Origin of the sequence: Methylobacterium sp. Leaf118 (assembly GCF_920984675.1) — a bacterium.
GTDB lineage: Bacteria > Pseudomonadota > Alphaproteobacteria > Rhizobiales > Beijerinckiaceae > Methylobacterium.
Window position 1 is genome coordinate 1 of the sequence record NZ_CAKLBV010000010.1, and the last position, 104,112, is coordinate 104,112.

Sequence of the window (104,112 nt, forward strand, 5' to 3'; positions counted from 1 at the left end):
TCGGCGGCATCGTCGCCGCGGTCTCGACCGCGGCCGAGCAGCTGGAGGCCGCGGCCCGGACCCTGAGCGCCACCGCCGCCGAGACCTCCGCCCTGAGCGGGGCGGCGGCCCAGGCCTCGTCCCGGACCGCCCTGTCCGCCGACGGCATCGCCGCCGCCACCGAGGAGCTCTCCGCCTCGATCCGCGAGATCGGCACCCAGGTCACCGCCGCGGCGGGGGGCGCCAGCCTCGCCGAGCAGGACGCCGCCCGCACCGCCGCCGAGGTGGAACGGCTCGCCCAGGCGGCCGGCGGCATCGGCCGGATCGTCGGGCTGATCTCGCAGATCGCCGGCCAGACCAACCTGCTCGCGCTCAACGCCACGATCGAGGCCGCCCGGGCCGGCGAGGCGGGGCGCGGCTTCGCCGTGGTCGCGGCGGAGGTGAAGGACCTCGCCGGCCAGACCGCGCGGGCGACCGAGGAGATCGCCGGCCGCGTGGCCGAGATTACCGCCTCGGGCGAGGCCTCGGTCTCCGGCATCACCGGCATCACCCGCACGATCCGGGATCTGTCGCGCATCTCCGGCGACATCGCCGCGGCGGTCGAGGAGCAGGGCGCGGCCACCGCCGAGATCGCCCGCACCACCGTCGAGACGTCGCACGGCACCCGCACGGTCTCGGACACGGTCGCCGGGGTGGCGAGCGCCGCCATCGGCGCCAGCGCCGGCTCGGCCCAGGTGCTCGGCGCGGCGAGCGACCTCGCCCGTCAGGCCGCCGCCCTGCGCCACGAGGTCGGCGGCTTCCTGGCCCAGGTGCGGGCGGCGTGAGGGCCGTCCCGTCGGATCCCGGGCCGGGCGGGGCTCACAGCACCGCGTAGCCCGCGAAGCCGACGAACAGCCCCGCATGCGCCTCGTCGAGCGCGGCGGCGATCATCAGGAGCACGACGAGGACCAGGGCGGTCCCGGTGAGGAGGCGGGCGAGGGCCGCCGCATGGCCGCGGGCGGCGTGGATCGCCAGACAGCCCAGCGCGAACAGGAGCAACTGCACCGCGGGCGTGGAGAGAAGCGTCATCCTGAACCTCTCGGGATGGGGGCCGCCCGCCTCGGACGGCCGCGGACGCGGGGTCCGAATCGCTCCGAGGGGGTCGGTCCGTTGCCCATTGGATAGACGAGCACGAAAGTCCAAAAAATCCTCACTGCCGCGCCGCGCCCTCGGGGGTCGCGTTCTGCGCGGCGGTGACCTCGCCCCCGGAGCGCGGCGTGACCGTGAGGTTCTGGCGCATGCTCTGGAGATGGTCGACCACCACCCTCGTGTCGGGCTTGAGGCCCTTCACCACCTCGGTGGTCTCGCCGTAGGCGTCGCCCGTCTCGATCGGGGTCATGTGCACCTTGTTCGTGTCGTCCACGGTCCAGACGACCTGCTGGTCGAGTTGGGCCGAGAGAGCGATCGTTGGCACGAGCAGGCGCTCCTGGCGGCCGACCTCGATGCGGGCGCGCACGAAGCGCCCCGGCAGGTAGCGCTCGTCCCCGTTCTCGAGATGGGCCTGGATCAGGCGCCGCCCGGTGCGGGGATCGAAGCGGTTGTCGAGCCGGTAGATCGTGGCCTCCCGGACGGGCTCGCGCCGCACGTCGAGGAGCTGGACCTTGGTGCGCTTCTCGGCGAGGGCGACCCGCACGGCCTCGGCATCCTCGGAGGAGAGCGCCATCTGCACGTCGATCGGGTTCACCTGGACCACGGAGACGAGCTTGGTCTGGTTCTCGATCACCATGTCGCCGACATTGGCGAGCGACAGGGAGGAGCGCCCGTCGAAGGGCGCGCGGATCACCGCGTAGTCGAGGTTCAACTTCTCGCGGGCGATGGCGGCCTCGGCCTCGTTGAGCTTGGCGTTGGCGGTGGCGAGGTTCGACTGGTTCTGCTGGGCGCGCTGCTCGGTGGCGAAGCCCTTGTCGGCGAGCTGCTCGGTGCGGTTCACCTCGGCCTGGGCGAAGTCGAGGGTGGCCTTGGCCTGGTCGCGGAGCGCGGTGGCCGATTGCAGCGCCACCTCGAAGGGGCGCGGATCGATGCGGAACAGCACCTGTCCCTTCTTGACGGGGCCGCCGGGCTCGAAGGCGCGCTCCACCACGATGCCGGTGACCCGGGCCTGGAGCTCCGCGTCGCGGGGCGAGATGATCGTGCCGGTGTATTCGAAGGCCACCGGAACGTCCCCCCGGGTCGCCCGCACGGTCTTCACCGCCAGCGGCGGGTCCTCCTTCGCCTTGGGCCCGGCCCGCTGGGAGACCTTGAGGTGGTGGGCGAGGAAGCCCGGGATCGGATGGCCCATCCCCCACCACGCCCCGCCGGCGATCCCCATCGTCCCGATGACGAGGCCGGTGATGACGAAGCCGACGCCTGACCGCACGAACACCGCTCCCGAAACCGCCGCCCGGTCCCGGCCCGGCCGGGCGTGACCGTGACGCACGGGAGGGAACACGCTTCCCGACAAGACGTTGCACGCGGGCCCTTCACGGCCTCGTAGATTTACCGGAGACGGCCCGGCCCATGTTCGCCACGTTCGTCGACCGGCCGATCCTCGCCGGGGTGATCTCGGTCATCATCACGACGATCGGCATCGTGGCGGGGCTGACGCTGCCGGTGGCGCAATATCCGGAGATAGCCCCCCCGGTCATCAACGTCCAGGCGACCTATCCGGGCGCGTCGGCCCAGCAGGCCTACGAGTCGATCGCGATTCCCCTGGAGCAGGAGATCAACGGGGCGCCCGCGCTCATCTACATCCAGTCGACCTCGTCGGGCGACGGCAGCGTCTCGATCGACGCCACCTTCGAGGTCGGCTCGAACCTCGACGCGGCCGCCGCCGAAGTGCTGACCCGGGCGAGCCGGGCCGAGGCCAAGCTGCCGGAGGCGGTGCGCGACCAGGGCCTGGAGATCCAGAAATCCTCGCGCCAGCGCCTCGGCAACGTCGTGCTCTACGCCGACGAGGGCACCGGCTTCGACGAGCTGTTCCTCGCGAACTACGCCGAGACGCAGGTCATCAAGCCCCTGCGCCGGGTCACCGGCATGGGCCGCATCCTGAACTTCTCGAACATGCGCTACGCCATGCGGATCTGGCTCGATCCGGCCAAGATGGAGGCGCTCGGCATGGCGACCGAGACCGTCCTCAAGGCGATCGAGGCGCAGAACGCGCAGGTGACCACGGGCTCCCTCGGCAAGCTGCCGATGGGCCGGGCCACGCCCTTCGAGGTGCAGCTCGTCACCAAGGGCCGCCTCGTCAAGCCGGAGGAGTTCGGCAACATCGTCCTGCGGGCCAATGCCGACGGCTCGGTGGTGAGGGTCTCCGATGTCGGCTCGGTCGAGCTCGGCTCCGAGCAATACGGCGTCACCTCGAACTTCGACGGCAAGCAGGCAGCGACGCTCGGCATCTTCCAGAACCCCGACGCCAACGCCGTCGAGGTGATGAACGGGACGCGCGAGACCATGGCGGACCTCGCCAAGCGCTTCCCCCCGGGACTGCACTACGCGATCGCCCTCGACTCCACCGAGTTCGTCAAGGAGGCGATCTACGAGGTGGTGCGCACGCTGGTCGAGGCGATCCTGATCGTCACGGTCGTCACCTACCTCTTCCTCCAGAACTGGCGCGCGACCCTCATCCCGACCATCGCGGTGCCGGTGGCGCTGATCGGCACCTTCGGGCCGATGGCCCTGCTCGGCTTCTCCTTCAACACCCTGAGCCTGCTCGGCCTCGTCCTGGCGGTGGGACTCGTGGTGGACGACGCCATCATCGTGGTCGAGAACACCGAGCGGCTCATGGCCGAGGGCATGGAGCCCAAGCCTGCCGCCCGGGCGGCGGTCGACGAGGTCGGCGGGCCGGTCATCGCCACGACCCTGGTGCTCGCCGCGCTGTTCGTGCCGGTGGCCTTCATCCCGGGGCTGACCGGCCAGCTCTACAACCAGTTCGCGCTGACCATCGCGATCTCGGTGATGATCTCGGCGGTGGTCTCGCTGACCCTGACGCCGGCGCTCTGCGGGATGCTGCTGCGCCCGCACGATGCGGATGCGCGCCGCCCCTGGTGGCAGCGCCCGCTCGACTGGTTCAACACGGCGCTGGACCGCGCCGCCGGCTTCGTCGTCGCCACGATCGGCTGGCTCGCCCGCCACGTGGCGCTGACGCTCGCCGTGTTCGCGCTGTTGGCTGGCGCCACCGTCGTGCTCGTGATGCAGCGCCCGACCGGCTTCGTGCCGGACGAGGACCAGGGCTACCTCTATGCCGAGGTCGCGATGCCCCTCGGGGCCTCGGTGCAGCGGACCGAGGCGATGAATGCCCGCTTCGGCGCGGCGTTGCGCGCCCGCGACGACGTCGACCACACGATCGGGGTGTCCGGGCGCTCCTTCCTCGCCGACACGGTGGCCCCGTTCTACGGCTTCAACATCCCGGTCATGAAGCCCTGGGACGCCCGCACGACCACGGTCGACGACCTGATCCGCGACATGGAGGAGCGCTTCAAGCACGATCCCGACGGGCAGGTGCGCATCGCCAACCCCTCGCCGCTCCCGGGCCTCGGCACCCGCGGCGGCCTGACCCTGGAGATCCAGGACCGCTCGGGCAATGGCGGCCTCGGGCTCGCGAAGACCTCGGCGGAGTTCATCGAGCGGATCAAGGCGCTGCCCGGCGTCAGCGGCGCGACGCCGACCACCGAATGGGGCGTGCCGCAGCTGCGCCTCGACATCGACCGGGCCAAGGCCGAGCAGCTCGGCGTGCCGGTGGCACGATTGTTCGAGGCGCTCGGCACCTATGTGGGATCGAGCTTCGTCAACCTCTTCAACCGCTTCGGCTTCGTCTACCAGGTCTATGTCCAGAGCGAGGCCTCGGGCCGGCGCCTCTACCAGGACCTCGAGGCGCTCACCGTGCTGAACGGGGAGGGGCAGCCGGTGCGGCTCGGCTCGCTGGTCCAGGCCAAGTTCACCACGGGGCCGACGGCGGTCCTGTCCTACAACACCTATCCGGCGATCGAGGTGGCGATCACCATCGACCCGTCCTCCTCCTCCGGCACGATCATCGAGGCGGTCGAGGGCCTCTCCGCCGAATTGCCGCGCAACTTCTCGATCGAGTGGACCGAGATCGCCTACCAGGAGAAGATCGCCGGCGGCTACGCGCCGATCATCTTCGGGCTCGGCGTGTTCATGATCTTCTGCTTCCTGGCCGGGCAGTACGAGAGCGTGCGCCTGCCGCTCGTCATCCTGCTCGCGACCCCGCTCGCCATCTTCGGCGCGGTCGGCGCCCTGGCCTTGCGGGACATGCCGCTCGACGTGTTCGGGCAGATCGGCCTGCTGCTGCTGGTCGGCCTGGCGGCCAAGAACTCGATCCTGCTCGTCTCCTTCGCGGAGGAGCTGCGCGCGAAGGGCGAGGACGCCCTCGCCGCCGCCCAGCACGCCACCCGCCTGCGGATGCGCCCGATCCTGATGACCTCCTTCGCCTTCATCCTCGGCTCGGTCCCGCTCGCCATCGCCAGCGGCGCCGGGGCCAATGCCCGGCTCTCCATGGGCACGGTGGTGATCGGCGGCCTCCTGGTGGCCACCATCCTGACCCTGTTCGTGACGCCGGTCTTCTACGTCGCCGCCGAGCGGCTGCGGGGGGAGGCGCCCGAGGGGGGCAAGGCGCCGTCCACGAAGCCGTCCGAGACGGCGCCCAATTTACCGAAGGGCGAGGCCGGGGAGGGGCGGGGGGCACCGGCGGCCTGAGGCGGCGGGCGCCAGCGGCCCGGCGCGGGACGCGATCCCCGCGCCCGCCGGCCCTCCGCGCCTCCGCCCTTAACCCCGCAGGCGGGGCGAGGGCGATCCCGGGCGTCGGGTCTCTCCCACGAACGCCCGCGGCTCCGCCGGGCCTGCCGGGGAAACCGGCGCCGAACGGGCGTTCGTGGGAGGCACTCCTACGCCGGGTCCGCCTCCTCGCGCACCCGATCCCGCTCCTCCCGGGCCAGCGCCGCCGTGAGCGGCTTCGGTCGGAAGCGAACGCCCGCGGGCAGGACGCCCGGCTCCGGCTCCGGCTGGGCCGAGACGGCGACGAGGCCGGGGTGAGGGGCGTGGGTTTCGGCAACGGTTTGGGCGAGAGTTTCGGCAAGCGTGCGCACGAGGCCGAAGCGTCCGTCCGGATCCGGCAGGTCGGCGGCGATCACGAGGCGGATGCCCGGGTGGCGCTCGATCTGGAGCAGGGCGGTCGGCCCGCTCCAGGCCTCCAGCACCTCGAACCCGGCCTCCGTCAGCCGGTCCGCCGTCACGATGCGCAGGTCCGTCTCCGCCTCGACGACCAGGGCGAGCGGCCGGGTGCCGTCGCGCGGGGCAGGGGGCGCGGTCTGATCCATCGGGGTTCCTGGGCCGGGTTCCTGGGCCAATTTCTCCGACAAGCGGCGAAGCGCCGGATCGTTGCCCTCCCCTCCCGGGAAATCCGGTCGCACCCCGCCGCTTTCGCCCCGCGCGGCGAAAGCGGCGGGGTGCGCTCGGCGGCGCGTCACCCGCGGCGGGCCGCCTCGATGGCCGCGACATCGATCTTGCTCATGGTCATCATGGCCGTGAAGGCGCGCTGCGCTTCCGCGCCGCCGGCCGAGAGCGCAGCGGTGAGCGCCCGCGGGATGATCTGCCAGGAGATGCCCCAGCGGTCCTTGCACCAGCCGCAGGCGCTCGCCTGCCCGCCATGGCCGACGACGGCGTTCCAGAGGCGGTCGGTCTCCGCCTGATCGTCCGTGGCGATCTGGAACGAGAAGGCCTCGCTGTGCCGGAAGGCGGGTCCGCCGTTCAGGCCGATGCAGGGGATGCCGGCCACGGTGAACGCCACCGTCAGCACGTCGCCCGCCTTCCCCGACGGGTAATCGGCCGCCGCCCGGTGGACGGTCCCCATCGCGCTGTCGGGAAAGGTCTCGGCATAGAACCGGGCGGCGGCCTCGGCGTCCCGCTCGTACCAGAGGCAGATCGTGTTCTTGGGCACGCGTTTCTCGGCGACCATGGCGGCTCCTCCTTCGCGGCGACCTTCGACCGGGCCGCGCCCTCGCGGGGCGGCCGCGGCCCGCGGGTCATCCCGAGGCTCATCCAAGCATCCGGCGGGTGGCCTGGAAAGGGCAGGGGCGGGCATCCGCCGGTCGCCGCGGCCATGGCGGCGTCGCGATCCGCGCGGCCGGCCGGCGGGTTGGTCCGCTCGTTCGACCGTGACGGTTCGGATGCTCGGCGACGGTCGGCGGGGGAGGGTCGTGCCGCCTCCCACGTCCCGAAACATCAGTCCTTCTCCAGCAGGCCCGACAGCGGCGCGGTGATGCGGCAGACCACGCCGTCCGGGGCATAGACGGTCCGGGTCTCGCCGCCGACCGCCCCCGACAGCCCGCGCTCGATCAGGCGGGAGCCGAAGCCCTTTCGCGTGGGTTCAGAGACCGGGGGGCCGCCGCGCTCGGTCCAGGTCAGGCGCACCCGCCGCTCGGAGCCGGGGGCGTCCTCGATCGTCCAGTCCACGCCGACGCGCCCGCCGGGCACGGAGAAGGCGCCGTACTTGGCGGCGTTGGTGGCGAGTTCGTGGATCATCAGCGAGAGCGACAGCGCGGCCTTCGGGCCGAGTTCGATCACCGGACCCGACAGGCGGATGCGGTCCGGCTCGCCGTCGTCGTGGATGGCGAGCGCCCCGGCCAGCACCGCCTCGAGCTCCGCCCCCTCGCCCTCCCCCGAGAGCAGGATGTCGTGCGCCTTGCCGAGGGCGACGAGGCGGGCCACCAGCGCGTCCTTGACCGAGCCGACATCGGACACGTTGCGCAGGGTCTGCGAGGCGATGGCCTGGGCCATGGTCAGGGTGTTCTTGAGGCGGTGGCTCAGCTCGCGGTTGAGGACGCGCTGCTGCTCCTCCGCCTGCAGGCGGCCGAGCGCCGCCCAGACCCGGTCGGCCACGTCGCGCACGAAGGCGACCTCGCCGGGCTCCCACAGGCGGGGCTCGGCCGCGTGGACGAACAGGAGGCCGACCAGCGCGCCCCGGCGCAGCGTCGGCACCTTGATCTGGGCGCGGACCCCGATGCCGGCATAGAGGGCCATGTCGGGCGCGAAGCCGGGATCGGCCATCACATCCGGCGCGACCAGGACCTCGCCGCGCCGCAGCCGGTCGAGCGTGGCGGGGAACAGCGCGAGGGGGGCGATGGAGGCGAGGCTCGCGACGGTCCCGTCGGTCCAGTCGCGCTCGATCCGGAAGCGGCCCCCACCGCCCTCGGCCGTGGCGTAGCCCGCCCGCGACACGCCCAGGGTGCGCCCCAGGATCTCGGCGGCGATGCCGGAGAGTTCGGCGGTGTCGGTCGCGTCCCGCAGCCGGTCGCCGAGGGCGATCAGGGCCCGCTGACGCGCCTCGACCCGCTTCTCCCCCGTGATGTCCTCGATCATCGCCGTGATCTGGATCGCGTCGCCGCTCACCTGGGAGACGAGGTTGACCCGGCCCCAGATCAGGCGCCCGTCCTTGCGGCGGTAGCGCTTCTCCAGGGTCTCGCGCATGATCTCGCCCGCGGCGAGGCGCCGGTGCAGCCGGTCGCGCTCCTCGGCATCCTCCTCCGGCGTCCATTTGGCGACCGATTGGCCGACGACGTCGGATTCCTCGGCACCCCAGATCGCGCAGAGCTTGGCGTTGACCTGCAGGGCGATCAGGCTGCGCGGGTCGATCTGGACGATGCCGACATTGGCCCCCTCGAACACCGCCCGGAGCTGGGCGGCGACCCGGTTGCGCTCGGTCAAATCGAGCATGGCGCCGATCATGCGCAGGGGCTCGCCACCGGGCCCGCGCACCATCGAGCCCCGGTCGAACACCTCGGCATAGGTGCCGTCGGCGCGGCGGAAGCGGTATTCGTGGCGCCAGTCGCGGCCCGTGCCGCCGATGACGGCGTGGATGTCGGCCTCGACCCGGGCCCGGTCGTCGGGATGGACCTGGGCGAGCCACCAGCCACCGGTCGGCTCGACCTCGGCCGGCGCCCAGCCATAGGCGTCCGCCAGCGCCTCGTTCCACAGGACGTGGTCGGTGACGAGGTCCCAGTCCCAGATCGCGTCGTTGGTGGCCCGGGTGGCGAGCCGCAGCCGCTCCTCGGTGGCGCGGAGCGCGTCCTGCGCCGTGCGCTCGGCCGTCACGTCGCGCACCGCGCCGACGAAGCGGATCGCTTCGCCGCCCTCGACCACGAGGGCGCCCCGGGCGGCGACGCGATGGAGGAGGCGGCCGTCGCGGGCGACCGTGCGGTACTCGCAGTCGAGCCGGCCAGGCCCGGCGGGATCGAGGGCGGCCTGCACCGCGGCCTCGATCCGCCCCCGGTCCTCCGGGTGGAGGCCGGGCAGGAAGGTGTCGGCGTAGCTCACGGGCTGGTCCGGCCCGATCCCGAACAGGGCGCGGGTGCGCCCGTCCCAGCTCAGCACCCCGGTCACGAGGTCGTAGTCGAAGATGCCGATGCCGGTCGCCTCCACGGCGAGCCGCAGGCGCAGCGCGCTCTGGGCGAGCGCCGCGGCCTCCCCCCGGCGCTCCGCCACCGCCCGCCGCAACTCGAGCTGCGCCATCACCGTGCGGGCGAGCGCCGTCAGCCCTGACCGCTGCGCCGGGCTCAGCCCCTCGGGCCGGACCTTGGTGTCGAGCACGCACAGGGCCCCGATCGCCGTACCCTCGGGCGTCACCAGCGGCGCGCCCGCGTAGAAGCGCAGCGCGGGCGGACCGGTGACGAGGGGGTTGGCGCGGGTGCGCGGGTCGGCGGTCAGGTCGGGGACGACGAGGAGGTCGCGCAGGCCCAGCGTGTGCCGGCAGATCGAGCGGTCGAGCCCGGTCTCGGTGGGGGTGAAGCCGAGCCGCGCCTTGAACCATTGCCGGTCGTCGGTGACGAGGCTGACCAGGGCGGTGGGCGCCGCGCAGAGCCCGGTGGCGAGGGCGACCACGTCGTCGAAATCCGGCTCGGGCGCCGTGTCGAGGATGCCGTAGCGCGCGAGCGCGGCGAGCCTTGCCTCGGTCGCGTCGGGGTCAGTCGGTCGGCGCATCGACGCAAGCGGTCTCGTGGGCGGTCATGACCGTTCTCGTGTCGGACCGCGCCCGGGCACCGTTGTGCCGGACACTGCGCCTCGCTTGGGCCCGCCCAGATGGGGGTTCATCGGGGCGTTCACGGTTCGAGCCTCTGCTCTAAGCGGGCGGCTCGATCGCGACAAGCCGCCCGGTCGGGCTGTAGACCGCACCCAGCACCGTCTGGAAATGGCGCCGGACGCAGGCGTGGCACTCGCAGGCCACCGCCTCCGCGTCCCCGCGGTTCAGGATGGTGATGCGCCCGCGCCCGACCTCGATCAGGCCCTGCTGCTGCAGCATCCGCAGGATCCGGGTCAGATAGGTGCGCTGCACGCCGAGCATCGCCGCGAGCGTCTCCTGGGTGATCGGCAGGACGGGGCTCTCCAGCCGGTCCTGCAGGGTCAGGAGCCAGCGCAGGCAGCGCTCCTCGATCGGGTGCAGGGCGTTGCAGGCGACCGATTGCAGCACCTGGGCGAGCAGGCAGTCGGAGTAGCGGGTGAACAGGTCGCGCAAGGATTCCGAGCGGCGCTTGGCCTCCTGGAGGCGGGCCGAATCCATCCGCAGGACCGGGCCGGGGAGCTGGACCAGGGCATGGGTCGAGGCCGGGAGGCCGCCGTTGCTGACGACGCCGCCCACCGCGCCCTCGCGGCCGATCGTGGCGGTCTCGGCGCTGCGCCCGTCGATCATCGAGATCACGAGGGTCACGACCGTCTGCTCGAGGGGGAAGCTGATGAAGTCCACCTCGCGGCCCGCGGCGAACAGGGTCGCCCCGCGCCCGTAATCGATCCGCTCCGTATGGGGCAGCAGCAGGGCCCGGTCCTCGGGACGCAGGGATCGCAAGAGCAGATTGCCTTCGAAGCAGCGCTCTGAGGCCGAAGGCATATCGTGGCTCGGATTCGTCGGGTCGATCGTGGGGCTCGTAGCCCAGGCATTCACGCAGCGTCTGTCTACAAGTAGACAGAACCCGTGCCGGCCCCGAAATAATTCGGGCGAGGCGTGCCACGACCCAGGCTTGGCAGATGCCAGGCCCGCCTGACGACAACCTATGTTCTGGACAAGCCTTGGCGCCCGCGCCCGGGTCGGGGCGCGACGCCGGCGCTTACTTCGCGCTGCAGAGGCCCCGCGTCGCAAGATCGCGATGATCGCGCGGGTCGCAATCGGTGGCGAGGAAGGAGGCCCATTCCTTCGGGCTGCCGTAGAAGGCGTTCCGGTCCACGTCGCCGCGCACGCCGGGCACGCGTCCCGTCGAGGTGAACTGCCAGAGCATCCACTTGCGGTTGGCGTAGCGCTGCTCCGGCTCGGCCGCGGTGGAGCGGACCCAGTGGGGATAATCGGGCAGCTCGTCCTCGAGCACGTCCTTGTGGAAGGTGATGTCGGTGTAGATGATCGGCCGCTTGCCGGTGTAGCGCTCCATCTCCTCCAGCATGTAGCGCGTCATGGCGAGCGCCTGGGCCTTGGGCAGCTTCTTCGGGCACTTGGCCGAGTGGCCGTTCCATTCGACGTCGAGCACCGGGGGCAGGGCGGTCGGGTCGTTGGGCACGTTCTGCTTGAACCACGCCATCTGGTCCTCGGCCGAACGGCACCAGAACACGAAATGGTAGGCGCCCCGCGGCACGCCCGCGCGCCCGGCCCCCTCCCAGTTCTCGCGGAAGCGCTCGTCGACGTGGTCGCCGCCCTCGGTCGCCTTGATGAAGGCGAACTGCGTCCCCGCTCCCTTGACCGAGGCCCAGTCGATCGGGCCCTGCCACTTCGAGATGTCGATGCCCTGGATCGGATGGTGCTTGGCCTTCGCCACGCCGGGATGGGGCTTCACGTCGCCCTTGGTGGGGTAGAAGTCGCTCTGCGAGGCGCAGGCGGCGAGCCCCGAGAGCAGGGCGGCGGCGAGCCCCCGCTTCAGCCAGGCGCCCGACGACGACCTCGGCGCGCGCCGTGAAAGATACCCGGTGTCCTGCGACATCGACGGCCCGCCACTTCCCGCGTGCAAATTCATTGGGTATTCGATGCCCTCCGGGCGGTTAACAGAGCTTTGCCACCTTTGCGGCGGATTTCCGGAAGGCGTGACCGCGCCGACACATAGCGCCCGGCGACCGCCGACGGAGGCGCCTGCTAATTCCCTCCGATTCTTCAACTTTCGGCGGCGTGTCCCATGGGTAACACTCTGTTCACCATCGGCTACGAAGGCCTCGCCCCGGAGCGCTTGCACGCCGCCCTGCGGGAGGCCGGCGTGGCCGTCCTCGCCGACGTGCGGGCGGTGGCCAATTCGCGCAAGCGCGGCTTCTCGAAGACCGCGCTCAAGGCCGGGCTGGCCGAGGCGGACCTCGGCTACGAGCACTTTCGCAGCCTCGGCACCCCGAAATCCGGCCGCAAGGCGGCCCGCGCCCACGATGCCGGGCTGATGCGCAGGATCTATTGCGAGGAGGTGCTCGACACCGCCGACGGGGGGCTCGCCCTCGACGGCCTCGCGGCGCTCGCCGCCCGCGCGCCGACCTGCCTGCTCTGCTTCGAGCGCGACCCCGCCCGCTGCCACCGCCGGGTGCTGGCCGAGCGCTTGGCGGACCGTGGCTTCGCGACGGTCGATCTCTACGGTGATTTCCTATGATGCCACGGATCGCCGGCTCATGTGAAAGTGACCCTGACCGCGCCCGAACTTGATTGCACGGGAATAAAACCGAATAGAGCCCGTCCGGTCTCCGCACGATGGCAAGCCTTCTTCGAACAGAAGGCTCGTCTCAGGCATGTTCGTCCCCGATGCGCATTGCCTCCAAGGTCTCTACGAGGGGCATGGAGGTCGGCCGGTCCATGCACAGGCCGGGCCCCGACCACCGCCGATGGCCTTGAGACAGGCCGCCTCGCATCCTCGCGCCCCCCCGCGGATCGCGGTCTCGATCACGCGAAAAACGTCACCGCATCAATCGCGGCGCCCCGAGCCGCGGCTGCACGCCCTCGCGCATGACGAGGCGGCGCAGCGGGGCGATCGAGGAGAGGACGACGAGGCCCAGGCCCCGGAGCGCGTCGACCGGGACGAGGTCGGTGAGCAGCGAGCGGTTGAGCATGTCGACCGCGGCGCCGCGCAGGCGGGCGTCGAGGCTGCGGCCCCGGCCGAAACCCGCCAGCGCGGCGGCGGCGCCCGGATCGCGCCCGGCCTCGCGGGCGGCGAGGACCGCGTCGCGTAAGGAGGCGGCGTCGCGCAGGCCCAGATTCAGCCCCTGCGCTCCGATCGGCGGGAAGACGTGGGCGGCCTCGCCGATCAGCGCGAGCCGCTCGCCCACCGGGCTCGCCACCGAGAGCCCGCGCATCGGCACGAGGCCGCGGGGGCCGTCGATCCGCATGGCGCCGAGCATCGAGCGGGCCTGATGCTCGACCGCGGCGGCCAGGGCGGCATCGTCGAGGCCGGACAGACGCTTGGCCGCCCGCTCGCCCGTCACCCAGACGAGGCTGGAGCGCTGCCCGCCCGGCAGCGGCACCAGGGTGAACGGACCGTTGCGGGTGTGGAACTCGGTGGAGACGTCGCGGTGGGGCCGCTCGTGGGCGAGCAGCGTCGTCAGCGCCGCCTGCGGGTAGGACCATTCCCGGGTGCGCAGGCCGGCGGCCTTCCGCAGGGGCGAGCGCCCCCCATCGGCGCCGACGACGAGGCCGGCTTCGAGGGAACGCCCGTCCTGCAAGGTGAGGACGGCGTGTCCGTCCCCCACGCGCATCCCGGTCGAATCCGCCTCGAACAGGGTCAGGCCCGGCGTCGTGCGGGCCTGCCCGCGCAGGGTTTCGACGAGGCGGGCGCTCTCGACGTTCCAGCCGAAGGCCTCAAGGCCGATCTCGGCGGCCGAGAACCGGGCCGGGGGCGGACGGAACAGGCTGCCGGTGTCGTCGACGAGGTGGAGTTCGGCGAGCGGCGCCGCGTGCGGGGCGATCTCGGGCCAGGTGCCGAGGGCCGCGAGCAGCCGCACCGAGCCGTCGAGCAGCGCCACGGTGCGCCCGTCGGCGACGGGGGCGTGACGCCCGACCAGGGCGGTCGCCACGCCGTCGCGGGCGAGGGCGATGGCCGCCGCGAGGCCCGCGGCTCCGGCGCCGACCACCGCGACCTCGAAGCGGGGCAGGGCGGCGGGGGAGGGCGTCTGGATCGGAACCGTCACGACGGAAGGGGCTCCTCGGGGGCGAAGGTTCTCCGGAGCCGAACCCGCCCTGACGGCATCAGGCCGGCGGCTCCCGATGATGGCGTGGGCGCGTCGTCCCTCGACGAACCGGCGGACGGCCCTCGAGACGGCGCGCGGCGGCCCGAACGCGCGGGGCCCGCTGGTCTCCTACAGAGGTTCCGGCCGGGCCGGGTCAAGGGCCGCAGGACAGGGCAGACGATCGATCGCAGGTCCGATGAAACCAAACGCGCCGTGGGGCATTGCCAACCTATGTTTCAAGGCCTGCGCGCTCGCGTCGCAGTCCGGCGAGGCCGACACCCGAGAACACGCGTCAAAGGGGGCGTCCTGTGAAGAAGTTCATCTCTGCCCGTCCCGAGGCCGGTGCCTCGGGCTTCGGCTCCCAGTACGATCCCGTGCTCGCAGGGGTCGCCCAGGGCCTCGCCCGCCTGTTCCCGCCCCTCGACGGCACGCGTCCGGCCTCGCCCGGTCGCCCGGCCGAGGCCGATGACGGGTCCGCGGCCACCGCCCAGGCGGGCGGGGCCACGGAGGCCGGGGCGCGGGGATGAACAGAGAACCGATGCGGGCGGATCTGATCGACCAGCACATCGCCGCGATGACGACGGCGAGCGACAACCTTCTGCGGCAGATGCGGGACGAGGGGCTGACTTACCGGGTGAGCGTGCATCCCGAGGACACCGGGACGATGCATGTCCGCGTCCGCGCGCTGACGCCGGAGATCGCCGAGCGCATTCGCCGCTGCCTGTCCGGCACCGGCATGCGGGTCGCCGTCGCGGCCGAATAAAAGGCCTTTCTCCGACACCGGGCGGGGTGCCGCGGCGCAGGAAATCACGGCGCCGCGCGGCGACACCGCTTGCCGAGCGCGCCGCGCCGGATATGTCCCGCTGCCGGACGGCCCCGCGCCCGGCGCCCACTTCCACGAGGACGGCGCCCCGCGCGGACCGATGCGGCGGGCGTTGCGCGGGGGGCCCCGCGGGACAGGCGGCGAGGACGGAGAAGCACGATGCCGAAGGCGATCCGGGTGCACGAGTACGGCGGCCCCGAGGCGATGGTCTACGAGGATATCCCGACGCCAGAGCCCGGACCCGGCCAGATCCGCGTCCGCCAGACCGCCATCGGCGTCAACTTCATCGACATCTACTTCCGCTCCGGCCAGTACAAGGCGCCCTCCCTCCCGTTCACCCTCGGCAAGGAGGGGACGGGCGAGGTCGACGCGGTGGGCGAGGGCGTGACCGGTTTCCGGGTCGGCGAGCGCGTCGCCTATGCGGGCGCCGTCGGCACCTATGCCGAGGAGGTCGTGGTGGCGGCCCAGGGCGTCGTCCACCTGCCCGACGCCATCGCCGACGAGACCGCCGCCGCGATGATGCTCAAGGGCCTCACCGCCCAGTACCTGCTGCGCCTGACCTACCGGGTGCAGCCCGGCGACACGATCCTGTTCCACGCCGCGGCCGGCGGCGTCGGCCTCATCGCCACGCAATGGGCCAAGCATCTCGGCGCCACCGTGATCGGCACCGTCGGCACGCCGGAGAAGGCGGAGCTCGCGAAGGCGCATGGCTGCGACCACGTGATCCTCTACCGTGACGAGGACTTCGCCGCCCGTGTGAAGGAGATCACGGGGGGCAAGGGCGTGCCGGTCGTCTATGACGGCGTCGGCAAGGCGACCTTCCCGGCCTCCCTCGACTGTCTCGCCCCCCGCGGGGTCTTCGCGAGCTTCGGCTCGGCCTCCGGCCCGATCGAGGCCTTCGACATCGGCATCCTGGCCGCCAAGGGCTCGCTCTACGCCACCCGCCCCACCCTCTTCACCCACATCGCGACCCGCGAGAGCCTCGACGCCAACGCCGCCGAGCTGTTCGAGGTGGTGGCGAGCGGCGCGGTGCGGATTCCGATCCATACCCGGGCGCGGCTCGCCGACGTGGCCCAGGTGCACCGGGATCTCGCTGCGCGGCAGACGACCGGATCGACGGTGATGACCCCGTGATCCGCCGATCACCGGATCACGGGATGCCGGGCTCTGCCCGGGCCCGCCGCGGGACAGGTCCCTCGGAACCCGGGATTCCGGCGTGAGGCGCGACGCCACCGACGTTCTGCTCGTCGTCGACGTGCAGAACGATTTCCTGCCCGGAGGGGCGCTCGCGGTGCCCGAGGGCGACGCCGTGATCGGGCCGATCAACCGGCTGGCCGCCGCCCTCCCGCAGGTGGTGCTGACCCAGGACTGGCACCCGCCCGGCCACGCCTCCTTCGCCTCGCGCCATCCGGGCCGGCGGCCGTTCGAGACCGTGGCGATGCCCTACGGCGCGCAGGTGCTATGGCCGGACCATTGCGTGCAGGGCACGCCCGGCGCCGCGTTCGCCCCCGGCCTCCGGGCGGACGGGGCCGGCCTCGTGATCCGCAAGGGGATCCACCCGGGGGTCGACAGCTACTCCGCCTTCCTCGAGGCCGACCGGCTCACCCGCACCGGACTTGCCGGCGCCCTCGCCGAGCGGGGCCTGACCCGCCTGTTCGTGACCGGCCTCGCCACCGATTACTGCGTTCTCTGGACCGCCCTCGACGCCCGCGCCGCCGGGTTCGACGTCGTCGTGGTGGAGGACGCCGTGCGCGGCATCGACCGCGACGGCACGGCCCGCGCCTGGGACGCGATGGAGCGGGCCGGTGTCCGGCGGGTCATGAGCGCCGATCTCGGCTGACCCGGGATGCCGGGATCAGGGCGTCCCCGGATCGCGGCGTCCCAGGATCAGGGCGTCCCAGGATCAGGGATCGAGCGCCCCGGGCTCGACCCCGCAATCCGCCGCGACCGCCTCGCGCAAGGCGGCATGGAGCCGCCGCACGGTCGCGTGGCCGGCACTGTCGTAAGCGGTGGCGCCGAGCGCCGCGACGGGGGCGATCAGGCGCAGGGAATTGGTGACGAACATTGCCTCGGCCCAGCCGAGTTCGGAGGGCAGGAGAGGGCGCTCCTCGACGGTCACACCGAGCGCGGGCGCGATCGTCGAAACGATCGCACCGCGGATGATGCCGGGCAGCACGCCCTCCCCGGGGGGCGGCGTCACGATCACCGCCCCGAACACCGCGAACAGATTGCCGGTGCCGGCGCAGGCCACCCGCCCCTTCGTGTTGAGGAACAGGGCCTCGTCGAAGCCGGCCGCCCGCGCCGCGCGGGCGGCGAGCACCGCGTCGAGATAACCCAGCGTCTTGAGGCGGGCGGCGGGGGAGGTCTCGTTGCGGGCGATCTCCGTCGGCAGGAGCCGCAAGGGAGCGCCGAACAGGCCGGCCTTGGCCGGGGCGGCGCTCGCGAACAGGAACGGCGCGGGCTCCGCGGGCGGAGCGAGGCCGCGGGGACCGGCGCCCCGGGTCAGCGTGGTGCGGATCGCCGCCAGCGGCAGGGCGCCGGCCAAGGCCCCCATCGCCGCGCGGATGCGCTCCGGCTCGGCGGGAATGCCGAGGCTGGCGGCGGCGGCGGCGAGGCGCGCGACATGAGCCGCCTCGAAGGCGACGCGGCCGCCCACGGCGAGCGCCGTGTCGAACAACCCGTCGCCCAGGAGCAGCCCGCGGTCGCCCATGTCGAAGGGGAGCGTGCCGCCCTCGACGAGGCGCCCGTCAGACCACAGCATCGGCCACCTGCGTCCGCGCGGTGGCCCGCCACGCGCGGGCGCCCTTCAGGAAATTCGCGAACAGGGCGTGGCCGTTCTCGGTCAGCACCGATTCCGGGTGGAACTGGATGCCCCAGGTCGGGTGCGTCCGGTGCGAGAGGGCCATCACCTCGCCTTCGGACGAGACGGCATCGACCGTCAGCTGGCGCTCCATTTCCGGGGTCGGCGCCACGATCAGCGAGTGGTAGCGCCCGACCTGCATCGGCTGCGGCAGGCCGGAGAACAGCCCCGTGCCGCCGTGCTGGATCGGCGTGGCGTGGCCGTGCAGCGGGCGCCCCGCCCGCTCGACCCGGCCGCCGAAGGCCGCGCCGATCGCCTGATGGCCGAGGCAGACGCCGAGGATCGGCACCGCGCCGGACAGCTCGCGGATCGCCGGCAGGCTGACGCCGGCCTCCGCCGGGGTGCAGGGCCCGGGCGAGATCACCACGGCCTCCGGGTTCAGGGCGCGGATGCCGGCGACGTCCAGCGCATCGTTGCGGACGACCTCGACGGTCTCGCCGAGCTCCTCGAAATAGCGCACGACGTTGAAGACGAAGGAATCGTAATTGTCGACGACGAGGATCACGGGGCCTCCTCGAACGCGGCGAAGACCCGGGCGGCCTTGGTCAGCGTCTCCTCGTATTCGGCGGCCGGATCGGACAGGAGCGTCACGCCCCCGCCCGCCTGGAGCACCGCCTGCCGGCCGTCCATGACCACGGTGCGGATCGCGATCGAGGTGTCGAGGGAGCCGTCGAAGCCGATCGCCCCGATCGCCCCGCAATAGAGCTCGCGCGCGTCGCCCTCGATCTCGGTGATGATGTCCATGGCCCTGAGCTTCGGCGCCCCGGTGATCGAGCCGCCCGGGAAGGTCTTCTCGATGAGGTCGAGGGCGTCCATGCCCTCGCGGAGCGTGCCCGTCACCACCGAGACGAGATGGTGGATGCCGGCATAGGATTCCAGCCCGCACAGGACCGGCACCCGGACGCTGCCCGGGGCGCAGACCCGCGACAGGTCGTTGCGCAGGAGGTCCACGATCATGATGTTCTCGGCCCGCTCCTTGGGGTTGCGGGCGAGCGCGGCGGCGATCTCGGCGTCGCGGGCGGGGTCGGCGTCGCGGCGCACCGTGCCCTTGATCGGCCGGGTCTCGACCTCGCGGCCCTGCACCCGCAGGAAGCGCTCCGGCGAGGAGGAGGCGACCGTCACGCCGTTGAGGTCGAGATAGGCCCCGAAGGTCGCCGGATTGGTCGCGCGCAGCCGCCGGTAGAACGCGAACGGATCGAAGCCCGGCGGCAGATCGGCGGCGAAGCGCTGGGCGATGTTGGCCTGATAGATGTCGCCCGCGCGGATGTAGCTCCGGACCTTTTCGACAGCGATCTCATAGGCGTCCCGGGAGAAGTTCGAGCGCCATGCGAGCGTGACCGGCGCCTGCTCCGGCAGCGGCTCGGCCGGGGCGGCGAGCAGGGCCGCGAAGGCGTCGAGCCGTTCCTCCGCCCGGGCCCGCCGGGCCTGCGGGTCGGTCTCCGGGAAGCCCGTGGCGATCAGCCGGCCGGTGCCGCGGCCGTGATCCACGGCGAGCAGCGTGTCGTAGAGGTTGAAGGCGATGTCGTCGGTCATCCCGGCCCGGCGCGCCGGCGGATCGACCCGCTCCAGGCTCGCCCCGAGATCGTAGGCGAAATAGCCGATCGCCGCCCCGGGAAAGGCGGGCAGCCCGGGCGCGGGGGCGAGGCGGTAGGGCGCGAGGCAGGCCCGCAGGGCGGCGAGCGGCGGGCCAGGCACCGTCCGCCCGTCCAGGCTGGCGCGGCCGTCGCGATAGCGAAACCGCCCGAACGGGTCGGCGGCGAGCACCGAGACCCGCCCCAGCGTGTCGTGGAGCATGGCGCTGTCGAGGAAGGCGAGTCCGGGCAGCCGGGCGAGGCGGGCGGCCGCCGCGACCGGATCGAGGAAGGGAATCTCGCGGGTCCAGACCATGCTTTTTCGACGTGTTGCGCCTCGGCGCCCGTCGCGGCACCGCCTCGCCCTACCCAAGGGCGTCCGGTGGCGCGCCGTCAATCGCCTCGCCCGTTCCCGGCCTGCGGGAGAGGTATGCGCGCTCTCCCGAGGCGGGGCTCATCCCGTCTCTCAACGGAAATGTGCAAGTGCCTCTTGAATCACCCGAATGAATGAGACGCCGCAGGGTTGGGGACCGGCCGCGCGTGTCGTCGCGGCCCTTGTGGGCGAGGGAGGGGCGGCCCCTGCATGCGGCCCGCCATGTGCGCCATACGGTCGCCGGCCTGCCCGTCCCCCGAGCCGGCCCATGAGACAGGCGCCGCGGCCGCGCCACCGCCGGGTCTCGGAGCGGGTCCGGCCCCCTTCCGGGCGTCCGCCTCCGGCTCCGCTCGCAACCGCGCCTCAATGCGGCTATATCGGCCGCTTCACTGCCATTTCCGTGAAGTGCCCGCGGCCTTTCCCTGCGAAGGTGCCGCCCACGACGAGCCGTCATGACCGCCACCGCCTCTCCCTCGGACACCAAGAGCGCCGCCGCGCCGCGGATCTCCTTCGTGTCGCTGGGCTGCCCCAAGGCGCTCGTCGATTCCGAGCGCATCCTCACCCATCTGCGGGCCGAGGGCTACGAACTGAGCCGCCGCCACGACGGGGCGGACGTCGTCATCGTCAACACCTGCGGCTTCCTCGATTCCGCCAAGGCGGAGTCGCTCCAGGCGATCGGCGAGGCCATGGCCGAGAACGGCCGGGTGATCGTGACGGGCTGCATGGGCGCGCAACCGGACGAGATTCGCGAGAAATACCCGAACCTTCTGGCCGTCACCGGCCCCCAGGCCTACGAATCGGTGGTGGCCGCCGTCCACGAGGCGGTGCCGCCGGCCCACGATCCGTTCCTCGACCTGATCCCGCCGCAGGGGGTCAAGCTCACCCCGCGCCACTACGCGTATCTGAAGATCTCGGAGGGCTGCAACAACCGCTGCAGCTTCTGCATCATCCCCTCCTTGCGCGGCGACCTCGTCAGCCGCCCGGCGGCGGACGTGCTGCGCGAGGCCGAGAAGCTGGTCAAAGCCGGCGTGAAGGAACTCCTGGTCGTCTCGCAGGACACCTCCGCCTACGGGCTCGACATCCGCTACGCCCCGAGCCGCTGGCAGGACCGCGAGGTGCGCGCCCGCTTCTACGATCTCGCGAAGGAACTCGGCACGCTCGGAGCCTGGGTGCGGCTGCACTACGTCTACCCCTACCCGCACGTGGACGAGGTCATCCCGCTGATGGCCGAGGGCCTCGTTCTGCCCTACCTCGACATGCCGCTCCAGCATGCGAGCCCGTCGGTGCTCAAGCGGATGCGCCGCCCGGGCAACCAGGAGCGCCAGCTGGAGCGCATCCGGCGCTGGCGCGAGATCTGCCCCGACCTCGCGATCCGCTCGACCTTCATCGTCGGCTTCCCCGGCGAAACGGATGCGGAGTTCGAGGAACTGCTGGAGTGGATCAAGGAGGCCCGGCTCGAGCGGGTCGGCTGCTTCACCTACGAGCCGGTGAAGGGCGCCGCCGCCAACGCGCTCGGCGCCGCCGTGCCGCCCGAGGTGATGGCCGAGCGCAAGCGCCGCTTCATGGCGGCGCAGGAGACGGTCTCGCTCCGGCTGCAGCGGGCGAAGGTCGGCAAGCGCCTCCCGGTCATCATCGACGAGGCGGGGCCCGGCACCGCGCGCGGGCGCTCGAAATCCGACGCGCCGGAGATCGACGGCACCGTCCACGTCGCCGCCCGCCGCCCGGTCCGGCCGGGCGACATCGTCACCGTGAAGATCGAGCGGGCCGAGGCCCACGATCTGCACGGCATCGTGGTCTAGACCATCGGCCCGAGTTCCGGAGGCCGGCGCTCGCGAAGACCCAGGGGGGAGGGCGCAGCGAACCGCCGCGCGCGCCGGCGCGTTGCCCCGCCGAGACCAACCGGAGGGCCTGAGCATGGCGGACGAGCAGCGCGACCGGACCGACGCGGCGGCGGTCTCACCCCGGGATCCGGTGACGGGCCAGGTGAAAGCGCAGCCCGGGCCGATGGAGCGCGCCGGCACCGAGGCCGAGGAGGCCGCCCGCGGCAAGGCGCCTGCGGGGGAGGAGCGCGGGCGCCCGAAGGACGACCGGCCTGCCTGACCTGTGCCCCCGTCCTTGTTCCCCGACCCGCGTCCCCCGAGTCCCGTCCCGCGATGACGGGAGCGGATGACCGCCATTGGCTGCGGCTCGGCCTGATCGGCCTCTACGGCGTCATCGGCGCGATCCACCTCGCCGCCCCCGACCGCTTCCTGCCGATCATGCCGGACTGGGTGCCGGCGCCGCGGGGCGTCGTGATCGGCACCGGCCTGTGCGAGATCGCGGCGGCCATCGCCCTGATGACGCGGCGGCTGCGCCGGGCGGCAGGGATCGGGCTCGCACTCTACGCGGTCTGCGTCTTTCCGGCGAATGTGAAGCACGCGCTGGAGGGCATTCACCTGCCGCCGCTTCCCGACACGTGGTGGTACCACGGCCCGCGACTGGCGCTGCAGCCGGTCCTGGTGTGGTGGGCGCTCTACGCCACCGGCGTGATCGACTGGCCGTTCGGCGGCGGGCACAGGACGCCAGGATCGGAGGATGCCGGGACCGGACGATCCAGGGATTGAGGGATCCGGGGATCTCAGGATCCGATCGCATCATGAATTCAGAGGATGCACGGGGTCTACCATGGTCTCAGGCGCTCTAGGCGAGGGTTGCCGCCGTTCCGGGATCACCGAGCCAAGACGTCGTCGCGACGTCGTCTTCACGCTTCGTCAGGGATATTTCCAAAATCGGCACGGTCTTTTCTTGAGGAAAACCCGGCCTGCGGTCGCTGAAGGCCGGATGCACGGTGGCCGTGCGGGCGCGGGGGCGTCTAGCCTCCCCCCATGCCAAAGCGCCGCACCCCCAGCCGCCCGAAGCCGCCGCGCGGCGGCACCGACGATCTGCCCCGACCGGAGCAGTCGGCCGTCGAGCGCGCCCTGGAGCGGATCGTGGAATTGCTGAAGCCGAAGGCGCCGTCCCGGCCGCCGCGCCGGGACGGCGAGTGAGGGGCCGGCCCCCGTCGAGCCTTCCAGCGACGCGCCGCGCGGCCGCCGCTCAGTTGGTGTGGCTCATCCGCATCCGGTAGGCGCCGTCGGCGTCGCGCTCGAACACCTCCGAGATGCCCGCATGGCGCAGGGCTTCGCCGGAGGTGTCGGGCACGAGGTTCTGCTCCGAGACGTAGGCGACGTACTCGCTGTCCGCGTTCTCGGCGAGCAGGTGGTAGAAGGGCTGGTCCTTGCGCGGCCGGACCTCCTCGGGAATGGCGAGCCACCATTCCTCGGTATTGGAAAATTCCGGGTCCACGTCGAACACCACGCCCCGGAACGGGTAGATCCGGTGACGGACCACCGCGCCGAGGCCGAACTTGGCGTTTCTCACGCTGATCTGGGTCATGACCGTCAGATAGGCCTCGCGCCCGCTCCCTGCCACCGCGACGCTCGATCCTGTCAAATGATCAGGGCAGATTGTAGACCTTGGCGAGGTCCGGGTCCTTGTCGGCGACGAGCCGGGCCAGATCGACGATGACCTTGGCCTGCTTCCAGGTGGCGTCGTCCTGCATCTTGCCGTCGATCATCACGGCGCCGGTTCCGTCGGGCATGGCCTCGACGATGCGGGCGGCGAAGTTCACCTCGGCCGGATCGGGGGCGAACACGGTCTTGGCCAAGGCCACCTGGCTCGGATGGAGCGTCCAGGCGCCCGCGCAGCCCATCAGGAAGGCATTGCGGAACTGCACCTCGCAGGCGGCCGAATCCGAGAAGTCGCCGAAGGGGCCGTAGAAGGCCTTGATGCCGTTGGCCATGCAGGCATCGACCATCTTGGCGATGGTGTAGTGCCAGAGATCCTGTTGGGCGGAGGCCCGCTCGGCCTCGCCCTTCGGATCGGACAGGACGCGGTAATCCGGGTGGCCGCCGCCGACGCGGGTGGTCTTCATGCCGCGGGAGGCCGCGAGATCGGCGGGCCCGAGGCTCATGCCGTGCATGCGGGGCGAGGCGGAGGCGATGGCATCGACATTGGCCACGCCCTCGGCCGTCTCCAGGATGGCGTGGACCAGGATCGGCTTCGTCACGCCGTGGCGGGCTTCGAGCTGGGCGAGCAGCTGGTCGATGTAGTGGATGTCCCAGGGCCCCTCGACCTTGGGCACCATCACCACGTCGAGCTTGCTCCCGACCTCCGCCACGAGGGTGAACAGATCGTCGAGAATCCAGGGGGAGTTGAGCGCGTTGATGCGCGTCCACAGGCCGGTGCCGGAGGCGGCGAAGTCGGTGGCCTTGGCCATCGCGACGAACCCGTTGCGCGCCGCCTCCTTCTGGTCGGCGGGGACCGCGTCCTCCAGGTTGCCGAGCACCACGTCGACGGTCTTGGCGAGCTCCGGCACCCGGGCCCGGACCTTCTCGTTGTGGGGCGGCACGAAATGGATCATCCGCTCGAGCTTGATCGGCAGTTCGCGGTAGGGCTCGGGCGCGCCGGCGGCGAGCGGCTGGAAGAAGCGGCGGGGCAGTTTCATCGGATGTCTCGGCTCCGGGGTCGGCGTCTGCCCTCCGCGTTAGAGCACGCCGCCCCCCGCCGTAAAGCCGGGCTCCGGCGCCGCGCCCGGCCCCGCCCCTGCCGAATACCCGCCGCCCGCCCGGCGCAGGCCGGCGCTGCCGCAAGGAGAGAGCGGAGGGGATCTCGGAGGGGATCTGGGCAGGGTGTCGCGCCAGAATTCGCGTGGCGAGAACGGTCCGCGCCGGCCCCAAACCGGTTTCCAGCCGGCTCAGGAAAGAACAGACGGAAAAAATCCCCGCGGAGGGCGGACCCTCGCCAGTGTTCGATATTGCGAAGGAACCCGGGGAGGAAGATGATGCGGGTCCGATCCCAGTGTCCGGCAAGGATTCGGGTGTGCCGCCGCACCGCGCCGGGGGTTCGGTTCGCGCAAGGTCACCGGACGAAGCTTGCCCGGCGAAGCACGATCCGAGCGGAACGGGCCGCCGCACGCCGTGTTTTCCGGCCGAGGCGGGCGATCGAACACCGTCGGGGACGTGCGTCGATGCCGAAACTGTTCCACATGCCAACCGGTCCCGACCGGCGGCTCCCCCGGACCCTGCTGGGGGCGCTGCTGGCCCTGAGCCTGTCGCAGGGAGCGATGGCCGGCGAGAAGCCGGGCCGGAAGGCGCCCGACACGCGGCCGGACTACACCGCCGCCCAGGCCGCCACCGCCCGGCCCGAGGGCCTGCCGGCCTCCGTGCGCATCGCGGGCGACGACGTCGCCGCCTTTCGCGCGCTGATCGAGAGCGCGGGCCGGGCCACCGACCCCTGGCTCGTCCTGTCCGGGGGCGGGGAGAACGGCGCCTTCGCGGCCGGGCTGCTCGCGGGCTGGAGCGAGCGGGGCGACCGCCCCGCCTTCGGCGTCATCACCGGCGTCTCGACGGGGGCGCTGATCGCGCCCTTCGCCTTCGTCGGCCCGCAGGCGGACGCGGCGCTGCGGACGAACTACACCGAGATCTCGGCGGCCGACGTGTTCGAGTTCGGGGCGACCCGGGATTCGCTCACCGACACTTGGCCGCTCAAGGAGCGGATCGAGCGCGGGGTCACCCCCGCGCTCCTCAAGGCGGTGGCGGCGGAGCACGCCAAGGGCCGGCGCCTCCTCATCGCCACGACGCAGGTCGACAGCGAGCGGCCGGTGCTGTGGGACATGGGCGCCATCGCGACGCGCAGCGCCGCATCCGGCGATCCCCGCGCCCTGAAGCTGTTCCGGGAGATCGTGCTGGCCTCCACCGCCGTGCCCGGCGTGTTTCCCCCCGTGCTGATCCCGGCCACCTCCGGGGACAAGACCTTCGAGGAGATGCACGACGACGGCGGCGCGATGAGCCCCTACTTCCTGGCCCCGGCCGCGGCGGTGAGCGGGGAGGCCGGCCTGCGCCTGCCGGCCCGGAAGGTCTATCTCGTGATCAACAACCGGCTCGATCCGGAATTCCAGATGGCCGGCCGCTCCACGCTCTCGGTGCTCGGCCGCACCATGTCGGCGGCGATCAAGGCGCAGACCCGGGCGGCGCTGGCGCTCACCCGCGCCTATGCCCAGCGCACCGATCTCGACCTGCGGATCGCCCAGATCGACGGGCGCTTCGGCAAGACTTCGGAGAAGCCGTTCGACCAGCCCTACATGCAGGCCCTCTTCGCCCATGGCCAGTCGCTCGGCCGCGACGGCACTGCCTTCGCGGACGCGCCCGCCCCGCGCCGGGAGGCGGACCGCACCGCCGAGACCGGATCGGTCGGCGCCCTCGCCACCTCGGCCGCACGCTAACGGGTTTCGTTCGGTCGGGCGGCCGGGCCCGCCCTCCCCGGATCGGGCAGGGGCCTCACGGGCCGGGCCGCGCGACGGGCGTGACGCGCGGCGGCGAGAATCGATCCTCCTCAAGCCGTCGCGGCGGCCCCCTTCAGGCGGGGGGAGGGGCGGGAGACCCGGGTGATGGATCCGACGGGTCGGGGCGGTCCGCCGCGCAACCCGGGATTCCGCTCTGCCCCATCGCGATCCGGGCCACGGCTTCCAGTTCGGCGCGGCTCGCCCCGTCGCGGGCCAGGATCGACATGCCGCTCTGGACGGCCTGCAGGAAGCGGGCGAGGCCGCCGATCTCGGTCCCGGCCGGCAATTCGCCCTCCGCGAGCGCCCGGCCCAGCCGCGCCTCCAGGCGCTCCAGCGTGACCGCCCGCGCGGCGCGCAGGCGCGCGCCGAGATCGGAACGGCCGCCGCCGACCGAGGCGAGGGTCACCATACAGCCGAGGGGATGGTCGCTGAGCGATCCGGTCAGGACCGCGGCCGAATCCATCAGGTAGCACCGGACCGCCTCGCCGACCGTCGCGGCCCCCCGGAACCGGCCCCAGACCGACGCCTCGTAGGCGTCGTGGTAGTGGCCCAGGGCCTCCGTATAGAGCGCCTCCTTCGAGCCGAAGGCGGCGTAGAGGCTCGGCGCGCCGATCCCCATCGCCTCCGTCAGATCGGCGATGGAGGTCGCCTCGTAGCCCCGCTCCCAGAACAGGTGGGTCGCCCGGGCGAGGGCCGCCGCGCGATCGAACGCACGGGGCCGCCCGCGGCCGCGGACCGGCTCTCCCGCGGCGGCCCCCTGTCCGGATCTCGGTTCCGATTTCTGCATCGCTCGATACATAAACCGCTTGACCGGTCCCGCCAACACGCCTAGCCATTTCTATATCGATCGATACAGAAAGACAGACGATGAGTGATCTGGTCGGGAAACGCGCCCTCGTGACGGGCGCCTCGCGGGGGATCGGCGCCGCCATCGCGGCGGCGCTCGCGGCGAGGGGGGCGGATGTGGCGATCACCTACGAACGGTCGGCCGACCGCGCCGCCGAGGTGGTCCGGAGGATCGAGGGGACGGGCCGGCGGGGCCATGCGATCCAGGCCGACAGCGCCGATGCCGACGCCGTGACGCGCTCGGTCGCCCAGGCCGTCGAGGCGCTGGGCGGCCTCGACATCCTGGTCAACAATGCCGGGATCAGTCGCAGCGGCTCCCTGGCCGAAATGAGCCGTGCCGACATCGACGCGCTCCTTCACGTCAATGTCCGGTCCGTCGTGCTGGCCTCCCAGGCCGCCCTGCCGCATCTCGGGCCGGGGGGCCGCATCGTCTCGATCGGCTCGTGCCTCGCCGAGCGCGTCCCCTTCCCCGGGGCGACGGTGTATTCGATGACGAAATCGGCGCTGCTCGCCTTCACCCGGGGCCTGGCCCGCGAGCTCGGCCCCCGCGCCGTCACCGTGAACCTCGTCCAGCCCGGCGGAACCGACACCGACATGAACCCGGCCGAGGGCGCCCAGGCCGACGCGATCCGGGCCCTGACGCCGCTCGGCCGCTACGGCACGCCGGAGGACGTGGCGGCGGCGGTGGCCTTCCTCGCCGGCCCGGCCGCGCGGCAGATCACCGGCACCACCCTCACGGTGGATGGCGGGCTGAACGCCTGACGCCTCCGCGCCCGGGCGGCCTACCCCTCCTCCGCCTCGGCCGGCGCGTAGACCGCCTCGCCGAGGCGCCGGAGCGGGCCGCCGGGGCCCGAGCGCTTCCACAGGCGCGTGTTGAGCGCCGCGACCGGGTCCTGGCCCGGCAGGGCGAAGCCGCGCGCGGACAGGTGCCCCCAGATCTCACTGGCATGGAGCGGCCGGCCCGCCTCCTCGAGGACGGCGAGCGCCGCCTCGACCAGGGCCCGGCCGTAGCGGCGGGCCAGCACCGTCTCGGACAGGCCGGAGGCCGGTTCCTCCGGCTCGGGCGAAGACAGGGGCGGGGAGGCCGGGACCGGCCGAGCCGCGGCCGCCCCGACGGGCGGAGCCGGGGCAAAGGGCGCGGCAAAGGGCGCGGCAGGGGCAGGGGCAGGGGCAGGGGGCGCGGCGCGGACCGTCTCCCGGACCGGAGACGAGGCCGGCGCGGGCATCAGCCCCCGGCTCGCCTCCGACGCTGCCCCTGCCCCGGCCGCACCGCCCAGGCGCCGCCCGAGATCGAGATAGAGGACGAGGTCGGCCATCTCCCGCTCGATCGCGTCGCGCTGCCGGCGCAGCTCCGCCAGCCGCGCCTCGGCCTGGGCTTCCGACAGGGCCATGCGGGAATCTCCGGTCCGCCTTCCGGAACGGAACGCGTTTCTGAGAAAGGAATATCACGGAAACCGCGGAAGAGGAACGGCTCTCCGGAATATTCCAATCTGTTTGTCGCTGTTGGGAATGGTCCTCATGCGGTCGGAATGTGATGCGGAGTGTATCGGGAATTAATAAGCTTTCGGAGCATGATGGACACGATCGGCCAAGGACCGCAACACGGAATATGAAGGCTCTGGAATAGGAAGGTGGCCGTTGGAGAAAAAGAATATCCCAAAAATATCGGAATAGGGCCGACGCCTCGGCAGCGGCCCACGCGAGGGCGAGCCCTTGGCCCAACGCCCCCGCGGGAGCGAAGGCGGCCCGAGGATCGTGGATCGGGGCGTCTGCCGATAAGCGCGCGGTGGCCCGTCAGCCCCGGCCGGAGGCGGCCCGGGCCGGCCGGGTGGCCTTGGGCGGCACCAGGAGGCTGCCGGGCTCGGCGGGGTGGAGCAGCATGCCGCCCTCGTCGAGGTCGATGCGCAGCCGCGGAAACACGTCCAGCAGGCCGGCGAGATCCGCCTTGAAGGCCTGGCGGAAGCTGCGCAGGCTGGCATTCTCGGCACCGAACTGGCGGTGCAGGTTCGCCCAGGTGAGCCGCAGGGGGCGCTGGAGGGCGCGCAGCCGGTAGCCGGTCCAGAACAGCAGGTCGAGCTTGCGCGCCGAGCCGGAGAAGGCCCGGGCCGCGCGGATATCGACCGGCAGGGCGTGCCGGATCAGGCTGTCGTAGAAATCCTGGTGGAACGAGACGGTCCGTTGCCAGACGAGGCCGTCCTCGCCGCGGCGCCACAATTCGAGCGCGCGGAACGGGGGCACGTTGAGGGTCGAGGCCTGGCCCTCGCCGTCCCACAGGCCGATCTGCATCGAGCAGGCGGCGAGCCGGTTGAGCTGTTCCTTGAAGGCGCCGATCGTGCCGCGCTCGCCGCCGGTGACGGAGAACCCCATCGCCCGCATGAAGCCCGAGAGGCTGTCGGCGACCTCGATCGTCGGGCTCCTCTGGCGCACCGCCTCGGTGCACAGATGCAGGAGCACCAGCCGGGCCTTGGGGCCGTAGGGAAGCCCCTGCGGCTCCATCTCGCCGGTCACCGGGTTCTTGAGGCGCCCCGCCATCAGGCTGAGGGAATTGCGCCCGTATTCCCGCACGAATTCCCGGGTCGGGCCGGGATCGCGATAGGGCAGGCCGCAGAGCGCCAGGACCGAGTGCAGGTGCTGGAGGTTCTCCGGGGCGGTCGGCTCGTTCTCGATCACCTCGCGCACGGCCTCGCGGCGGCGGCGGTCGCGGCCGAGGCTCTCGCGGCGCCGGGCCTCGGCGCCGGCCTGGGCCTGCTCCGCGTCGCGCTGGCGCTGCCGGTAGAGGAGATGCTCGACGATCGGCGCGAACAGGAATCCGCCGCGGGCCGCCTCCAGCTCAGCGCGGAGATCCGCGTCGCGAATCTCGGCGATCTTGGCCTCGAGCCCGGACATGGCCGGTTCCTAGCGCCCGGCTGCCGGGCGGGGGATGGGGGAGGGATGCGCGCTCACGGGTCCTCAGGGTCCTCGATGGAAATCCGCCACGGCCGAGCCTCGTCTGGCGTCAGGCCGGCAACCGATCTGTCGCGATTCGGCTCCGCGGAGTCTCAGGCCGCCCGCGAGTTTTCCCGGCAATTCACGCTTCCAGACCCCGGTCTGCACAGGCCCGGCAGGCAAGGGGCCAGAGAAGGGGCCCGAGTAGGGGCCGGCGGCGGCGCGCAGAGTTCGATACGGGGGCCATCCGCCCGCGCAGAGTTCGATACGCCCCGCGCCGGCCCCTTCTCCCCACGATCCACCGGCGGGGGCCGCGATCCACGCTGAATCGCCTGCGGCCCCACGCAGACTCCGATGCAGAACCGCCCCGGCGCCGCGCAGACTCCCATGCGCGCCCGCGCAGAGTTCGATGCGTCCCCGCGCAGAGTCGGATGCGCGAATGCCCCTTAAACCACCGCAGGAACAGGGGTTTTTCCGTCCCCCTATAACCTGCTGAACTGACTCCCTGAGAATCCTTAACAGATAGCTTTCCTAAGGGGGTTGGCGCTTCGTTCGTCAAAAAGAACGGCCGGGATCCCCTCTTCATCAAAAGGAATACAAGGAATTTCCCACAGGGGGAGGGCAGATTCGCCCCGACCTTTCCCCTGCACAGCCTCGCGTGGAAGCGGGTATGACCGGACGCACCGGACAGGGGCGGGAAGACGCGGGATGGACGAGGGCGCGACGATCGACAGGCTGCTGGCGCTGATGGCCGCCTTGCGCGATCCCGAGCGGGGCTGTGCCTGGGACGTCCGGCAGACCCATACCAGCATCGTCCCCTTCACGATCGAGGAGGCCTACGAGGTCGCCGACGCGGTCGAGCGGGGCGATGCGGACGACCTGCGCGACGAGCTCGGCGACCTGCTGCTCCAGGTCGTGTTCCAGGCCCGGATCGCCGAGGAGGCGGGCCGCTTCGGCTTCGGCGACGTGGTGGGGGCGATCTGCGCCAAGCTGATCCGCCGCCATCCGCACGTGTTCGACGCGCGCGGCCGCCTCCTGCCGCCGGAGCGGCGGCCGACCGACCCGGAGGCCGTGGCGGCGAGCTGGGAGCGGATCAAGGCGGAGGAACGGGCCGCGAAGGTGGCGTCGGGCCGAGGGGGCGGACAAGAGACCGGACAGGGCGCCGAACCGGCGGCCGGCCCCTTCGACGGCATCCCCCGGGCGCTGCCGGCGCTCACCCGGGCCGACCGGGTCTCGACGCGGGCGGCGGCGACGGGCTTCGACTGGCCGGACGCGGCCCAGGTGCTCGCCAAGGTCCGCGAGGAGGCGGACGAGGTCGAGGAGAGCCTCGTCGCCGGCGATGCCGGGGCGGTAGCCGAGGAGATCGGCGATCTCCTGTTCTCGGTGGCCAACCTCGCCCGGCATGCGGGCGTCGATCCCGAGGAGGCCCTGCGCCGGGGGACGCACAAGTTCGAGCGCCGCTTCGCCGCGATGGCGGCCCGCCTCGCCACGGAGGGACGCGGCCTGGACGAGAGCGACCTGGCCGCGATGGAGGCGGCGTGGCAGGCGGTGAAGCGGGACGAACCATAGGAAGAGCCCGCCGGCGCGCGCGCGCTCCGACGGGCCTGCACGAAGGTCATGGTTTCGAGAAGGACATGGTTTCGAAAGGACGCGTCCTTTCGCGGGTGCAGGGTGGAGCCCTGCGACGGTCGGGCCCTTGCCCCGACGCCCCACCCAGGGTCCGAGACCCTGGGAATTCCCGCCTTAGGAGATGAGGTCGAGCTTGGCCGCCTCGAACCCGGCCTGGCGCAGGCCGTCGGGGAGCGCGGCGTAGTCGGCATAGCCCGCCTCGCGGGCCATGGCGTCGAGGGCGGTGGCCTCGTCGTCGGCGCTGCCGGTCCGGAGGACGGCAGCGCTGGTCCTCTGGCGAATCTGGAAGATGCTCATGACGATGCTCATGCCGGGCCTCCGGGGTTCCTGCGCCATCGGGCGCGGGAACAACCCGCAGGGTCGCACCGGGTTGCGGGGGGGGGGCGGCCCGTGTGTTGCACCGGGGCCATGGCTCGGGCAGGGTTGGCGGCGGAAGGGGTGCGACCGTGAACCGCGCCATGAAATCGCCGGCCGTCGTGGACAAGGGGAGGGCGGCCCTTGCCCGCTCTCCATTGAAACGAAACCCGATGCCCGCCCGCTCACCTCTCCTGCCGGCCGCGGCGCTCGTCTGCCTCGGCCTGACCGTCGGAGCCGCCCGGGCCGCCGAGTCGGCGCCCGGCGCGGCCGTGCCCGATCCGGCCGCGCTCCTGCCCGCGGTGAGCGTGGTGCCGGCCGAGCGGCGCGAGATCGTCGAGCGCGCCGTCGTCACCGGCACCCTGGTGCCCCGCGATGAGATCCTGGTCGCGCCCGAGGTCGAGGGCCTGCGCATCGTCGCGCTCCTCGTCGAGGAGGGCGACCGTGTGGAGAAGGGCGCGGTGCTGGCCCGCCTCTCGCTGGAGATGATCGAGACGCAAGAGGCCGCCAACGCCGCCGCGACCGCGCGCGCCGAGGCCGCGATCCTCCAGGCGAAGAGCCAGATCGTCCAGGCCGAGGCGGCCCAGGTCGAGGCGCGCCAGGCGCTGGAGCGGGCGCAGGCGCTGGTCAGGACCGGCAACGCCACCGCGGTCACGCTGGAGCAGCGCGTCTCGGCGGCGCAGGGCGCCGAGGGGCGGCTCGACGCGGCGAAGGCCGGGCTGGCGCTCGCCCAGGCCGATCTCGCCACGGCGCGGGCGCAGGGCCGGGAGATCGCCCTCCGGCGCGCCCGCACCGAGATCCGCGCCCCGGAGGCCGGCCTCGTCAGCCGCCGCACGGCGCGGGTCGGCGCCACCGCGAGCGCCGTCGGCGAGCCCCTGTTCCGCCTGATCGCCCGGGGCGAGATCGAGCTCGAGGGGGAGGTGCCCGAGACGGCCCTGCCCCGTCTCAATCCCGGCGACCCGGCCCGCCTCGAGCTGGAGGACGGGCGCGTCGTTCCCGGCGCCGTGCGCCGGGTCTATCCCGAAGTCGACCGCGCCACCCGGCTCGGGAAGGTGCGCATCCGGCTGGAGCCGCATCCCGCGCTGCATATCGGCGCCTTCGCCCGCGGCCGGGTCGAGGTGGCGCGGCGCTCCGGCGTCGCAGTGCCGCTCACCGCGGTGCTCTACGCCGCCGACGGCACGGCCACGGTGCTCGCCGTGGTCGAGGGCCGGGTCGCCGCCCGTCCGGTCGAGACCGGCCTGTCGGCGGAGGGCTTCACGGAACTCCGCTCCGGCGTGCGCGCCGACGAAAACGTCGTGGCCCGGGCCGGCTCGTTCCTGCGTGACGGCGACCGGGTCCGCCCGGTCCTGCCGGCGGCCCGCACCGCCGGATCCGCCGCCGCCGAGCCCCGCTGAGGATCCCGCCATGCGCCTGAACGTCTCGGCCTGGGCGATCCGCAAGCCCATTCCCTCGCTCGTCCTGTTCCTCGTGCTGATGGTGCTCGGCCTCGTCAGCTTCCGGAGCCTGCCGATCACGCGGTTTCCCAACATCGACATCCCGATCGTCTCGGTGGCGATCACCCAATCCGGTGCGGCGCCCTCGGAACTCCAGACCCAGGTCACGAAATGGGTCGAGGATTCGGTGGCGGGCGTGAAGGGCGTCAAGCACATCCTCTCGACGATCTCGGAGGGCTCCTCGATCACGACGATCGAGTTCCGCCTGGAGACGAACCAGGACCGCGCCGTCAACGACGTGAAGGACGCGATCTCGAAGATCCGCATCAACCTGCCCCGCACCATCGACGAGCCGATCATCAGCCGCGTCGAGATCGCCGGCCTGCCGATCATGATCTACGGCGCCTCGGCGCCGGCCATGACGCCGGAGGACCTGTCGTGGTTCGTCGACGACGTGGTGGCCCGCCAGATCCAGGGCGTGAAGGGGGTCGGCGGCGTCGAGCGGCTGGGCGGCGTCGCCCGCGAGATCCGGGTGACGCTCAAGCCCGACCGGCTGCTCGCCCTCGGCATCACCGCGGCCGACGTGAACCGGCAGCTGCGCCTCACCTCCGCCGACATGGCGGGCGGGCGCGGGGAGCTCGCCGGCTCGGAGCAGTCGATCCGCACGCTCGGCGGCTCGGCGAGCCTGGAGACGCTGGGGGCCACCTCCATCGTCGTGCCGGGCGGGCGCAAGGTGCGCCTCGACGAACTGGCCACCCTGATGGATTCGGCGGAGGAGCCGCGCACCTTCGCCCGGTTCAACGGCGAGCCGGTGGTCGGCTTCGCGATCTCCCGGGCCATGGGGGCGAGCGACGCCGAGGTCGCCACCGCCGTGGCCAAGCGGATCGCGGAGCTGCACGCGGCCAATCCCGACGTGCGCTTCGACCTGATCGACACCAGCGTGATCAACACCGTCGGCAACTATCACTCGGCGATGCTCGGCCTGCTCGAAGGCGCGGCCCTCGCGGTGATCGTGGTGTTCCTGTTCCTGCGCGACTGGCGCGCGACGCTCATCGCCGCCGTGGCCCTGCCGCTCTCGGTGCTGCCGACCTTCTGGGTCATGAGCGCCCTGGGCTTCTCGCTCAACGCGGTGAGCCTGCTCGCCATCACGCTGGTGACCGGCATCCTGGTCGACGACGCCATCGTCGAGATCGAGAACATCGTCCGCCACATGCGGATGGGCAAATCGCCCTACCGCGCCGCCCTGGAGGCCGCCGACGAGATCGGGCTCGCGGTCATCGCGATCACCGCGACCATCATCGCGATCTTCGCGCCGGTCTCGTTCATGCCGGGCATCGCCGGCCAGTACTTCAAGCAGTTCGGGCTGACCATCGCGGCGGCGGTGTTCATGTCGCTGCTGGTGGCGCGCCTCATCACGCCGCTCCTGGCCGCCTATTTCCTGCGCGATCACGGCCCCGAGGACGAGCGCGAGGGCGCGGTGATGCGGCTCTACGGCCGGATCGTGGCGTGGTCGGTGCGCCACAAATACCTCACCCTGGTGCTCGGGCTCGCCTGCTTTGCCGGCTCGATCGCGTCCACGAAGCTCCTGCCCGCGGGCTTCCTGCCGGCGGAGGACGCGGCGCGCACGATGTTCGTGGTGGAACTGCCCCCCGGCGCCCGGCTGGACGACACCCGGCGGGTCGCCGACGCGATCGTCGCGACGATCCGGGCGATGCCCGAGGTCCGCTCGGTCTTCGTCGATGGCGGGCGCCAGCTGCCGGGCAAGAAGGAGGTCCGGCTCGCGAGCCTCACGGTGAATCTCACCCCGAAGAACACCCGCCACCTCACCCAGAAGCAGATCGACCTCAAGATCTCGGACATCCTGCGGCAGGTGCCCGACATCCGCTTCTGGTCGCTTCAGGAGGGCGGCCAGCGCGAATTCGCCCTGATCGTCTCCGGCCCCGACAAGGACGTGGTGGCCGAGGTCGCGAGCCGGCTCCAGCGCGAGGCCATGGGCGTGCCCCACCTCGTCAACGTCATGTCGACGGCCCCCCTCGACCGCACCGAGATCCGAATCGTGCCGAAGCCCGGGGTCGCGGCCGATCTCGGCGTCTCGACCGACCTCATCGCCGAGACGGTCCGGGTCGGCACCATCGGCGACATCGCGGCCAACCTCGCCAAGTTCAACGCCAAGGATCGCCAAGTGCCGATCCGGGTGATGCTGCCCGAGACCGTGCGCGGCCAGCTGCCCGAGATCGAGACCCTCAAGGTGCCGGTGAAGGCCGGCGCCGCGGTGCCGCTCTCCACGGTGGCCGATCTGCGGCTCGGGCGCGGCCCCACCGCCATCGACCGCTACGACCGCACGATCCGCGTCGCCATCGAGGGCGATCTCCAGGGCTCGGACGCGCTGGGCACCATCATCGAGCAGGTGCTGGCCCTGCCGGCCGCCACCACCCTGCCCGACGGCGTCACCATCAAGCAGACCGGCGACGCCGAGGTGATGGGCGAGGTGTTCGAGGGCTTCGCGCTCGCCATGGGCGCCGGGCTGATGATGGTGTTCGGCGTCCTCGTGCTGCTGTTCGGCAACTTCCTGCAGCCGCTGACGATCCTGTTCTCGCTCCCGCTCTCGATCGGCGGCGCCATCCTCGGTCTGTTGCTCTTCCACATGCCGATCTCGATGCCGGTCGTGATCGGCATCCTGATGCTGATGGGCGTGGTGACCAAGAACGCGATCATGCTGGTCGATTTCGCCGTGGAGGAGATGGCCCGCGGGGTCGACCGGGTCACCGCCATCGTCGAGGCCGGCCGCAAGCGGGCGCGGCCGATCGTGATGACCACCATCGCCATGGCGGCCGGCATGGTGCCCTCGGCCATGGCGCTCGGCATCGGCGGCGAGTTCCGGGCTCCGATGGCGGTGGCGGTGATCGGCGGGTTGATCGTCTCGACGGTGCTCTCGCTCGTGTTCGTGCCGGCGATCTTCCTGCTCGTCGACGACCTGTCGGGAGTGTTCGTGCGGCTGTTTTCGCGGTTCATCGGCGCCGTGGACGAGCCGCAGCCGGAGGCGACCTATCGTCCCGACACGCCGCCGGCGAACCTGCTGGGCGCCCCCGTGTCGCGGGTCGCCGCCGAATAGGAGACCGGGCGCCCCGCCGCGACGGGCGGAGCGACGCGCGGCGCGGGCTGACGTGAAGCGAGCCGTGCCCGGACCAGATCCGGACAATCCAATTCGAACGCGGGAGCGATCGCGTCGGCCCGAGAGGTGGAGACCGGCGCTCGGGCCGATGCGGAACAAGAACCGAGAAACGCGTCCTCGATCTCGGATTCGGGAGGATTCTCTACCGGCGCGGCGGTTGCTGCGGCGATGCCGCCGGCGAATACGGCGCGCTGCCCGTAGGAGACGAACGCAAAGCTTTTCGCAACGTTTTCGTTATATCATTGGCCTCGCTGCTTCGGGTCCGAAGGCTCGCGGCTGACGGATGTCCTCATGCCGGAACGCCTCGTCTGCCTCGTGTCAGACCGCCGCGCGCGGGCGGAGCGGCTGGCGCGCGGCATCGCTCTCGTCCTGCCCTGCCGCGTGATCGAGCCGGGCGGAGCCCTTCCCCCGGGGCGCGTCTCCGCCTTCGTCCTCGATCTCGATGCGGAACGCGCCGAGGGCAGCGCCTGGATGGCGCGCCTCGCCGACCGGATCCGCGCCGACGTCGAACCCTGCCTCTGCCTCGCCCGGGGCAACGGGGCCCAGGACGCGGCGGCCCGGCGGCTGTTCGGCGCGACGGCCGTGATCGATCCGCGCGGCTCCGTCGGCATCGTCCCGACGCTGCTGCGACTCATCGAGGAGGCGCAGGCCCGGGAGCGCCCAGCCGGGGCGGGGCAAGGGGGCGGGCAAGGGGCTGGGCCGAGCTCTGTGCAAAGCCCGGCGCCCGGACACGACACCGAGAGGCGGGCGGCGGCGGAGGCCCGGACCGGCAGCCCCGAGGCACGGGCCGCCGCCGCGACGACACTCGTCACCGGCCTGTTCGCCGAAGCCGCCGCCGGCCGGGCGCCCGACCCGGTGGAGGCGGAGGCGGGCACGCAGATCGTGCTCGACACTGTCTCGGAGATCGGCATCCGCGCCTGGCTCGACCTCGTCTGGCGCCACGACATCCAAGTCTACCAGCACTCCCTCAGCGTGGCGGGCTTCGCCGCCGCCTTCGCGGCCGAACTCGGCTTCCCCCGAGCCGACCGGGAGCGGCTCGCCCGGGCCGCCCTGCTCCACGATGTCGGCAAGGCCCTGATCCCGCTCGCCATCCTTCAGAAGCCGGGGGTTCTGACCCCGGACGAGATGGCGGTGATGCAGACCCACGCCGCCCTCGGGGCCGACCTGCTGGCGCAGGAGGGCGCCTACGGCGCCGACATCCTCGACGCGGTGCGCCACCATCACGAGCGCCTGGACGGCTCGGGCTATCCGGAGGGCCTGATGGCCGGGCGGATCGGCGACCTGACCCGGATCGTGGCGATCTGCGACGTCCATTCCGCGCTCACCGAGCGCCGGGTCTACCGGCCCCCGCTGCCCGTCGCGGAAGCCTGGGCGATCATGCATGCCCAGGCCGGGCAGCTCGATCCGGACCTGCTGCGGGCCTACCGCCCGATCGTGGCCCGCGCCGGCTCCGGGGCGGGCGGACCGATTCCGCCCGGCTGATCGGATCAGGGGCCCCCGTCCGTCCCGCGCCGCGCCGCGACGCGCTCCGCCAGGAGGCACAGGATCTCGAAGGCGAGGCCCGCCCCGGCGAGCGCCGTGACGCCCGCCGGATCGAGCGGGGGGGCGACCTCCACCACGTCCGCACCGACGAGGTCGAGCCCGCGCAGGGCCCGCAGCAGATGCAGCGCCTCCCGCGTCGTGAAGCCGCCGATCTCCGGCGTGCCGGTGCCGGGGGCGAAGGCGGGATCGAGGGCGTCGATGTCGAAGCTCAGATAGGCGGGCGCCTCGCCGATCACGGCCCGGGCCTCCGCCGCTACCTCGGGCAGGCCGCGGGCGCAGACCTCCTCCATCTCGATGATCCGGATGCCCTGCCCCCGCGCCCAGTCGCGCTCGTCGGCGGCGTCCAGGCTGCCGCGGAGGCCGATCTGCACGCAGCGCCGCGGATCGAGCGCGCCCACCTCCACCGCCCGCCGGAACGGGGTGCCGTGGGTGAGGCGCGATCCGCCGTACTGGCTGTCGTCGGTGTCGCTGTGGGCGTCGATATGGATCAGGCCGAGCGGCCGGGCGGCCCCCAGCGCCCGCAGGACCGGATAGCTCACGAAATGATCGCCGCCGACCGAGAGCGGCACGATCCCGGCCTCGGCCAGCGGCCGGTAGAAGGCCTCGATGCGCCGGTCCGTGTCGGCGGCGTCGACGGGGTTGACCGGCACGTCGCCGAGATCGGCGCAGGCGGCGAGCGCGTAGGGGGCGATGCCGGTGGCGTGGTTGATCGCCCGCGTCCCGGTCGAGGCCTCGCGCACCGCCCGCGGGCCCAGCCGGGCACCGGGCCGGTTCGTGGTGGTGCCGTCGAAGGGGATGCCGATGAGCCCGATCTCGACGGCGCCCGGCGCGTCCTCCGGGGCGAGCACCGGCAGCCGCATGAAGCTCGCGATCCCCGAGAAGCGCGGCGTCTCCATCCCCGAGGCCGGCCGGAACCGTGCGCGCCGCTCCGCCCCGTCCGCGTCCCGCGCCATGGCGCTCCCTCCCTGAATCGGGCTCCGCCCCGCCCGATGCGGGCGCTCAATCCCGCCCCGTGTCGCTTGAGGCCGATTACTCGCTTGCCGCCGACTCCCGTGCCATCTTGGCCGCTCTCGCCGCCTTGGCGGCCTTCAGCGTCTCGCGCAGCGCCCGCGCGGCGCCCGCCCGGGTGACCTGGCGCCCGCGGGCCAGCGCCAGCGCGTCGCCGGGCACGTCCTGGGTGATGACCGAGCCTGCCCCGACGAGCGCCCCGTCGCCGATGCGGACGGGGGCCACCAGGGCCGCGTTCGAGCCGATGAAGGCGCCCGCGCCGATCACGGTGCGGTGCTTCGAGACGCCGTCGTAGTTGCAGGTGATGGTGCCCGCGCCGATATTGGCGCCCGCGCCGACCTCGGCGTCGCCGAGATAGGTGAGGTGCGAGGCCTTGGCACCCGCATGCAGGGTCGCGTTCTTGATCTCGACGAAGTTGCCGAGATGGACCCCCGCCTCCAGCACCGCGCCGCCGCGCAGGCGCACATGCGGGCCGATATCGACGCCGTCCATCAGCCGGGCGTCGTGCAGGTGCGAGAAGGCGCGGATCGTGCAGCCGTCCCCGATCACCACGCCGGGGCCGAACACGCAGTGGGGCTCGATCGTCACGTCGCGGCCGAGCACCGTGTCGGCGCCGAGGAACACCGTCTCGGGGGCGACGAGCGTCGCGCCGCCGAGCTGAGCGGCGCGACGCAGCCGCGCCTGGATCGTGGCCTCGGCGACGCCGAGCTGCACCCGGTCGTTGACGCCGAGCGCCTCGCTCTCCGCCACCGGCACCACGGCGACGGCGAGCCCCTCGGCGACGGCGAGCGCCACCGCGTCGGTGAGGTAGTATTCGCGATTGGCGTTGTCGTTGCCGATCCGCGCGAGCAGGGATAGCGCGTGCGGGCCCGCGAGCGCCATCAGCCCGGCATTGGAAAGGCGCACCTGCCGCTCGGCCTCGCTCGCATCCTTCTCCTCGCGGATCGCCCGGACCCGGCCGTCCTCGGTCAGGACCCGGCCGTAGCCTGCGGGATTCTCCGCCTCGAAGGCCAGCACCGCGACCGCCGCGCCCGCGCGCAAGGGGGCGCGCAGCCGGGCATAGGTCTCGGCGGTGATGAGCGGCGTGTCGCCGAAGGCCACGAGGAGGTCCGCCTCCGAGCCGTCCAGCGCCGCGCGGGCGGCGAGCACCGCGTGGGCGGTGCCGAGCCGCTCGGCCTGGGGATGCACGCTGGCTCCGGGGGCGAGCCGGGCGATCTCCTCGGCCACGTCGGCGCGGCCGGGCTCGACCACCACCGCGAGCCGGGCGGCGCCGGCCTCCTGCACGGCGACGAGCACGTGGCCGAGCATCGAGCGGCCCGCCAGCGCGTGCAGCACCTTGGGCCGGTCGGAGCGCATCCGCGTGCCCTTGCCCGCGGCGAGCACCACCGCGGTGAAGCCGCTCCCGTCCGGGCCGTGGCCCGCGCCCTCGATCGCCATGCCGATCCGGTCTCCCGCACCCTGTGCCCCGCGGCGGGGGTCGCCGGAGACGCTTAGCCGATCCCCGCGCGGGCGCGAAGGCCGCATCCGTGGCGCGCGGCCAGGAGGGGCATGGCCAGGACGGGCATGGCCAGGACGGGCATGGCCAGGACGGGCATGGCCAGGACGGGCATGGCGGCGCCGACGCGTCGCCCGCGACCGGGACACCCACAGGAGGCTGCGCCGATCGTCCCCATTCGCCATGAAGGTTCGGGAGAAGGCCTCCCCGAGGTCGGATGCGTGAGAGTGCGAAGCAACGTGACCTTGGAAAAAATTGATTTGTCCTGCGTCTGAAGACGCTTGGCCGATCTGCGATGTCAGGGGCATTGACGTCGATGACAACGAATCGGTCCGTGATCGCGCCGGACGCCAGAAAATGAAAGAGATCAAGGCCCATCGGTCCGTCTCGCGGTCGCCAAGCATCGCCGGTCGGTGAATTCCACCTAAAGCTTTGCAAATGAGGAGATACAACCGATTTGGTTGCGGGTGCCGCGATCCGCGCGCGCCCGGCCTGACCGGGTGCGGTCGATTTTATCGCGAAAAACCTTCCGGTGGGGGAAGGTTGCGCTACCTCCCCCGGATGCCCCGTCTCGTGACATACGCGATCGGCGATCGGGAGGACGGTCTGTTCGACGTGACCGCGACGATCGCGCCCGACAAGGTCTTCCGGCGCCAAGGCCTCGCCACCCGGGCGGAGGCCGAGGAATGGGTGGAGGGCCTGCGCGTCCTCATGGCCGCGCTCGGCGCCCCCGTCGCCCGGGCCGAGCCGGAGGCGGAGCTCCCGGTGCGGGACCCGGCCTGGGCCCGGCGCGGCGCGGGGTGAGACGCCTGCGCGACGATCGCAAAAGGGCGCCGCGCCGTCAGACAGGCGCGGGCGCCCGCGGCGTTCAGGTCCGCCAGGGGTGATCCGGCAGTTCGGTGTCGCCGACGACCTTGGCGCCGGCCAGGGCCACCGCCTCGTCGTTCTCCACCGAGGAGCCGCTGACTCCGATGGCGCCGGACATCTCGCCGTCGGAATCCACGATCGGGATGCCGCCGGGGAAGGTGATGAGGCCGTCGTTCGAGTGCTCGATCCCGTAGAGCGAGCCGCCGGGCTGCGAGAGGCTGCCGATGGCGCCGGTCTTCATGCCGAAGAACACGGCGGTCTTGGCCTTCTTCTGGGCGATGTCGATGGAGCCGACCCAGGCGCCGTCCATCCGGTCGAACGCCTTGAGGTTGCCGCCGGAATCGACCACCGCGATGCACATCTGCGTGCCGAGTTCGACCGCCTTGGCGCGGGCGGCGGCGATCGCCTTCTCCGCCTGTTCGAGGGTGACGTGCATGCGCGTGTCCTCCGTTCCTGAGTGGGCTCGTGCCCGCGTTTGTTCTTGAGAGCCTGCACGGGCTCCCGGCCGAGGTATGCCCCGGCTCCGTCCGTTCAAGTCGCCTCGCGCGCCATCGTTTTTGCGTCGGCCTGTCGGGGCCGGCTACCCTGGCCCGTCCTCGCGCATCGTTTCCGTCCGAACGCCGGACGCCCCCTGTCGGGACGCGGGCGCGAGGAGCGGGAAAGGAACAGCCATGCTCTATGCCATCCTCTGCTACCACGACGAAGCCGCGGTCTGCGCCTGGAGCCGGGAGCAGGACGAGGCCGTGATGGCGCGGCTCGGCGCCGTGCAGGAGCGGCTCGCGGCGGACGGAACGCTCGGCCCCGTGGTGCGGCTGATGCCGACCACCGCCGCCACCACCCTGCGCAAGGACGTCGAGCCGCCCCTCGTCATCGACGGCCCCTTCGCCGAGACCAAGGAGCAGCTCCTCGGCTTCTACCTCGTCGAGGTGGCGGGGCTGGAGGCGGCCCTGGCGATCGCCCGCGCGCTGGGGGCGGCCAATCCCGGCGGCGCCTACGAGCTGCGCCCGGTCGGCCATTTCCATCCCGGCGCCCTTCCGGAGAGGCGGCCCGCGAGCGAGGCGTCATGAGTGGGATCGAGTGGATCGCGCCGGCGCTCAAGGCGGCCCGGCCCAAGGCGATGGCGGCGCTGCTGCGCTACTTCCGCGACCTCGACACCGCGGAGGAGGCCTTCCAGGAGGCCTGCCTGCGGGCGCTCGCGCACTGGCCGCGCCAGGGCCCGCCCCGCGACACCGCCGCGTGGCTGATCCTGGTCGGGCGCAATGCCGGGGTCGACGCCCTGCGCCGGCGTCGCCGCGACGCGCCGCTGCCGGACGAGGCGGCCCTGTCCGAAGTCGGGGCCGATCGCGACGACGCGGAGGCCGACCTCGCCGAGCGGCTCGACGCCTCCCATTACCGCGACGACATCCTGCGGCTCCTGTTCGTCTGCTGCCATCCGGACCTGCCGCGCACGGGGCAGATCGCCCTGGCGCTGCGGGTCGTCTCCGGGGTGCCGACGGCGCGCATCGCCCGGGCCTTCCTCGTGAGCGAGGCCGCGATGGAGCAGCGCCTCACCCGCGCCAAGGCCCGGGTGGCCCGGGCCGCGGTGCCGTTCGAGGCGCCGGGCGGCCCGGAGCGGGAGGCCCGCCTCGCGGCGGTCGCCGCCATGCTCTACCTCGTCTTCAACGAGGGCTACTCCGCCGCCTTCGACGCCGCGGGCGACCGCTCGCCGCTCTGCGACGAGGCGATCCGCCTCGCCCGCCTGCTGCTGCGGCTGTTTCCCGCCGAGCCCGAGATCCTGGGGCTCACGGCCCTGATGCTCCTGCAGCATGCCCGCGCCGCCGCCCGCTTCGATCCGCACGGCGCGGCGATCCTCCTGGAGGCGCAGGACCGGACCCGGTGGGACCGGGCGCTGATCGGGGAGGGGCTGGCGCTCCTCGACAAGGCGATGCGCCACAACCGGGCCGGGCCCTACCAGATCCAGGCGGCGGTCGCCGCGCTTCACGCCCGCGCGGCCCGGGCGGACGCGACCGACTGGGCGCAGATCGACCACCTCTACGCCACCCTGGAGCGGATGCAGCCCTCGCCGGTGGTGACGCTGAACCGCGCCGTGGCGGTCTCCAAGGCGAGGGGGCCGATCGAGGGGCCGGCCGAGGCGCTCGCCCTGATCGCGCCCCTGGAGGCGGCGCTGTCCGCCTATTTCTACTTTCACGGGGCGCGGGGGGCCTTCCTGAAGGCGCTCGGGCGCCGGGCCGAGGCACGGGTCGCCTTCGACCGGGCGATCGCCCTGGCGGGAAGCGCGGCGGAGGCCGCCTTCATCCGCGCGCAGCTCGACGCCCTGGCGGAGGGGGAGGCCGGCGCAGACAGGGCGAACGCCTGACGCGAGGCCCCGGAGGTCTTGATGTCTCCATCCTCGGAAACGCCCGCGGCGCGCGATGCGCCGATGGCGCGGCGAAGCCGCCAACACGGCGTCGTGCGATCCCCCGGCCGGCGCGCAGCCGCGCACTTGAGCCGCCCGGTTCCAGCGGCTACGTCTTTCGCCCGAAGGGCCGGACGGCGAGGGCGGGCCCTGGGAACCTCGGGTGGGACACCGTGTCCCGCGCGCGGCGCCCGGGTCTTGCTTCCGCAAGGTCCCTTTCCGAAGGCCGGACCACCACCTTTCGGGACGACGCTCTCACGTCCCGCTTCCCGTCGCCCGAGGTGCATGCGTGGCGCCCACCCTCTCGCCGATCCCCGAGGCCCCCGAACCCGCCGCGTCCCGCAAGCGCGTCAGCGCGAGGGGGCGCCTGCGCACCTACTTCCTCACCGGCATCATCGTCGCCGGGCCGCTGGCGATCACGATCTACATCACGTGGTGGTTCATCGCCCTCATCGACGGCTGGGTGAAGCCGCTGGTGCCGGCGCATTACCTGCCGGACCACTACCTGCCCTTCTCGATTCCCGGCTTCGGCCTCGTCATCGCCTTCGTCGCCCTGACGATGCTGGGCTTCCTCACCGCCAATCTCGTCGGGCGCTCGGTGGTGGAGTTCGGCGAGGTGCTGCTCGCCCGCACGCCGGTGATCTCCGGGCTCTACCGGGGCCTGCGCCAGATCTTCGAGACCCTGTTCTCGGCCAACGGCACCTCGTTCCGCACCGTCGGCCTCGTCGAGTTCCCGGTGAAGGGCACGTGGTCGGTGGTGTTCCTCTCCGCCCCGGCGGCGAACGAGGTGCGAGACGCGCTCCAGGCGAAGGAGGGCGGCGCGCAGGATTACGTCGGCGTGTTCCTGCCCTGCGCCCCGAACCCGACCACGGGGTTCTTCTTCTACCTGCCGCGCTCCGAGATCGTGGAGGTCGGCATCAGCGTGGACGACGCGGCCAAGCTCGTGATGTCGGCGGGCGTGATCCAGCCCGAGGATCCGCAAGCCCGCCTCAACGCCATGGCGGCGTCCCTGCGCACCGCGCAGTCGGCGCCGGACATGGAAAAGGCGCGCCGGGAGCCGGCGCGCCAGGACGGATGATCCGACGATCGCGTGCGATCAGTGCTGGAACGAGGCCCGCTCGACCGCCAGGGTCGGCGGGGTCGCATCGGCGACCTGACCAGTCGCCGGGCGGGCGACGGGGCTGTTCCAGTCGGACGCCACCTGGGCGGCCAGCAACAGGGCAAGGCCCGCGCACAGGGCGTTCGCCGCGATCCAGAGGCGCCGGGAGGAGGCGCGCACCGCGCTCATCAGCGCGTCGCTCGTGGCTTCCTCGCGGGTCTCGCGATCGGAGATGGGCATGAGCCAAGGCTCGACGGAGAGGGCGTCGGCTCCCCAATTCTCGGAGGAACCCGGCAGGCGTTGGAACGGTGCGATCGACATCGCGATCCTCCTTCTTTCCAGTGGCACCCCGGTCTACGAGGCCGTTTGTTCATCTTCAGTTAAGGGGCAATTGGGGCAGATACAAGGTAATTCCGTATTTTGCACCCGTCCGCCCGCTCCCCCAGGGCGTGAAGGGATCCGCCCAAGTCACTGATTGCAAACGAGAAAGACGATTTGCCGGAGCGGCGATGCCGCAGCCGGGTTTTTCGGTTGCGTGCCCATCCGTGACATGAACGGACCCCGCCGTTTCGTCGCTTCCTGAACGGATTTCTGAACGAAGCGGCCGATCTCCGGCCCGTTCCGCGACCCGAGGACCGGATCAGCCGGCCCCGATCAGCCGGATCGCCGCCTCGCGCTCGAACAGGTAGAGCAGCACCCTGAGGGCCTGTCCGCGCACGCTCGAGAGGCGCGGGTCGCGCTCGACGATCAGCCGCGCGTCGTCGCGGGCGGCCTCCAGCAAGTCGCCGTCGGTCTCGAGCCGGGCGAGGCGGAAGGCGGCGGCGCCGGATTGGCGGGTGCCGAGCACCTCGCCCTCGCCGCGCAGGCGCAGGTCCTCCTCGGCGATCCGGAAGCCGTCCTCGCTCGCGCGCATCATCTCCAGCCGCGCCTTGGCCACCTGCCCGAGGGGGCCGCGATAGAGCAGCAGGCAGGAGGAGGCCTTGTGCCCGCGCCCGACCCGGCCGCGGAGCTGGTGGAGCTGGGCCAGCCCGAAGCGCTCGGCATGCTCGATCACCATGATGGTGGCCTCGGGCACGTCGACGCCGACCTCCACCACCGTGGTCGAGACGAGCACGCGGGTGCGGCCGGCGGCGAAGGCCTCCATCGCGGCATCCTTCTCCGGCCCCGGCATCTTGCCGTGGATCAGGCCGACCGCGTCGCCGAAATGCTTCTTCAGGTCCTCGAAGCGCTCGCCCGCCGCGGCGAGATCGACATATTCGGATTCCGCCACGAGCGGGCAGATCCAGTAGATCCGGTCGCCTCCGTGAAGCGCCCGGTGCAGGCCGCCCACCACCTCGTCGATGCGCTCCACCGGCACCGTGATGGTCTTGATCGGCTGGCGCCCGGCCGGCTTCTCGTCGAGCACCGACACGTCCATGTCGCCGAAGAAGGTCAGCGCGAGCGTCCGCGGGATCGGGGTCGCGGTCATCACGAGGATGTCCACCGCCTCGCCCTTGGCGCCGAGCGCGAGGCGCTGGTGCACGCCGAACCGGTGCTGCTCGTCCACCACCGCGAGGCCGAGGTCGCGGAACGCCACCGCCTCCTGGAACAGGGCATGGGTGCCGACCACGATGTCGATCGCGCCGGATGCCAGATCCGCCAGCGTCGCCCGCCGCTCGGCGGCGCGGTCGCGGCCGGTCAGCAGCCGCAGGCGCAGGGCGCCGGCCAGCGGCACCAGCCGCTCGTAGTGCTGGCGCGCGAGAATCTCCGTCGGCGCCATCAGGGCGGCCTGCCGCCCGGCCTCCACCGCCGAGACCATGGCGAGCAGCGCCACGGCGGTCTTGCCCGAGCCGACATCGCCCTGGAGCAGGCGCAGCATCCGCCGCTCCGAGGCGAGGTCGGCGCGGATCTCCGCCACCGCCCGCGCCTGGGCGCCCGTGAGCGCGAAGGGCAGGGCGGCCTCGACGCGCTCCGCCAGATGCCCGTCGCCGGCATTGACCCGGCCGGGCTTCCGCCGCTGCCGGGCGCGCACCAGGGCCAGCGCGAGCTGCGAGGCGAGCAATTCGTCGTAGGCGAGGCGCTTGCGCGCGGCGCTCGCGGGCGGGGCCTGCCCCTCGACCGGGGGAGGGGGCGCCTCCTCCGGGCGATGCTCGAGGCGCAGGGCCTCGGCGAAGGGCGGGAAGCGGTTGCGGGCGAGATAGGACGGGTCCTGCCACTCGGGCAGAACGGGAAGCCGGTCCAGGGCGCCATGGACGATCCGGCTGATGACCCGCGAGGTCAGACCCTCGGTCACGCCGTAGATCGGCTCGACCGCGGGCAGGCTCGCCAGCCCCTCCTGGTCGAGGATGCGCGAGGGATGCACCATCTGCCGGGTGCCGTCCCACAGGTCGATCCGGCCGGAGACGTAGCGGTGGCTGCCGAGCGGCAGCATCTTCTCGATGCGGCCCTTGGGCATGCCGAAGAAGACGAGGCTGATGTCGCCGGTCCCGTCCTCGACCAGCACCCGGAACGCGCGTTTTCCGAGGCCCGGCGGGCGATGGGCCACGACCGTGACTCCGAGCGTCACCGGCTCACCGGTCGGCGCGTCGCGGATCGAACCGCAGAGCGGCCGGGCGACGCCGCTCTGGGGCAGGTGGAACAGCAGATCGGCGACGCGGGCCGGGCGCTCCTCGGTGCCGAGCAGCTTCTCGATGAGCGGCGCGATCTTGGGGCCCACGCCCGGCAGGCCGCGGGCGGGGGCGAAGAGTTGATCGAGGAGGCTGGGGCGCAGGCCGGGGGCGTCGTCCCGCCCCGGACGGGAAGGGGCGGTGTCGGCCTCGGCGGCGAGGGGCTGGCTCGGGTCGGGGATCATGGGTCTCGCGGTGCGGGAGGCAGCGCTCCGGCGATCTTACCCTGCTTCACGCCGCCGCGGCATCTGCGCATATGGCATCATGCGCGGGCTTCTCACGGGATCGTTTCACGGGATCCTCGGGCTGGCGCGGTCGCTTTCTCACCCCACCCGCGTCGGGCCCGACTGGGCGACGGGCCCGACTTGGCGACGGGCCCGACTTGGCGGCGGGCGCGGAAACGCGGGCGAACGGCTCGGTGGCCGACACGACCATTCCTCCGGCCGACCCGGACCACGGGGCGACGACGGAGCGCGTCGCCCCGTGGCGGGCGCGGCACCATGGATCGCATCCGCCGAGCGACGACGGCGAGCGTGCCGTTGTACGCGGGTGGCGGGGTCGAGCGGCGCGCCTCGCCGCCCTGCCCTCCCGCAGGGGGATTCTGGGGATCGCCAAATCACGACAAGCGGACGCAATCTGCGGGGCGGCGTTCCGCTCGCGATCACTGGCAACGCTATTCCTTGGGACGAAAAACATGGATGTCGCGCAGAACGTATTTCATACAGGATTTATGAGAATCAATAATTTGATTCGGGTGTGTGCCCAACGACTTCGCGAGTCAAGATCCGAAGGAAATATAAAAATACTATCATTTGGATGCTCGGTTGGCGACGAGGTGGGAACCTTGTTATGCTATTTTCCTAAATCTGAGATTTATGCTTGCGATATCGACAAAAGATTGGTCGCAATATGCAGAAGATCTTTCATAAGCGGCGGGCCGGCTGAAGTATTTTTCTCGAATGAGAAAAACATTGCCGCTCATGGGCCCTACGATCTCATCGTCGCGAGCGCCGTCCTCTGCCGAAATCCTGCCCCGAAAAATTATGCGGAAGAGTTTCCCTTCTCAAGATTTGACACCATACTGAGCTTCTTCGACGCTCATCTCCGGGGAGGCGGCATCATTGCCATCCCAAATACCGGCTACCTTTTTTCGGAAAGTTCCATATGCAAAGACTATAGGGCGATTCGATCCGATGTCGGTGTTGGAGCATCGTTTGTCAATGTATATCGTAAGGACGGATCGATATTCTTGAGGCAAGAGCCGTCATATGGCTCCCATATCCTTAGCAGGCACGGGTCTTGGAGCTTCGATGACGATGAGAGCGTGTTTGATTTCATGTTTGAAAAAACACCCGGCGCGAAACAGCCGATTTTCCTTCAGCTCAGCCCGGTCCCAGCGGATCTAAAAATAGAATCGACCTATATCCGCCGTAACATCGATTATTCCCCGAAAACAATTCATGAAAACTCTGTGATCATGGAGCAAAAAATCGATATTCTGTCAGATCCATCGGGAAAAATATGTGGTTATGCGACGTCGATCGGATGGAGTTCCTTCGTTCGCGAAGGAATGTACCACCGGAGCACCCCACCCTGGTTCGTGCCCGTACACGTCCGTTGACGCGGCCAACGATCCCCCTGGCGCGGCAGGGAGTCGTCGGCCCGCATCGGTCGGGTCTCCGACCCCGCACGATCGGTCGTACGGTTTGCCGCAGGGATGGACCGACGCCGTTTGCCCGTGGCGGCCCGCCTCTCTACATGCCTGAGGCAGACTTTCCCGAGGGGATCGCCCATGTCCGGCACCACCCGCTCCAGCGCCGACCTCGACCCGCGCCGCCGCCGTACCCTGTTCCGGGCCTGGCACCGCGGCATCCGTGAGATGGACCTGATCATGGGCCGCTTCGCGGATGCCGAGATCGGCGCCCTCTCGGAGGAGGAACTGACGCAGTTCGAGGCGCTGATCGAGGTGCCCGACCGCGACCTGTTCCGCTGGCTCACCGGGGAGGACGCGACCCCGGAGAACTACGACACCGCCGTCTATCGCCGCCTCAAGGCGTTCCATCGCCACGACGCGCCGATCCATAACTGAACATTGCTGGCCGGGTCGGCTTCCTGTTACGCGCAGACAGCCACTCGCTCCGCCTCTGCGGGGGAGGGGCCCGCGGAAAGCGGGCGGGGGAAGGGAGCAACGGTGCCGCTTGGGCCGCCCTCGACCCGCCCTCGCTGGCCGCCGGGCTCCCCTCTCCCGACCCTCGCCGACGCGAGGGCTACCCTTCCCCGCCGAGGGGGGAGGGCGACGACGTCGAGCGCTCGCTTTTAAGAAACCAACGATTCGATGGCCAAGCCCCAGCCCAAATCCCCGGCCCCATCCTCGGCTCCTTCGCCGAAGCCGCAGACCGCCCGGTTCGCGCTGCCGAAATCGGCGCCGCTCACCAAGGCTCTCGACGCGTTGAAGCGCGGCGACAGCCCGACGCTGGCCTCCGTGCCCGACGGGTTCGACGCGCTGGTCGTCGCCGACCTCGCCCGGGCGCTGTCGGGCTCGTTCGAGGGGCCGGCGGTGCTGGTCCACGTCGCCCGCGACTCGGGACGCTCGAACGCCCTCCAGACCGCGCTGCGATTCGTCGCCTCCGAGATCGAGGTGATGAGCTTCCCGGCCTGGGACTGCCAGCCCTACGACCGCGTCTCCCCGAACGGCGCCATCGCGGCGCAACGCATGACCGCGCTCTCGCGGCTGAGCCGCACGCGCTCGTCGGAATCGATGCCCCGCATCCTCTGCACCACCGTGAACGCCCTGGTGCAGCGGGTGCCGCCGCGGGCGAAGGTGGCGGTCGAGACCTTCTCGGCGGCGATCGGCAACGTGGTGCCGATGGACAAGGTGGTCGCCTGGGTCGAGGCCAACGGCTTCCTGCGCACCGGCACGGTGCGGGACACCGGCGAATACGCCGTGCGCGGCGGCATCCTGGACCTGTCGCCGCCGGGCCTGCCGAACCCGATCCGCCTCGACTTCTTCGGCGATACCCTCGAATCGATCCGCGCCTTCGATCCGGAGACGCAGCGCACGGTGGGGTCCCTGCGCTCCCTCGACCTCGTGCCGATGAGCGAGGTGCAGCTCACCACCGAGACGATCCGGCATTTCCGAAGGGGCTATCTCACGAGCTTCGGCGCGGCGACCCGCGACGACCGGCTCTACGAGACCGTGAGCGAGGGACGGCGCTATGCCGGCCTCGAACACTGGATGCCGCTGTTCTACGATCGCCTCGACACGCTGTTCGACTATCTCGGCGACGTGCCGATGGTGTTCGACGCGCAGGTCGAGGAGGCGGCGAGCGAGCGGCTCTCCCTGATCCAGGACTACTTCCAGGCCCGCGAGGCCGCGCTCAAGACCCCCCAGGCGGGGGTCGCGCCCTACAAGCCGCTGCCGCCGCGCGCCCTCTACCTCACCCCCAACGAGTGGAAGGCCAAGGTCGAGGCCGGCTCGGTCGCCCGGCTCACGCCCTTCGCCCAGCCCGATTCGGACGCGCGCGCGGTCATCGATTGCGGCGCCCGGGCCGGACGCAGCTTCGCCCCCGAGCGGGCCGACGAGGCGGGAAGCGTGTTCGACGCGGCGGTCGCCCATATCCGCGATCTGCAGGGATCCGGGCATCACGTGATCCTGGGATCCTGGTCCGACGGCTCCCGCGACCGGCTCTGCGGCGTGCTGACCGATCACGGCCTGAAGAAGCCCATCGCGATCAACACGCTGACGGCGGTCAACGCCCTGAAGCGCGGCACCGACGTGGCGATGGCGGTCTGGGGCCTGGAATCCGGCTTCACCATCGACCGGCTCGCGGTGGTGGCCGAGGGCGACATCCTCGGCGACCGGCTGGTGCGCCAGAAGCGCAAGGCCAAGCGGCCTCAGGACATCATCCTGGAGGTGCAGGCGCTCCAGCCCGGCGACCTCGTGGTCCATTCCGACCACGGCATCGGCCGCTTCGTCGGCCTCAAGACGGTCACGGCGGCGGGCGCCCCGCATGACTGCCTGGAGCTGCAATATACCGGCGGGCTGCTCCTGCTGCCGGTGGAGAACATCGAGCTCCTGACCCGCTACGGCTCGGAGGACGCGGAGGTCGCCCTCGACCGCCTCGGCGGCGGGGCCTGGCAGGCCCGCAAGGCCAAGATGAAGCGGCGCATCCTCGAGATGGCCAGCGAGCTCATCAAGGTCGCCGCCGCCCGCTTCATGAAGCCGGCGCCCAGTCTCAAGGCGCCGGAAGGGATGTACGAGGAATTCGCCGCCCGCTTCGCCTTTCAGGAGACCGAGGACCAAGCCAACGCCATCGACGCGGTGCTCGACGACCTCAATGCCGGCCGGCCGATGGATCGCCTCGTTTGCGGCGATGTCGGCTTCGGCAAGACCGAGGTGGCGCTCCGGGCCGCCTTCGCCGCCGCGATCTCGGGCAAGCAGGTCGCCGTGGTGGTGCCGACGACGCTGCTCGCGCGCCAGCATTACCGGACCTTCGTCGAGCGTTTCAAAGGCCTGCCGATCAACATCGCCCAGCTCTCGCGCTTCGTCTCGGCGGGCGATCAGCGCCAGACCCGGGCGGGGCTGACCGAGGGCCAGGTCGACATCGTCGTCGGCACTCACGCGCTGCTGGCCAAGAACGTGGCGTTCAAGGATCTCGGCCTGATCATCGTCGATGAGGAGCAGCATTTCGGCGTGGCCCACAAGGAGCGGCTCAAGGCGCTCCAGGCGGACGTGCACGTGCTGACCCTCTCGGCCACCCCGATCCCGCGCACCCTGCAACTCGCCATGACCGGGGTGCGCGAGCTCTCGATCATCGCCACGCCCCCGGTCGATCGCCTTGCCGTGCGCACCTTCGTGACGCCGTTCGATCCCCTGCTGATCCGCGAGGCGCTGCTGCGGGAGCGCTATCGCGGCGGCCAGTCCTTCTATGTCGTCCCTCGGATCGAGGATCTCGCCGACGTCAAGAAATTCCTCGATCAGGAGATGCCCGAGACGACCGTCGCGGTGGCCCACGGCCAGATGGCGGCGGGCCAGCTCGAGGACGTGATGACCGCCTTCTACGAGGGCAAGTACGACGTGCTGCTCTCGACCACGATCATCGAATCCGGCCTCGACATTCCGACCGCCAACACGCTGATCGTGCACCGGGCCGACATGTTCGGGCTCGCCGCGCTCTACCAGCTCCGGGGCCGCGTCGGCCGCTCCAAGGCCCGGGCCTACGCGCTGTTCACGACCCCGCCCAACCGCCAGCTCACGACCCAGGCCGAGCAGCGCCTGAAGGTCCTCCAGAGCCTCGACACCCTGGGCGCGGGCTTCCAGCTCGCCTCCCACGATCTCGACATCCGCGGCGCCGGCAACCTGCTCGGCGACGCCCAGTCCGGCCACATCAAGGAAGTGGGCTACGAACTCTACCAGCAGATGCTTGAGGACGCCGTCACCGCGCTCAAGGCCGGGATCGACGAGCCGCAGGCGGAGGCGTGGTCGCCGACCATCGCCCTCGGCGCGCCGGTGACGATCCCCGAGGATTACGTCGAGGACCTCACCGTCCGGCTCGGCCTCTACCGGCGCCTCTCGACGCTCGAGAACGACGCCGAGATGGAGAGTTTCGGGGCCGAACTGATCGACCGCTTCGGCCCGCTGCCGCCGGAGGTGGAACAGCTCCTCAAGATCGTGACGATCAAGATCCTGTGCCGCACGGCCAATGTCGAGAAGGTGGAAGCCGGCCCGAAGGGCGTCGTCGTCCATTTCCGCGAGAAGTCCTTCGCCAACCCGCACGGGCTCGCCGCCATGGTCGTGGAGCAGGGCTCCTTCGCCAAGGTCCGGCCCGACATGAGCGTGGTGTTCATCCGCGAGCTCGACACCGTGCCCGAGCGACTCAAGGTGACGACGCAGATCCTGCGCGGGCTCGTGACGATCGCCGGCCGGGGGAAGAAAAAAGCGGCGTGAGGCGGGTGGCTGGGCTCCGGGGCAACCCTCGGCGAACACAGGGGAAAAGACGACGCCGCGGACCGGCTCCGCCCGGCCGCGATTCGTTCAGGAAATCGGGAAATAGAATCTCGCCTTGATAAAAGTGCAATTGAAGTCCATATGTATTTTCATCGATACGAGGCCGGATTTTCTGGGCCGTAACGCCTCCGCAGGGCGGTTCTCATTCTCCCTCGTCATCGGTGGACGACAATGGGTTCGGCGCCTCGTGGCGCCTGGGCTCTCGACCCGCACCCTGCGGAGACCAAGGGACTTACATGAATACCGGCACTGTCAAGTGGTTCAACGATCAGAAGGGCTTCGGCTTCATTCAGCCGGAGGACGGCTCGAAGGACGTCTTCGTTCACATCTCCGCCGTCGAGCGCGCCGGCCTGCGTGGCCTCACCGAGGGCCAGAAGGTCTCCTACGTGATGGAGACGGACCGTCGCTCCGGCAAGCAGTCCGCGGGACAGCTCCAGGTCGCGTGATCCGCGTCTCTGCCTGATCATTGAAGCCGCTCCGCCCGGGGCGGCTTCTCGCATTTTCGAATCGCTGACTTCCGCCCCGGTTCATCCCGAGCCGGGCCCGATCAAGGATCCTACGTGAGCTTCAGCAAACAGAACTCCTTCGACGACCGTCGCCAGGACTCCGCGTCCGCCCGTGCGGCCATGCTCGACCGCTTCCGCGCCCGCCCCACCGCCGACGATCCGGCCGTGCAGGCCCGGCAGGCCGAGCGCCTCGCGATCGCCGTCGCCCGCGAGGAGCGGGTCCGGGAGCGTGAGACCGAGCGGCGTCTCGAAGCCGAGCGACTGGCCGCCGTCGCCGCCGCGGAGCGCGCCGCCGAGGTCCTCCGCAAGGCCGCCGAGGTTGAGGCCGCCGCCGAGCGCGCCCGTGTCGCCCAGGCCAAGCAGAAGGAAGAGCGGGACGCCCGCTACGCCGCCCGCAAGGCCAAGATCAAGCTGCGGCGCTGAGAGCCGCTCACGACCCTCCCGCTGCGCCGTCGCGGCCGGAGGGAGAACGCCCGGTGATCGGGCGTTTCCGTGAGAGGTTCCCCCCGCATCGGACTGGGAGGGGAATCCCCGCTCTCGGACAAAGCCGATGGGGCACGAGACCGCAGAGGGAAGGGCCCTGGATGCACGGATCCGGGCCGAGTCTCTCGACCCTGGGCCCGATCGCCGGAAACGGCCTCCCGGGCCCGATGCGCCCGGAGCCGGCCGGCCCAGTCGGATCGGCTCTCGTCCCCTTTTTCGACGCGCTCCCGCGCCGGGCCCGGCGCCCCTTCGGCGGAGCGCGCACCAGGGGCGCTGGTTGCCGGCGCCCCGCGCGACCTCGGAGAGACCCATGACCCACAAGTTCAAGATCGGCCAGCTCGTCCGTCGTGCCCGCACGCCCCAGACCGACGACCGGTTCGGGTTCGGCGAGGTGGGCGAGATCGTCCGCCTGATGCCGGACGACACGAGCGGCGAGCCGTCCTACCGCATCCGCTCGGGCTCCGCGGAGCGGGCCGTGCGCGAGAGCGAACTCACCCTCACGTCCTGAGGGGCGATCGCCAAAAAATCCGCGGCGTCCGGGATCGTCGGATCCGGGACGAGGCCCGCGCTGAGCCGGCCGGTCACATCGGGCAGGTTCGCGAGTGAGGGCACGCCCTGCGCAAGGGACCGCGTCCCGTTATGGGGCTACGGGCCCCTGATCTCGGAAAACGCGGCTTCGCGCACCGCCTGTCACCATCCCGTTACGGGAAAGCCCCAGAGAGGGCCCGCCGGAACGAACGCATCCGCTTCGGCCATGCCGGCGCAGACGATGCGGCGTGTGTACGGACTAAAGCTCCGGCTCGTTGAGCACGTAGGGCCCGATCCGGCTCTTGAGATCGACCGGCGCGCCGGGGCGGAAGCCGATGTCGTCCATGTCGATGACCGGGATTCCGCCCGCGCGCATCTGCTCGCGCAGGCGGGCCGCGAGGGCGGCGATCTCGGGGTTGGGACGGTTGGACAGCTGGAGCAGGATCGCGGCGGGGCGGGCGATGACGGCGAGAACGTCGTCGGCGGCCTCGATCGAGGCGGTGACGCTCGCGAATCCGAGCCCCGCCAGATCGGCGGCAAGGGAGCGATCGACGGCGCGGTGGCCATCGTCGACGACAAGCACTTGTTGCAGCGCACCCATAAGCTTCAGCGTTATCCCATGTCGCGCCCCGTGTGAAGAGGCACATCAGACAACCCGCATGGCCACGATTGGTTCGCCGGCCATACGGGCTGAAAGGACGATGGTGGGGATGCGGTGAAGAGGGTGTGAACGGCGGCGCACAGGCCGGGAGCGGCCCGGATCGGCGGCGTGGCTTTTCTCTAAATCCCTGCTGGATCGATAGGTATTGCGAGGGTGATCCGGCCGGGGCCGGCGCCCGGCCGCGCCATCGGCGGCCCGTCACGCAGGTGCAAAAATCGTTTCGGACGGCACCGGCTGGTCCACCCGCGGCGGCGCCATCTCGATCGCGGTGGCGAGGCCGGCGAACAGCGAAGCCGCGTAGGGCGTCTCGCGCCACGTCTCGGCGGCCGCGTCGCGGGGCGCGCCCCGCTGCAGCGCGGTCGCCGCGCAGGCCTGACCCCGAAAGGCGAGGCGGCCGTCGGGATCACGGCGCAGCGCCATCAGGTTGGCCGGCAGGGCGAGGCGTTCGGGCTTGCCCAGCACGAGCGCGACGTCGCCGGGGCCGCCGCGGCGGCCCGAGAGGATCGCGGTCTCGTCGAAGGCGACGGCGTCGATCACCGTGTCGACGCGGACCGATTGCGGATGGCCCGGCACCCGGCTGCGCCCGGGAAAGCGCGCGGGCGCCCGGTGGAGGAAGGTGGCCGTGCGCAGATCCGGCGGCAGGTCGCGCCCGGCGAGGTTCTTTTCCAGGAAGGCCGGGGCGACGAGGTGGGTCGGGATCGGCCGGGCCAGAGCGGCGGCGAAGGTCGCGCCGTCGAAGAGCGGCATCACCTCCAGCGTGGCGCCCGCGACGAGGGCCGTGGCGAGGCCCGTGGCGAGGCCGCGCAGATCGTGGGGGCCGACCAGGCTCAGGATGCGCTCGCCCGGCTCGGCGCGCACGGCCACGAGATGGGCGGCGGCGGCGGCGACCAGCGATTCGCCGTTGCGGAAGACCGGTCGGTCGGGATCGCCGCCCGCGAAGGTGACGAGGCCGGCGGGGGAGGGGGCCGCGCCGTGGCCGGGCTCGGTCGGGCCGTCGAGCACGAAGCGGTCGAGATTGATCACCCCGTCGGGCACGTCCGGGCCGAAGGCAGCGAGGTAGCGCAGGCCGAAATAGCGCGCGGCGACGGAGCAGAGCCGCTCCGCGGGCGCCGCGGAGCCGAGGCGGGCCTGGGTGAGGACCGCGCTCAGCGTCGCCCCCTGTGCGGCGGCGAGGAGGCGTTCCTCGTCCCAGGAGACCGGCAGCGGCACGGCGACGTGGCCGGCGGCCTCGACCGCGAGGATCGCCAGCACGCTCTCGGCGGAGCCGGGCAGGCAGATGCCGACGCGGCTGCCCGGCGCGAGGCGCCAGCCGCGCAGGCCGCGGGCGAGGCGCCCGACGATCTCGGCCGCCGCCGCGTAGGTCCAGGTGATGGCGGGCCGCCCGCTCCAGACCGGCTTGTCGGCGGGGTCGATCACGGCGATCCGGTCGGGATGGCACCGGGCGGTGGCCGCGAGCAGGCTCCCGAGCCCGACCCGCCGCAGGGGCACGTCCGTCGGCGTCTCCCGCGACGCCTGTTCCTGCGTGATCGCCTGATGCGCCGACACGCGCGTGACTCCCGTATTGCCCGTCGATGTGAGGCCGGCATGGTTAAGCAAGGTTTAACGCGGTCCGCGCCCATCCATCGCGGCGCGCGGCGGGCCCGGTGTCACCGAACGGCCGGGATTGCCAGGAAGAGACCGGCGCGGCACCAATGGGCGGCAGGGATCGCGGCCCGGGATGGGCGCCGGTCCGGGGGAAGAGGGCGATGCTCGACAGTCTGCGGCGCCTCTGGGAGGTCGAGAATCTCTCGCCCCACGGCATCTGTCTCCTCTGGCGGCCGGAGCTGATCTGGACGCACATCATCTCCGACACCCTGATCGCCCTGGCCTATTTCTCGATTCCCGTGGCCCTGGCGACCTTCGTCTCCCGGCGGCGCGACGTGGCGTTCGGCTGGGTGTTCTGGTCCTTCGCGGTGTTCATCACCGCCTGCGGCGCCACCCATCTGATGGCGATCTGGACGCTCTACGTGCCCGATTACGGGCTGGAGGCGATGGTCAAGATCGTCACCGCCGCGGCCTCCATCGGCACCGCCTTCGCCCTCTGGTACCTGCTGCCGCGGGCGCTGAGCCTGCCCTCGCCGACCCAGCTGCGCCGGGCGAACGAGGCCCTGCGCGCCCGCATCGAGGAGCGCGACCAGGCGCTCGCCGCCCTGAAGGAGGCCCAGGCCGAGCGCGACCGCACGGAGGCGCTGCTGCGCCAGGCGCAGAAGATGGAGGCGGTGGGCCAGCTCACGGGGGGCGTGGCCCACGATTTCAACAACCTCCTCAACGTGGTGCTGATCAATCTCGACCGGGTGGAGCGGGGCCTGTCCGCCGACAGCCGCCTGCTCGCCCCCCTGCGCGACGCGATGCAGGGGGCCGAGCGGGCGGCCTCGGTGACCCACAAGCTGCTGGCCTTCGCCCGCAAGCACCCGCTCTCGCCGGTGAGCACGGACGTGAACGCCCGCCTCGCCTCCTTCGCCGGATTGCTGCGCGGCTCCATCGGCGCCAAGATCCGGCTGCAGACCGATCTCGCGCCGGATCTGCCCCCGCTCGTCATCGATCCCAACCAGTTCGAGAGCGCCGTCCTCAACCTCGCGGTCAATGCCCGCGATGCGATGCCGGAGGGCGGCACGCTCACCCTGCGCACGTGCCCGCTGCCGGGAGGCGAGGGGATCTGCGTCGAGGTGTCGGATACCGGCACCGGCATGCCCGCCGAGGTCGAGGCCCGGGCCTTCGAGCCGTTCTTCACCACCAAGCCCCTGGGCCAGGGCACGGGGCTCGGCCTCTCCCAGGTCTTCGGCTTCGCCCAGCAATCGGGCGGCAGCGCCGCCATCGTGCCCGGGCCCGGACCCGGCACCACCGTGCGCCTGTCCTTCCCGGTCCGGCCCCCGGTTCCGGCGCGGGCCGAGGCGACGGCGCGCGCGGGCGCGTCGAACCCGGGCTTGACGGCCGGCCCGGGTTTCGCGATGGCCGCGGGCTGACCGGGAGGAGTGGGGATGGCCGACAGGCGGAGGGTGCTCGTCGTCGAGGACGAGGAGATGCTGCTCAACGCCGTGGCGATGGAGTTCGAGGATGCCGGCTTCGAGGTGATCTGCGCCGGCACCGCGGAGGCGGCCTACGAGCTGCTCCGCGACAGGCCCGGGATCGACCTGCTGTTCACCGACATCCGCCTGCCCGGCCGGCTCGACGGCTGGGATCTCGCCGAACGCGCCCGTGCCCTGCAGCCGGACCTGCCGGTGATCTACGTGACCGGCTACAGCGCCGAGGAGCCGCGGCAGGTCGCCGAGAGCGTGCTGGTGATGAAGCCCTACCGCATGACCGCGATCCTCACCGCGGCCCGCGGCCTCGGCGTCGCCTGAGCCCCCGGGCGAGCGCTTCTTCGCAGGTGCGAAACGGCACGGGCGCCCGCCGGGCCAGGACCAATATCGGGAGCATCGAAGTCACGGCCCCCGCAATCCTTACGGAGACCGCGCACAGCGTAAGGACACGCCCCATGTTGACCCGTCTTGCCGCCGCCGCCCTGGCCCTGAGCCTCGCCGCCCCGGTCACCTCCGCCCTCGCGCAGGGCGCCCCCCACGCCGCCCCCTCGGCCGGGTCGTCGGTCTACCTGCTCCTCGACGACGACGTCGACGTCACCGGCGCGATCGATTCCCGCGCGCCGGACTGGTCGGCCAAGGCCGGCAACGCCGCCCGTCCCGAACTGTCCTCCCCGAATCTCGGCGATACCTCGGGCGGCCCGGCCTATTAAGGCGCGCGTCGGGGCGCGGCCGCGAGGCCTCGCCCCCGCCCCCTTGCAGCCTCCCGCGCTTCGGGGCCGAGAGCCTCGTCCCGGATCGTGCATCCGGGGCGAGGCTTCCGGTCGTCCGCCCTGCATCATCGTTCCAAAGAGAGGGCGGCCGAAACGGGCTCGACGACAGCGCTCCGCCGGCCGATCCGGAACGGCTCCGAACGCAGGAGGTCGCTAAGTATTCTGCCTTATTGAAATCGGTGCCGATCCTCCCTTCCGTGCGTCTGGGATGGGGCTACCGATATGCCAATCACGATCTCCATAACGCCGTGGCAGAGCTACCGGCCCAGAGTTGCGGCGTGGGACTTGGTCAATCAGAACGGCGTTCTGATCTCCACGCTGATTGCCGACAGGCCGAGCGTCGCGCTCGGTCCGATGTCGTCCTTCCTGAAGGATGAGACGAGCAGCACGGTGGGGCTGTTCGACCCCGGCACCAAGGTCTTTTCCGCCTTGGGAATGCTGGGGTCGCCGGCCAACCTGATCACCGGCCTCAGCGGCGGATATCTGTTCGACCTGACCGGGTATTGCGGCACGGCCGTGCTGTATGGCGGAAGCTTCGGCGACCGTCTCATCGGCGGCTCGGGCAACGACACGCTCGACGGCGGTCGCGGCGCCGACGCCATGCTGGGCGGGGCCGGCAACGACAGCTACACCGTCGACGACGCCGGAGATCAGGTGATCGAGGCGGCCGGCGGTGGCCGGGACACGGTCGAGGCCCTCGTGACCTACACCCTGGCCGCCGGCCAGGAGATCGAGGTCCTGCGGCTGGCCGCCGCCACGGGCGCCCGTTCCCTCGACCTGACCGGCAACGCCTTCGCCAACGCGCTCACCGGCAATGACGGCGACAACGTCCTCGACGGGAAGGGCGGCGCCGATACCCTGACGGGCGGACGCGGCAACGACACCTACTTCGTCGACCGGCCCGACGACCGCGTCGTCGAGGCGGCGGGCGGCGGCATCGATACGGTCCTGACCGCGGGGCATTATGCTCTGGCGTTCGGGCAGGAGATCGAGTGGCTCGCCACGACCGACGCGGCGGGCACGGCCGCGATCAACCTGACCGGCAACGCCTTCGCCCAGACCCTCAAGGGGAATCGCGGCGCGAACGTCCTCGACGGCGGGGCCGGGGCCGACACCCTGATCGGTGACGCCGGCAACGACACCTACCGCGTCGACACGGCCGGCGACCGGATCGTCGAAGCGGTGGGCGGTGGCCGGGATGCCGTCGTCGCCTCGGTGGACTACGTCCTCGCCGCCGGGCAGGAGATCGAGGAATTGCGGATCGCCTGGGCCGCCGGTGATCGGGCGATCAACCTGACCGGCAACGACTTCGCGCAGACCCTCAAGGGCAATGGCGCCGCCAACCGCCTCGACGGCGGCGGAGGGGCCGATACCCTCGACGGTGGCGCCGGCACCGACCTTCTGATCGGCGGCGCCGGCAACGACACCTACCTCGTCGACAATGCCGGCGACCGGATCGTCGAGGCCGTGGGCGGCGGAAGGGATGCGGTCGCGACCACCGTGAACTACACCCTCGCCGCCGGCCAGGAGATCGAGGAACTGCGCATCGCCTGGGCTGCCGGCGACGGGGCGATCCACCTGACCGGCAACGAATTCGCCCAGACCCTCAGGGGCAATGGCGGCGCCAACTGGCTCGACGGCGGGGCCGGGGCCGACACCCTGATCGGCGGCGCCGGCAACGACCGGTACTTCGTCGATCATGTCGGCGACCGGATCATCGAGGCGGGCGGACAGGGTCTCGATGTCGTCATCGCCAGCGTCAGCTACACGCTGGGGAGCGGGCAGGAGATCGAATATCTGGGCCTGGCCTCGGGCGACGCGCCCCTCGACATCACCGGAAACGCCGTCAGCAACCGCATGGTCGGCAATGATGGCGCGAACCGCATCGATGGCGGTGCCGGGATCGATACGATGTTCGGCGGCAAGGGCGACGACACCTACTTCGTCGACGCTTTCGACGATTACGTCGCCGAGGCCGCCGGCGAAGGATGTGACACGATCTACACCACGTCCGACTATTGTTACTTCGACGGGCAGGAGATCGAGTTTCTGATCGGCAATGCGGGCGCGACCGGCCTGCACCTGATGGGCAACGAGCTCGCCCAGACCATCATCGGGAATAGCGGCGACGATTTTCTCCACGGCGACGGGGGCGCCGACACGCTGATCGGCGGCAAGGGGCAGGACACCTTCGTCTTCCTGGAACTCCACGACGGTGCGCCGGGAGCGGATCGCTGCGTCATCGCGGATTTCGAGCAGGGGGTGGACCGCATCCTGCTCACGCCGATCCAGGCCGTCACGGGGTCCGCGACCAACCAGCCCTTCGACTGGATCGGCTCGGAGCGCTTCAGCGGGAAGGCGGGCGAGCTGCATCAGGTCACGCTCGGCGGCACGACGCTGATCGAGGGCGATGTCAACGGCGACCGCATCGCCGACATCCAGATCGAACTGAAGGGCCTCTACCAGCTCACCGCGGGCGATTTTCAACTCTGAGGCGCCGCCCCCGAATCGACGCGCCGATCGACCCGACGCCGGGGTCGATCGGCGCGCCCTCCGTCGCATGGCGCCAGGAGCGCGCCGGCGCGGGAGGCCGGGAGGGCAGGCGCTCTCACCCCTCCCGCGCCTTCTCCCGCAGCACGAATTTCTGCACCTTCCCCGTCGAGGTCTTGGGCAGTTCGCCGAACACCACGTGGCGCGGCAGCTTGTAGGGGGCGAGCCGCTCGCGGCACCACGTGATCAGCTCCTCCGGCGACACCTCCTTGCCCTCCTTCAGCTCGACGAAGGCGCAAGGGGTCTCGCCCCATTTCTCGTCGGGCTTGGCGACCACGGCCGCCGCGGCGACCGCCGGGTGCTTGAACAGGGCGTCCTCGACCTCGATGGACGAGATGTTCTCGCCGCCCGAGATGATGATGTCCTTCGAGCGGTCCTTGAGCTGGATGTAGCCGTCGGGGTGCTTCACCCCGAGATCGCCGGAGCGGAACCAGCCGCCCTTGAAGGCCTCCTGGGTCGATTTCGGGTTCTTCAGGTAGCCGCGCATCACCACGTTGCCGCGGAACATCACCTCGCCGATGGTCTCCCCGTCGGCCGGCAGCGAGGCCATGGTCTCGGGATCGCGCACGTCGAGCCCCTCCAGCACGGGATAGCGCACGCCCTGGCGGGCCTTCTTCTTCGCCCGCGCGTCGGAGGGCAGGTCGTTCCATTCCTCGTGCCAGGCATTGACCACCGCCGGGCCGTAGGTCTCGGTCAGCCCGTAGAGATGGGTCACGTCGAAGCCGGCCTCCGTCATCGCGGCGAGCACCGCTTCGGGCGGGGGCGCGGCCGCCGTGAGGAAGTGGACCCGGCCGGTCAGGGGCTGCTTCTGGTCCTCGGGGGCGTTGAGCAGCGTCGACATGACGATCGGCGCGCCGGAGAGATGGGTCACGCCGTGCTCGGCGAGGGCGGCATACATCGCGCCCGCCCGCACCTGACGCAGGCAGACATGGGTGCCGGCCACCACCGAGAGCGACCACGGGAAGCACCAGCCGTTGCAGTGGAACATCGGCAGGGTCCAAAGATAGACCGCGTGCTGGCCCATCCCGGCGGTGATGACGTTGCCGAGGGCCAGGAGCGCCGCGCCGCGGTGGTGGTAGACCACGCCCTTCGGATCGCCCGTGGTGCCGGAGGTGTAGTTGAGCGAGATCGCGTCCCACTCGTCGTCCGGCATCGCCCAGTCCTGGGCGGGATCGCCCGCGGCGAGGAATGCCTCGTAGTCGGTCTCGCCGAGGGCAGTGCCCTCGCCGGTGAATTCGGGATCGTCGTAATCGATCACGAACGGCGTCACCTCGGCCGCCTCCAGGGCGCCGCGGGCGAGCTTCGCGAATTCGCGGTCGACGATGAAGATCGTGGCCTCGCCATGGTCGAGGCAGAAGCCGAGAGCCTCGGCGTCGAGGCGGGTGTTGAGGGTGTTGAGCACCGCCCCCGTCATCGGCACGCCGTAGTGGCACTCGATCATCGCGGGCGTGTTGGCGAGCAGGACCGCCACCGTGTCGCCCCGGCCGATGCCGCGGGCCTTGAGCGCCGAGGCGAGGCGGCGGCAGCGCGCGTCGAGGTCGGCATAGGTGCGGCGCAGGCCGCCATGGATCACCGCGAGCCGGTCCGGGAAGGTCCGGGCCGCGCGGTCGAGATAGGTCAGCGGCGTCAGCGGCTGGAAATTGGCCGGGTTCTTGTCGAGGTCCCGGTCGTAGATCGTCTCGCGGGCCATCGCCGCCTCCCCGTGCTTTCGCAGGAGCTTAGACGAGCCGCGGGGGCGATCAACGACGGAAAAGGCCCCGCGGGGGTCGGACCCGGGAGCCTTTCACGGTAGGATCGGTGGTCAGGGGGAGCGGGTCGAGTCCCGAAGGTCTCGGCCGATCAACGCTCCCGGCCGCTCAGGAGCTTTTCCAGGGCGGCGAGCCCGCTCCGCTCGGCGGCCTCTTCCGTGGTCTGCACGCGGTCGGCGCGCTGGAAGAGCTTGCCGTTTCGGCGGATCGCCCAGGTGAAGTGTCCCGCCGGGCGCTCGCAGGCTTCGATTTCGAGGGTGTAGGGATTTGCGCTGTTGCTTGCCATGAACGGAATATAGGGTCGCCCTCCCGGTCCGGCTACCCGCCCGGTGCATGATGGCCTTGCCGTCAGATGGAGGCTCCCGGGGCGGGCGCCGCGCCCGGCGGGAATTTGACAATCCCGGTGGGATCATCGACACGGCGCCCGGCCGGGGCGCGGGCCGTCCGCAGGCTTCGACGAAGATGCCGCCCGAGCCGCCGATGCCCGTTCTCCCCCGTTCGATCCGGTCTCTGTCGCGGCCCGGCGGATGCGCGGGCGCGTCCGCCCCATGAGGGCGCAGGCATGAGGGCGCAGGCCGGAACGCGGGCGCAGCTCGGAACCGCCGCGGCGCCGGAGGCCGCCGGCCCGCTCGCCGCCCTGCTGCGCGCCGCGGATCGCCTCCTCGCATTCGGCGCGGCCCGCCACGGCCGGGCCTGCGCGCTGCTGCTGCTCCTCGGCCTCGCGTGCTTCCTGCCGGGTCTCGCCTCGCTCCAGCCGATGGACCGCGACGAGCCGCGCTTCGCCCAGGCTACCAAGCAGATGCTGGAGACCGGCGACTTCGTCGACATCCGCTTCCAGGGGGAGGCCCGCCACAAGAAGCCGGTCGGCATCTACTGGGCGCAGGCCGCCGCCGTCGCCGCGGGCGAGGCGCTGGGCGTGCCGGAGGCCCGCACCACCATCGCCCTCTATCGCCTGCCCTCGCTGCTCGGCGCGCTGGCGGCGGTGCTGCTGACCTACTGGGCGGCCTTGGCCCTGCTGCCGCGGCGCGGGGCGCTGCTGGCCGCCGCGCTGTTTTCCGCCTGCATCATGCTCTCGGCCGAGGCCCGGCTTGCCAAGACCGACGCCCTGCTCGTGGCCTGCGCCACCGCAAGCTTCGGGGCGCTCGCCCGCGCCTGGCTCGGCCGCGCCCGGCTGGAGCGGGGGCGGGGGCCCGCCACCCTCGGGACCGCCCTGGTCTTCTGGCTCGGGATGGCGCTCGGCCTCCTGATCAAGGGGCCGATGGTGCCGCTCTTCGCCGGGCTCGCGGCCCTGATCCTGTGCGGGCGCGAGGGGTCGGCCCGCTGGCTCCTCGACCTGCGTCCGCGTCTCGGCCTCGCCCTGACGCTGGCCGTGGTGGCGCCGTGGTTCGCGGCCATCGCCTGGAAGAGCGGTGGCGCCTTCTTCGGCGAGGCGGTCGGGCGCGACATGATCGGCAAGGTCGGCGGCGCGGCGGAGAAGCACGGCGCCCCGCCCGGGGCCTACGCGCTGGCCTTCTTCGCCACCTTCTGGCCGGGCGCGGCCTTCGCGGCCCTGTCGATTCCCTTCGCGTGGCGGGCGCGCCGGGACGAGGCGGTCGCGCTGCTCCTCGCCTGGATCGTGCCGATGTGGCTGATCTTCGAGGCGGTGCCGACGAAGCTCCCCCATTACGTCCTGCCCTTGATGCCGGCGGTCGCCATCCTGACCGTGCTGGCGCTGACCCGCGGCGCCCTCGATCCGCGCCGGCCCGGGGCGCGTTGGGTCGCGGGCCTCGTCGTGCTGATTCCGGTGGGCCTGACACTCGGCTTGAGCCTCGCCGCGTGGCGCCTCGACGGCGTCCTGCCGCTCGCCGCCCTGCCGCTGCTGCTCGCCGCCTGCGCGCTGGCCGGCCTCGCCTGGGCGGCCTTCGCGCGCGGGGCGGGGCGCGGGTCGGGGGAGGGGGCGCTGGCCCTCGGCATCGCCGCCTCGCTCCTGCTCTCGCCCGCGGTGTTCGGCCTGACCCAGCCGGTCCTGCAGAGCCTCAAGCTCGCCCCGCGCCTCGCCGCGCTCCGCGACGCCCTGCCCTGCGCCGCCCCGCGGGTCGCGAGCCTGGGCCTGCGCGAGCCGAGCCTCGTCTTCACCCTCGGCACGGATCTCGCCATGCTGAACACGGGCGCGGAGGCCGTCGCCTTCCTGCGCGAGGGGGAATGCCGCCTCGTGCTGGTCGAGGACCGCTTCGCCGACAGCTTCGCCACCGCCCGCGGCGAGGCCGCGTCCGAGACGCGGCCGGTCGGCCGCGTGAGCGGCTTCAACATCAACGGCGGCAAGCCGGTGGGGGTCTCGGCCTATGCCGCCTTGCCGGGTATCACCGCACCATGAGCCACACCGAACCCACCGCCGACCTCGCCCCCTTGCGCCTCAGCGTGGTGGTGCCGGTGAAGAACGAGTCCGGCAACATCGCTTCCCTGGTGGACGAGATCGGCCGCGCCTGCGCCGGCCTCGCCCCCTTCGAGGTGATCTACGTCGACGACGGCTCGACCGACGACACGTATCCCGCCCTCGAGGCCGCGCGTAAGACCCATCCCTGGCTCCGGATCGTGCGGCACGCCCGCAGCGGCGGCCAGAGCGCGGCGGTGCGCAGCGGCGTGCTGCGGGCCCGCGCCCCCGTGATCGCGACGCTGGACGGCGACGGCCAGAACGACCCGGCCTTCCTCCCCGCCCTCTGCGCGGCCCTCGACCAGGGCGGGTCCCGGGTCGGCCTCGCGCAGGGGCAGCGCGTCGGGCGCAAGGGGCGCTGGAAGCGGTTCCAGTCGAAGGTCGCCAACGGCGTGCGCGGCAAGATCCTGAGGGACGCGACCCGCGACACCGGCTGCGGCCTCAAGGTGTTCCGCCGCGAGGTCTACCTGACCCTGCCCTATTTCGACGCCCTGCACCGCTTCATGCCCGCCCTCGTCGCCCGCGAGGGCTTCGCGGTCGTCCACCGCGACGTGGTCGACCGGCCGCGCTTCACCGGGCGCTCGAAATACGGGATGTTCGACCGGCTCTGGGTCGGCATCCTCGACATGGCCGGGGTGTGGTGGCTGATCCGCCGCCGCCGCCCGGCGCCGCCGGTGCAGGATATGACCGTCGAGACGCGAGCGTGAGCCCATGCTGATCCAGCTCGCCGAGGACCTGCCGGCCTATTTCTACGACGTGTTCGTCACCCGCTTCGACTTCTGGCTGGTGTTCGGCGTGTCGGCGCAGCTCGTGTTCGGCTCGCGCTTCATCCTGCAATGGCTCGCGAGCGAGCGGGCCGGCCGGAGCGTGATGCCGCTCTCGTTCTGGTTCCTGTCGATCATCGGCGGGGTGATGACCCTCGTCTACGGCTTCGTGCGGCGCGAGCCCGTCATCATCATCGGGCAGGGCCTCTCGACGGTCATCTACGTGCGCAACCTCGTCCTGATCTTTCGCGAGCGGCAGCGGGCCCGCTCCCGGACCTGATGTTCCCGACGCTGTCCGGGGCGGGCGACCCCGAGAGCATCGCCCACATCATCCAGGTGGCGCTCGCCCCCGCCTTCCTGCTCTCGGCCCTGGCCACCCTTCTCAACGTGTTCTCGACCCGGCTCGGGCGCGTGGCCGACAAGGTCGACCGCCTCACCGCCGACCTCGTCGGGGCGGGGCCGGAAGAGGCGGCCGCGCTGGCCCAGCGCCTCGCCTATCTGCGGCGGCGCTCGGGCCTCCTCGACGCCGCGGTGGTGATGGCCTCCCTCGGCGGCGTGATGACGGGCGTGGCGGTGCTGACCCTGTTCGTCGGCGCGCTCCGGGACGCCTCCGCGGCCTCGATCCTGTTCGCCTGTTTCGGGCTGGCGCTGCTCTGCACGGTCGGGGCGCTCGTGGCCTTCATGGCCGAGATCCTCCTGGCGGGCCGGGGCGTGCGGCGCGCGGCGGCGCAAGGGCAAGGGCGGGGGCAGGGAGAGGCGGACGGGCCGGCGGCGGCGCCGGGGCCCGGTCAGGCCGGGGCGGCGTGCTCCAGGAACGCCTCGTAGGCGTCCGCCACCTCGGCCGGGCGCTCGAAATGCGGGAAGGCGCCGGTGAGCAGGCGCAGGCAGGTCCAGTTCGGGCGGCCCACGACCTCGCCGACGTAGCGGTAATCCACGAAGTCGCCCCGCGCCCCGTGCACCATGAAGACCGGCAGGGCGAGCGCCTCGTAGACCCGCGTCGTGTCGTTGGGGAAGAGGTAGCCCGCCAGGAACGAGAACGGCGCGTGCTCGGCGCCCGGCTGGTGGGCCGAGAGCCCGTCATAGGCGAGCAGGCCCTCGTCGATCGCGCGGCTGCCCCAGGTCTTCTCCAGGAAGAAGCGGATGCTCGGCCGGCTCACCAGCGCGTCGAAGAGCGGACGGCCCCAGAGGGGAAAGGCGGCGACGCCACGGGCCAGCTTGCTGCCGCGATGGGTCTCCGCCGGGCCGCGGCCTGAGAGGCGCGCGTCGAACCCCGTCGGGCTGATGAGACCCAAGGTTGCGAAGAGGTCCGGCCGGTCCAGGGCGGCGCGGGCGAGATAGGCGCAGGACAGCGACAGGGCGATGGCATCGACGGGCACGCCGCCATGGCGGGCGGCGATCTCGGCGGCGGCGTCGAGGATGGCGTCGGTCATGAGGCGGGGCGTGTAGAGGCGGTTCGCCCGCTCGGACGAGCCGAAGCCCGGCAGTTCCAGGGCGTAGACCGGGCGCTGCCCGCGAAAGCGCTCGTAGAGCGGACGGACCTCGTAGGCGTTGGCGGCGGCGTTGATCGAGTGGATCAGCAACAGCGGCCGCCCCGCCCGCGCATCCGCGGCGTAGAGCCCGACCGGGCCGGAGCGCGTGCGCAGGGTGCTGCGCCGCCCCGGCAGGGCCGGGGGCAGCGGCGCCCGCTGGCTCAGGCCGAGATGGCTCCAGGCGATCCAGGCGCCCGCTGCCGCCAGCGGCACCAGGGCGAGGGCACCCGCCGTCCGGCCCGCCCAGGGGCCGCGAGGCCTCGCGGCGCGACGGGCCGTGTCTCGGCTGCGCAGGTCTTCGCTGCGCAGGTCCTCGCTGCTCGTGCCTTGGCGGGTTGGGCCTTGGCGGGTTGGGCCGCGCATGGTGTCTTCGCTCCGTCGTCGCGACGGACAACGCGGGTCGGGGGCCGGCGTTGCGATCCCCGCCCCCCGGTTCACCGGGCCCCGGCTTGGCCCTTGCGGCCTGTCGCGACGCGTCGAGCGGGACAGGGACAGGGACAGGGTTGCGGGATCGGAAGCCGGTTGATCCCGGGCGAAGCGGCTTCCAAGTCGGGGGACTCAGGCCGCCGCCTCGATCTCGCCGCTCACCGTGAGCCACTCCTCCTCGGCCTTCTCCAGCGCCTCGGCGGCCTCGGCGCGCATGCGGGCGAGGTCGCCGGCCTTGGCGGCGTCCTTGAGGAAGGCGGTGCCGTCGGCGAGCGCCGCGTCGATCTTCGCGATCGCGCCGGAGAGCTTGGCCATGCGGGCCTCCACGGCCTCGAGGCGCTTGCGCAGGGGCGCCAGGGCCGCGCGGCGCTCCACCGCCGAGCGGCGCGCCTCGGCCTTCTGGCCGCCGGTGCCCTCGCCCGGGGCCTCCGCCCGCTCCGGCCCGGCCAGCACGAGGCGGCGGTAATCGTCCATGTCGCCGTCGAAGGTCTTCACCGAGCCGTCGCCGACGATCCAGAGCCGGTCGGCGCAGGCCTCGATCAGGAAGCGGTCGTGGCTGACGAGGATGACGGCGCCCTCGTAGTCGTTGATCGCCTCGACGAGCGCCTGCCGGCTCTCGATGTCGAGGTGGTTGGTCGGCTCGTCGAGGATGAGCAGGTGCGGCCCGTCGAAGGCCGCGAGCCCCATCAGCAGCCGCGCCTTCTCGCCGCCCGACAGCTTTTCCACGGGCGTGTCGGCCTTCGAGGCCGGAAAGCCCAGGCGCGCCGCGGCCGAGCGGACCCGCGCCTCGGGCGCGTCGGGCATGCGGTCGCGGACATGGGCGACGGCGCTCTCGGCCGGGCGCAGCTCGTCGAGCTGGTGCTGGGCGAAATAGGCGACCTCCATCTTCGAGGAGCGCTTCATCTCGCCCGCGAGCGGCGGCAGCCGCCCGCCGATCAGCTTGCAGAAGGTCGACTTGCCGTTGCCGTTGGCGCCGAGCAGCGCCACCCGGTCGTCGGGGGCGAGGGAGAGGTTGAGCCCCGAGAGCACGATGCGCTCGCCGTAGCCGGCTTGCACCCGCTCCATGGCGACGATCGGCGGCGAGAGCGGCTTCTCCGGGCTCGGCAGGTGGATCACCGGCACGTCGTCCTCGATCAGGGCCGCGATCGGCTCCATCCGGGCCAGCCGCTTCATCCGCGACTGGGCTTGCCGCGCCTTGGTGGCCTTGGCCTTGAAGCGGTCGATGAAGCTCTGGAGATGGGCCCGCTCGACCTCCTGCTTGGCCTTCGCCTTCGCCTGGAGCACCCGCTTCTCCGAGAGCTGCCGGGCGAAGCTGGTATAGCCGCCGCGGTAGATCGTGACCTTGCCGCGGTCGAGATGGAGGATGTGATCGACGCTCGTGTCGAGCAGCTCCCGGTCGTGGCTGATGATGATCGCCGTGCGCGGGTACTTTTCGAGGTAGTCGTAGAGCCAGAGCGTGCCCTCGATGTCGAGGTAGTTGGTGGGCTCGTCGAGCAGAAGCAGGTCGGGCTCGGAGAACAGCACCGCGGCGAGCGCCACCCGCATCCGCCAGCCGCCGGAGAAGGCCGAGCAGGGCCGCCCCTGCGCCGCCGCGTCGAAGCCGAGGCCGTGCAGGATCGCCGCCGCCCGGGCCGGCGCCGAATGCGCGCCGATATCGACGAGCCGCGTCTCGATCTCGGCCCGGCGCAGGCCCTCCGCCCCCTCCGCCTCCTGCATCAGCCGGGCGCGCTCGAGGTCGGCGGCGAGCACGACCTCGTGCAGGGTCTCGGGGCCGGCGGGCGCCTCCTGCGCCACCGCGCCGATGCGCATGCCCTTGGGCAGCGAGACCGCGCCGGCATCGGTCGGCAAGTCGCCGAGGATCGCCCGGAACAGCGTGGTCTTGCCCGCGCCGTTGCGGCCGACCAACCCGACCCGGGCCCGGTCGGGAATCGCGAAGGTCGCGGCATCGAGGATGACCCGCTCGCCGATGCGGTAGGTGAGATCGTTGACGCGCAGCATGGGCGGCGTTCTGGGGGCGGGCGCGTCTCAGCGCAAGATGCGTGGCAGGATGCTTGCGAAATCCCCCGGCCCGCGAACGTTTTGCCGACTTGAGCGTTCGGCTCCCACGCACGAACCGGTGCGGTGGGAGGACAGGACGATGGGCAAGCCCGACGTGATGGAGCCGCGTCCGCCGGAACTGCTCTCACCCTGGCGCACCGACCGCCGCGTCGCCCTGCAGGCGGAGGCCCGGGCCTTCGCCCGCGACGTGGTCCTGCCGATCGCCGACGAGCTCGATCCGCAGAAGGGCGAGATGCCGCGCAGCCTCATCGAGCAGATGGCCGGCAAGGGCTGGTTCGGCATCACGATTCCCGCCGAGTATGGCGGAATGGGCCTCGGCGTCTTCGAGTATTGCCTGATCTCCGAGGAACTCGCGCGCGCCTGGCTCTCCACCGGCTCGATCCTCGCCCGCGGCCAGGGCCTCGGCACCCAGACGCTCGACGACGCGCGCCGCCGGGGCCTGCTCGCGAAATCGGCCAAGGGCGCGTGGATCGGCTCGATCGCGCTGTCCGAGCCGACCGCCGGCTCGGATCTCGCCGGCGTGCAGACCCGCGCGGTGCGCGAGGGCGACGACTGGGTGCTCACCGGCACCAAGCGCTGGGCGGGCTTCGCCCAAGGCGCCGACTTCATCGAGGTGCTGGCCCGGGTGCGCGACCCCGAGCCCGGCGAATCCCGCTCGGCGGGGCTCGAGCCCTTCCTCGTCGTGAAGGAGCCCGGCACCTTTCCGAAGGGCATGACCGGCAAGGTCATCGACAAGATCGGGTATCACGGCTTCCTCACCTTCGAGCTCGCGCTCGACGGCGTGCGCGTGCCGGAGAGCGACCGGCTCACGGGGCTCTACGGCGACGAGGGGGCGGATGCCGATGCGGGCGGCTTCGCCTCGGTGCAGCGCGGCCTCAACATCGCCCGCGTCCACACGGCGGCGCGGGCGGTGGGCGTCGCCCGGGCGGCGGTGGAGGATTGCACCCTCTACCTTCAGGAGCGCGCGCAGTTCGGCCAGCCGATCGGCCAGTTCCAGGCCCTGCGCTTCGCCCTCGCCGACATGGCGGCGGAGGTGGCCCAGGCCCGCGCCTATTGGTGCCAGGTGGCGCATCTCCTCGACGAGGGCCTGCCCGCCGAGAGCGAATCGGCGGCGGTGAAGCTGCTCGCCACCGAGATGGCGGTCCGGGTGACGAACCAGGCGATGCAGCTGCACGGGGGCAACGGCTACACCACCGAGCGGCGGGTCGAGCGCTACTGGCGCGACGCGCGCCTCACCACGATCTTCGAAGGCACCAGCGAGATCCAGCGCCGGATCATCAGCGACCGCATGCTGCCGCGGGGGTGATGGTTCCTGCGCTCCCGTCATCGCTTCGGCTCCGCCGCGCGATGACGGGGTGAGAGCCGGGCGGGCCGACGCGCCCGCCCGAACTCGGAAAAAAATCAGGCGGCGAGCTTGGCGGCGATGCCGGCCACGTGGCGGCCCTGGTAGCGGGCGCCGTCGAGTTCGACGTCGGACGGCTGACGCGAGCCGTCGCCGTCGGCGATGGTGGTGGCGCCGTAGGGTGAGCCGCCCTTGACCTCGCCGACGCCGTTCTGCCCCGCGAAGCTGTAGGGCAGGCCGACCACGACCATGCCGTGGTGGAACATCACCGTGTGGAAGCTCGTCAGGGTGGTCTCCTGGCCGCCATGCTGCGAGGCGGTCGAGGTGAAGGCCGAGCCGACCTTGCCGACCAGCGCACCCTTGGCCCAGAGGCCGCCGGTCTGGTCGATGAACTGCTTCATCTGCGAGGCCATGTTGCCGTAGCGGGTCGGCGTGCCGAAGATGATCGCGTCGTAGCCCGCCAATTCCTCGACGGTGGCGATCGGGGCCTCCTGGTCGAGCTTGTAGTGGAACTGCTCGGCCACCGCGTCGGGCACCAGTTCCGGCACCCGCTTGACCGCCACCTCCGCGCCGGCCTCGCGGGCGCCCTCGGCCACCGCCTGCGCCATGCGCTCCACATGGCCCCAGGACGAGTAATAGAGCACCAGAACCTTCGCCATTGCGGTCATTCCTTCAGCCTTCCGCCGCTCGGGGCGGCTCTCGGATGCGCCCAGTATGGGGAGGCGAGCCCCTTGCAGAAATGCCCCGATCTGCAAGAGCATCTTTGCGATGCTGCAAGGAAGGCCGCAGGGAAGGGGCGCGATGCCGGTGCCGTGGGACGAGTTCCGCCTCGTGCGGGCGATCGCCGAGCGGGGGGCCCTGGCGCCGGCCGCGGGCCAGCTCGGCATCAATCCCTCCACGGCCTTCCGGCGGCTCGCGGCCGTGGAGGCGGCGCTCGGCACGCGCCTGTTCGAGCGCCACCGCTCCGGCTACGTGCCGACGCCCGCGGGCGAGGCCATGGTGGCCGCCGCGCTGCGGATGGAGGACGAGGCGGCCCGGTTCGACCGGGCGGTGACCGATCGGGCCACGGTGCCCTGCGGGACCCTGCGGGTGACCGCGCCCGCGGGCCTCGCCCTCGACCTGCTGATGCCGATGCTCGCAAGGTTCCGGGAGCGCTATCCGCGGATGTGCCTCGACCTCGTCGTCTCGGAGGAGGCACTGAACCTGTCGCGGCGCGACGCCGACGTCGCCCTGCGGGCGACCCGGGCGCCGCCCGCGAACCTCGTCGGGCGCCGCCTCGCGGAGGTGGCCTGGGCCGTCTACGGCCCGGCCGACGATCCTGCCGACGATCCGGCTGAGTATTCGGCCTGGGTGAGCCCGGACGAGAGCGTGGCGGGCGGGCTGTTCACGCGCTTCGTCGCCGCGCGCGCCGGGCCCGAGCGGGTGGCCCTGCGGATCAACACGGTGCTGGGCCTGTGCGAGGCGGTGGCGGCGGGGATCGGGATCGGCGCGCTGCCCTGCTACACGGCCGACCGCAACCCGGCCCTGCGCCGCCTGTCCGGTCCCGAGCCGGACCTGTCCTCGGTCCTGTGGCTCCTCACCCATCCGGACCTGCGCCAGTCGGTCCGGGTCCGGGCCTTCCTCGACCACATCGCGGCCGAGATCGCGCCGCTGCGGGCCGCCCTGGAGGGGCGGGAGCCGGGGCCGCCGGACGCGAGGGCCGCGGAGAGGTGAATGCAATTGCGCGGCGGGGGATTCCGCCTGTATAAGCGGCGATCCCCTCATTCATCGCGACACGGGATCCTCCGCGCCTCGGGCCGGAGGCCTCGGGAAACCCGTTGCGGAGGTCCCGAATCCGCGCCGCGACCGCACCGACCCCCTGGAGTTGCCCGATGTCCCAAGGTCCGTTGATGCCCAAGGCGACCGCCGTATGGCTGGTCGAGAACACCTCCCTGGCCTTCGAGCAGATCGCCGACTTCTGCAAGCTGCACCCGCTGGAGGTGAAGGGCATCGCCGACGGCGAAGTCGCCGCCGGCATCAAGGGCCTCGACCCGATCACCACCGGCCAGCTCACCCGCGACGAGATCGAGAAGGCCCAGAAGGCGCCGCACTACCGGCTCAAGGTCGCGGTCTCGAAGGTGAAGCTGCCGGAGGTGAAGCGCACCACCAAGGGCCCGCGCTACACCCCGCTCTCGCGCCGCCAGGACCGGCCGAACGCGATCCTCTGGCTGCTCCGCAACCATCCGGAGCTGAAGGACGCGCAGATCATCCGCCTCGTCGGCACCACCAAGTCGACGATCCAGCAGATCCGCGAGCGCACCCACTGGAATTCCAGCCAGCTCTCCCCGCTCGATCCGGTGACCCTCGGCCTGTGCTCCCAGATCGACCTCGACTTCGAGGTGCAGCGCGCCGCCAAGGACCGTCCGGTCGTGGCTCAGCCCGATGCCGGCGCCAAGCTCCTGCCGACCGAGGTCTCGACCGCCCCGGCCGCCGAGGAGCGCGACGAGGAAGAGGAAGATCTCAACGCCGATGCAGTCTTCGCCAAGCTCAAGGGGATGAGCCGCATCGACGAGGACGACGACGAGGACTGATTTTTTTCGCACGGGCCGCTCGCCCCACGCGGGGCCTTGCGGGATAATGCCTGTCGCGCTGCCCGGACCGGGCGGCGACAGGGGCGAGGGTTGTGGTATGGCCGACGGCAGCGTGGCCGAACCCGGTGCGGAGTCCGAGGCGGCGGCCTACGAGACGCTCACCCTCGCCGAATCCCTGGTGCGGGAGGCCGGTTGGGCCCCGGAGCAGTTCAGCGACCGGGGACCGAACCCGCCCTATCTGCGCATCGGTGGCTGGCTCCGGCTCAGCCTGACCGCCTACGAGCCCTGCTTCGTCTCGGCCCGCCGCGATCGCGGGCCGTTCCGCTCCCGGATCGGGATGGCGGCCCATCTCGCCCGCTACGACGCCCTCATGGTGGACCCGATCGCCTTCGAGGAATGTTTCGGGCCGGGTGAGGGCAACGAGACGGTGTTCCCCTTCGGCGCGTGGCTCAGCGTGCGCCGGGTCGGCTTCGGCGGGCTCGAGCTCTGGGGCCGGCGCCAGGGCGAGGTGACCCTCCCGCTCGAGCCGCTCGCGGTGGCCTCCGCGATCTGGCTGCGGCGGCGCAAGCCCGCCGCATGAGCGAAACCCCGCCTCGTCCGGGGCGGGGTTGGGGGCTCTTTCGGGGCTTGGGCAAGGGGCTTGGGCAAGGACCTTGGGCAGCGACCGGCTCAGCAGGCCGGGACGCGGCGCCAGCCAACCTGCACGCCGTAGATGTCGTAGACCGGCTGCCGGACGGTGCCGCAGCCATAGCCGTAGACCGGCGCGTAGGCGGGCCGCCCGTAGGCATCGGCCGCGGCGGCGGCCGCCATGCCGGCCACCGCGAGGCCGAACACGCCCGCGGCGATGGCGGGGCCGCCGCGCCAATGCGCCTCGGCGCTGCCGGTGGAGGCGGCGAGCGTGCCCGCAACGGTGAGGGCGGCAACGGCGGCAGCGAGGGGCTTGCGGAACGTCGTGCGGAACATGGCCGTGACTCCTTCGAAGAGAAGGCCCGGAGCGATCTCCGGGTCGTCGGCCGCTCTCGTTGGCCGATGAGCCAGATATAGATCCGGCCGCTCTCGGTTTCTGTGCTGTCGCGCACGTGGTTGTGTCGGGATTGTGGCGCGATAAGACTATTTTTGTGCTCCATAGCACGAAGAAATTCTCGAAAAACCTGACGAAATATCAGTAACAATCGAAGCAATCCATCGCGCCATGTTTCGTCCCGATTGCTTCGGATGGGCCGGCGGCGTGGAAAACGCAGGCCGAAGCCGCTTGAGGGGATCGTGCTGGAAGCCGGGTCCGGGGTGATTCTCGCGAGCGGTCTATCGGAGGGGCGTTCGCCGAGATCCGGCATCCCCGCCTCGGGCCGATGCGAGGGACGCCGGTTCGCCGAAACGGATTGCGTCGCCCCGGCGCCGCGCGCCGAGCCCGATGGTCCCGCAATCAGCTCGCGGGCCGAAAAGGGCCGTCGGCGCGAGGCTTCCCGTCACGCCGAAGCCAGCGGCTTCGACACGTCCTCCAGGGACTTGCCTTCCGCGGCCGTGCCCCAGATGCCGCCGACGATCGCCGCCACCGCCATCAGCGCGGCGCCGATCAGATAGCCGACGAGCACGAGGTCGCGCGAGCCGGTCTCGACCAGCGCGCCGAACAGCAGCGGCCCCGACACGCCGCCGATGCCGGTGCCGAGCGCGTAGAAGGCGGCGATGGCCAGCGCCCGGATCTCCAGGGGGAAGGTCTCGGCGACGGTGAGGTAGGCGGCGCTCGCTGCGGCGGAGGCGAAGAAGAACACCACCATCCAGGCCGCGGTCTGGCCCACCGGGCCGAGGATGCCGAGCTGGAACAGGGTGCCGACGACGGCGAGCAGCACCGCCGAGATGCCGTAGGTCGCCGCGATCATCGGGCGCCGGCCCACCGTGTCGAACAGGCGCCCGAGCAGGACCGGGCCGAGGAAGGAGCCGAGCGCGAAGGGCAGCAGGTACCAGCCGACATCGCTGCCGGGGACCTGATAGAACCGCTCCAGCACCAGCGCGTAGGTGAAGAACAGGGCATTGTAGAAGAAGGCCTGGGCGATCATCAGCGCGAGCCCGACGACGGTCTGGCGGCGGCTCGTCACGAACATCGCGCTCGCCACCTCGGACAGCGGCGTGTGGCTGCGGACCCTGAGCTTGAGGCGTCGGTTCGGGTCCGGCGGGGGGAGGGTGATCCCGGCATCGGTGAAGCGCTTCTCGATGCCGGAGACCACCCGGTCGGCCTCGGCGGCGTAGCCGTGGGTGACGAGCCAGCGCGGGCTCTCGGGAATCCAGCTTCGCAGAAGCAGGATCACGAGGCCGATGCCGCCGCCGACGAAGAAGGCGACGCGCCAGCCCCAGGCCGGATCGATCACCTCGGGGCGCAGCAGCGCGATCGACAGGAACGAGCCGAGCGCCGCCCCGATCCAGAACGAGCCGTTGATGACGAGGTCGGTCCAGCCGCGCACCCGGGCCGGGATCAGTTCCTGGATGGTCGAGTTGATCGCGGTGTACTCGCCGCCGATCCCCGCCCCCGTGAGGAAGCGGAACAGGCAGAAGCTGTAGATGTCCCAGGACAGGCCGGTGGCGGCGGTGGCCACGAGGTAGAGGGCCAGCGTGATGAAGAACAGCTTCTTGCGCCCGATCCGGTCGGTGAGCCAGCCGAAGCCGAGCGCGCCGGTGACCGCGCCGATCAGGTAGGAACTCGCCGCCAGCCCCACGTCGAACTCGGTGAAGGACATCGGCTCCTTGCGCAGGGCACCGACGAGGGCGCCGGCCAGGGTCACTTCGAGCCCGTCGAGCACCCAGGTGATGCCGAGCGCGACGATGACGAGGGTGTGGAAGCGGCCGAACGGCAATCGGTCGAGCCGGGCGGAGATGTCGGTGTCGATCACCGTGCCCGCCGCGACGCGCTCGGGCGCCGTCGCCCCGGCCTGACCGTCCACTCGGCTCGTCATTGGCGCCCCGTTTACCCTGATCGCGGACTCTTGTTCGCAACGCGCTTGTCCGCCCGGCGCGTATCGGACTCCGGCAACGCCTCAGCGTGCGGAATGGCCCCACTCCCCCGGGCCTGCCGCCATGAAATTTTCCGCGAGTTTCCGTCCCAGAATCGTGCTTCCGCCCCTCGCTGCCGCGGGGGCCGTGCTCGCCGCCTCGGCCATCGCGGCCGACCGGCCCGGACCCGCCGCGGCGGAGCGTTGGGCCCTGCGCCCGATCCGGGGGGCCGAGCCGGCGCCCGTCCCGGTCCTGCGCGGATCGAAGTCGATCCCGCTCTCCGACCTGCCCGGGGAGCGGCGGGCGGTGCGGGTGGTCTATCAGGGATACGGCGCGCTGCCCCCGTCGGAGCCCGAGCGATAGGGCCCAGGCCCGCGCGCATCGGCCCGTTGCGGGGGACGCCGCCTCCCGGAACGAGCCGGACGCCAGCTTTCGGGACGAGGCCCTATCGCCGCGGATCGAGCGCGTCGGCGAGGCCGTCGCCGAGGCGGTTCAGCGCCACGAGCGTCACGACGAGGAAGCCCGCGGGCGCGGCGAGCATCCACGGCGCGGATTCGAGGGAGCGCGACCCTTCCGCGATCAGCACGCCCCAGGAGGTGTCCGGCTCCTGCGCGCCGAGGCCGAGGAACGACAGGAAGCTCTCCAAAAGGATCACCCGCGGCACCAGCAGGGTGGCCGCCGCGATGATCGGCCCCAGCATGTTGGGCACGGCGTGGCGGACGAGCACCGCCTCCGTGCGCGACCCCAGCGCATAGGCCGCGCGGAAGAAATCCCGGCTCTTCAGGCTCAGCGTCTGGGTGCGCACGATGCGGGCCATGTCGAGCCACTCGACCGCCGCCACCGCCACCAGCACCAGCCACAGGCCGGCGGGGAAGAACACCAGCAGCATGATGACGAAGAACACGAAGGGCAGGGCGTAGAGGATGTCGACGAGGCGCATCATCAGGGCGTCCGCGGTCCCGCCCGCCATCCCGGCGACCGCGCCGTAGGCGACCCCGACCCCGAGCGCGACCAGCGTCGCCGTGAGCCCGATCAGCAGCGAGACCTGTCCCGCGACGAGGCAGCGGGTGAGGAGGTCGCGCCCGAGCACGTCGGTGCCGAGGAGGAAGCGCAGCCGCCGCACCGGCGCCTCGACCACGAGGCGGCGGCCCCCGTCGTCCCACGCCAGCACGACCGGCGGGCCGAACAGGTCCGAGCGGGGCAGGAGCCTCAAGGCCCGCTCGTCGATCGGCCGGGGCGCGGTGAAGGTCACACGGACGCGCCCGCCCTCTTCCGAGACCGCCTCGACCGCGAGCCGCATCCGGAAAGCGAGGCGGTCGAGGACCGGGCGCAATTCGTCCGGCTGCGGATGGGCCGCGAGCCCGGGCGGGAGCCGGACGAAGTCGGGATAGATCCGCTCCGGCGCATGCCCGGTGAGCCAGGGGCCGACCAGGCAGGCCAGGGCGGTCAGCGCCAGGGCCGCGAGGGCCGCCAGGCCGCCGCGGTCGCGGACGAGCCGGCGGCGGGCGAGGGCGGCGAGCGACCGGCTCATGCGCGGCCGTGCGGGAGGCCGGGGCGCTCCCGGCGGGGGAGGGCCGTCACGCGGCTGCGGGCCGCCCCCCGAGGCGCTTGTCGAGATAGGTGTCGACGGTCTGGGTCAGCTCGTCGACCTTGCCGTCGAAGAAGTGGTTGGCGCCCTCGACCATCTGGTGCTCGATGATGACGCCCTTCTGGGTCTTCACCTTCTCGATGACCGGAATCACCTCGCGGGCCGGCGCCACGCGGTCCTCGGAGCCGTGCACGAACAGGCCGGAGGAGGGGCAGGGCGCCAGGAAGGTGAAGTCGTAGCGGTTGGCCATGGCGGCGATCGAGATGAAGCCCTCGATCTCGGGGCGGCGCATCAGCAGCTGCATGCCGATCCACGAGCCGAACGACACGCCCGCGATCCAGCAGGACTTCGCCTCCGGATTGACCGACTGCACCCAGTCGAGCGCCGCGGCGGCGTCCGACAATTCGCCCGAGCCGTGATCGAACGCGCCCTGGCTGCGGCCGACGCCGCGGAAGTTGAAGCGCAGGGCCGCGAAGCCGCGATTGGCGAAGGTGTAGAAAAGATTGTACACAATCTGATTGTTCATCGTCCCCCCGAACTGGGGGTGCGGATGCAGCACGATCGCGATCGGCGCGCCCTTCTTCTTGGGAGCCTGGTAGCGGCCTTCCAGGCGGCCGGCGGGGCCGGAAAAGATGACTTCAGGCATGGTGTCCTCGGGATGATCCCGTGCTGATCCCCGTGCCCGCCGCGCGCCGGGGAAGGCACAGAGACGAGGGCCCGCACTGCGCAGGCCCTGCCTTGACTCGCTCCGCGCGCCTTCTACAAGCGGTCTTAGAATGATTCTAGGTGATTAGACCCATTCTAAAGAAGAGGACCGACGTCCTTGACCGACCTGCGGGGCACCGTTCCGGGCGCCTTAGCATGGGGACGGGGGGACGAATCAAGGAAATCACGACCCGCCGGGCGTTTGCGGGCCGCGAAGACAGCTCAGACAGGACATTCGGACGACAGGATGGATTGGGCCGCGCGCAGCTACCTCGACCACAACGCGACCTCGCCCGTGCGGCCCGAGGTCGCGGCGGCGGTCGCGCATGCGCTGACGCTGCCCGGCAATCCCTCCTCGATCCATGCGGAGGGGCGCGCCGCCCGCCACGTGCTTGAGACCGCTCGCGGGCAGGTCGCGGCGCTTCTCGGCACCGCGCCGGAGCGCGTCACCTTCACCGGCAGCGGCACCGAGGCCGCCAACGCCGTCCTGTCGGGGGCCCTGCGCCGGGAGGGCCGGCCCGCCCCCACGCGGCTTCTGGTCTCGGCCACCGAGCATCCCTGCGTGGCCGCGGGCCACCGTTTCCCGGCGGAGGCCGTCGAGGGGCTGCCGGTCGATGCCGCGGGGCGGGTCCGGCTCGACGTTCTCGCCGGGCGGCTGCGCGCCTGCCGTGGCGAGACGGTGCTGATCTCGGTCCACGCCGCCAACAACGAGACCGGCGTGGTCCAGCCGCTGTCGGAGATCGTGGCCCTCGCCCGCGCGCACGGGGCGCTCGTCCACAGCGACGCCGTCCAGGCGGCGGGCCGGATCCCGCTCGATGTCCCCGCCCTCGGCCTCGATGCGCTCACGCTCTCGGGCCACAAATTCGCGGGCCCCAAGGGCGTCGGCGCGATGGTGCTGGCGCCGGGTGTCACCCTCGCGGTGCCCTTCCTGCGCGGCGGCGGCCAGGAAGCGCGGCGGCGCGGCGGGACCGAGAATCTGCCCGGCATCGTCGGGATGGGCGCGGCGGCGGAGATCGCCCGCTCCGCTCTGGAGGCGGAGGGCGCCCGGCTCGCCGGCCTGCGCGACACGCTGGAGGCGGCGCTGCGCGCGATCGCCCCCGACATGGTCGTGTTCGGGGCGGGGGCGCCGCGCCTGCCCAACACCCTGAGTCTCGCCGTGCCGGGCCTCGAGGCGGCCACCGCGCTGATCGCCCTCGATCTGTCCGGGGTCGCGGTCTCGTCGGGCTCGGCCTGCGCCTCGGGCAAGGTCGCCCGCTCGCCGGTGCTGGCGGCGATGGGCGTGAGCCCTGCGCTGGCCGCGGGGGCGCTGCGCGTGAGTCTCGGCTGGAATACCCGGGAACGCGATCTCGAACGATTTCAGAAGGGGTTCGAACGGGTCGTGTCGTCCCTATATCAGCGGCGAGGGCAGGCAGCCTGAGAAGCACTCAGCGCCGCCCGCCCAAGCCATTTTTCGCGTTGAAACCCCCGGCCCTTGAAGCCGGCGTCGGTAGGAGAGGCTGAATGCCTGCTGTGCAGGAGACCATCGATCGGGTCCGTTCGATCGACCTCGACCAGTACAAGTACGGATTCGAAACCGTCATCGAGATGGAGAAGTCCGAGAAGGGCCTCTCCGAGGACGTGGTGCGCTTCATCTCGGCCAAGAAGAACGAGCCGGAATGGATGTTGGCCTGGCGCCTCGACGCCTACAAGCGCTGGCTCACGATGAAGGAGCCGGAGTGGGCGCGGGTGTCCTACGACCGGGTCGATTACAACAACATCTACTACTACGCCGCGCCGAAGCGGAAAGGCCCGGAATCGCTCGACGAGATCGATCCCGAAATCCTCAAGACCTACGAGAAGCTCGGCATTCCGCTGCGCGAGGTCGAGGTGCTGGAGGGCATCGCCCCCGAGCGCCGCGTCGCGGTCGATGCGGTGTTCGACTCGGTCTCGGTGGCCACCACCTTCAAGGCCGAACTCTCGAAGGCCGGCGTCATCTTCATGCCGATCTCGGAGGCCATCCGCGAGTACCCTGACCTCGTCAAGAAGTACCTCGGCTCGGTCGTGCCGGTGACCGACAACTTCTTCGCGACCCTGAACTCGGCGGTCTTCTCCGACGGCTCGTTCGTCTACATCCCGCCGGGCGTGCGCTGCCCGATGGAACTGTCGACGTACTTTCGCATCAACGAGCGCGACACCGGCCAGTTCGAGCGCACGCTCATCATCGCCGACAAGGGCTCCTACGTCTCGTATCTCGAGGGCTGCACCGCCCCGAAGCGGGACGACAACCAGCTCCACGCCGCGGTGGTCGAACTGGTCGCCCTCGATGACGCCGAGATCAAGTACTCGACCGTCCAGAACTGGTACCCCGGCGACAACGAGGGCAAGGGCGGCATCTACAACTTCGTGACCAAGCGCGGCGATTGCCGCGGCGCCCGCTCGAAGATCTCGTGGACGCAGGTCGAGACCGGCTCGGCGATCACGTGGAAGTACCCGTCCTGCATCCTGCGCGGCGACGATTCCCGCGGCGAGTTCTACTCGATCGCGGTGTCGAACGGCATGCAGCAGGTCGATTCCGGCACCAAGATGATCCATCTCGGCAAGAACACGACCAGCCGAATCATCTCGAAGGGCATCTCGGCGGGCCGCTCGCAGAACACCTATCGCGGCCTCGTCTCGGCCCACAAGAAGGCCAAGGGCGCGCGCAACTTCACCAACTGCGACTCGCTCCTGATCGGCGATCAGTGCGGGGCCCACACCGTGCCCTACATCGAATCGAAGAACGCGAGTGCGGTGTTCGAGCACGAAGCGACGACATCCAAAATCTCCGAAGATCAAAAATTCTACTGCCTGCAGCGCGGCCTCTCCGAGGAGGAGGCGACCGCGCTCATCGTCAACGGCTTCGTCCGCGACGTGCTGCAGCAGTTGCCGATGGAGTTCGCCGTGGAGGCCCAGAAGCTGATCTCGATCAGCCTCGAAGGCTCGGTGGGCTAACGGTCTGCGGGTCCGACCTCGCGGCGCGCGGCACGGCGCGCCGCGTGGGGTCGGACGCGGTGAGAGGCAGCCCGCGCTCCGGCGCTCCTGGCAGCCCGAAGCGCTTCGCATCGGACGAACGTGCAGAGCGACCCGCCCGACGGGCACCGCTCTCCTGTCCCCGATGCGGCATCGATGCAGGGACCGGCGGCCCGTCCGGAGATCCGGGCCGCAACGCGGCCGTCCTGCGGGCGATGCATCAGGAATGGTTATGAAGGACTTGGACGAACATGCTTGAGATCAAAAACCTCGTCGTGCAGATCGAGGACAACCGCATCCTCAATGGACTGAACCTCACCGTGAACGACGGCGAGGTCGCCGCGATCATGGGCCCGAACGGGTCCGGCAAGTCGACGCTCTCCTACGTCATCGCCGGCAAGGAGGACTACGAGGTCCTCGACGGCGAGATCCTGCTCGACGGGCAGAACGTGCTGGAGATGGCGCCCGACGAGCGCGCCGCCGCCGGCATCTTCCTGGCCTTCCAGTATCCGCTGGAGATCCCGGGCGTCGGCACCATGACCTTCCTCAAGGCCTGCCTCAATGCCCAGCGCAAGGCCCGGGGCGAGGCCGATCTCTCGACCCCCGACTTCATCCGCGCGGTGAACGCGGCCGCGGACAAGCTCGAGATCAACAAGGAGATGCTCAAGCGCGCCCTCAACGTCGGCTTCTCCGGCGGCGAGAAGAAGCGCATGGAGATCCTCCAGATGGCGCTGCTGCAGCCGAAGTTCTGCGTGCTCGACGAGACCGATTCCGGCCTCGACATCGACGCGCTGCGCATCGTCTCCGAGGGCGTCAACGCCCTGCGGGCTGAAGGACGCTCATTCCTCGTCATCACCCACTATCAGCGGCTCCTCAACCACATCGTGCCCGACACCGTGCACGTCATGTCGAAGGGCCAGATCGTGAAGACCGGCGGCAAGGAACTGGCGCTCGAGCTCGAGGCCTCCGGCTACGCCGAGTACCGCACGAGCGAGGCTGCGTGATGGCCGACGTCACCAATCTCCGCTCCCCCGCCGAGGCCAGCCTCTCCAAGCTCTTCGAGACCGCGCGGAAGGGCTTTGCCAGCGAGCAGGCCATCAGCCGCGAGGAGGCGTTCCGCTTCTTCGAGGCGACCGGTCTGCCGAGCCGCCGGGTCGAGGCGTTCAAGTACACGGATCTCCGCGCCGCCATCACCGAGGCCGCCCCGCCCGCCGAGGCGCCGAGCGCGGACGCGGCCCGGACCGCCGTCGCCGGGGCCAAGGGCTTTTCCGAGATCGAGGCCGTCCGCCTCACCTTCGTGAACGGCCACCTCGTCGCGTCCCTGTCGGACCTCGACCGGGTCCCCGAAGGCGTGACCGTCACGCCGCTCAACGAGGCGCTGGCGCAGGGCGACCCGCGCCTGTCGCTTCTCGCCCCCGTCGAGCAGGTGCGGGAGAACCCGATCTACCAGCTCAACACCGCCTTCCTGGCGGACGGCGCGCTGATCTCGGTCGCTCCCGGCGCCAAGCCGCAGACGCCGATCCACCTGCGCTTCGTCGGCACCGGCGCGGCGGCCTTCTCGACCGCGACCCGCGTTCTGGTCGATGTCGCCGCCGACGCGGAGTTCTTCCTGCTGGAGAGCCACGAGGGACCGTCCGGGCTGACCTACCAGCCCAACGATGCCCTCGACGTGCGCATCGGCGCCGAGGCCGCCTTCCGTCACACCCGGCTGAATCGGGAGGGCGATGGGGCCGTCGCCCTGTCGACGCTGTCCGTGCGCCTCGACGCGCGGGCCCAGCTCGAGACCGTCAATCTCGTCACCGGTGCCAAGCTCTCGCGCCACCAGATCTACCTGCATGTCGCGGGCGAGGACGCCCACGCGGTCGTCAACGGTGCGACGCTGCTGGGCCACGGCCAGCTCGCGGACTCGACGCTCCTCGCCGATCACGCGGCGACGGGCGGTGTCGGCCGCGAGATGTTCAAGACGGTGATCGACGGCGATTCCACCGGCGTGTTCCAGGGCAAGATCATCGTCCGCCAGGTCGCGCAGCAGACCGACGGCAAGATGAAGTCCGACTGCCTGCTTCTGACCGACGACGGCCAGATGATGAACAAGCCGGAGCTGGAGATCTTCGCCGACGACGTCGCCTGCGGCCACGGCGCCACCTGCGGCGCGCCGGACGACGACCTGCTGTTCTACCTCATGGCCCGCGGCCTGCCGCGCGCCATCGCCGAGAGCCTGCTGGTGCAGGCCTTCGTCGGCGAGGCGGTGGAGACGGTCACGCACGAGGGCGCGCGGGACGCGCTCATCGGCGGGATCGAGGCATGGCTGGCGTCGCGGAGCTAAGGCGCTGCCATCACCCTTCCCCCTCTGCGGGGGAGGGGCCTCGCGGGATGCGAGGCGGGAGAGGGGAGCGACGGTTCCGGACCATGCGGAGCTGGCCCCTCACCCGACGTCCTTCGGGGGCCTCCCTTTCCCGCGCAGCGGGAGAGGGCGATGCGCACGATGGAGAATTGGCGATGGACGAGCGCCCTGGGCTGAACGACGGCGCACTCCGTCTGCAAAGCGTCGCTCATGAGGCGCGCGATGCGTGGCTCACGGACCGGGGCTTCCTCGTCGGGCGCGTCTCGACCGATCCGGTTCCCCGCAATCCCGGTGCGGTGATGGACGCCCTCGGCGCGGCCATCGAAGACCGGAATGATCCCTCTCCTGCCTCGCTGCGCGAGGCACCCTCCTCACCCGGAGGGGAATTCGCGAGCGCCCTTTCATGAACGCACCCGTCTCCGCCACCCGCTACGACCTCGAGGCGATCCGGAAGGAATTCCCGATCCTCTCGGAAAAGGTCTACGGCAAGCCGCTGGTCTATCTCGACAACGCCGCCTCGACGCAGAAGCCGAAGCGCGTCATCGACGCGATGGTCTCCTGCATGGAGACCGGCTACGCCAACGTGCATCGCGGCCTGCATTACATGGCCAACGCCGCGACCGAGGGGTTCGAGGGCGCCCGCGAGACCACGCGCCAGTTCCTCAACGCCGCCTCGACCGACGAGATCATCTTCACCCGCAACGCGACGGAAGCCTACAACCTCGTCGCCGCGTCGATGGGCTGGGCCGGGCTGATCGGGGAGGGGGACGAGATCATCCTCTCGATCATGGAGCACCACTCCAACATCGTGCCCTGGCACTTCCTGCGCGAGCGGCGCGGCGCCGTCATCAAATGGGCGCCGGTCGACGATGACGGCAATTTCCTCATCGAGGAATACGAGAAGCTGTTCAGCCCGCGCACCAAGATGGTGGCGATCACCCATATGTCGAACGTGCTCGGCACGGTGACCCCGGCCGAGGCGATCGTGCGCATCGCCCACGCCCACGGCGTGCCGGTGCTGCTCGACGGGGCGCAGAGTGCCGTGCATCGCCCGGTCGACGTCGCCGCGCTCGATTGCGACTTCTTCGTCTTCACTGGCCACAAGGTCTACGGCCCGACCGGCATCGGTGTCCTCTACGGCAAGAAGGCGTGGCTGGACCGGCTGCCGCCCTACCAGGGCGGCGGCGAGATGATCCGCACCGTCACGCAGGATTCGATCACCTACAACGACCCGCCCCACCGCTTCGAGGCGGGCACGCCGGCCATCATCGAGGCGGTCGGCCTCGGCGCCGCGCTGGAATTCATGATGGGACTGGGGCGCGAGGCCATCGCCGCCCACGAGGCGATGCTGACCGCCTATGCCCAGGATCGCCTCGGCGCGATGAAGGCGATCCGCCAGATCGGCAATTCCCGCGACAAGGGCGGCGTCATCGCCTTCGAGGTGAAGGGCGCCCATGCCCACGACGTCGCCACCATCATCGACCGCCAGGGGGTGGCGGTGCGGGCCGGCACCCACTGCGCCATGCCGCTGCTGAACCGCTTCGGCGTGACCTCGACCTGTCGCGCCTCGTTCGGTCTGTATAATACGACCGAGGAGATCGATGTCCTGGCCGAAGCGCTGGCCAAGGCCGAGAAGCTGTTCGCGTAGATTTTTCCAAGACAATTTCGGTCGTCGGACGCGGCGGCCGGAAGGAGTGAACCGATGAGCACCGACGCCACCATCACCGGGGGCACCAATACCCCCGCCCTCGCGGCGGCTTCCGCGATCCCCGCGGAAGAGATCGACCGCCTGACCGACGACATCGTCGCCGCCCTGAAATCCGTCTACGATCCCGAGATCCCGGCCGACATCTACGAGCTCGGCCTGATCTATCGCGTCAAGATCGAGGACGACCGGCGCGTGCTGATCGACATGACCCTGACCGCCCCGGGCTGCCCCGTGGCCGGCGAGATGCCGGGCTGGGTCGAGAACGCGGTCTCGGCGGTGCCGGGTGTGCAGGCCTGCTCGGTCACGATGGTGTTCGACCCGCCGTGGGACCAGAGCCGGATGTCCGACGAGGCCCGCGTCGCGCTGGACATGTGGTAGCGCCTCAGCGGACCGGGCGTCCCGGCTCGAAGGCCACGTCCTCGTAGAGGTCGGCGAGCGCGAGCCGCGCCCCGAGGGCGGGCAGGTCGATCACGGTGGTGGAGGGCGGCGGGATCTCCACCACGCGGCAAAGAGAACGATCAGGCCATCGCAACCTCCGTCACCGATTCAGCATAGCACCGCTGCAATCGACCGGTGCGCCGGGTCTCCCGGTGGACCGGCGTCGGGGGAGTGCTTATCTTCCTCTCCGTACAAAACCCCTCACCCGCCCGGGCCTTGAACCCGGTCGCAGGAGAGCGACGACGATGTCTGGTTTCAAGGTAATTTCGCTGACCGACCGCGCGGCGGAGCGGCTCAAGGCCATCATGGCCGATGCGGAGCGCCCCATCGCGGGGCTTCGGGTCGGCGTGAAGAACGGCGGCTGCGCCGGCATGTCCTACACGATGGAATATGCCGAGGATCGCAAGGCCGGCGAGGACATGATCGAGGACCGGGGCGTGCGGGTGTTCATCGATCCGAAGGCGGTGCTGTTCCTGCTCGGCACCGAGATGGACTTCCAGACCACGAAGCTGTCCTCCCAGTTCGTGTTCAACAATCCGAACCAGACCTCGGCCTGCGGCTGCGGCGAGTCCGTGGCGATCACGCCCGTGAGCCCCGAGCGGCTCGGCGCGCTGGCCTGATACGGTTCCAGAGCCCGCCCGGGCCCGTGCGCTGACGCACGGGCCCGGCCGCCCGCGCGGCTGCGGCCACAAACCGGTCCGATTGTCGGACCAACCCTTCCGCTCCGACGGGGCAGCGAGGCGGAGGGGTACCGATGCGCAGCTACAACGTGTTCCGGCGCAGGGGCGGCGAGGCCCTGTGCTGTGCGGTGCCGGAGAGTCATGCGGTGCCGCGCTTCGTGGGCGGGCGCCGCTGGACCTTCGGCGGCAAGATCGACGCGGATTCGGCCGCGCCCCCGGGCTTCGACGACCGCGCCGCCACGACCGCCGTGCGCTTCAACGGCTTCTACCTGTTCCAGTCCCTCGACGAGCGCCAGGGCTGAGTCCCGGGCCGGAACTCGGCTCAAGGGAGACGCCGGCCCGCTTCCGCCGACGTCCATCATCCGGGCGGCCCGCTCGACGATTCCGTCGAGCATTCCTTAACGGCTCCCGGCTAGGGTCGCTGGAATCGTCGGAGCCGGAGGCCGACCATGACCAGCGACCAGCGCCAGGACATCCGCAAGCGAACGTTCCTCAAGGGTCTGATCCTCTTCAACAAGGGCGCGTCCAGCATGGACTGCCTGATCCGCGACATGTCGGAGACCGGCGCGCGGATCGAGCTGAGCGAGACCAGCACCCTGCCGGAGGTGTTCGACCTCTATATCCCGCAGAAGGACGAGACCTTCCGCTCGGCGCTGCGCTGGCGACGCGACGGTGCCGTCGGCATCGCCTTCGTGGATCAGCGCAAGCCGGCGGCGGAGCCCGAGGTGAAGCAGGACGCCTCGATCGGCGTGCTGCTGCGCCGCATCGCCGAGCTGGAGGCCGAGAACGCGGCCCTGCGCTCGGTGCTCGCCACCATGGGCGCAGCCAAGGCCAGCGCCGCCTGATCGCGGCTCAGGCCGCGTCGTCCAGCGCCGCCCGGATGCGCGCGGCGTGCTCGGCCAGAACGGCGTTGTCGGCCATGCCGCCCTCGTGACGCTTCAGCGGCACGCCCTCGTGCCGCGGCACGAGATGGACGTGGAGGTGGAACACCGTCTGCCCGCCCGCCGGCTCGTTGAACTGGAAGACCGTGAGTCCATCGGCGGCGAAGGCCGTCTTCACCGCGCGCCCGACCCGCTGCACCGTCGCGATCAGGGCGGTGAGGGTCGACGGCTCGGCATCGAGCAGGCCGCGGCTCGGGGCCTTGGGGATCACCAGGGTATGGCCCTCGCCCTGGGGCATCACGTCCATGAAGGCCAGCGTGTCCGCGTCCTCGTAGACCGTGTGGGCCGGGATCTCCCCGCGCAGGATCTTTCCGAAGATGTTGTCGGGGTCGTAGGGCGGCGTCATCGGGCTCCTCCTCAAGCGCCGTCCGACAACGGCGAGGCCGGTTCGTCGCAGGACCGCGCGGCAGGATCCGGGCGGCAGGGTCGAGATGGGAAGGCGCCGGGCCGGCGCCCCGCGATGGGCGGCAGGTTGCACGGCCGGCCCGGCCCCGTCCACCGCCCCGGCCCTTCCGAAACGGATCGCCCCCATCATCCCGGCCATCGGGGGTCGAACCATGCGGCCCATGAGCGCGTTGAGAGCCCCGTGACGACGGCGACGCTTCCGGTGCGCCGAACGGGAGCGCGGGAATGGCCGAGAGCACGAGTGCGATCTACACGGCGGCGGGGGCCAACCTCGCGATCGCGGCGGCGAAGTTCGTCGGCGCCTTTCTGACCGGCTCGACCGCGATGCTGGCGGAGGGCGCCCATTCGATGGTCGACACCGCCAACCAGATCCTGCTGCTGGTGGGCCTGAAGCGGGCGCAGAAGCCCGCGGATGCGAAGCATCCGTTCGGCTACGGGCGCGAGGTCTATTTCTACGCCTTCATCGTCGCGCTGTTCATCTTCCTCGGCGGCGGCATCTTCGCGATCTACGAGGGCGCCCACAAGATCCAGCATCCCGAGCCCGCCGCGGATGCGACGGTGCTGGGCTACCAGCTGTCGGGCTTCTGGGTGAACGTCTCGATCCTCGGCTTCGCGATCCTGGCCGAGGGCTATTCCTGCCTCGTGGCGCTCCGGGCCTTCTGGGCCGAGAAGGGGAACCGGTCGGCGATCACCGCGATCCAGCGCAGCAAGGACCCGGCCCTCTACACGATCCTGGTGGAGGACATCGCGGCCCTGATCGGCCTGTTCATCGCCATGGCCGGCGTGATCGCGGCGCATGTGCTGGACAAGCCGGTGCTCGACGGCTGGGCCTCGATCGGCATCGGCGTGGTGCTGATCGGCATGTCGATCTTCCTGATGTTCGAGACCCACGGCCTGCTGATCGGCGAGGCCGCCGATCCGGAGGTGGTGCGCTCGATCGAGGCGGCGGTGCGCGAGGAGCGGGCGGTGCGCCACGTCAACGAGGTGCTGACCCAGCATCTCGGCCCGTCCGACATCCTGGTGAATCTCAGCCTCGACTTCGCCGACGAGATCCCCGCGGGCGAAGTCGAACAGACGGTGGCGCGGCTGGAGCAGCGCATCAAGGCCAAGAGCCGCAACGTCACCCGGGTCTTCATCGAGATCCAGGCGAAGGGCGCCCATGCCGCCACGCAGGCCGAGCCTGCCCCCGCCGGATCGGACGCGGCCCCGCCCGGCTCGGCCGTGCCGGCCTGACCCGAGGCTCGCCCTGGATTCCGGATCCGGGGCGAGCCTCTCGATGTCTGGGTCGCGTCGGCATTTTTTCGAGAGCCGGCACCCCGCTCCCGGGCCGAGGCTTTATCCCTCTTCCTGCTCGCGGGTGAGCAGGGCCGCCTTCCGTGCCACGCCCCAGCGGTAGCCCGACAGCGCCCCGTCGGAGCGCACCACCCGGTGGCAGGGGATCGCCACCGCGATCCGGTTGGCGCCGCAGGCCATCGCCACCGCGCGCACGGAGGCCGGCTCGCCGATGGCGCGGGCGATCTCGGCATAGCTCGCGGTCGTGCCGGCCGGGATGCGGCGCAGGGCTTCCCAGACCCGCTGCTGGAAGGCGGTGCCGCCGATGTCGAGGGGCAGGTCGTGGGCGCGCGCCGGGGCCGCGACGAGGCCGACGACCTGCGCCACCCGCGCCGCGAAGCCGGGCGCGCCGGGCCCGATCTCGGCGTGGGGAAAGCGGGCCCGGAGATCGGCGCGCATCGTCTCCGCGTCGTCGCCGAGCTGGATCGCGCAGACGCCCCGCTCCGTCGCCGCCACGAGCACGAGACCCAGGGCGCAGGGCTCGACCGCGACGGCGATGCGCTCGCCGGGCGCACCCTTGCGATAGGCGGACGGGGCCATGCCGAGGCGCCCGGCGGCGCCCGCATAGAAGCGGCTCGGCGCGCCATAGCCCGCCGCGTAGACGGCGTCCGTCACCGAGGCGCCCGAAGCGAGGCTGTCGGCGGCGCGCGATGCGCGATGCGCCGCGCCGTAGGCCCGCGGCGTCACGCCGGTCACCGCCTTGAAGGTCCGGTGGAAGTGGAACGGGCTCAAGCCCGCCGCCCGGGCGAGCGCGTCGAGGCTCGGCAGGGTCTCGGACGCCGCGATGAGCCGGCAGGCATCGGCGATCCGCCCGGCCTGGCGCTGCGCCGAGGAGGCCGCGTCCGGTCGGCAGCGGCGGCAGGGCCGGAAGCCTGCCGCCTCCGCCGTGGCGCAGGTCGTGTGGAAGGCAAGATTCTTCGGCAGCGCCGCCCGTGAGGGGCAGCTCGGGCGGCAATACACCCCGGTCGTGCGCACCGAATAGACGAAGCGCCCGTCGAGTGCCGCGTCGCGGGCTTCGACCGCCGCGCGCATCCGCGCCTCGGTGAGAGGGCTGTCGGGGGGAAGGATGTCGGTCTCGGCGAGCATGGGCGTCTCCGTCACGGTCCGGCCGATCCTGGCCCGTCCGCCGCGGGCCCGCATCCCGCCCCTTGCTGCCGAAATCCGGGTTCGAAGGGCAAGCCCTTCGCGGGTCCAGGGCGGAGCCCTGGGAAAGAGCGGGGCGCTGCCCCGCTCTCCGCCGAGGGATGATCCCTTTGGGATCCCGGGACGTCAGGCCGCCGTGCGCCGCTCCACCACCCGGGCGAGGTAGGCCGCCCCGAGCGGGATCAGGCTGTCGTCGAAGTCGAAGCGGGCATTGTGCAGGCCGGGCCCCGGGGTCGCGCCGAGCCACGCATAGGCGCCGGGGACGGCGGCCACCATGTCGGCGAAATCCTCGCTGCCCATGCGCGGCACGGTGTCGGCCTCGACGTTCTCCGGCCCGAACAGCTCCGCCGCGATCTCGGCGGCGGCCGCCGCCTGCGCGGCGCTGTTGTCGAGCACCGAGAACACGTCGCGCAGGTCGACCGCGATGGTGGCGCCGTAGGCGGCGGCGAAGCCCGCCGCGATCTCGCGGATGCGGGTGCCGATCAGGGTGCGCAAGGCCGGATCGAAGGTGCGCACGGTGCCGGCGAGATGGGCGCCTTCGGGGATGACGTTGTAGGCCGCGCCCGCGTGGATCTGCGTGATCGAGACCACGGCGGATTTCAGCGGGTTGGCATTGCGGCTGACGATCGATTGCATCGCCTGGGCGAGCCCCGTCGCCACCACGATCGGGTCGATGCCCTGATGCGGCATCGCCGCGTGGGCGCCGCGGCCGGTGATGCGGATGTCGAAGAAGTCCGCCGCCGCCATGATCGGCCCGGGCCGCACCTGAAACACCCCGTGCGGGCCGTGGGGCGCGTTGTGGATCGCGTAGATCTCGTCGACCGGAAACTTTTCGAAGAGGCCGTCGGCGATCATGGCGCGGGCCCCGCCCAGCCCTTCCTCCGCCGGCTGGAACACGAAGATTGCCGTGCCGTCGAAGTCGCGGGTCTCGGCGAGGTAGCGGGCGGCGCCGAGCAGCATCGTGGTGTGCCCGTCATGCCCGCAGGCATGCATCGTGCCCGGCACGGTGGAGCGGTAGGGGAGGTTGGTCTCCTCGGTGATCGGCAGGGCGTCCATGTCGGCGCGCAGCCCGATCCGGCGCTGTCCCGGCCGCCCCTGGAGGACGCCGACGACGCCGGTCTTGCCGAAGCCCCGGTGGACCTCGATGCCGAAGGTCTCGAGATGCCCGGCGACGATGCCCGAGGTGCGAACCTCCTCGAAGCCGATCTCGGGATGGGCGTGGAGGTCGCGCCGGATGGCGGTCAATTCGTCCGCGTAGGCGCGGATGCGGTCGATCGGGCTCATTCCCCTGTCTCCTGGCAGGTCTGGCGGAACGGCGACAGCGCTCCGGATTCGGCGATGAGGTCGCGCACGGCGCGGCGTTCCCGCTTCAGGTAGTCGCCCACCGCGCGGCCGAGGCCCGGGTCGGCGAAATCGTGGGCCGAGTGCATCGGCACCGGGCGGTAGCCCCGCGCGAGCTTGTGCTCGCCCTGGGCCCCGGCCTCGACCCGTTTGAGGCCGCGGGCGAGGGCGAAGTCGATCGCCTGATAGTAGCAGACCTCGAAATGCAGGAAGGGATGCTCCTCAAGGCAGCCCCAGTTGCGCCCGTAGAGCGCGGTGTCGCCGATGAAGTTGATGGCGCCCGCGATCGCCCGGCCCTCGCGGCGGGCGATCACCAGCAGGATGCGCTCGGCCATGCGCTCGCCGATCAGCGAGAAGAACGCCCGGTTCAGATAGGGCCGGCCCCATTTGCGGGCGCCGGTGTCCCGGTAGAAGGCGTAGAAGGCGTCCCAATCGGCCTCGGTGATGTCGGAGCCCGTGAGGGGCTCGATGGTGATGCCCGGGGCCAGCGCCTCGCGCCGCTCCCGGCGGATCGCCTTGCGCTTGCGGGAGGCCAGCTCGCCGAGGAAAGCCTCGAAATCCGCGTAGCCTTCGTTCTCGAAGTGGAATTGCTGGTCGAGCCGCGGCAGCATCCCGAGCGCCGCCGCCCGCTCCGATTCCGCCGCCTGCATGAAGGTGACGTGGATCGAGGAGGCGTCGGTCTCGGCCCGCAGCGCCCGCAGACCCGCCACGAGGGCGGCGGTCGCGGCGTCGGGGTCCTCGCCCGGGGCGATCAGGAAGCGCGGGCCGGTGACCGGCGTGAATGGCACGCTGACCTGGAGCTTCGGATAGTAGCTGCCGCCGGCCCGCTCATAGGCATCGGCCCAGGCATGATCGAACACGTATTCGCCCTGGCTGTGGGACTTGAGATAGCAGGGCGCGGCGCCGACCAGCCGCCCGGCCCGCTCGACCCGCAGATGCAGCGGCAGCCAGCCGGTGCGGCGGGACACGCAGCCCGCTTCCTCCAGCGCCGAGAGAAAGGCGTGGGAGGTGAAGGGGTTGAAGGTCTCGTCGCCGGAGGCCAGCGTCTCGGGCGAGCGGGCGCAGGCGTCCCATTCGGCGGCGTCGAACCGGGCGAGCCCCGGCACGGCCCGTACCTCGAGGGCGGGCTCGGAGCCGGTCGCCGTGGCGGGAGAGGTCATGGCCGCCAACGTAGCGCCCCGGCGGCCCCGCGCAACGGGACATAACGGACCATCGGGGCGGTGGCTTCCTGTGCAGGGCAGGGCGAGCCGGCTTCGGCGGGCTTGATCCCCCGGCGCGGGCTGCGCAGACCGGACCCATGTGCGGACGCTTCTTCATCGGCCAGCCGCCGGAGGTCTACCGCGCCTTCTACGGCTACGCGGACCGGCCGAACTTCCCCGGCCGCTTCAACATCGCCCCGACCCAGCCGGTGCCGATCGTGCTGGCCGAGCGCGGGCAGCGGCATCTGCGCCTCGTGCGCTGGGGCCTGTGGCCGTCCTGGCTCAAGGATCCGAACGGCTTCCCGGTCCTGTTCAACGCCCGCATCGAATCGGCCGCCGAGAAGCCGGCCTTCCGCGGGGCCCTGCGCCACCGCCGCTGCGTCTTCCTCGCCGACGGCTTCTACGAGTGGCGCCGCGCGGGCACGGGCAAGGCGGCGGTCAAGCAGCCCTTCGCGGTGCATCGGTGCGACGGGGCGCCGATGGCGCTGGCCGGGCTGTGGGAGCCCTGGATGGGCGCCGACGGCTCGGAGGTGGATACGGGCGCCATCGTCACCTGCTCGGCCAACGGAACCCTGAGCGCGATCCACGAGCGCATGCCGGCGATCCTGGCGCCGGAGGCGGTCGCGGCCTGGCTCGACCCGACGGTGGACGGCCCGGAGGCCGCCCGGCTGTGCCGCCCCTGCCCCGATGCGTGGCTGCGGCTCGTCGCGGTGAGCGAGCGCGTCAACGCCACCCGCCACGACGATCCGGGCCTCGCCGAGCCGGTCGGGCAGGCGCCGCCGAGGATCGAGACCGGCCGCCTGCAGGGCGAGCTGTTCTGACCCCGCCGGAGCGGCGCTCAGTGGGTCGGCTCGCCCGCGGCGACCTTCGCGGTCCAGTCGTCGAAGGCCACGACCCGCTGGCGCTGCTCGCCGAGGCGATCGATGCGCAGCACCATCTCGTCGTCGCTCCGGAGGTAGCGCGGCGGCTTCATCCCGAGGCCGACCCCGGGGGGCGTACCGGTGGTGATGACGTCGCCGGGTTCCAGCATCATGAAGTGCGAGACGTAGGCCACGATCTGCGGCACGTCGAAGATCATGGTGGCGGTCGAGCCGGTCTGCATCCGCTGCCCGTTGAGATCGAGGCTCATGGCGAGGGCCTTCAGATCCGGGATCTCGTCGAGGGTCACCAGCCAGGGGCCGAGGGGGCCGAAGGTCGGGCAGCCCTTGCCCTTCGTCCAGGTGCCGCCGCGCTCCATCTGGAATTCGCGCTCGGACAGGTCGTTGCAGATGCACAGGCCCGCCACGTAGCGCAGGGCCTCGTTGGCGTGGACATACGAAGCGCGGGCGCCGATCACCACGGCGAGCTCCACCTCCCAGTCGGTCTTGGCCGAGCCCTTGGGCAGGATCACCGTGTCGTTGGGGCCGACGATGCAGGACGGCGCCTTGTTGAACAGGATCGGCTCGGCCGGGATCGCCGCGCCGGTCTCGGCAGCGTGGTCGGCGTAGTTCAGCCCGATCGCCACGAAGTTGCGGGTGCCGCCGACGCAGGGGCCGAGGCGGGTCGAGGCGGGCAGGAGCGGCAGGCTTTCGGGATCGAGACGGGCGAGCCGGTCGAGGGAGTCGCGGGAGAGGCCGGGGCCGGCAATGTCCCGCAGGACGCCCGAGAGATCGCGAAGCCCGCCGTCGCGATCCACGAGGCCGGGTTTCTCGTCGCCGCTCGCGCCGTGCCGGATCAGCTTCATCGCCCACATCCCTGGCTTGAGGTTCCGAAAGGCCCCCGACCATGGCGGCGGGACCGGCGGGGCGCAAGCGTCGCAGGCTCGGGATCCGGAGCGCGATCGGGCGCTGTCATGCCCCCGTGACGCCGTCGAGATCGAGGCAGAGGTGGCGCGGCCCCCGCAGCGAGGCGCCGGGCCGGTAGGGCGGCGGGTCCGCGACGAGGCGCGGGTTCCTCAGCCGCCGCGCCAGCGCGACGAGGGCGACCTCCGCCTCGATGCGGGCGAGGGGCGCGCCGACGCAGTAATGCAGGCCCCCTCCGAAGCCGAGATGGCGGTTGTCGGGCCGGTCGGGGTCGAACCGGTCGGGATCGGTGAACCGGGCCGGGTCGCGGTTGCCGGAGGCGAGCAGCAGCACCACGGGGGCGCCCTTCGGGATCGTGACGCCCTGGATCGGGATATCGGCCACGGCGAGCCGGGTCCGGTACTGCACCGGCGGCTCGAAGCGCAGCATCTCCTCGATCAGGCGCGGGGCGATCTCCGGGGCGCGGGCCAGCCGCTCCCAGTGCTCGGGACGGCGCAGCAGGGTCAGCACGCTGTTGGTGATGAGGTTGACCGTGGTCTCGTGGCCGGCGACCAGCAGCAGCACCGCGGTGGCGATGAGGTCGAAGTCGTTCATCCGCTCCGGCTCGTCCTCCGCCCCGTCGCCGCCCGTGGCGAGGTCGGACAGGATGTCGTCCCCGGGCGCCTTGCGCTTCTTCGCGATCAGGTCGCGCAGGAACGCCGAGATCTCGGTGAAACACTGCTCGTTCTTGGCCTGCGTCGCCTCGTCGGACCTCTGGTTCGGTTCGAGCGCGGTCGAGAGCTGCGTCGCCCAGCCCTGGAATTGCGGCTCGTCCTCGGGGGGCACGCCGAGCAGCTTGCAGATCACCGTGACCGGCAGCGGGTAGGAGAAGTCGTCGACGAGGTCGATGCGGGACTTTTCCGCGAAGGCGTCGATGAGCTCGTCGGTGAGCTGCCGGGTCTCCTCCCGCATGCCGCGCACCCGCTCCGGCGAAAAGGCCCGCATCACGAGGCCGCGCAGGCGGTCGTGGTCGGGGGGATCGCGGAAGATGAAGGGCTGGTGGCGCCGCCTTATCTCGGCGCGGATCGGGCGCACGAGCAGGTCGGTCACCGGGTGGCCGGTCCAGCGGAATTTCTGGGGGTCGGGCAGGTCCTCCGAGCTGATGCGCGGATCGGCGACGAGGCGGGCGATCTCGGCATGGGTGCTGACGACGTAGGTGCCGTCCGCCTGCCGGCAGACCGGCTGGCGCCGCAACTGCGCGAAGAGCGGGTAGGGGTCGGCGCGGTGGTCGGGATCGAGCACCTGCTCGAACAGCGTGGTGCAGCTCACGTCACGGTTCCTCGATGCGGATGCGCGGCTGGTCGACGGCCCCCTCGAAGGGCGGGAACGGGGCGCGCTCGCGGATCGCGGCGGCGTAGGCGGGGAGCCAGCGGGCGCTGTCGACCGAGGCCGCCGCCACCGTGCGCCCCTCCCGCCCGTAGAGCGCGACGAAGCGGCCCTCCGCGAGCGAGCCGTGGACGATGGCGAGGCTGTCCGCCCCGTCGGCGAGCCCCACGAGCTTGATCGTGCGCCCGAATTGCTGCGACCAGAAATCCGGCAGGTGGTCGTGGCGGATCAGGCCCGCCGCGGGGCCCGCTAGCATGTTGCGGGCGGCGGTCCGCGCCTGCGCCTGGGCGTTGCCCCAATGCTCGACGGCGACGAGCCGCTCGTCCTGATGCGGGTTCGGCCAGCGGGCGACGTCCCCGGCGGCGAACACCTCCGCGACGATGTCGCCGTTCGCCCGCAGGACCCGGCCATAGCCGTCGCAGGTCACGCCCCCGTCGTCGGCGGCGAGCCCCGCGCCGTCGAGCCACGCGACGTTGCGGACCGTGCCGATCGCCGCCACGAGGACATCCGCCTCGATCCGCGCGCCGTCCTTCAGGAGAACGGCCGCGAGGCGCCCGCCCGGCGCCTCCATCCGCTCGATCTCCGCCCCGAGGCGCAGGTCGACGCCCTGCTCCCGGGCGATCCCGCCGACCCAGCCGCCGAGCCGGGGGCCGAGGGCGGCGGAGAGCGGCGCGCCCTCCCGCACCAGCACCGTGACCGGGATGTCGAGATCGCGGCAGGTCGAGGCGACCTCGAAGCCGATGAAGCCGCCGCCGACGAGGATCACCCGCCGGGGGCCCGCTCTCAGCCGCGCCGAGAGCCGCGCCGCGTCGTCCCGGCTGCGCAGGGTGAAGACGTCGGCGAGGCCGGCCTCGTCCGGGTTCGGCCAGGGCCGCGCCCGGGTGCCCGTGGCGATCAGCAGGCGGTCGTAGCGGAGGCGCGCGCCGTCGGCGAGCGTCACCGCGCGGGCGTCGAGGTCGAGGCTCTGCGCGGGCGTACCGAGACGGAACGCGGCCCGCAGATCCGGATGGCGGGGCAGGGTGGTGTCGTCGCAGAACTGCCCGCGCAGCACCTGCTTGGAGAGCGGCGGCCGGTCGTAGGGGAGGTGCGGCTCGTCGCCGACCAGGGTGAGCGCCCCGGCATAGCCCTGTGCGCGCAGGGCATGGGCGGCGGCGAGGCCCGCCAGGGAGGCCCCGACGATGAGGATGGTCTCCGGCGCCCCGCGCAGGGGGGCGCTCACGCCGCCTCTCCGGTGGATTCCGCGTCGGGAATGGCGGTGATCGCCCGGACCGGACAGGCCTGCACCGCCCGCTCGATCTCGGCGCGGTCGGCCTCACCGGGGCAGGGATCGTAGATCAGCGCCTCGCGCCCCTGCAGCACGAAGTGCCGGGGCGCCGCGTAGACGCACTGGGCGTAGGCCTGGCAGCGGTTGAGATCCACGACGACCTTCATGCGTGTTGGTCCGAGCCTCCGAACGGATCGGACCTCGCTGGTCCGTCGGGCGGGTAGCTAGGGCGAGGCCTGCGCACCCACCACGGGCCGGGCCTCGCCTCGTCGGACGCACAACGCCGCAGCCGCGCCGCCGGATCGGCGGGCCGGGTCGCGCCCGCCCTCCCGGTCAGGGGAGGGCGGGCGGCCTCAGGCCTTCTTTTCGGGCAGGTTGAGGCGAATGTGCAGCTCGCGCAGCTGCTTGGCCGTCGCCTCGGCGGGGGCGCCCATCATCAGGTCCTCGGCGCGCTGGTTCATCGGGAACAGCACCACCTCGCGGATGTTCGGCTCCTCGCACAGCAGCATGACGATGCGATCCACACCTGGCGCGATGCCGCCGTGCGGGGGGGCGCCGAGGCGCAGCGCGTTCAGCATGCCGCCGAACTTCTCCTCCAGCACGTCCCGCCCGTAGCCCGCGATGGCGAAGGCCTTCTCCATCACGTCGGGGCGGTGGTTCCGGATCGCGCCCGAGGACAGCTCGATGCCGTTGCAGACGATGTCGTACTGGAACGCCTTGATCCCGAGGATCTTTTGCCCGTCCTCCTCGCCCAGCGCGAGAAAGTCGTCGCGGTCGAAATTCGGCATCGAGAACGGGTTGTGGGAGAAGTCGATGCGCTTCTCCTCCTCGTTCCACTCGTACATCGGGAAGTCGACGACCCAGCAGAACGCGAACTGGTCCTTGTCGGAGAGGTTCAGGTCGTCGCCGATGCGGATGCGGGCCTTGCCGGCGAGGGCGGCGGCCTTGGCCTCGGTGCCGGCGGCGAAGAACACCGCGTCGCCCGCCTTGGCGCCGGCCTTCTGCGCGATGCGCGCCTGGATGGCGGCGGGGATGAACTTGGCGATCGGCCCCTTGCCGGTGAGCGCGCCGCCTTCCTCCTCGAACACGATGTAGCCGAGCCCCGGCGCGCCCTCCGAGCGGGCCCAGTCGTTGAGCTTGTCGAAGAACGAGCGCGGCTGGCCCGCCGCCCCGGTGGCCGGGATGGCGCGCACCACGCCGCCCGCCTTGATGACGCCCTTGAATGCCTTGAACTCGACCGCGTCGTCGGCGAACTCGTCGGTCACGTCGGCGATGAGGAGCGGGTTGCGCAGGTCCGGCTTGTCGACGCCGTATTGCAGCATCGCGTCGGCATAAGTGATCCGCGGGAATTCCTTCGTGACCCGCTTGCCCCCGGCGAATTCCTCGAACACGCCGCGCAGGACCGGCTCCACCGCCTGGAACACGTCCTCCTGGGTGACGAAGCTCATCTCGATGTCGAGCTGGTAGAACTCACCCGGAGAGCGGTCGGCGCGGGCATCCTCGTCGCGGAAACAGGGCGCGATCTGGAAGTAGCGGTCGAAGCCCGCGATCATGGTGAGCTGCTTGAACTGCTGCGGGGCCTGCGGCAGCGCGTAGAACTTTCCGGGATGGACGCGGGACGGCACGAGGTAGTCGCGCGCGCCCTCCGGCGAGGAGGCGGTCAGGATCGGCGTCTGAAACTCGAAGAAGCCGCCCTCGCGCATGCGGCGGCGGAGCGAGTCGACGATCGCGCCGCGCTTCATGATGTTGGCGTGCAGCTTCTCCCGGCGCAGGTCGAGGAAGCGGTATTTGAGCCGGGTCTCCTCCGGATAGTCCTGGTCGCCGAAGACGGGCAGCGGCAGCTCGGCCGCGGGCCCGAGCACTTCGAGGTCGTCGATATAGACCTCGATCGAGCCGGTCGGCAGCTCGGCATTCTCGGTGCCGGCGGGCCGGGTCCGCACGCGGCCGTCGATGCGGATCACCCATTCGGAGCGGGCGGTCTCGGCGGCCTTGAAGGCCTTCGAGTCGGAATCGATCACGCATTGCGTCAGGCCGTAATGGTCGCGCAGATCGATGAAGAGCACGCCGCCATGGTCGCGGATGCGGTGACACCAGCCGGACAGGCGGATCGTCTGCCCGACATCGGACGGACGGAGCGCCCCGCAGGTATGGGAACGGTAACGGTGCATGGCGGGGCTCTTGGCGGGCTCTTGGCGGGCTCTTGAAAGTGCCCGGGGCGGCGGCGCAGATCAGGAGCCCGCGCTTAGGACAGCGCTCGCGCCTGTGCAAGTTCGCCCCGACGCGAACCGGGCGCTCACCCCGCCAGCGCGAAGGCCGGATCGTCGGCGAAACCGCCGCCGGTCAGGATCGCCTGTTCCAGCCCGGAGGCGGCGGGCAGCAGGTTCTCGGCGAAGAAGCGGGCGAGCGCGATGCGGGCAGGATGGGCCGGGTCGGTCTCGCCGGCTCTCACGGCCGCGCTCGCAGCGAGGCCCGCTTGCGCGAGGCAGGTGGCGCCCTGGACGAGGCCGAACAGGCGCAGATACGGGCTGGCACCGGGCAGCGCCTCCTGCGGGCGGTTGGAGCCCAAGGCCTTCATGAGGAAGCTCGTCGCCCGGTCGAGGGCGCCGATCCCCTCGCGCAGGCGCGGCGCCGCGAGGCCGAAGCCCGGGGCGCCGTCCTTCACCAGCGCCTCCGCCACCCGCCGCATGGTGGCAATCTGCGCGCCCACCGTGGCGCCGCCGTTGAGGGGCAGCTTGCGGGTGACGAGGTCGATCGCCTGGATGCCGTTGGTGCCCTCGTAGATCCCCAGGATCCGCGCGTCGCGCATGAGCTGGGCCGCGCCCGTCTCCTCCACGAAGCCCATGCCGCCATGGACCTGCACGCCGAGCGAGGTCACCTCGTTGGCGATGTCGGTGGAGAAGGCCTTCGCCACCGGCGTCAGCAGCGAGGCGCGGTCATGGGCCGCGCGGCCCTCGGGGCCGTGCGCGGCGTCCAGCGCCTGGGCGGTGAGGTAGCAGATCCCGCGCGCCGCCGCCGTGGAGGCTCGCATCGTCAGCAGCATGCGCTGCACGTCCGCATGCGCGACGATGGCGCTGACCGGCTCGGCCGCGCCCGGCGCCCGGCCCTGGCGCCGTTCGCGGGCATAGGCGAGCGCCGTCTGCGTGGCGGCCTCGGCCACGCCGACGCCCTGCAGCCCGACATTGAGCCGGGCCGAGTTCATCATCGTGAACATGCAGGCGAGCCCCCGGTTCTCCTCGCCGATGAGCCAGCCGATCGCGCCGCCGCCATCGCCGAAGGCCATGGAGCAGGTGGGCGAGGCGTGGATGCCGAGCTTGTGCTCAAGTCCGGAGCAGCGCAGGTCGTTGCGGGTGCCGTCGGGCAGCACCTTCGGCACGAGGAACAGGGAGATGCCGCGGGTGCCCGCGGGCGCGTCCGTGAGGCGGGCCAGCACGAGGTGGCAGATGTTGTCCGTGAGATCGTGCTCGCCGTAGGTGATGTAGATCTTGGCCCCGGTGATCCGGTAGCGGCCCTCGCCGTCGGGCGCGGCCCGGCTGCGCAGGCCCGCGAGGTCCGAGCCGGCCTGCGGCTCGGTCAGGTTCATGGTCGCGGTCCACTCGCCCGAGACGAGTTTTCCGAGATAGCGCTCTTTCAGCGCGTCGGAGCCGTGGGCGGCGAGCGCCTCGATCCCGCCGGCGGTGAGCAGGGGGCACAGGCCGAAGGCGAGGCTGGCCCCGTTCCACATCTCGGTGCAGGCGGCGGCGAGGAGATGCGGCAGGCCCTGGCCGCCATGCTCGGGCGCGGCCCGCACGCCGTTCCAGCCGCCCTCCACGAAGGCCCGGTAGGCCGCGGCCCAGCCCGGCGGGGTGGTGACGGCGCCGTCCGCGAAGGGCGTGCCGTGCCGGTCGCCCGCGCGGTTCAAGGGCGCGATCACCCCGGCGGCGAACCGGGCCGCCTCGTCGAGGATCGCCGTCGCGTCGTCGGGGCCGATCTCGGCGGCGTTCCGCGCCAGCACCGCATCGAGCCCGGCCACGTGGCGCAGGGTGAAGGCGATCTCCGCGACGGGGGGGCGATAGGTCATGGATCCGCTCGACATCCTGTCCGCCGGCGCCTTACCGTTTGTCCGCTGGCGCCTTGCCGTTTGACGGTGCGCGCCCGGCGGGGCTACGGCCGGTCCGTTGCCCCTCTCGCGCGAGCCCCTTCCCTCCGACATGGACGGACCCTCGTCAATCGTCCCCCCGGCCACCCTGCGGCTGCCCGCCGACGGGTCCGGCCTCGCTCGGGCCGCCGCCCTGATCCGGGCGGGCCGCCTCGTCGCCCTGCCCACCGAGACGGTCTACGGCCTCGGCGCCGACGCCGCCGATCCGGTGGCGGTCGCCGCGATCTACGCCGCCAAGGACCGTCCGAGCTTCAACCCGCTGATCGCCCATGTGGCGACCCCCGAGGCGGCCTTCGCCGAGGGCGTGTTCGACGCGCAGGCCCGCGACCTCGCGCGCGCCTTCTGGCCGGGTCCCCTGACCCTGGTGGTGCCGGTGGCGCCCGGCGGCACGGTCTGCGACCTCGCCCGGGCCGGGCTGGCCAGCGTCGCCCTGCGGGTGCCGGCCCACGCCATCGCCCGCGCCCTCCTGGCCCGGGTCGGATGCCCGGTGGCGGCGCCCTCGGCCAACCGCTCGGGGCGGGTCAGCCCGACGCGGGCGGAGCATGTTCTGGCCGATCTCGACGGGCGGATCGCGGCCGTGCTCGACGGGGGCGACTGCCCGGTCGGGATCGAGTCGAGCGTGGTCGCCTGCCTCGGCGGCAGGCCCCGCCTGCTGCGGCCCGGCGGCGTGACCCGCGCGGACCTGGCCGCCGTGCTGGGATATGCGCCCGAAACGGGCGGGGCGGCGGAGGCCCACGATCCCGGGGCCGGGCTCCTCGGGCCGGGCCTGCTCGCCTCGCATTACGCCCCGCG

At 71.6% G+C, this 104,112-nt stretch carries 96 protein-coding genes; 53 read left to right on the top strand and 43 right to left on the bottom strand.

What is annotated here, in order from left to right; all coding sequences use genetic code 11:
- Positions 1-803, top strand: an 803-nt coding sequence (locus LW587_RS06345) for a methyl-accepting chemotaxis protein (RefSeq protein WP_232628747.1), incomplete at its 5' end; no start/stop codon positions are given.
- 34 nt (positions 804-837) lie between these two features.
- Here LW587_RS06345 and LW587_RS06350 read toward each other — a convergent pair.
- Together LW587_RS06350 and LW587_RS06355 are read right to left on the bottom strand one after the other, a co-directional pair.
- Entirely contained in the window at positions 838-1,047 is a 210-nt protein-coding gene (locus LW587_RS06350) for a hypothetical protein (RefSeq protein WP_232628748.1), read from the bottom strand.
- Between the two features lie 121 nt (positions 1,048-1,168).
- On the bottom strand, positions 1,169-2,374 hold the full coding sequence (locus LW587_RS06355) for an efflux RND transporter periplasmic adaptor subunit (RefSeq protein ID WP_232628749.1): 1,206 nt from the start codon (positions 2,372-2,374) through the stop codon (positions 1,169-1,171).
- A 140-nt stretch (positions 2,375-2,514) separates the two neighbouring features.
- Here LW587_RS06355 and LW587_RS06360 point away from each other — a divergent pair, with 140 nt between their 5' ends.
- On the top strand, positions 2,515-5,709 hold the full coding sequence (locus LW587_RS06360; protein WP_232628750.1) for an efflux RND transporter permease subunit: 3,195 nt from the start codon (positions 2,515-2,517) through the stop codon (positions 5,707-5,709).
- 188 nt (positions 5,710-5,897) lie between these two features.
- Here the strand turns inward: LW587_RS06360 and LW587_RS06365 are convergent, their stop codons facing one another.
- From LW587_RS06365 to LW587_RS06385, 5 genes are all read right to left on the bottom strand, one after another.
- Positions 5,898-6,329: a response regulator gene (locus tag LW587_RS06365; protein WP_232628751.1), complete on the bottom strand. Its 432-nt coding sequence runs from the start codon at positions 6,327-6,329 to the stop codon at positions 5,898-5,900.
- 146 nt (positions 6,330-6,475) lie between these two features.
- Positions 6,476-6,949, bottom strand: coding sequence for a VOC family protein (locus LW587_RS06370; protein WP_232628838.1), 474 nt, complete (start codon positions 6,947-6,949; stop codon positions 6,476-6,478).
- A 284-nt stretch (positions 6,950-7,233) separates the two neighbouring features.
- Positions 7,234-9,987, bottom strand: a complete 2,754-nt coding sequence (locus LW587_RS06375) for a PAS domain S-box protein (RefSeq protein ID WP_232628752.1) — start codon at positions 9,985-9,987, stop codon at positions 7,234-7,236.
- Positions 9,988-10,126: 139 nt separating this feature from the next.
- Positions 10,127-10,888 carry a Crp/Fnr family transcriptional regulator gene (locus LW587_RS06380; protein ID WP_232628753.1) on the bottom strand — a complete coding sequence of 254 codons (762 nt, stop codon included), beginning with the start codon at positions 10,886-10,888 and terminating at the stop codon, positions 10,127-10,129.
- A gap of 217 nt (positions 10,889-11,105) precedes the next feature.
- Positions 11,106-11,963 carry a glycoside hydrolase family 25 protein gene (locus LW587_RS06385; protein ID WP_232628754.1) on the bottom strand — a complete coding sequence of 286 codons (858 nt, stop codon included), beginning with the start codon at positions 11,961-11,963 and terminating at the stop codon, positions 11,106-11,108.
- Between the two features lie 189 nt (positions 11,964-12,152).
- Between LW587_RS06385 and LW587_RS06390 the strand changes: the two genes are divergently transcribed.
- Positions 12,153-12,605 carry a DUF488 domain-containing protein gene (locus LW587_RS06390; RefSeq protein ID WP_232628755.1) on the top strand — a complete coding sequence of 151 codons (453 nt, stop codon included), beginning with the start codon at positions 12,153-12,155 and terminating at the stop codon, positions 12,603-12,605.
- Positions 12,606-12,906: 301 nt separating this feature from the next.
- Here LW587_RS06390 and LW587_RS06395 read toward each other — a convergent pair whose 3' ends face one another.
- Positions 12,907-14,133 carry a UbiH/UbiF family hydroxylase gene (locus tag LW587_RS06395; protein ID WP_232628756.1) on the bottom strand — a complete coding sequence of 409 codons (1,227 nt, stop codon included), beginning with the start codon at positions 14,131-14,133 and terminating at the stop codon, positions 12,907-12,909.
- Positions 14,134-14,480: 347 nt separating this feature from the next.
- Here LW587_RS06395 and LW587_RS06400 point away from each other — a divergent pair, with 347 nt between their 5' ends.
- From LW587_RS06400 to pncA, 4 genes are all read left to right on the top strand, one after another.
- A complete protein-coding gene (locus LW587_RS06400; protein ID WP_232628757.1) occupies positions 14,481-14,699 on the top strand; it encodes a hypothetical protein in 219 nt (72 codons plus the stop codon).
- A gap of 11 nt (positions 14,700-14,710) precedes the next feature.
- A complete protein-coding gene (locus LW587_RS06405) occupies positions 14,711-14,935 on the top strand; it encodes a hypothetical protein (protein ID WP_232628758.1) in 225 nt (74 codons plus the stop codon).
- Between the two features lie 219 nt (positions 14,936-15,154).
- Positions 15,155-16,129, top strand: a complete 975-nt coding sequence (locus LW587_RS06410; RefSeq protein ID WP_232628759.1) for a quinone oxidoreductase family protein — start codon at positions 15,155-15,157, stop codon at positions 16,127-16,129.
- Positions 16,130-16,211: 82 nt separating this feature from the next.
- Positions 16,212-16,835 (top strand): bifunctional nicotinamidase/pyrazinamidase, encoded by a 624-nt coding sequence (gene pncA / locus LW587_RS06415; RefSeq protein WP_232628760.1) that lies wholly within the window; start codon positions 16,212-16,214, stop codon positions 16,833-16,835.
- Positions 16,836-16,898: 63 nt separating this feature from the next.
- Here pncA and LW587_RS06420 read toward each other — a convergent pair whose 3' ends face one another.
- The 3 genes from LW587_RS06420 to pabB are packed head-to-tail and all read right to left on the bottom strand — an operon-like array spanning position 16,899 to position 19,742.
- The gene (locus tag LW587_RS06420) at positions 16,899-17,756 is read right to left on the bottom strand and encodes an aminotransferase class IV (protein ID WP_232628761.1); all 858 of its coding nucleotides are present in this window, start codon (positions 17,754-17,756) and stop codon (positions 16,899-16,901) included.
- Positions 17,743-18,360, bottom strand: coding sequence for an anthranilate synthase component II (locus tag LW587_RS06425; RefSeq protein WP_232628762.1), 618 nt, complete (start codon positions 18,358-18,360; stop codon positions 17,743-17,745). The genes LW587_RS06420 and LW587_RS06425 overlap by 14 nt, the downstream gene beginning before the upstream one ends.
- Positions 18,357-19,742 carry an aminodeoxychorismate synthase component I gene (pabB, locus tag LW587_RS06430; RefSeq protein ID WP_232628763.1) on the bottom strand — a complete coding sequence of 462 codons (1,386 nt, stop codon included), beginning with the start codon at positions 19,740-19,742 and terminating at the stop codon, positions 18,357-18,359. The genes LW587_RS06425 and pabB overlap by 4 nt, the downstream gene beginning before the upstream one ends.
- 509 nt (positions 19,743-20,251) lie before the next feature.
- Between pabB and rimO the strand changes: the two genes are divergently transcribed.
- The 4 genes from rimO (at position 20,252) to LW587_RS06450 (ending at position 22,825) form a co-directional block, all read left to right on the top strand.
- Entirely contained in the window at positions 20,252-21,598 is a 1,347-nt protein-coding gene (rimO, locus tag LW587_RS06435; RefSeq protein WP_232628764.1) for a 30S ribosomal protein S12 methylthiotransferase RimO, read from the top strand.
- Positions 21,599-21,713: 115 nt separating this feature from the next.
- Positions 21,714-21,899, top strand: coding sequence for a hypothetical protein (locus tag LW587_RS06440; RefSeq protein ID WP_232628765.1), 186 nt, complete (start codon positions 21,714-21,716; stop codon positions 21,897-21,899).
- 53 nt (positions 21,900-21,952) lie between these two features.
- Positions 21,953-22,402, top strand: coding sequence for a DoxX family protein (locus LW587_RS06445; RefSeq protein ID WP_232628766.1), 450 nt, complete (start codon positions 21,953-21,955; stop codon positions 22,400-22,402).
- 261 nt (positions 22,403-22,663) lie between these two features.
- Complete coding sequence (locus LW587_RS06450; RefSeq protein ID WP_232628767.1) at positions 22,664-22,825, top strand: hypothetical protein; 162 nt, start codon at positions 22,664-22,666, stop codon at positions 22,823-22,825.
- Between the two features lie 49 nt (positions 22,826-22,874).
- Here the strand turns inward: LW587_RS06450 and hspQ are convergent, their stop codons facing one another.
- A complete protein-coding gene (gene hspQ / locus LW587_RS06455; protein ID WP_232628768.1) occupies positions 22,875-23,213 on the bottom strand; it encodes a heat shock protein HspQ in 339 nt (112 codons plus the stop codon).
- Positions 23,214-23,274: 61 nt separating this feature from the next.
- Positions 23,275-24,324, bottom strand: a complete 1,050-nt coding sequence (locus LW587_RS06460; protein ID WP_232628769.1) for an HpcH/HpaI aldolase/citrate lyase family protein — start codon at positions 24,322-24,324, stop codon at positions 23,275-23,277.
- Between the two features lie 522 nt (positions 24,325-24,846).
- On the opposite strand from LW587_RS06460, the gene LW587_RS06465 reads away from it, so the two are divergent.
- A complete protein-coding gene (locus tag LW587_RS06465) occupies positions 24,847-26,100 on the top strand; it encodes a patatin-like phospholipase family protein (RefSeq protein ID WP_232628770.1) in 1,254 nt (417 codons plus the stop codon).
- 133 nt (positions 26,101-26,233) lie between these two features.
- Here LW587_RS06465 and LW587_RS06470 read toward each other — a convergent pair whose 3' ends face one another.
- Positions 26,234-26,947 carry a TetR/AcrR family transcriptional regulator gene (locus LW587_RS06470; RefSeq protein ID WP_232628771.1) on the bottom strand — a complete coding sequence of 238 codons (714 nt, stop codon included), beginning with the start codon at positions 26,945-26,947 and terminating at the stop codon, positions 26,234-26,236.
- A gap of 80 nt (positions 26,948-27,027) precedes the next feature.
- Here LW587_RS06470 and LW587_RS06475 point away from each other — a divergent pair, with 80 nt between their 5' ends.
- Positions 27,028-27,768 (top strand): SDR family oxidoreductase, encoded by a 741-nt coding sequence (locus LW587_RS06475; protein ID WP_232628772.1) that lies wholly within the window; start codon positions 27,028-27,030, stop codon positions 27,766-27,768.
- A 20-nt stretch (positions 27,769-27,788) separates the two neighbouring features.
- Here the strand turns inward: LW587_RS06475 and LW587_RS06480 are convergent, their stop codons facing one another.
- Positions 27,789-28,397: a winged helix-turn-helix domain-containing protein gene (locus tag LW587_RS06480; protein ID WP_232628773.1), complete on the bottom strand. Its 609-nt coding sequence runs from the start codon at positions 28,395-28,397 to the stop codon at positions 27,789-27,791.
- Between the two features lie 403 nt (positions 28,398-28,800).
- A complete protein-coding gene (locus tag LW587_RS06485) occupies positions 28,801-29,892 on the bottom strand; it encodes a replication protein RepA (protein ID WP_232628774.1) in 1,092 nt (363 codons plus the stop codon).
- A 747-nt stretch (positions 29,893-30,639) separates the two neighbouring features.
- Between LW587_RS06485 and mazG the strand changes: the two genes are divergently transcribed.
- Positions 30,640-31,500, top strand: a complete 861-nt coding sequence (gene mazG, locus LW587_RS06490) for a nucleoside triphosphate pyrophosphohydrolase (protein ID WP_232628775.1) — start codon at positions 30,640-30,642, stop codon at positions 31,498-31,500.
- Between the two features lie 174 nt (positions 31,501-31,674).
- Here the strand turns inward: mazG and LW587_RS06495 are convergent, their stop codons facing one another.
- Complete coding sequence (locus tag LW587_RS06495) at positions 31,675-31,857, bottom strand: hypothetical protein (protein WP_232628839.1); 183 nt, start codon at positions 31,855-31,857, stop codon at positions 31,675-31,677.
- A 230-nt stretch (positions 31,858-32,087) separates the two neighbouring features.
- Here LW587_RS06495 and LW587_RS06500 point away from each other — a divergent pair, with 230 nt between their 5' ends.
- The 3 genes from LW587_RS06500 to LW587_RS06510 all read left to right on the top strand — a co-directional run bounded on the left by LW587_RS06500 (position 32,088) and on the right by LW587_RS06510 (position 38,001).
- Positions 32,088-33,308, top strand: coding sequence for an efflux RND transporter periplasmic adaptor subunit (locus LW587_RS06500; RefSeq protein ID WP_232628776.1), 1,221 nt, complete (start codon positions 32,088-32,090; stop codon positions 33,306-33,308).
- A gap of 10 nt (positions 33,309-33,318) precedes the next feature.
- Positions 33,319-36,459 (top strand): efflux RND transporter permease subunit, encoded by a 3,141-nt coding sequence (locus tag LW587_RS06505; RefSeq protein ID WP_232628777.1) that lies wholly within the window; start codon positions 33,319-33,321, stop codon positions 36,457-36,459.
- 351 nt (positions 36,460-36,810) lie between these two features.
- Positions 36,811-38,001 (top strand): HD-GYP domain-containing protein, encoded by a 1,191-nt coding sequence (locus LW587_RS06510; RefSeq protein ID WP_232628778.1) that lies wholly within the window; start codon positions 36,811-36,813, stop codon positions 37,999-38,001.
- Between the two features lie 5 nt (positions 38,002-38,006).
- Here LW587_RS06510 and speB read toward each other — a convergent pair whose 3' ends face one another.
- The gene (gene speB, locus LW587_RS06515) at positions 38,007-39,014 is read right to left on the bottom strand and encodes an agmatinase (RefSeq protein WP_232628779.1); all 1,008 of its coding nucleotides are present in this window, start codon (positions 39,012-39,014) and stop codon (positions 38,007-38,009) included.
- Positions 39,015-39,090: 76 nt separating this feature from the next.
- Complete coding sequence (gene glmU / locus LW587_RS06520; RefSeq protein WP_232628780.1) at positions 39,091-40,506, bottom strand: bifunctional UDP-N-acetylglucosamine diphosphorylase/glucosamine-1-phosphate N-acetyltransferase GlmU; 1,416 nt, start codon at positions 40,504-40,506, stop codon at positions 39,091-39,093.
- Between the two features lie 631 nt (positions 40,507-41,137).
- Here glmU and LW587_RS06525 point away from each other — a divergent pair.
- Positions 41,138-41,368, top strand: coding sequence for a hypothetical protein (locus LW587_RS06525; RefSeq protein WP_232628781.1), 231 nt, complete (start codon positions 41,138-41,140; stop codon positions 41,366-41,368).
- Between the two features lie 64 nt (positions 41,369-41,432).
- On the opposite strand, the gene LW587_RS06530 is transcribed toward LW587_RS06525, so the two are convergent.
- A complete protein-coding gene (locus LW587_RS06530) occupies positions 41,433-41,867 on the bottom strand; it encodes a GlcG/HbpS family heme-binding protein (RefSeq protein ID WP_232628782.1) in 435 nt (144 codons plus the stop codon).
- A gap of 235 nt (positions 41,868-42,102) precedes the next feature.
- On the opposite strand from LW587_RS06530, the gene LW587_RS06535 reads away from it, so the two are divergent.
- The 3 genes from LW587_RS06535 (at position 42,103) to LW587_RS06545 (ending at position 44,904) form a co-directional block, all read left to right on the top strand.
- Positions 42,103-42,498: a YciI family protein gene (locus LW587_RS06535; protein ID WP_232628783.1), complete on the top strand. Its 396-nt coding sequence runs from the start codon at positions 42,103-42,105 to the stop codon at positions 42,496-42,498.
- Entirely contained in the window at positions 42,495-43,787 is a 1,293-nt protein-coding gene (locus LW587_RS06540; protein WP_232628784.1) for an RNA polymerase sigma factor, read from the top strand. The genes LW587_RS06535 and LW587_RS06540 overlap by 4 nt, the downstream gene beginning before the upstream one ends.
- A gap of 328 nt (positions 43,788-44,115) precedes the next feature.
- A complete protein-coding gene (locus LW587_RS06545) occupies positions 44,116-44,904 on the top strand; it encodes a DUF502 domain-containing protein (protein ID WP_232628785.1) in 789 nt (262 codons plus the stop codon).
- A gap of 18 nt (positions 44,905-44,922) precedes the next feature.
- Here the strand turns inward: LW587_RS06545 and LW587_RS06550 are convergent, their stop codons facing one another.
- Together LW587_RS06550 and recG are read right to left on the bottom strand one after the other, a co-directional pair.
- Positions 44,923-45,165 (bottom strand): hypothetical protein, encoded by a 243-nt coding sequence (locus LW587_RS06550; RefSeq protein WP_232628786.1) that lies wholly within the window; start codon positions 45,163-45,165, stop codon positions 44,923-44,925.
- Between the two features lie 400 nt (positions 45,166-45,565).
- Complete coding sequence (recG, locus tag LW587_RS06555) at positions 45,566-47,755, bottom strand: ATP-dependent DNA helicase RecG (protein ID WP_232628787.1); 2,190 nt, start codon at positions 47,753-47,755, stop codon at positions 45,566-45,568.
- Between the two features lie 233 nt (positions 47,756-47,988).
- On the opposite strand from recG, the gene LW587_RS06560 reads away from it, so the two are divergent.
- The 6 genes from LW587_RS06560 (at position 47,989) to LW587_RS06585 (ending at position 55,074) form a co-directional block, all read left to right on the top strand.
- Positions 47,989-49,191: a class I SAM-dependent methyltransferase gene (locus LW587_RS06560; RefSeq protein WP_232628788.1), complete on the top strand. Its 1,203-nt coding sequence runs from the start codon at positions 47,989-47,991 to the stop codon at positions 49,189-49,191.
- A gap of 171 nt (positions 49,192-49,362) precedes the next feature.
- The gene (locus LW587_RS06565; protein ID WP_232628789.1) at positions 49,363-49,659 is read left to right on the top strand and encodes an FAD assembly factor SdhE; all 297 of its coding nucleotides are present in this window, start codon (positions 49,363-49,365) and stop codon (positions 49,657-49,659) included.
- Positions 49,660-49,905: 246 nt separating this feature from the next.
- Positions 49,906-53,517, top strand: coding sequence for a transcription-repair coupling factor (mfd, locus tag LW587_RS06570; protein ID WP_232628790.1), 3,612 nt, complete (start codon positions 49,906-49,908; stop codon positions 53,515-53,517).
- Between the two features lie 296 nt (positions 53,518-53,813).
- A complete protein-coding gene (locus tag LW587_RS06575; protein WP_232628791.1) occupies positions 53,814-54,023 on the top strand; it encodes a cold-shock protein in 210 nt (69 codons plus the stop codon).
- A gap of 114 nt (positions 54,024-54,137) precedes the next feature.
- Entirely contained in the window at positions 54,138-54,506 is a 369-nt protein-coding gene (locus LW587_RS06580; protein WP_232628792.1) for a DUF6481 family protein, read from the top strand.
- A 370-nt stretch (positions 54,507-54,876) separates the two neighbouring features.
- On the top strand, positions 54,877-55,074 hold the full coding sequence (locus tag LW587_RS06585) for a hypothetical protein (protein ID WP_232628793.1): 198 nt from the start codon (positions 54,877-54,879) through the stop codon (positions 55,072-55,074).
- 279 nt (positions 55,075-55,353) lie between these two features.
- On the opposite strand, the gene LW587_RS06590 is transcribed toward LW587_RS06585, so the two are convergent.
- Positions 55,354-55,695, bottom strand: coding sequence for a hypothetical protein (locus LW587_RS06590; RefSeq protein WP_232628794.1), 342 nt, complete (start codon positions 55,693-55,695; stop codon positions 55,354-55,356).
- A 258-nt stretch (positions 55,696-55,953) separates the two neighbouring features.
- A complete protein-coding gene (locus LW587_RS06595; RefSeq protein ID WP_232628795.1) occupies positions 55,954-57,300 on the bottom strand; it encodes a class I adenylate-forming enzyme family protein in 1,347 nt (448 codons plus the stop codon).
- A gap of 200 nt (positions 57,301-57,500) precedes the next feature.
- Between LW587_RS06595 and LW587_RS06600 the strand changes: the two genes are divergently transcribed.
- From LW587_RS06600 to LW587_RS06615, 4 genes are all read left to right on the top strand, one after another.
- Positions 57,501-58,757: a sensor histidine kinase gene (locus tag LW587_RS06600; RefSeq protein ID WP_232628796.1), complete on the top strand. Its 1,257-nt coding sequence runs from the start codon at positions 57,501-57,503 to the stop codon at positions 58,755-58,757.
- A 15-nt stretch (positions 58,758-58,772) separates the two neighbouring features.
- Complete coding sequence (locus LW587_RS06605; protein WP_232628797.1) at positions 58,773-59,135, top strand: response regulator; 363 nt, start codon at positions 58,773-58,775, stop codon at positions 59,133-59,135.
- 134 nt (positions 59,136-59,269) lie between these two features.
- Positions 59,270-59,524, top strand: coding sequence for a hypothetical protein (locus tag LW587_RS06610; RefSeq protein ID WP_232628798.1), 255 nt, complete (start codon positions 59,270-59,272; stop codon positions 59,522-59,524).
- A gap of 282 nt (positions 59,525-59,806) precedes the next feature.
- The gene (locus tag LW587_RS06615; protein ID WP_232628799.1) at positions 59,807-62,077 is read left to right on the top strand and encodes a calcium-binding protein; all 2,271 of its coding nucleotides are present in this window, start codon (positions 59,807-59,809) and stop codon (positions 62,075-62,077) included.
- 115 nt (positions 62,078-62,192) lie between these two features.
- Here LW587_RS06615 and LW587_RS06620 read toward each other — a convergent pair whose 3' ends face one another.
- Together LW587_RS06620 and LW587_RS06625 are read right to left on the bottom strand one after the other, a co-directional pair.
- Entirely contained in the window at positions 62,193-63,824 is a 1,632-nt protein-coding gene (locus LW587_RS06620) for an acyl-CoA synthetase (RefSeq protein ID WP_232628800.1), read from the bottom strand.
- Positions 63,825-63,973: 149 nt separating this feature from the next.
- Positions 63,974-64,168, bottom strand: a complete 195-nt coding sequence (locus LW587_RS06625; protein ID WP_009863081.1) for a hypothetical protein — start codon at positions 64,166-64,168, stop codon at positions 63,974-63,976.
- A 276-nt stretch (positions 64,169-64,444) separates the two neighbouring features.
- Between LW587_RS06625 and LW587_RS06630 the strand changes: the two genes are divergently transcribed.
- From LW587_RS06630 to LW587_RS06645, 4 genes are read left to right on the top strand one after another with little or no spacing between them, the layout of a single operon-like run.
- Complete coding sequence (locus LW587_RS06630) at positions 64,445-66,235, top strand: ArnT family glycosyltransferase (RefSeq protein ID WP_232628801.1); 1,791 nt, start codon at positions 64,445-64,447, stop codon at positions 66,233-66,235.
- Positions 66,232-66,999: a glycosyltransferase family 2 protein gene (locus LW587_RS06635; protein WP_232628802.1), complete on the top strand. Its 768-nt coding sequence runs from the start codon at positions 66,232-66,234 to the stop codon at positions 66,997-66,999. Before LW587_RS06630 ends, LW587_RS06635 begins: the two co-directional genes overlap by 4 nt.
- Positions 67,000-67,003: 4 nt before the next feature.
- Positions 67,004-67,336, top strand: coding sequence for a lipid-A-disaccharide synthase N-terminal domain-containing protein (locus LW587_RS06640; protein ID WP_232628803.1), 333 nt, complete (start codon positions 67,004-67,006; stop codon positions 67,334-67,336).
- Positions 67,336-67,881 carry a DUF2721 domain-containing protein gene (locus tag LW587_RS06645; protein WP_232628804.1) on the top strand — a complete coding sequence of 182 codons (546 nt, stop codon included), beginning with the start codon at positions 67,336-67,338 and terminating at the stop codon, positions 67,879-67,881. The genes LW587_RS06640 and LW587_RS06645 overlap by 1 nt, the downstream gene beginning before the upstream one ends.
- On the opposite strand, the gene LW587_RS06650 is transcribed toward LW587_RS06645, so the two are convergent.
- Together LW587_RS06650 and LW587_RS06655 are read right to left on the bottom strand one after the other, a co-directional pair.
- The gene (locus LW587_RS06650; protein ID WP_232628805.1) at positions 67,845-68,948 is read right to left on the bottom strand and encodes an alpha/beta fold hydrolase; all 1,104 of its coding nucleotides are present in this window, start codon (positions 68,946-68,948) and stop codon (positions 67,845-67,847) included. The genes LW587_RS06645 and LW587_RS06650 overlap by 37 nt on opposite strands.
- A 195-nt stretch (positions 68,949-69,143) precedes the next feature.
- The gene (locus LW587_RS06655) at positions 69,144-71,009 is read right to left on the bottom strand and encodes an ABC-F family ATP-binding cassette domain-containing protein (protein WP_232628806.1); all 1,866 of its coding nucleotides are present in this window, start codon (positions 71,007-71,009) and stop codon (positions 69,144-69,146) included.
- Positions 71,010-71,148: 139 nt separating this feature from the next.
- Between LW587_RS06655 and LW587_RS06660 the strand changes: the two genes are divergently transcribed.
- On the top strand, positions 71,149-72,375 hold the full coding sequence (locus tag LW587_RS06660) for an acyl-CoA dehydrogenase family protein (protein ID WP_232628807.1): 1,227 nt from the start codon (positions 71,149-71,151) through the stop codon (positions 72,373-72,375).
- Between the two features lie 95 nt (positions 72,376-72,470).
- Here LW587_RS06660 and wrbA read toward each other — a convergent pair whose 3' ends face one another.
- Positions 72,471-73,070, bottom strand: a complete 600-nt coding sequence (gene wrbA / locus LW587_RS06665; protein WP_232628808.1) for an NAD(P)H:quinone oxidoreductase — start codon at positions 73,068-73,070, stop codon at positions 72,471-72,473.
- 142 nt (positions 73,071-73,212) lie between these two features.
- Between wrbA and LW587_RS06670 the strand changes: the two genes are divergently transcribed.
- The 3 genes from LW587_RS06670 to LW587_RS06680 all read left to right on the top strand — a co-directional run bounded on the left by LW587_RS06670 (position 73,213) and on the right by LW587_RS06680 (position 75,561).
- A complete protein-coding gene (locus tag LW587_RS06670; RefSeq protein ID WP_232628809.1) occupies positions 73,213-74,124 on the top strand; it encodes a LysR family transcriptional regulator in 912 nt (303 codons plus the stop codon).
- 158 nt (positions 74,125-74,282) lie between these two features.
- Entirely contained in the window at positions 74,283-74,981 is a 699-nt protein-coding gene (locus LW587_RS06675) for a DUF1013 domain-containing protein (protein ID WP_232628810.1), read from the top strand.
- Between the two features lie 97 nt (positions 74,982-75,078).
- Positions 75,079-75,561, top strand: a complete 483-nt coding sequence (locus LW587_RS06680; RefSeq protein WP_232628811.1) for a hypothetical protein — start codon at positions 75,079-75,081, stop codon at positions 75,559-75,561.
- An 89-nt stretch (positions 75,562-75,650) separates the two neighbouring features.
- Here LW587_RS06680 and LW587_RS06685 read toward each other — a convergent pair whose 3' ends face one another.
- Together LW587_RS06685 and LW587_RS06690 are read right to left on the bottom strand one after the other, a co-directional pair.
- Entirely contained in the window at positions 75,651-75,944 is a 294-nt protein-coding gene (locus tag LW587_RS06685; RefSeq protein WP_232628812.1) for a hypothetical protein, read from the bottom strand.
- Positions 75,945-76,447: 503 nt separating this feature from the next.
- The gene (locus LW587_RS06690) at positions 76,448-77,926 is read right to left on the bottom strand and encodes an MFS transporter (RefSeq protein ID WP_232628813.1); all 1,479 of its coding nucleotides are present in this window, start codon (positions 77,924-77,926) and stop codon (positions 76,448-76,450) included.
- A 154-nt stretch (positions 77,927-78,080) separates the two neighbouring features.
- On the opposite strand from LW587_RS06690, the gene LW587_RS06695 reads away from it, so the two are divergent.
- Positions 78,081-78,326: a hypothetical protein gene (locus LW587_RS06695; protein ID WP_232628814.1), complete on the top strand. Its 246-nt coding sequence runs from the start codon at positions 78,081-78,083 to the stop codon at positions 78,324-78,326.
- 82 nt (positions 78,327-78,408) lie between these two features.
- On the opposite strand, the gene LW587_RS06700 is transcribed toward LW587_RS06695, so the two are convergent.
- Both LW587_RS06700 and LW587_RS06705 read right to left on the bottom strand, forming a co-directional pair.
- Positions 78,409-79,494 carry an ABC transporter permease gene (locus tag LW587_RS06700; protein ID WP_232628815.1) on the bottom strand — a complete coding sequence of 362 codons (1,086 nt, stop codon included), beginning with the start codon at positions 79,492-79,494 and terminating at the stop codon, positions 78,409-78,411.
- 46 nt (positions 79,495-79,540) lie between these two features.
- A complete protein-coding gene (locus tag LW587_RS06705) occupies positions 79,541-80,197 on the bottom strand; it encodes an alpha/beta hydrolase (protein WP_232628816.1) in 657 nt (218 codons plus the stop codon).
- A 306-nt stretch (positions 80,198-80,503) separates the two neighbouring features.
- Here LW587_RS06705 and LW587_RS06710 point away from each other — a divergent pair, with 306 nt between their 5' ends.
- From LW587_RS06710 to LW587_RS06755, 10 genes are all read left to right on the top strand, one after another.
- The gene (locus LW587_RS06710) at positions 80,504-81,673 is read left to right on the top strand and encodes a cysteine desulfurase family protein (RefSeq protein ID WP_232628817.1); all 1,170 of its coding nucleotides are present in this window, start codon (positions 80,504-80,506) and stop codon (positions 81,671-81,673) included.
- Between the two features lie 83 nt (positions 81,674-81,756).
- Positions 81,757-83,226 carry a Fe-S cluster assembly protein SufB gene (gene sufB / locus LW587_RS06715; RefSeq protein ID WP_232628818.1) on the top strand — a complete coding sequence of 490 codons (1,470 nt, stop codon included), beginning with the start codon at positions 81,757-81,759 and terminating at the stop codon, positions 83,224-83,226.
- Between the two features lie 269 nt (positions 83,227-83,495).
- On the top strand, positions 83,496-84,248 hold the full coding sequence (gene sufC, locus LW587_RS06720; RefSeq protein ID WP_232628819.1) for a Fe-S cluster assembly ATPase SufC: 753 nt from the start codon (positions 83,496-83,498) through the stop codon (positions 84,246-84,248).
- The gene (locus LW587_RS06725; RefSeq protein ID WP_232628820.1) at positions 84,248-85,570 is read left to right on the top strand and encodes a SufB/SufD family protein; all 1,323 of its coding nucleotides are present in this window, start codon (positions 84,248-84,250) and stop codon (positions 85,568-85,570) included. The genes sufC and LW587_RS06725 overlap by 1 nt, the downstream gene beginning before the upstream one ends.
- 173 nt (positions 85,571-85,743) lie before the next feature.
- Entirely contained in the window at positions 85,744-85,995 is a 252-nt protein-coding gene (locus LW587_RS06730; RefSeq protein WP_232628821.1) for a hypothetical protein, read from the top strand.
- A complete protein-coding gene (locus LW587_RS06735; protein WP_232628822.1) occupies positions 85,992-87,236 on the top strand; it encodes a cysteine desulfurase in 1,245 nt (414 codons plus the stop codon). The genes LW587_RS06730 and LW587_RS06735 overlap by 4 nt, the downstream gene beginning before the upstream one ends.
- 54 nt (positions 87,237-87,290) lie before the next feature.
- Entirely contained in the window at positions 87,291-87,674 is a 384-nt protein-coding gene (locus tag LW587_RS06740; RefSeq protein ID WP_232628823.1) for an SUF system Fe-S cluster assembly protein, read from the top strand.
- A gap of 305 nt (positions 87,675-87,979) precedes the next feature.
- Positions 87,980-88,354, top strand: a complete 375-nt coding sequence (locus LW587_RS06745; protein WP_232628824.1) for a HesB/IscA family protein — start codon at positions 87,980-87,982, stop codon at positions 88,352-88,354.
- 134 nt (positions 88,355-88,488) lie between these two features.
- Positions 88,489-88,716, top strand: a complete 228-nt coding sequence (locus LW587_RS06750; protein WP_232628825.1) for a hypothetical protein — start codon at positions 88,489-88,491, stop codon at positions 88,714-88,716.
- A 147-nt stretch (positions 88,717-88,863) separates the two neighbouring features.
- On the top strand, positions 88,864-89,259 hold the full coding sequence (locus tag LW587_RS06755) for a PilZ domain-containing protein (protein ID WP_232628826.1): 396 nt from the start codon (positions 88,864-88,866) through the stop codon (positions 89,257-89,259).
- A gap of 7 nt (positions 89,260-89,266) precedes the next feature.
- Here LW587_RS06755 and LW587_RS06760 read toward each other — a convergent pair whose 3' ends face one another.
- Positions 89,267-89,701 (bottom strand): HIT family protein, encoded by a 435-nt coding sequence (locus LW587_RS06760; RefSeq protein WP_232628827.1) that lies wholly within the window; start codon positions 89,699-89,701, stop codon positions 89,267-89,269.
- Positions 89,702-89,985: 284 nt separating this feature from the next.
- Between LW587_RS06760 and LW587_RS06765 the strand changes: the two genes are divergently transcribed.
- Entirely contained in the window at positions 89,986-90,993 is a 1,008-nt protein-coding gene (locus LW587_RS06765; protein WP_232628828.1) for a cation diffusion facilitator family transporter, read from the top strand.
- A gap of 102 nt (positions 90,994-91,095) precedes the next feature.
- Here LW587_RS06765 and ada read toward each other — a convergent pair whose 3' ends face one another.
- The 3 genes from ada to LW587_RS06780 all read right to left on the bottom strand — a co-directional run bounded on the left by ada (position 91,096) and on the right by LW587_RS06780 (position 94,736).
- Positions 91,096-92,178, bottom strand: a complete 1,083-nt coding sequence (gene ada, locus LW587_RS06770; protein ID WP_232628840.1) for a bifunctional DNA-binding transcriptional regulator/O6-methylguanine-DNA methyltransferase Ada — start codon at positions 92,176-92,178, stop codon at positions 91,096-91,098.
- Positions 92,179-92,361: 183 nt separating this feature from the next.
- Positions 92,362-93,519, bottom strand: coding sequence for a M20 aminoacylase family protein (locus LW587_RS06775; protein WP_232628829.1), 1,158 nt, complete (start codon positions 93,517-93,519; stop codon positions 92,362-92,364).
- Positions 93,516-94,736: a GNAT family N-acetyltransferase gene (locus LW587_RS06780; RefSeq protein WP_232628830.1), complete on the bottom strand. Its 1,221-nt coding sequence runs from the start codon at positions 94,734-94,736 to the stop codon at positions 93,516-93,518. Before LW587_RS06780 ends, LW587_RS06775 begins: the two co-directional genes overlap by 4 nt.
- A 137-nt stretch (positions 94,737-94,873) precedes the next feature.
- Between LW587_RS06780 and LW587_RS06785 the strand changes: the two genes are divergently transcribed.
- Positions 94,874-95,596 (top strand): SOS response-associated peptidase, encoded by a 723-nt coding sequence (locus LW587_RS06785; protein WP_232628831.1) that lies wholly within the window; start codon positions 94,874-94,876, stop codon positions 95,594-95,596.
- A 17-nt stretch (positions 95,597-95,613) separates the two neighbouring features.
- On the opposite strand, the gene LW587_RS06790 is transcribed toward LW587_RS06785, so the two are convergent.
- The 6 genes from LW587_RS06790 to LW587_RS06815 form a co-directional block, all read right to left on the bottom strand.
- Positions 95,614-96,498 carry a fumarylacetoacetate hydrolase family protein gene (locus tag LW587_RS06790; protein WP_232628832.1) on the bottom strand — a complete coding sequence of 295 codons (885 nt, stop codon included), beginning with the start codon at positions 96,496-96,498 and terminating at the stop codon, positions 95,614-95,616.
- Positions 96,499-96,604: 106 nt separating this feature from the next.
- Positions 96,605-97,864, bottom strand: a complete 1,260-nt coding sequence (locus LW587_RS06795) for a cytochrome P450 (RefSeq protein ID WP_232628833.1) — start codon at positions 97,862-97,864, stop codon at positions 96,605-96,607.
- 1 nt (position 97,865) lies between these two features.
- The gene (locus LW587_RS06800) at positions 97,866-99,140 is read right to left on the bottom strand and encodes an NAD(P)/FAD-dependent oxidoreductase (RefSeq protein ID WP_442919095.1); all 1,275 of its coding nucleotides are present in this window, start codon (positions 99,138-99,140) and stop codon (positions 97,866-97,868) included.
- The gene (locus LW587_RS06805; protein WP_232628834.1) at positions 99,137-99,352 is read right to left on the bottom strand and encodes a ferredoxin; all 216 of its coding nucleotides are present in this window, start codon (positions 99,350-99,352) and stop codon (positions 99,137-99,139) included. The genes LW587_RS06800 and LW587_RS06805 overlap by 4 nt, the downstream gene beginning before the upstream one ends.
- 186 nt (positions 99,353-99,538) lie before the next feature.
- Positions 99,539-101,353 carry an aspartate--tRNA ligase gene (gene aspS, locus LW587_RS06810; RefSeq protein ID WP_232628835.1) on the bottom strand — a complete coding sequence of 605 codons (1,815 nt, stop codon included), beginning with the start codon at positions 101,351-101,353 and terminating at the stop codon, positions 99,539-99,541.
- 125 nt (positions 101,354-101,478) lie between these two features.
- Entirely contained in the window at positions 101,479-103,242 is a 1,764-nt protein-coding gene (locus LW587_RS06815; protein WP_232628836.1) for an acyl-CoA dehydrogenase, read from the bottom strand.
- A gap of 130 nt (positions 103,243-103,372) precedes the next feature.
- Here LW587_RS06815 and LW587_RS06820 point away from each other — a divergent pair.
- Positions 103,373-104,112 (top strand): L-threonylcarbamoyladenylate synthase (locus tag LW587_RS06820; protein ID WP_232628837.1); only part of this gene is annotated, 740 nt, incomplete at its 3' end.

Bases quoted from the DNA above. Each gene is read 5' to 3' on its own strand.
- LW587_RS06350 (WP_232628748.1), bottom strand. From the start codon at position 1,047: ATGACGCTTCTCTCCACGCCCGCGGTGCAGTTGCTCCTGTTCGCGCTG.
- LW587_RS06360 (WP_232628750.1), top strand. From the start codon at position 2,515: ATGTTCGCCACGTTCGTCGACCGGCCGATCCTCGCCGGGGTGATCTCG.
- LW587_RS06365 (WP_232628751.1), bottom strand. From the start codon at position 6,329: ATGGATCAGACCGCGCCCCCTGCCCCGCGCGACGGCACCCGGCCGCTC.
- LW587_RS06375 (WP_232628752.1), bottom strand. From the start codon at position 9,987: ATGCGCCGACCGACTGACCCCGACGCGACCGAGGCAAGGCTCGCCGCG.
- LW587_RS06380 (WP_232628753.1), bottom strand. From the start codon at position 10,888: ATGCCTTCGGCCTCAGAGCGCTGCTTCGAAGGCAATCTGCTCTTGCGA.
- LW587_RS06385 (WP_232628754.1), bottom strand. From the start codon at position 11,963: ATGTCGCAGGACACCGGGTATCTTTCACGGCGCGCGCCGAGGTCGTCG.
- LW587_RS06390 (WP_232628755.1), top strand. From the start codon at position 12,153: ATGGGTAACACTCTGTTCACCATCGGCTACGAAGGCCTCGCCCCGGAG.
- LW587_RS06405 (WP_232628758.1), top strand. From the start codon at position 14,711: ATGCGGGCGGATCTGATCGACCAGCACATCGCCGCGATGACGACGGCG.
- LW587_RS06410 (WP_232628759.1), top strand. From the start codon at position 15,155: ATGCCGAAGGCGATCCGGGTGCACGAGTACGGCGGCCCCGAGGCGATG.
- LW587_RS06420 (WP_232628761.1), bottom strand. From the start codon at position 17,756: ATGCTGTGGTCTGACGGGCGCCTCGTCGAGGGCGGCACGCTCCCCTTC.
- pabB (WP_232628763.1), bottom strand. From the start codon at position 19,742: ATGGTCTGGACCCGCGAGATTCCCTTCCTCGATCCGGTCGCGGCGGCC.
- rimO (WP_232628764.1), top strand. From the start codon at position 20,252: ATGACCGCCACCGCCTCTCCCTCGGACACCAAGAGCGCCGCCGCGCCG.
- LW587_RS06440 (WP_232628765.1), top strand. From the start codon at position 21,714: ATGGCGGACGAGCAGCGCGACCGGACCGACGCGGCGGCGGTCTCACCC.
- LW587_RS06445 (WP_232628766.1), top strand. From the start codon at position 21,953: ATGACGGGAGCGGATGACCGCCATTGGCTGCGGCTCGGCCTGATCGGC.
- LW587_RS06450 (WP_232628767.1), top strand. From the start codon at position 22,664: ATGCCAAAGCGCCGCACCCCCAGCCGCCCGAAGCCGCCGCGCGGCGGC.
- hspQ (WP_232628768.1), bottom strand. From the start codon at position 23,213: ATGACCCAGATCAGCGTGAGAAACGCCAAGTTCGGCCTCGGCGCGGTG.
- LW587_RS06460 (WP_232628769.1), bottom strand. From the start codon at position 24,324: ATGAAACTGCCCCGCCGCTTCTTCCAGCCGCTCGCCGCCGGCGCGCCC.
- LW587_RS06465 (WP_232628770.1), top strand. From the start codon at position 24,847: ATGCCGAAACTGTTCCACATGCCAACCGGTCCCGACCGGCGGCTCCCC.
- LW587_RS06470 (WP_232628771.1), bottom strand. From the start codon at position 26,947: ATGCAGAAATCGGAACCGAGATCCGGACAGGGGGCCGCCGCGGGAGAG.
- LW587_RS06475 (WP_232628772.1), top strand. From the start codon at position 27,028: ATGAGTGATCTGGTCGGGAAACGCGCCCTCGTGACGGGCGCCTCGCGG.
- LW587_RS06480 (WP_232628773.1), bottom strand. From the start codon at position 28,397: ATGGCCCTGTCGGAAGCCCAGGCCGAGGCGCGGCTGGCGGAGCTGCGC.
- LW587_RS06485 (WP_232628774.1), bottom strand. From the start codon at position 29,892: ATGTCCGGGCTCGAGGCCAAGATCGCCGAGATTCGCGACGCGGATCTC.
- mazG (WP_232628775.1), top strand. From the start codon at position 30,640: ATGGACGAGGGCGCGACGATCGACAGGCTGCTGGCGCTGATGGCCGCC.
- LW587_RS06495 (WP_232628839.1), bottom strand. From the start codon at position 31,857: ATGAGCATCTTCCAGATTCGCCAGAGGACCAGCGCTGCCGTCCTCCGG.
- LW587_RS06500 (WP_232628776.1), top strand. From the start codon at position 32,088: ATGCCCGCCCGCTCACCTCTCCTGCCGGCCGCGGCGCTCGTCTGCCTC.
- LW587_RS06505 (WP_232628777.1), top strand. From the start codon at position 33,319: ATGCGCCTGAACGTCTCGGCCTGGGCGATCCGCAAGCCCATTCCCTCG.
- LW587_RS06510 (WP_232628778.1), top strand. From the start codon at position 36,811: ATGCCGGAACGCCTCGTCTGCCTCGTGTCAGACCGCCGCGCGCGGGCG.
- speB (WP_232628779.1), bottom strand. From the start codon at position 39,014: ATGGCGCGGGACGCGGACGGGGCGGAGCGGCGCGCACGGTTCCGGCCG.
- glmU (WP_232628780.1), bottom strand. From the start codon at position 40,506: ATGGCGATCGAGGGCGCGGGCCACGGCCCGGACGGGAGCGGCTTCACC.
- LW587_RS06530 (WP_232628782.1), bottom strand. From the start codon at position 41,867: ATGCACGTCACCCTCGAACAGGCGGAGAAGGCGATCGCCGCCGCCCGC.
- LW587_RS06535 (WP_232628783.1), top strand. From the start codon at position 42,103: ATGCTCTATGCCATCCTCTGCTACCACGACGAAGCCGCGGTCTGCGCC.
- LW587_RS06540 (WP_232628784.1), top strand. From the start codon at position 42,495: ATGAGTGGGATCGAGTGGATCGCGCCGGCGCTCAAGGCGGCCCGGCCC.
- LW587_RS06550 (WP_232628786.1), bottom strand. From the start codon at position 45,165: ATGCCCATCTCCGATCGCGAGACCCGCGAGGAAGCCACGAGCGACGCG.
- recG (WP_232628787.1), bottom strand. From the start codon at position 47,755: ATGATCCCCGACCCGAGCCAGCCCCTCGCCGCCGAGGCCGACACCGCC.
- LW587_RS06565 (WP_232628789.1), top strand. From the start codon at position 49,363: ATGTCCGGCACCACCCGCTCCAGCGCCGACCTCGACCCGCGCCGCCGC.
- mfd (WP_232628790.1), top strand. From the start codon at position 49,906: ATGGCCAAGCCCCAGCCCAAATCCCCGGCCCCATCCTCGGCTCCTTCG.
- LW587_RS06575 (WP_232628791.1), top strand. From the start codon at position 53,814: ATGAATACCGGCACTGTCAAGTGGTTCAACGATCAGAAGGGCTTCGGC.
- LW587_RS06585 (WP_232628793.1), top strand. From the start codon at position 54,877: ATGACCCACAAGTTCAAGATCGGCCAGCTCGTCCGTCGTGCCCGCACG.
- LW587_RS06590 (WP_232628794.1), bottom strand. From the start codon at position 55,695: ATGGGTGCGCTGCAACAAGTGCTTGTCGTCGACGATGGCCACCGCGCC.
- LW587_RS06600 (WP_232628796.1), top strand. From the start codon at position 57,501: ATGCTCGACAGTCTGCGGCGCCTCTGGGAGGTCGAGAATCTCTCGCCC.
- LW587_RS06605 (WP_232628797.1), top strand. From the start codon at position 58,773: ATGGCCGACAGGCGGAGGGTGCTCGTCGTCGAGGACGAGGAGATGCTG.
- LW587_RS06610 (WP_232628798.1), top strand. From the start codon at position 59,270: ATGTTGACCCGTCTTGCCGCCGCCGCCCTGGCCCTGAGCCTCGCCGCC.
- LW587_RS06615 (WP_232628799.1), top strand. From the start codon at position 59,807: ATGCCAATCACGATCTCCATAACGCCGTGGCAGAGCTACCGGCCCAGA.
- LW587_RS06620 (WP_232628800.1), bottom strand. From the start codon at position 63,824: ATGGCCCGCGAGACGATCTACGACCGGGACCTCGACAAGAACCCGGCC.
- LW587_RS06625 (WP_009863081.1), bottom strand. From the start codon at position 64,168: ATGGCAAGCAACAGCGCAAATCCCTACACCCTCGAAATCGAAGCCTGC.
- LW587_RS06630 (WP_232628801.1), top strand. From the start codon at position 64,445: ATGAGGGCGCAGGCCGGAACGCGGGCGCAGCTCGGAACCGCCGCGGCG.
- LW587_RS06635 (WP_232628802.1), top strand. From the start codon at position 66,232: ATGAGCCACACCGAACCCACCGCCGACCTCGCCCCCTTGCGCCTCAGC.
- LW587_RS06640 (WP_232628803.1), top strand. From the start codon at position 67,004: ATGCTGATCCAGCTCGCCGAGGACCTGCCGGCCTATTTCTACGACGTG.
- LW587_RS06645 (WP_232628804.1), top strand. From the start codon at position 67,336: ATGTTCCCGACGCTGTCCGGGGCGGGCGACCCCGAGAGCATCGCCCAC.
- LW587_RS06650 (WP_232628805.1), bottom strand. From the start codon at position 68,948: ATGCGCGGCCCAACCCGCCAAGGCCCAACCCGCCAAGGCACGAGCAGC.
- LW587_RS06655 (WP_232628806.1), bottom strand. From the start codon at position 71,009: ATGCTGCGCGTCAACGATCTCACCTACCGCATCGGCGAGCGGGTCATC.
- LW587_RS06660 (WP_232628807.1), top strand. From the start codon at position 71,149: ATGGGCAAGCCCGACGTGATGGAGCCGCGTCCGCCGGAACTGCTCTCA.
- wrbA (WP_232628808.1), bottom strand. From the start codon at position 73,070: ATGGCGAAGGTTCTGGTGCTCTATTACTCGTCCTGGGGCCATGTGGAG.
- LW587_RS06670 (WP_232628809.1), top strand. From the start codon at position 73,213: ATGCCGGTGCCGTGGGACGAGTTCCGCCTCGTGCGGGCGATCGCCGAG.
- LW587_RS06675 (WP_232628810.1), top strand. From the start codon at position 74,283: ATGTCCCAAGGTCCGTTGATGCCCAAGGCGACCGCCGTATGGCTGGTC.
- LW587_RS06680 (WP_232628811.1), top strand. From the start codon at position 75,079: ATGGCCGACGGCAGCGTGGCCGAACCCGGTGCGGAGTCCGAGGCGGCG.
- LW587_RS06685 (WP_232628812.1), bottom strand. From the start codon at position 75,944: ATGTTCCGCACGACGTTCCGCAAGCCCCTCGCTGCCGCCGTTGCCGCC.
- LW587_RS06690 (WP_232628813.1), bottom strand. From the start codon at position 77,926: ATGACGAGCCGAGTGGACGGTCAGGCCGGGGCGACGGCGCCCGAGCGC.
- LW587_RS06700 (WP_232628815.1), bottom strand. From the start codon at position 79,494: ATGAGCCGGTCGCTCGCCGCCCTCGCCCGCCGCCGGCTCGTCCGCGAC.
- LW587_RS06705 (WP_232628816.1), bottom strand. From the start codon at position 80,197: ATGCCTGAAGTCATCTTTTCCGGCCCCGCCGGCCGCCTGGAAGGCCGC.
- LW587_RS06710 (WP_232628817.1), top strand. From the start codon at position 80,504: ATGGATTGGGCCGCGCGCAGCTACCTCGACCACAACGCGACCTCGCCC.
- sufB (WP_232628818.1), top strand. From the start codon at position 81,757: ATGCCTGCTGTGCAGGAGACCATCGATCGGGTCCGTTCGATCGACCTC.
- sufC (WP_232628819.1), top strand. From the start codon at position 83,496: ATGCTTGAGATCAAAAACCTCGTCGTGCAGATCGAGGACAACCGCATC.
- LW587_RS06725 (WP_232628820.1), top strand. From the start codon at position 84,248: ATGGCCGACGTCACCAATCTCCGCTCCCCCGCCGAGGCCAGCCTCTCC.
- LW587_RS06730 (WP_232628821.1), top strand. From the start codon at position 85,744: ATGGACGAGCGCCCTGGGCTGAACGACGGCGCACTCCGTCTGCAAAGC.
- LW587_RS06735 (WP_232628822.1), top strand. From the start codon at position 85,992: ATGAACGCACCCGTCTCCGCCACCCGCTACGACCTCGAGGCGATCCGG.
- LW587_RS06740 (WP_232628823.1), top strand. From the start codon at position 87,291: ATGAGCACCGACGCCACCATCACCGGGGGCACCAATACCCCCGCCCTC.
- LW587_RS06745 (WP_232628824.1), top strand. From the start codon at position 87,980: ATGTCTGGTTTCAAGGTAATTTCGCTGACCGACCGCGCGGCGGAGCGG.
- LW587_RS06750 (WP_232628825.1), top strand. From the start codon at position 88,489: ATGCGCAGCTACAACGTGTTCCGGCGCAGGGGCGGCGAGGCCCTGTGC.
- LW587_RS06755 (WP_232628826.1), top strand. From the start codon at position 88,864: ATGACCAGCGACCAGCGCCAGGACATCCGCAAGCGAACGTTCCTCAAG.
- LW587_RS06760 (WP_232628827.1), bottom strand. From the start codon at position 89,701: ATGACGCCGCCCTACGACCCCGACAACATCTTCGGAAAGATCCTGCGC.
- LW587_RS06765 (WP_232628828.1), top strand. From the start codon at position 89,986: ATGGCCGAGAGCACGAGTGCGATCTACACGGCGGCGGGGGCCAACCTC.
- ada (WP_232628840.1), bottom strand. From the start codon at position 92,178: ATGCTCGCCGAGACCGACATCCTTCCCCCCGACAGCCCTCTCACCGAG.
- LW587_RS06775 (WP_232628829.1), bottom strand. From the start codon at position 93,519: ATGAGCCCGATCGACCGCATCCGCGCCTACGCGGACGAATTGACCGCC.
- LW587_RS06780 (WP_232628830.1), bottom strand. From the start codon at position 94,736: ATGACCTCTCCCGCCACGGCGACCGGCTCCGAGCCCGCCCTCGAGGTA.
- LW587_RS06785 (WP_232628831.1), top strand. From the start codon at position 94,874: ATGTGCGGACGCTTCTTCATCGGCCAGCCGCCGGAGGTCTACCGCGCC.
- LW587_RS06790 (WP_232628832.1), bottom strand. From the start codon at position 96,498: ATGAAGCTGATCCGGCACGGCGCGAGCGGCGACGAGAAACCCGGCCTC.
- LW587_RS06805 (WP_232628834.1), bottom strand. From the start codon at position 99,352: ATGAAGGTCGTCGTGGATCTCAACCGCTGCCAGGCCTACGCCCAGTGC.
- aspS (WP_232628835.1), bottom strand. From the start codon at position 101,353: ATGCACCGTTACCGTTCCCATACCTGCGGGGCGCTCCGTCCGTCCGAT.
- LW587_RS06815 (WP_232628836.1), bottom strand. From the start codon at position 103,242: ATGACCTATCGCCCCCCCGTCGCGGAGATCGCCTTCACCCTGCGCCAC.